Below are 112,766 nucleotides of genomic sequence, written 5' to 3' on the forward strand. Positions count from 1 at the left end.
GCCCGCGGCCGGCGGCGGGTCCGCCGCGCGCGGCCGGGCCCCGGCCCCACCGCGCGGCCACGGGTTTCCCGCGGCCCGCACCCGACGCTAGGCAGCGGGGCGGCGCCGCTCGTCAGACCGCGGTCGGGAGGCGGCGGGCGGGCGTAGTACCGGGGTACGACGGGCGGCCGGGTACGGGTACGGGTTCGCGGGCCCCCGGCCGCCGGGCTAGCGCGGGTCCGCCCCGTCCAGGTCGGCGATGGTGGCGATGGACGGGCCCCTGCGGGTCTGGAGGTCGCGGGCGACGTCCTCCGCTGCGCGCAGCGTCCGTACCGCGTTGCCCCAGGTCAGTTTGGACAGATCGGCCTTTGACCAGCGCCGGTCGAGCAGTTCGGCGATGAGCGTGGGGTAGCCGGAGACGTCGGCGAGGTCGGCGGGGGTGAAGGCGGTGCCGTCGTAGTCGCCGCCGACGCCGATGTGGTCGACGCCCGCGACCTCCCGCATGTGGTCCAGGTGGTCGGCCACCGTCTTGGCGGTGGCCAGCGGGCGCGGGTTGGCCTCCTCGAACGCCCGCTGCACCCGCATCCCCGCGGCCGAGGTGTCCAGCGGGTGCAGGCCGTTGGCCTGCATGTTGGCGTCGGCCGCCAGGGTCCATTCGATGGCCTCGGGCAGGATGAACTTCGGTACGAAGGTGGCCATCGCGATGCCGCCGTTGCCGGCCAGCCGCTCCAGCACGTCGTCGGGGACGTTGCGGACGTGGTCGCAGACCGCGCGGGCCGAGGAGTGCGAGAAGATCACCGGGGCCTCGCTGGTGTCCAGCGCGTGCCGCATCGTCGACGGCGCCACGTGCGAGAGGTCGACCAACATGCCGAGCCGGTTCATCTCGCGCACCACCTCGTGCCCGAAGGGGCTGAGGCCGCCCACGCCCGGGTCGTCGGTGGCCGAGTCCGCCCACGGCACGTTGTCGTTGTGGGTGAGCGTCATGTACCGCACGCCCAGCGCGTACAGGCCGCGCAGCGCGCCCAGCGAACAGTCGATGGAGTGACCGCCCTCGGCGCCCATCAGCGAGGCGATCCGGCCCTGTGCCCTGGCCGTCTCCATGTCGTCGGCGGTGAGCGCGAGCCGCAGGTCGTCGGGGTAGCGGTCGACGAAGCGGCGGACCACGTCGATCTGTTCCAGCGTGGCGCTGACGGCGGTGTCGCCCGCGAAGTCGGAGCGCACGAACACCGACCAGAACTGGGCACCGAGGCCACCGGCCCGCAGCCGCGGGATGTCGGTGTGCTGGTGCTCACTCAGGTCGCGGGAGAGGTCACGCGCATCGAGGTCGTAGCCGACCTGGCGCAGCGCCCACGGCAGGTCGTTGTGCCCGTCGACCACCGGGTGCTCCGCGAGCAGGGCGCGCGCCCTGGCGAGCAGTTCCGGATCGGGCGCGAGGACCGCAGGACCCGATTCGGACTGCGGCCCAGTGCCGGCGGATTCAGGTGCCACGGTCACTCACATCCCCATCGTTGCTGACCAACGTCGTCGTCGCGGGGTTGGGCCCCCGCCACGCCCCCACGCTAGACGACCCCGCCCCGGGCCCGGCCCGACCTGCCCGTGGCGGGTGGGGCCGGGGGCGTACGGATGGGGTGCCGCGTGGCACGTACGCGAGGGCCGCGGGTCGTGCGTACGGAGCTGCGTGTACGGGGCGCGGGGCCGGCTTGGCCCGTACGGGATGCGCGTACGCGGCGCGGGGTGCCGGGCGGAATGCGCGACGGACCACGCGACGCGTCGCACGGCGAAACTACTTGGCGAAGCCGAAGCTGCCCGAGCCCTCCACCTTGGCCCGCAGGCGCTTGCCCTTCTCGGTGGCCTGGTCGTTCAGGTCCTCCTGGAAGTGGCGCATCCGGGCGAGCAGTTCGGGGTCGTGCGCGGCGAGCATCCGGGCCGCGAGCAGCCCGGCGTTGCGGGCGCCGCCGATCGAGACGGTGGCGACCGGCACGCCCGCCGGCATCTGCACGATGGACAGCAGCGAGTCCATCCCGTCCAGGTACTTCAGCGGCACCGGCACCCCGATGACCGGCAGCGGCGTCACCGAGGCCAACATGCCGGGCAGGTGGGCCGCGCCGCCCGCGCCGGCGATGATCGCCTTCAGTCCGCGGTCCGCGGCCCGCTCGCCGTACGCGATCATCTCGCGCGGCATCCGGTGGGCGGAGACGACATCGACCTCGTAGCCGATCTCGAACTCGTCCAGGGCCTTGGCGGCGGCCTCCATCACGGGCCAGTCGGAGTCGGACCCCATGACGATCCCCAAGAGCGGCGCAGTCATTCCGTGATCGTTCCTCGCAGGTAGCCGGCGGCGTGGCTCGCGCGCTCGCGCACGTCGGCCAACTCGTCGCCGTAGGTATTGACGTGGCCGACCTTCCGGCCGGGCTTCACATCCTTACCGTACATATGGATCTTCAGACCAGGGTCGCGCGCCATGCAGTGCAGGTAGGCGCCGTACATGTCGGGGTAGTCGCCGCCCAGCACATTGGCCATCACGGTCCAGCGGGCGCGCGGGCGCGGGTCGCCGAGCGGCAGGTCGAGCACGGCCCGTACGTGGTTGGCGAACTGCGAGGTGACGGCGCCGTCCTGGGTCCAGTGGCCCGAGTTGTGCGGGCGCATCGCCAGCTCGTTGACCAGCACCACGGGCCCGTCGGGGCCGGCCACCTCGAAGAGCTCGACGGCCAGGTGCCCGACCACGTCCAGCTCGGCGGCGATCCGCAGCGCGAGCTGCTGCGCGTGCGTGGACAGCTCCGGGTCGAGCTCGGGGGCCGGCGCGATCACCGTGTCGCACACGCCGTCCACCTGGATCGACTCGACCACCGGGTACGCCACGGCCTGGCCGTGCGGGGAGCGGACCACGTTGGCCGCGAGCTCGCGCACGAAGGCGACCTTCTCCTCGGCCAGCACCGGCACGCCGGCCCGGAACGGCTCGGCGGCCTCCGCCTCGCTGCGGACGACCCACACACCCTTGCCGTCGTACCCGCCGCGCACCGTCTTCAGGACGACCGGGAAGCCGTCGCCCTCGGCGGCGAAGCGGGCGACGTCGGCCGGGTCGGCGACGATCCGGTGCCGCGGGCACGGGGCGCCGATCTCCGTCAGCTTGGCGCGCATCACCCCCTTGTCCTGGGCGTGCACCAGCGCGCGCGGACCGGGTCGTACGGGGATGCCGTCGGCCTCCAGGGCCAGCAGGTGTTCGGTCGGCACGTGCTCGTGATCGAAGGTGATCACGTCACACCCTTGTGCGAAACTACGAAGGGTGTCGAGGTCGCGGTAGTCGCCGACCACCACCTCCCCCACGACCTGCGCCGCGGAGTCCGTCGGGGTGTCGCTGAGAAGCTTGAACTTCACGCCGAGGGGGATGCCCGCCTCGTGCGTCATACGTGCGAGCTGGCCGCCGCCGACCATGCCAATCACAGGGAACGTCACCCACCCAGGGTAGCCGTATCGGCCGGCAGACCCCCGTTTGCCCTCGTAGGATCATCCATGTCCGGTTCGCTCGATGATCCACCAACGATCCCCAACATCGCGGCGCACGCCGTGCGGCGGCTGGTTAGCATGAAGCAGTTGGAGTAATGCTGGCGACCGCGATACGGAGTATGACGATCACTATGAGTGAACGGCGCGCGCTGCGTATGCGGCTGGAACTGCTCACGCGCGAAGTCGCGAAGTTCGGTGCCGTGGGCGGTGCGGGCCTCCTCGTCAACCTCGCGGTCTTCAACCTGGTCCGGCAGACCACCGAGCTGCCGGTGGTGCGGGCGAGCATCCTCGCGACGGTCGTCGCCATCGCCTTCAACTACGTCGGTTTCCGGTACTTCACCTACCGGGACCGCGACAAGAGCGGCCGGGCCAAGGAAATGAGCCTGTTCCTGCTGTTCAGCGCGGTCGGCCTGGTCATCGAGAACGGTGTGCTCTACACCGCCACGTACGGCTTCGACTGGGACACCCCGCTCCAGAGCAACATCTTCAAGTTCCTCGGCATCGGCATCGCCACGCTCTTCCGCTTCTGGTCGTACCGGACCTGGGTGTTCCGGGCGCTGCCGGCCCGCGAGGCCGTGCAGACCGCCGAGTCCTTCCTCACCACGGCCGAGCGCCGGGAGCGGGCCCAGGCGGGCCGCACGAAGTAGCCCGGCCCGCCACCGCCGCACCCCTCCACCCGACACCCCGCCGCGCCGCACCCTCCGGGCCGTGCCGCTCCGGCCGCCGTGCTCCCTCAGGCCCGGCCGCACCGCACCCGCCGCCCGTACCCGGCCGTCGCGCCTCGCAGCCGTCACGCCTCGCGGCCGGAGCGGCCCGCCGTCACGCCTCGTCCACGGCCGCGGCGTCCGCCTCGCGGCTCAGGAACAGGGCGAAGATGGGCGGCTGCTGCTGGAGCAGCTCCAGCCGGCCGCCGTCCGCCTCGGCCAGGTCCCGGGCGACGGCGAGGCCGAGCCCGGTGGAGTTGCGCCCGCTGACCGTCCGTTCGAAGACCCGGGCGCCGAGGTCGGGCGGGACGCCGGGGCCGTCGTCGGAGACCTCCACCACCGCCTGGTTGCCGGTGACCCGGGTGCGCAGCGCGACCGTGCCGCCGCCGTGCATGAGCGAGTTCTCGATCAGCGTCGCCAGCACCTGGGCGACCGCGCCCGGGGTGCCGACCGCGCGCAGCCCGTTCTTGCCGGAGCGGACGATGGCCCGCCCCTCGCCGCGGTAGGCCGGGCGCCACTCCTCGACCTGCTGCTTGACGACCTCGTCCAGGTCGAAGGCGACGGCCGAGCCCGAACGCGGGTCGCGCGAGTTGGTCAACAGCCGCTGCACCACGTCCGTCAACCGCTCCACCTGCGTCAGCGCGATCGTCGCCTCCTCCTTGACCGTCTCCGGCTCATCGGTGAGCGTGATCTCTTCGAGCCGCATGGAGAGCGCGGTCAGCGGCGTCCGTAGCTGGTGCGAGGCGTCGGCGGCCAACCGCCGCTCGGCGGTGAGCATCCGCGCGATGCGCTCCGCACTGGCGTCGAGCACGTCCGCGACCCGGTCCAGCTCGGGCACCCCGTACCGCCGGTGCCGCGGGCGCGGGTCTCCCGAGCCGAGCCGCTCGGCCGTCTCCGCCAGGTCGGTCAGCGGCGCGACCAGCCGGTGCGCCTGGCGTACGGCGAGGATGACGGCGGCCACGATCGCCAGCAGCGCCACCGCCAGGATGATCAACAGGGTGCGGCCGATCTCCCGGCCGACGGTGCTGTGCGACTCCTCGACGCGGACCGTGACGCCCTGGGCGCCGCGCTCCTCGGCCACGATGACGCCGCCCGACGGGCGGTCGCCGATCTCCAGCGTGGGCCGCCCCGGCACCGTGATCCGCGCGTACCTGTCGGTGGTGATCTGGTCGCTGAGCACCTTGGGCGTGACCGATTCCCCGCCGATGAGCCGCCCGTCCACGATGCTCACCAGCCGCAGCGCCTCGGACTCCACGCTCTCCTGGGCGCTGTTCTCGATGGTGCGGGTCTCGACGATGACCAGGGAGACGCCGAAGACGGCGATGACGACGAGTACCACCGCGAGCGTGGAGTTGATCAGACGGCGACGCATGGCTCCACTACCGTGTTCGGGTCAGCTTTCGGAACGGCCTGCCGGCCGGTGTGCGGCGGGCCGGTGCCGCGGGCGGCGCTCCGGCCGGGGTGCTCCGGCCCGGCGTTCGGGGCGCAGCCCCGGCAGGGTGCCCCGCAAGGCGCCCCGTGCGGGGGCGGGTCCGGCGTCGGACCCGGTGCCCGGCCCCGCGGCCCGCCCAGTTTCTCGCTCAGCTCTTCTCGAACCGGAACCCCACGCCGCGCACCGTCGCGATGTACCGCGGGTTGGCGGCGTCGTCGCCCAGCTTCTTGCGGAGCCAGGAGATGTGCATGTCGAGCGTCTTGGTCGACGACCACCAGGTGGTGTCCCAGACCTCGCGCATCAGTTGGTCGCGGGTCACGACCCGGCCCGCGTCCCGGACCAGCACCCGCAGCAGGTCGAACTCCTTGGCCGTGAGCTGGAGCTCTTCGTCGCCCATCCAGGCCCGGTGCGACTCGACGTCGATCCGTACGCCGTGGGTGGCCGGCTGCGGCTGCTGGGCCTCGGCCGAGCCGCGGCGCAGCAGGGCCCGGACACGGGCCAGCAGTTCAGCGAGCCGGAACGGCTTGGTCACATAGTCGTCGGCGCCGGCATCGAGGCCGACAACGGTGTCCACCTCGTCGGCGCGGGCCGTGAGCACCAGCACCGGAAAGCCGTGGCCCTCGTTGCGGAGCCGGCGGCACACCTCAAGGCCGTCCATGCCCGGCAGGCCGAGGTCGAGGACGAGGAGGTCGACACCGCCTTGCAGTCCGGCGTCCAGCGCTGTGGGTCCGTCCTGGCGCACCTCGACCTCGTACCCCTCGCGGCGCAGGGCGCGGGCGAGCGGCTCCGAGATGGACGCATCATCCTCGGCGAGCAGTACTCGGGTCATGCGGGAATGGTAGTCCGCGACCGGCCGGCGCAGGGCGGGGCCTGCGTCCCCGTCTCGGCCGACGTGCGGCGGGCCGCCCCGGGCGGCCAACGGCCCGCGTCGGGCTCCGGGCATCCCCGCCCCGGCGCCCCACCCGGCCACACCGCACCACGTGTCCCAGCACACCCTGTGTTCCACAGCACGCCCTGCGGCCCGCGCGGGCGCCGTCGGCACGCCGGTACGCGCTGCCACGCCCCTGGGCGGGCGCCCGTCCACGCCCCGCCGGAACGCGCCCCGCGCCGCCCAACCACAGGCCCGTACGGGGCAATTGCCCGCTGCGCCGGAAGGGCGCTACTCGCGGTGGGATACACCCTTATCAACCACTCGTGACCACATCCCCGACACCGCCTAAATACGCGGCAAAATGTTGCTGCCATGTGTCGTGAGTTACGTCTCAACGCCTTCCATTCGTGCCCCACGTCTGGCGTATGGTGACGGAACGTCTGTAGCACTGCCCTGAGACCTTTGGATCGCAAGACGCGCCAAGCGTTTCTGTTGTGCGTGGGGCTGGAGCCACCAGTCTCGTCCGAACACAGTGAATGACCTGCCGGCCCAGTTCGCCGCGTGCCTCGCGCGCGGGGACGCACAGCCCGGCGGCGCGGCCGTCCTCCCGGCTCCCCTCCAGGGTGCCGCCCCCCTGGGACGCCGCGTCACCGGTGTCGGTAACCCGAACGGGCGCGTGATCTTGATACCGGCTAGCCGTCTTGGTCTCGCGTCCCGAGCCCCCCAAGGAACAACCATGGCGTCCAGCCTGACGAAGGGCGCGGCCAAGCAGGGATCCCCTGCGGACGGCGGCAAGACCTTCTTCGGCCACCCTCGTGGCCTGGCCACTCTCTTCATGACCGAGATGTGGGAGCGCTTCAGCTTCTACGGCATGCGGGCCCTGCTCGTCCTCTACTTGATCTCCGGCGGGCCGGACTCGAAGGACGGCAGCCAGGGCGGCGGCCTGGAGATGAGCCAGACCAACGCGGTCGCCATCTACTCCGTCTACCTCGCCATGGTCTACCTGCTGGCCATGCCGGGCGGCTGGTTCGGCGACCGGGTGTGGGGCCCGCGGAAGACCGTGGCCATCGCGGCCAGCATCATCATGGCCGGCCACCTGCTGCTCGCGGTCCCCGGCCAACTGCCCTTCTTCGCGGGTCTGGCGCTCGTCGCGTTCGGTTCCGGCCTGCTGAAGGCCAACATCTCCACGATGGTGGGCCAGCTCTACGACGGCCCGGAGGACCCGCGCCGCGACGGCGGCTTCACGATCTTCTACATCGGCATCAACCTGGGTGGCTTCGCGGCGCCGCTGATCATCGGCACGGTGGGCCAGGAGGTCAACTGGCACCTCGGCTTCGCCATCGCCGCGCTCGGCATGGCGCTGGGCCTGACCCAGTTCCTCATCGGCACCCGCCACCTGAGCCCGCTGTCCAGCCAGGTGCCGACCCCGCTCAACATCGAAGAGCGCAAGAGCTGGCTGCGGAAGGGTCTGATCTGGACGTCGATCGCCGCCGCGTTCTACGCCGTGGTGACCCTGACCGGCCACTTCACGCTCAACTGGGCGCTCGTCCCGATCACCATCGCGGGTCTGGTCATCCCGATCGCGGTGCTCACCCGGATCAAGCGGGACAAGGAGCTGACCGACCTCGAACAGACCAAGGTCAGCGGCTACATCTGGCTCTTCGCCGCCGCCGCCGTCTTCTGGATGATCTTCGACCAGGGCGGTTCGACGCTGTCGGCCTTCGCCGAGACGAAGACCGCGGACAACGTGTTCGGCATCCACTTCCCGTCGTCCTGGTTCCAGTCGGTCAACTCGGCCTGGGTGATGGCGCTCGCACCGGTCTTCGCCTGGATGTGGCTGGCGCTGGCCCGCCGCAACAAGGAACCCAGCACCACGGTGAAGTTCGCCATGGCGCTGGTGCTCACGGGTGCGTCGTTCTTCGTCTTCGTCATCCCGATGAGCATGGCCAACAGCGATGGCTCGGCCGTGAGCCCCGGCTGGCTGCTCTCCATCTACATGCTCCAGACCATGGGTGAGCTGTGCCTCTCACCGGTGGGCCTGTCGGTCACCACCAAGATGGCCCCGGAGAAGTACGCCAGCCAGATGCTCGGCGTCTGGTTCCTCTCGACCACCGCGGGCGACTGTACGACGGGGCTGCTCTCCATCGCCGGCGTGGACCTGAGCGGCGAAGGGATAGTCGCCGCGGAAGCCACCCTGGCGGTGCTGGCCGGCCTCGCCATCTGGATGTACCGCAAGAAGGTCATGAAGATGATGGGCGAGGTGCACTGACACCCCCACCGGCCGCCCCGCCCCCGGCAGGGCCGCCACACTGACCGAGCTCAGGGCCCCGACGCACCGCGTCGGGGCCCTGAGCGTTCCATCGGGTGGGTCGCCGCGACGCCGGGCCGGGCCGGGGCTGCCGCGGGTCGACGTCGTACCAGCCATCGTCGTACGAGCCGGCCTCGCCAGCCCGTACGAGCCATCGGCGCGTACGGGCTGCGGGGCCGGGGTGGTGGGGGCGCGTGGGCGCGCAGGGTGAGCAGGCGTGCGGGCGCGCACGAGGGGCAGGCGTGCGGGCGCGCACGAGGGGCAGGCGTGCGGGGGTTGGCCCCGGAGGGCGGCGGTGGGGGGTGGCGTGGTGGGAGGAGGCGCGGAGCGTGGTGGAACTGCGGCGGAGTGGGCGAACCGGGTGGGTCAGCCTGGCGCGGCGAGTTCCGCCCAGACCGTTTTTCCGGCACCGTCAGCGTTCCGTATGACACCCCAGTCGAGGCAGAGGCGCTGCACGATGAACATCCCATGGCCGCCGGGGCGGCCGGCGCGGTGCGGTGTGCGGGGCGCGGGGGTGCCCGCTCCCCGGTCCCGGACCTCAAGCCGGAGCGACTTGTCGCCGCAGCTCACCCGCAGCTCTTCGGGCCCGTCGGCGTGCAGGCAGGCATTGGTGACCAGCTCCGAAACGACCAGCAGGACGTCTTCGGCGGCGGCGCGCTGGTCCGCCGTCGAGGCGGGCAGCCAGCCCCAGTCGCGCAGCGCCTCGCGCGCGAAGTCGCGGGCGCGCGGCACGGCGCCGCTGGCGTCTATCAGGGTGAGTCGGCGGATCTGCCCGTGCGACGGGCGGGCCGGAGCGGAGGCATCAGCCTCCGGCCCGCGGTCACCCGGCGAGTACGGCCGCGCGGTGCTCATCAGCGCTTCACCTCACCGATTCACCGATTCAGGGACAGGGGCTGCCTGTCACGTCGAGCAGATTTAGCTGTCTCCTGCCCGGGCGCGGCGTGAGAACACCCACTTCTTTGACCCGGGCCGTGTGACTCAAGTAACGCATGCAGGAAGCGCACACGACAGACCAGGCCCGCATCACTCGATGAGTGCCGCGTCCAGGGTGTCGTGCACGGTAAAGACGGCATCGGCGCCGGTGATCTCGAAGACCCGGGCCACGACGGGGAGCATGCCAGCGAGATGGACCCCACCCCCTGCGGCCTCGGCCTTCAGCCGGGCACCGAGCAGCACGTTCAGGCCCGTGGAATCACAGAACTCCAGCCGCGAGCAGTCGACGACCAGCCGGGAGCGCCCGTCGGTGACGCACTGCTCCAGTGGCTCGCGCAACAGCTCGGCGGTGTGGTGGTCGAGCTCACCCGCCGGCGTCACCACCGCGCTCGCTCCCTGGTGCCGTACCTCGACTCGCAGTCGGCCCCTGCTCGTGCTGCCGACCATCCCGGGGTCCATGCACGCACCTCTTCTGGCGTCTCGTGGCTTTCGATTGCGCGCCTCGAACCCTACGCCTTCGATACGGTGTGCGGTAGCCGAACAACTGGCATATATCACCAAATACGGACAACACGCACTTGCCACTTCCGGGTCAATGCGGGTAGGCGTAGATGGACACACCCGAACACGGCCCGGCTTTGGAGGCGCCGCTCACCGCAGCACGACGTCACGGCTTCGGCAGCCATATGCCGAGAATGATGGAGGACACCCATGTCACCCCGGCTCGACGAATCGCGCACCGAACACGTTCGGGACCCCGCCTCGTCGACACCCTCGCCCCTGCAGGACGAGCTGGCGCCGTCTGCGGACCTCCCGGCTCACGCCGCCCCGCAGGAGCCGGCTCCCGCCGACTACTTCGACGACCTGCCCGAGATCCCGCCCTTCGACGAGGTCGGCCCGGTCGACGCGAGGGCCCTGTCCAAGACCCTCTTCGAGCGCCTGGAGTCGCTTGAGGAAGGCACCCACGCATACGCGTACGTCCGCAACACCCTGGTCGAGCTGAACCTGGCCCTGGTCAAGTTCGCCGCCTCCCGGTTCCGCTCCCGCAGCGAGCCGATGGAGGACATCATCCAGGTGGGCACCATCGGCCTGATCAAGGCCATCGACCGGTTCGAACTCAGCCGCGGCGTGGAGTTCCCCACCTTCGCGATGCCGACCATCATCGGCGAGATCAAGCGCTTCTTCCGGGACACCAGTTGGTCGGTGCGGGTCCCGCGGCGGCTCCAGGAACTCCGGCTCGACCTGGCCAAGGCCGGCGACGAGCTCGCGCAGAAGCTCGACCGCGCGCCCACCGTCAGCGAACTCGCCGAGCGTCTCGACCTCAGCAACGAAGAGGTCATCGAGGGCATGGCCGCGAGCAACGCGTACACCGCGAGCTCGCTGGACGCCCAGCCGGAGGAGGACGACAGCGAGGGCGCGCTGGCCGACCGGATCGGCTACGAGGACCACGGGCTCGAAGGCATCGAGTACGTCGAGTCGCTCAAGCCGTTGATCGCCGAGCTCCCGCCGCGCGACCGCAAGATCCTCTCGTTGCGGTTCGTGGCGAACATGACCCAGTCGGAGATCGGCGAGGAACTCGGCATCTCCCAGATGCACGTCTCCCGGCTGCTCTCCCGCACGCTGAACAAGCTCCGCAAGGGGCTGACGCTGGAGGAGTGACCGCCCGCCGAACGGCGTGCCGGGGCGCACCGCGCCCGCACTCACGGAAGCAGGGCCCATCCCGTACCGCGCACGGGGAGGGCCCTGCTCCGTTTTCTGCATCCCGCGTTCCCCGACGGGTGGGTGGCGCCGCGTCGTATGCAACGCGGCGCGGGATGCGTACGAGGTGGCGGGCGTTGTATGCGGTGAGGCGCGGGTCGTGGGCGGGTTGTGCGCGGAGTACATGCGGGTTCCACGCCGGTTGCATACAAGTCGTACGCGCACGGCGGGAGGGGCCGTGGGGCGGGCGGGGTTCGCCGGGGCGTGAGGGCGGTCCGCGGCGGTGTGGGGCGGGCGGGGTTACGGCTGGAGGAGGGGGGCCACGGCGGGGAGGGCCGCGAAGGAGGCGCGGACGCTTGCGCGGAGCGCCTCGCGGTCGTCGGCGCCGACGGTCGCCGGGTCGCGGCCGGCCCCGGTGGACCACTCGCGCAGCGCGTTGCGCCAGGCGGCCACCATCAGTTCGAGGAGCAGCCGGGCGGGGAGCGCGCCGATCCCGCGTTCGGCGGGGAGCCGCTCGACCACCGTGGCCACCACCGCGTCCGTCACCTCCGCACAGTGCTGGAGGCTGTGGGCGGTCAGGGCCGGCGTGCGGTCGGCGAGGGCCCGGCTGACCAGGAACCGGCCCTCCCAGCCGTCGGACATGTCGGCGATGGCGGCGATCAGGGCGTCCTGGTAGGCGGTGAGCAGCGGGCCGTCGAGATCGCTGGCCTCGATCCGGCGCCGGTAGGTGTCCCAGAGTTCCTTCTCGGGCGCGAGTGCCACGTCCTCCTTGCCGGAGAAGGTGCGGAAGAAGGTCCGCTTGGAGACCTCCACGGCGTCCACGAGCTGGTCGAGCGTGGTCTCGGCGAAGCCCTGCGCGGTGAAGAGCCGCAGCGCCGCGTCGACCAGCGCCTGCCGGGTGCGCCGCTTCTTGCGCTCGCGCAGCGGGAGGCGCTGCGGGTCTTTGTGGTCGGCGTGGTCGGCGTGGTCGGCGGCAGGGGTCACGCGGGCAGTGTACGTCGCTCCCCGCACCGCAACGGCAAATGCCCCTTGAACGCTTATGCCACTCAGTGGCACTATCGGCGCGGGGCCGCCGGCCCCCCGATACGAGGGATGTGAGTGAGCCATGCGCGCATGGGTGATCGACCACGGGGCCCCGGGTGGGCTGCGTCTGACCGAGACCGCCGACCCGGAGCCCGGTCCCGGGCAGGCGCTGGTGCGGGTGGCCGCGTTCTCCCTCAACCGGGGCGAGGTGGACGGCGTCATCCCGGGCGGCCCGCAGGGCGTGGTGCCGGGCTGGGACGCGGCGGGCACGGTGGTACGGGCCGCTGCCGACGGCACCGGGCCCGCCGTCGGCAGCCGGGTGGTGACGCTCGGCGACGGCGGCGCGTGGGCCGAGTTGCGCGCCGTGGACACCGAGTTGATCGGTTCCGTACCGGCCGGGGTGAGCCTCGCCGCGGCGAGCACGCTCCCGGTGGCCGCGGGGTCGGCGCTGCGCGGGCTGCGCCGGCTCGGCAGCGTCCTGGGCCGCCGGATCCTGGTCACCGGCGCGGGCGGGGGCGTGGGCCGGTACGCCGTACAACTCGCGGCGCTCGGCGGCGCCCACGTCATCGCCGCCACCAGCACGCCGGCCGGCGCTGAGGGGCTACGGGCGCTCGGCGCCGCGGAGGTCGTCCACGTCGGGGCGGCGGCCGACGGGACGCAGCAGACCGGGGACGCCGACGGCAGGGCCGACGGTGGCGGGGCCGGCGGCGACGGGACCGGCGGCGGGATCGGTGGCGCGCCCGTCGTGCCCGGGGTGGAGGTCGGCCTGGTGCCCAGCGGCCCGGTGTACGGGGTGCTCGACATGGTGGGGGGTGCGCAACTCGTCTCCGCCTACGCCTCGTTGGAGCCGCACGGGACGCTGGTCTCGATCGGGCACGCCACCGGCACCGGCGAGTACTTCCCCTTCGGGGCGCTCTTCGGCCACCTCGGCCGGCATGACCGTTCGCTGACCTCCTTCCACCTGCTCCAGGACGCGGCGCGGCTCGGCGCGGACCTGACCTGGCTCGCCAGCCTGCTCGCCAGCGGCACCATCGACCCGCAGATCACCTGGCGCGGCGACTGGAGCCGCGCCACCGAGGCGGCACGGGAGTTGAGCGAGCGCCGGGTGCCGGGCAAGGCCGTGCTCGAAGTGGCGGGTGGGGAGGGGTAGGCGGGGTCCGCTGGGGCGGCCTGTACTCGCATCCGTACTCGTATCCGTTCCGTACGGGCCGCCGCTCGCCCGCCCCCGGGGCCGGGGCCAGGGGGCCGACCCCGGCGCCTCGGCGTCCCAGTAGCTCACCCCTCGGGACCGGCATCGCCCCGGGCACCCGGCCGTCCAGCCGCGACGCCCCGGCCGCCACCCGTCAGCCCTGGCGCCCCGCCGCCGATCCCCCCGGCGCCCCCACCGCTCCCCCGACCTCGGGCGCGCGGGGCCCTGTCGCGTCGAGTGCCGCGTCGAGCAGGGCCGCGGCGGCCGTGCGGGCCTCGTGGGCCGGGGTGGCGGAGGCGGTGAGGGCCGCGGTGGTGGTGGCGCCCTCGACGAGGAGGGCCAACTGGCCGGCGAGGGCCTCGGGGGCGGCGACCTCCAGGGCCGCGGTCAGTTCGCCGAGGTATTCCCGTACCGCCTGCTTGTGGGTACGCGCCAGGTCGGCGACGGCCGGCGAGGTGCCGCCGAGTTCGGCGTAGCAGTTGATGAAGGCGCAGCCCCGGAAACCCGGCTCGGCGAACCACTCGGCGAGCCAGTCGAAGACCGCGAGCAGCCGGGCGCGCGGGGTGGGCCGGGCGTCGGCGTAGCGGGTGAGGGCGTCGCGCCAGGACTGGTCGCGGCGCCGCAGGAACTCCTCCACCAGCCGCTCCTTGGCCGGGAAGAGCTGGTAGAGGCGCTTGAGGGAGACACCGGCGGCGCCGCGTACCGCGTCCATGCCCACCGCCCGCACGCCCCGGGCGTAGAACAGCCCCTCGGCCGCGTCCAGGACACGTACCCGGACCTGTTCGTCGGCCGCCGCACTCGCCGCCATCCCGCACCCGCCTCACTTCTGCTTCGCTCATCGATCGACACACCGGCACCACTGCCGCCACCGTCGCTGCCGCTGCCGCTGCCGCCCACCCCGTTGCCGCCTGGTCGTCGCGGGAGCCGCAGCGCCGCGGGAGCGGCAACGCGGTGGGAACCGCACCGCCGTGGGAGCGCACCGGCCGTGGGCCCGTTCGGGCGGCGGCACTTGCGTGGAGAACGATGGTTCTCCTACCGTACCCGGCAGGCCCGGAGAACGCTCGTTCTCCGGCGCACGTCCTGGTCACGCCGGGGCGTGCGGCACGCATGCCCCGGCACGCACGTCCCGATGGAGGAGCGACCCATGTCCCCCTTGCCCCCACTGCCCCCGTTCACCGAGGAGACCGCGCGCCGCAAGGTGCAGAACGCCGAGGACGCCTGGAACTCGCGCGACCCCGAGCGGGTGGCGCTGGCGTACACGGAGGACTCCGAGTGGCGGAACCGGGACGTCTTCCTACGCGGACGAGACCAGATCCGCGCCTTTCTGACCGAGAAGTGGCAGCGCGAGCACGCGTACCGACTGCGCAAGGAGCTGTGGGCGTACACCGGCAACCGGATCTCCGTACGTTTCACCTACGAGTGGCACGACGACGGCGGCCAGTGGTGGCGCAGCTACGGCAACGAGCAGTGGGAGTTCGCCCCGGACGGCCTGATGCAGCGGCGCTACGCGAGCATCAACGACCTGGCCATCGCGGAGTCCGAGCGGCAGCTCGTGGGCTGAGTCGTCGACGGGGGGCCGGGGCGGGTCCGGCTGCGTGCCGGGCCCCGGCGGGGGCCGACGCCGCGCACCCGCCGGATGCTGACGGCCCGTTCGCCGTCGCCCGTTGCCGCCACGGAGTCGGTCCTGACCAGCGCGGCCCAGTCCGTAGCGTGCGCGCGTCGGACCACCAGCCCGTCGGGGTTCCCCAGGTCCATGGGGAACATCGTGGCAACTGCGGACGCGATGCTCACCCCATTTCCCCGGCGCCCCGCTCCCGTCGACCCTCACGCCCGCTGCCGAAGGCCGCCGCTCTGCGGCGCCGTTGTTCTTCGATCCCGCCGCTCTTCGGCCCCGCCGCTGGGGCTCGGCTGTCGGCCGACCGGATCGCCTGGGCCGTCTGCCGCTCGGCCGGGCGCCGATTCACTGGCCGTACCGCAGATCTTCCTCAAGTCCGGGGACGAGCCGGCGGCGTGCGGACAGACTGCGCGAAGGCGCGGCCGTACAGGGGGCGGTCGCGCCGGTACGGCGCGCGCCGCCAGGTCGCGGGGCGGGTGGCGCGGGGAGTGGAGGGGGTACGGCCGTGGCGGACGAGGCGCAGGTGCACTACGACGACGAGGCGTTCAAGCGGTTCGGGGTGCCGGTGCGGCTGACCGAGACCACGCTCGACGCGGACACCTGGCGCCCGGTGCCGCTGGACCGGCTGAACCTGGTGGCCACGGCGGAGGCGTACCTGCGCGGCCAGTGGCTCGGCGGCGGCTGGGCAGCGCGTCCGGGCGGGCGGAACATGCGGCCGAGTGGAGCGTGCGGCCGGGCCCGGGAGCGCCCCCGCCCCTCCGCCGCGGGCTGCTTCCTGCCCGTGGGCGGCTCCGTCCTCCGCCGCAGGTTGCTTCCGCCCGCAGGCGGCTCCCTGCCCGTGGGCGGCCTCGCGCCGCCTGCCCGTACGTGGCTCCGCACCGGCGCGCGGGCGACGGTGCCGGGCCCGAGCACGGGCGGGGGCCGGGGGTCGGTGGGCTACTGCGCCGCGGGCGTCCGCTCCTGCCCCGGTATCGCGGTCAGTCGCCACAGCGAGGTCACTTCCGCCGCCCGGGCCGCGTGCAGCGGGTCCGTCCGGTCGGTGGCGCGGCCGTGCCGGGGGCGGACGTCCAGGCGGTCGACGATGCGCAGTCCGGCCGCCGCGATGAGGTCGAGCAGCTCGGCCCTGGTGCGCAGGCCGAGGTGTTCGGCCAGGTCGGAGAGGATCAGCCAGCCCTCCCCCGCCGGTGTCAGATGGGCGGCGAGGCCACTGAGGTAGCCGCGCAACATGCGGCTGTCCGGGTCGTACACCGCGTACTCCACCGGTGAGGTGGGCTTGGCCGGCACCCACGGCGGGTTGCACACCACGAGCGGCGCCCGGCCGGGTGGGAAGAGGTCGGCTGCGACCACCTCCACCTGCTGCGCGACGCCGAGTGCAGCCGCGTTCTCGCGCGCGCAGGCGAGCGCGCGCGGGTCCTGGTCCGTGCCGACCACGCGCCGCACGCCGCGTCGGGCGAGCACGGCGGCCAGCACGCCGGTGCCGGTGCCGATGTCGAAGGCCAGGTCGGCGGCGCCGGCGGGCAGCGGCGCCTGCGCCACCAGGTCCACGTACTCGCCCCTGATCGGCGAGAACACCCCGTAGTACGGGTGCACGAGGTCCCCGCCGAGCGCGTCGATCGGCACGCCCTTGCGGCGCCACTCGTGTGCGCCGACGAGGCCGAGGAGTTCGCGCAGCGAGATCACCGCCGGTTCGGCCGCGGCGTCCGCGCCCCACGCCTCCCGGCAGGCCGCGGCCACGTCCGGGGCCCGGCGCAGGGGGATGCGGGGACCGGCCGCCGGCTCCGGCCCGGGCTCGACCGGGACCAGCACCATGCCGAGCAGCCGCGCGCGCTGCGCCTGCGCCTTGCGGTGCAGGTGGAAGGCGTGGGCGGGGGAATCGTCCGGCGCGCCCGCGGGCGCTGCGGCCCCGTCCGCCGGGAGCGGTGCGCCCGTGCCGCCGCGTCGTCTGCGGGCGGGGCGCTTGCGGTCCGCGCTGCGGTCGGCGCGCCGGGCCAGCGCCTGGAGGAGCTGCCGCGCCTGGTGGTAGTCCCCGCGCCAGAGCACCGCCGTGCCCTCGCAGACCAGCTTGTACGCCGCGTCCGCCGTCATCCTGTCGTCGCCGATCGCCACCCGCCGGGGCACCGGCACGCCACTCTCCGATCGCCACCGCGCCTCGTACGACGTCCCGTCCTCGGTCCAGGTGAGGCGCGGGTGGGCCGCGGCGGGGGCGGCGGAAGGCGATGCGGCCGGGGCGGTCGGAGCCGACGCGGCCGGGGCCGGCGGGGTGGCGGAAGCCCCGGGAACGGCAGGAGTCCTGGGAACGGCGGGCGCTACGGCCGGCGCGGCGGCGTCCTGCGCGCGGCCCTGCTCCGGGCGGGCCCGCTCCGCGAGGGGCGCGCCCGCGGTGGTGGGCCGGCGGCCCGCCCCGGTGGCCGGGCGCGCGGTACCGGCCGGGCGGCTGCTGCCGGCGGGGTCGCTACCGGCGGCCGGGTCGGGGCGGGGGTCGGGGGCGGGATCGGCGGTGTGCATCTCTTCCAGCTTCGCGAGGTCGGCGCACGGCGAGGAGCCGACGCACTGGGGACACCATCCCACGGGCCACTGACAGTGGCCGTACGGCCACCGTACGACCAGGTCAGACGGCGTACGCCAAACCCGCCCCGGCGCCCGCCGGGCCCCGCCCCGTGGCCGCCGGCTGGTACGGGCCACGGGCCGTGACCGCAGCAGCCGTACCGGTCGGGCCAGGTCGCGCCGGGCCGGCTCCAGTGCGCCCAGGGGCCCGCCGGGTGCGGCCCGGCCGCCACGTGAGACCCGGGGAAGCGGGCCCGTGGTCACGGCCCGGGGAGGCGGCCCCGTGGGCGCGGCTCAGATCCGCTGGCCCGCGCGCCAGACGGAGGTCACCAGGGGGACGCCGGGGCGGTAGGCGAGGTGGATCGGTGAGGGGGCGTCCAGGAGGGCCAGGTCGGCGCGGGCTCCCGGGCGCAGCTTGCCGACGTCGTCCCGGCGCAGCGCCCGGGCGCCGCCGGCCGTCGCCGCCCAGATGGCCTCCTCCGGGGTCATGCCCATGTCCCGTACGGCCAGGGCGATGCAGAACGGCATGGAGCTGGTGAAGGAGGAGCCCGGGTTGCAGTCCGTGGAGAGCGCGACGGTGGCGCCCGCGTCGAGCAGCCGGCGCGCATTCGGCCACTTCGCGCGAGTGGAGAACTCGGCGCCCGGCAGCAGCGTCGCCACGGTGTCACCGCTGGCCAGGGCGTCCACGTCGGCGTCCGTGAGGTGGGTGCAGTGGTCGGCGGATGCGGCGCCGAGCTCCACGGCGAGTTGTACGCCGGGCCCGTAGGTGAGCTGGTTGGCGTGGATGCGCGGGATCAGGCCGCGCTCCTTGCCCGCGGTGAGGACGGCGTGCGCCTGGTCGCGGTCGAAGGCGCCCTGCTCGCAGAAGACGTCCACCCAACGGGCGTGCGGCGCGCAGGCGTCGAGCATCGGGCCGGTGACGAGGTCCACGTAACCGGCCGGGTCGTCGGCGAACTCGGGGGCGACGATGTGCGCGCCGAGGAACGTCGTCTCGCTCGTGTGCGCCGCGGCGATGCGCAGCGCGCGGGCCTCGTCGTGCGGGGTGAGGCCGTAGCCGGACTTGGTCTCCAGGGTGGTGGTGCCCTGGCGGGCCGCCTCCCGCAGGTAGCGCAGCAGGTTCGCTTCGAGCTGCTCGTCGGTGGCGGCCCTGGTGGCGGCGACGGTGGTGCGGATGCCGCCGGCGGTGTACGGCTTGCCCGACATCCGGGCGTTGAACTCGGCGGTGCGGTCGCCGGCGAATACCAGGTGCGAATGCGAGTCGACGAACCCCGGAATGGCGGCCTGACCTGCGGCGTCGAGGTGATTGTCAGAGGCGGGTGCTTTCCTGGTGACACCGACCCAGGCAATGCAGTCGCCGTCGATGACGAGCGCCGCGTCCTGGATCAGACCGAGGGGGCCTTCGCCGAGGGAGGGATCGTTGGTGACCAGGGTGCTGATGTGCGTGATGGTCGTCGTCGTGCCGTGGCCCTGGGTGGCGCTCGTGGCCGGGCCCGATCCGCTGTCGGGCGCGGAGCCGGCCGCCGGGTGGGGAGTGCCGGGGGTGTTGGGCGTGCTGGGGGTGGTCATCGCGGGGTTGTTCTCCTTCAGCCGAGCACGGCTGCGATGGACTGGGCCAGTGCGGTGGGCACGTCGGGCAGCAGGGTGTGCGCCCCGTCCCGGACGATGTGGCGACCGCCGACGACCGTGTGCCGGACGTCCGCGTTGGACGCTGCGAATACGGCGGTCTCCACGCCGAGCGCCGGCGGCGGGCCCGCGGTGCGTACGGAGTCCAGCGCCAGCGTGGTGAAGTCGGCGAGCGCGCCTGGCGCGATGCGCCCCGCCTGCTCCCAGCCGAGTGCCGCATGACCGTCCGCCGTCGCCGCGCGCAGGAGTTCGGCCGCCGTCCAGTGGCCGCGGGCCCGGGTGCGCAGCCGCTCGTCGAGCTCCATCGCGCGGGCCTCTTCGAACAGGTCGATGACGGCGTGGCTGTCGCTGCCCAGCGAGAGCGGTGAGCCGGCCCGCTGGAGCGCCACCGCCGGGCCGATGCCGTCGGCGAGGTCGCGTTCGGTGGTGGGGCACATGCAGACGCCGGTACGGGCGCCGCCCAGGTGGGCGATGTCCGCTTCGGTGAGGTGCGTGGCGTGGACGGCGACGGTGCGCGGGCCGAGCACGCCGTGCTCGGCGAGCAGTTGGGTGGGGGTGCGGCCGTGGGCGGCGCGACAGGCGTCGTTCTCCGCGGTCTGTTCGGAGAGATGGACGTGGAGGGGGGTGTCGCGGCTGGTGGCCCACTGGGCGACGGTGCCGAGTTGGTCGGCGGGCACGGCCCGTACGGAGTGGACGGCAGCCCCGATGCGGGCGTGTGCGGGGGCCTTGAGCGCGCTCGCCCGCTGCGCCCACGCGTCGGCGGTGCCGTCGCTGAACCGGAGTTGCGGACGCGTCGGGGGCTGGCCGAAGCCGGCGGAGAGGTAGGCCGTGTCGAGGAGGGTGATGCGGATGCCGGCGTCGGCCGCGGCGGCGAGCAGGGCCTCGCCCATGGCGTTCGGGTCCTGGTAGCGGCTGCCGCCGGGGCCGTGGTGGAGGTAGTGGAACTCGCCGACGCAGGTGATGCCGGCCAGGGCCATCTCGGCGTAGGTGGCGCGGGCCAGGGCGTGGTAGCTGTCCGGCGTGAGCCGTTCAGCGGCCGTGTACATCACCTCGCGCCAGGTCCAGAACGAGTCCGGGGCGCGGTCACCGGCCGAGCCGGTGGCCCCGGTAGCGCCGGCGGCTCCGCCGGCCCCCGCGGCCTCGGCGGTCCCCGCGGCTCCGGCCGCCCCGGCGGTCGGGCTGACCTGGGCGGCGCCGCGCAGGGCACGGTGGAAGGCATGGCTGTGCGCGTTGGCCAGGCCGGGCACGGTCAGGCCGCGGAGCACCACGGCGCCGGGCGGCGGGCTGGCCACGCCGGTCCGTACCGCGGCCACCACGCCGTCGTGCACGTCGATGACCACGCCCGCGACGACCCCGGTGGGGAGCGCGCCGGTGAGAGGTTGCCCGGTGGGGGTTGAGGTGGAGCTGGTCGGGTCCGCAGCGGGCGGGCCCGCGGCCGGGCTGGCCCCTGCGCCCGCGCCGGGGCCCGGAGTCGCGCCGGGACCTGCGGTCGCGCCCGTGCTGGCCCCTGCGCCTACGCCCGAGCCGCCCCCCGTACCCGAGCCGGGGCCCGCAGTCGCGCCCGCCCCAGCCCCCAACCCCGCGCCCGAGGTGGGGGCAGGGGCGGGGTCCGGGTTGAGCCAGGCGTGTTCGGCCCAGTACGTCACGCGCACGCGAGGCCCTCCAGTACGTCGGCCAGGGCGTGGACGCCGGCGACGCAGTCGTCCTCGGCGGCGTGTTCGGCCGGGGAGTGGGAGACGCCGGTGGGGTTGCGGACGAAGAGCATGGCGGTGGGGATGGTGCCGGAGAGGATGCCCGCGTCGTGGCCGGCGCCGGTGCCGAGGACCGGGATGCCGCCGCCGAGGATGCGGCCGAGTTCGTCCCGTAGGGCGTGCTCGAACTCGACGACGGGGGTGAAGGACTCACGGGTGACGTGGACGCGTACGCCGTCGCGGTCGCCGCGTTCGACGGCCGCGCGTTCGATCTCGGCGACGACGGCGTCCAGAGTGCCCTGGTCGGCGGCGCGGGAGTCCAGCCAGCCGCGGACCAGGGAGGGGATGGCGTTGACGCCGTTGGGTTCGACGCTGACCTTGCCGAAGGTGGCCAGGGCGCCGGCGAGGCGGGCCTTCTTGCGGGCGGCGAGGACGGTGTTGGCGTAGGTGAGCATCGGGTCGCGGCGGTCGTCGATGCGGGTGGTGCCGGCGTGGTTGGCCTCGCCCTGGAAGTCGAACCGCCAGCGGCCGTGCGGCCAGATGGCGGAGGCGATGCCGACCGGGTCGCCCGACAGGTCGAGGGCCCGGCCCTGTTCGACGTGGAGTTCGACGAAGGCGCCGATGGTGGCGAGGCGTTCGGCGTCGGGGCCGATCGCCTCCGGGTCGTACCCGGCGCGCTCCATCGCCTGCGGCAGCGTGATGCCGTCCGCGTCGGTGAGCCGGTGGGCCGCGTCCACGGTCAGCTTGCCCGCGGCCAGCCGGGAGCCCACGCAGGCCAGGCCGAACCGGGCGCCCTCCTCGTCGCCGAAGTTGACGATGGCCAGCGGCTTGCTGAAGGCCGCGCCGCGGCGGCGGAGTTCGTCGAGCGCGGCGAAGGAGGAGACGACGCCGAGCGGCCCGTCGAAGGCGCCGCCGTCGGGGACGGAGTCCAGGTGGGAGCCGGTGACGACGGCCTCGCCCGGCGCCACGTCCCGGTAGTCGCGGGCGCCGAGCCAGGCCCACTGGTTGCCGTTGCGGTCCCGCTCGTAGGCCAGGCCGCGGGCCGTGGCCTGTGCCTGGAACCAGGCGCGGCAGTCGGCGTCGGCCCCATTCCAGGCGTACCGCCGGTAGCCGCCGCTGTCCGCGTGCCGGCCGATCGGGCGCAGGTCGCGCCACATCTCGTGGAAGGAGGGCGGGTTGACCGCCGGGGCGGACCCGGAGCCGGACTCCGGGCCGACCCCGCTCCCGGGCTCCGTGCTGGGTTCGGGTGCCGTCACGACTGGTCGCCCTCGCGCATCGGGACGCGGACGGTGCGCTCTTCGGCGACGCGCTCGGCGATGTCGTAGCCGGCGTCCACGTGCCGGATGACGCCCATGCCCGGGTCGTTGGTGAGCACGCGGCGGATCTTCTCGCCGGCGAGCGGCGTGCCGTCGGCGACCGTGACCTGCCCGGCGTGGAGCGAGCGGCCCATGCCGACGCCGCCGCCGTGGTGCAGCGAGACCCAGGAAGCGCCGGAGGCGACGTTGACCATGGCGTTGAGCATCGGCCAGTCGGCGATGGCGTCCGAGCCGTCGATCATGCCCTCGGTCTCCCGGTACGGGGAGGCGACCGAGCCGCAGTCCAGGTGGTCGCGGCCGATGGCCAGCGGCGCCTGGAGCGTGCCGTCGGCGACCATCTCGTTGAACCGCTCGCCTGCGCGGTCGCGCTCGCCGTAGCCGAGCCAACAGATGCGCGCGGGCAGGCCCTGGAAGTGCACGCGTTCGCCGGCCAGCTTGATCCAGCGGGCCAGCGACTCGTTCTCCGGGAACAGCTCCAGGATGGCCTTGTCGGTGGCCGCGATGTCCTTCGGGTCACCGGAGAGCGCCGCCCACCGGAAGGGGCCCTTGCCCTCGCAGAACAGCGGCCTGATGTACGCGGGCACGAAGCCGGGGAAGTCGAACGCGCGCTCGTAGCCGGCGAGTTGGGCCTCGCCGCGGATGGAGTTGCCGTAGTCGAAGACCTCGGCGCCGGCGTCCCGGAAGCCGACCATGGCCGCCACGTGCTGGGCCATCGACTCGCGGGCGCGGGCCGTGAAGTCGGCCGGCTTGTCCGCCGCGTACGAGGCCATGTCGGCGAAGTCCACGCCCACCGGCAGGTACGCGAGCGGGTCGTGGGCGCTGGTCTGGTCGGTGACGATGTCGATGGGCGCGCCGGCGGCCAGCAGTTCGGGCAGGAGCTCGGCGGCGTTGCCGAGCACGCCGATGGAGAGCGGCTTGCGGGCGTCGCGGGCCTCGGTGGCCAGGGCGAGGGCGTGCGCCGTGCTGTCGGCCTTCACGTCCAGGTAGCGGTGCTCGATGCGGCGGTCGATGGCGCGCGGGTCGCAGTCGATGCAGATGACCACGCCGCCGTTCATGGTGACGGCCAGCGGCTGCGCGCCGCCCATGCCGCCGAGCCCGGCGGTCAGCGTGATGGTGCCGGCCAGCGTGCCGCCGAACTTCTTGGCGGCCACCGCGGCGAACGTCTCGTACGTGCCCTGGAGGATGCCCTGGGTGCCGATGTAGATCCAGGAACCCGCGGTCATCTGCCCGTACATGGTCAGGCCGAGGGCCTCCAGGCGGCGGAACTCCTCCCAGTTGGCCCAGTCGCCGACCAGGTGGGAGTTGGCGATCAGGACGCGCGGCGCCCACTCGTGGGTCTGCATCACGCCGACCGGGCGGCCGGACTGGACCAGCATGGTCTCGTCCTGCCGCAGCGTGGTGAGGGTGCGCACCATGGCGTCGAAGGAGCGCCAGTCGCGGGCGGCCTTGCCGGTGCCGCCGTAGACGACGAGCTTGTCGGGGTGCTCGGCGACCTCGGGATCGAGGTTGTTCTGGAGCATCCGCAGGGCGGCTTCCTGCTGCCATCCCAACGCGCTCAGCTCAGTGCCGCGCGGTGCTCGTACGGGTCGCGGTCCCGACATGGGTGCTGCCTCCCTGGCTCGACGGGTGGTGCGGTGGTGCGTGATCCGCTGCCGCGGTGGTAGGTGGTGCATGGTCCGCGGCGGATTCGGATGCGGTTTGGATTAGATCATTCACATAGTCCAGTGATGAATAGACGTAGTCAACAGGACACCCGGCCACGTTTGGCGGCCGGATCGGGTGGGGGTTCCGGCGGGGGCGGGCTGACTCCGCCGGGCCGGGCCGGGTCCGGCGAGTCTCGCCGGCTTCGCTGGGGCGCGCCGCGGGGCTCAGGCACGCGGGGCGGCGGTCAGGGCCTCGTTCGCGCGGCGGCGCCGGTAGTACGCGACGGTGACGATCGCCAGGAGCGGACCCCAGGCGGCGAGCGGGGCGTACGCCGTCCACATCGCCCAGGCGGCCGGGCCGCTTAAGGAGAAGCCCTCGCCGGTGTCGTTCAGCGGCTGGACGAAGTTGAAGATCTGGTTCAGCACGGCGTACACGACGATCAGCGTCAGCAGCGTCGCCCCGATCGCGGCCGGGATGACCGCGGCCAGCGTCGGAATCCGCCGGCCGCGCAGCCACGGCACCCACCGCGGCACGACCTCGCCCCACGGCCGCACCAGCCCGAGGGCGAGCAGCGCGAGCACTTCGGAGACCACGGAGAGGCCGAGCACGTACGGGCGCTCCCACGCCGACCACTGGTAGCCGCTCTCGTCGCCGGCCAGCCCGAGTACGAGCGCGACGCGCCACAGACCGGACGGCAGGGTGCACAGCGGGATGGCGTGCGCCACCCGGACCGCCCAGCGGGGGGCGGACTTCTCGACGGGCCCGCGGTCGAGAAGTCCGCGGTCGAGAAGTCCGCGGTCGAGAAGTCCGTGGTCGACGCGTCCACGGTCGGCCGGCGCGCTCGCCATCGCACTCACCGGCGCACCCACCGGCGTATCCACCGGCGCCTCCGCCACGGCTCCCGCCGCGGTCGCTGACGTAGTCGATTCTGCGGCCCTGACCTGCGTCTTCATGAGCGTCCTCCCCGTTGTGGCCCGACGTCATTGACCTTGACACGCGGGGTGGGGGCACGGCGTCCACCACGGGATTGGCGTGTACTCATTCACGCGGCTGAGCCGCGTGCGACCACAGGACGACACCCCGGCCGGGGCCGGGCCCGTACGGAAGTCCCCGTGCGGAAGCCCCCGTACGAGAAGGGCCCGTACGGCGATGGCCCGTACAAGAGGGCCCGTACGAGAGCGGCCCTGGTGGAGCCGCTCCGGGGGCCGCTCCGTAGGGGCATCGCTACAGGACGAAACCTGCCGGGAAGGGGTCGGTGGGGTCGAGGAGGTACTGGCCCATGCCGGTGATCCAGGCGCGGCCGGTGACGGTGGGGAGGACCGCCGGGCGGTCGCCGACGCGGTCGACGCCGATCAGGCGGCCGGTGAAGCGGGTGCCGATGAAGGACTCGTTGACGAAGTCCTGGTGGAGCGGGAGTTCGCCGCGGGCGTGCAGTTGGGCCATCCGCGCGCTGGTGCCGGTCCCGCACGGGGAGCGGTCGAACCAGCCGGGGTGGATCACCATCGCGTTGCGTGCGTGACTGCCGGGGCACGTGGGGTCGCCACCACCCTCCGGGTGACCGGTGGTGCGCGCGGCGCCGCCTCGCGCCTCCGCCCCCACCGCGGGCGCGCCCAACTCCTCCAGGGCGCCCGGTTCCTCCGGCCCGCCCGGCGGGGCCGTGAACTGGACGTGGCGGCAGCCGGCGATGTTCGGGTCGGTGGGGTGGACGGGGCGGCGCTGGTCGTTGACCGCGGCCATCACGGCGAGCCCCGCCGCGAGCACGGCGTCCTTGTGCCGGCGGTCGAAGGGGATGCCGAGGCCGCTCAGCGGGGTGATGGCGTAGAAGTTGCCGCCGTACGCCATGTCGTAGCTGACCCGGCCGATGCCGGGCACGTCGACCGCGGCGTCCAACTCGTGGGCGTAGGAGGCGACGTTGTGCAGCGTCACCCGCTCGGCCCGGCCGTCGCGCACCGCGACCCGCGCCTCCACCAGGCCGGCCGGGGTGTCCAGCCGCACGGTCGTGACCGGCTCGACCACCTCCACCATGCCCGTCTCGACCAGCACCGTGGCCACCCCGATGGTGCCGTGCCCGCACATCGGCAGGCAGCCGGAGACCTCGATGTAGAGGACGCCCCAGTCGGCGTCCTGCCGGGTCGGCGGCTGGAGGATGGCGCCGCTCATCGCGGAGTGTCCGCGCGGCTCGTTGACCAGCAACTGCCTCATCCAGTCCTGGTGTTGGATGAAGTGGAGGCGGCGTTCGGCCATCGTGTCGCCCGGCAGAGGCCCGATGCCGCCGGTGATGACGCGGGTCGGCATGCCCTCCGTGTGCGAGTCGACGGCGCTGAAGCAGCGCGTGGCCCGCATCAGCGCTCACCACGTCCTGCGCGCCCGCCGTGCCCGCCGTGCCCGCCGCCGAGCGGCGCCCCGACCTGCGCGGGCCCGGCCGTGTCCCCGTACGGGTCTGCCGCTCCTCCTCTCGCTGCCGCGCCGGCGGCCAGTTCGGCGAGTGCGTCGACCGCGCGCCGCACGTCCGCGTCCAGTGCCGCCAGGTGCGCGTCCGACAGTGGCCCGCGGGGCGGCCTGCACGGCCCGCCGTACCGTCCGACCAGGTCCATCGCACGCTTGATGGCCTGTACGAACTCGGTGCGCGAGTCCCAGCGGAAGGCGGCGACGAGCGGTTCGTACAGGGCCCGCGCCGCGGCCACGTCGCCCGCCGTGGCGAGTTCGAAGAGGCGGACGGAGGCGGCGGGGAAGACGTTCGGGAAGCCGGCGAACCAGCCGTCGGCGCCCATCAGCAGCGATTCGACGACCAGGTCGTCGGCGCCGGCGATCAGCGCCAGGTCGGGGGCGCACTCCTTGAGGTGCCGCACCCGGCGCACGTCGCCGGAGAACTCCTTGACCGCCACCACGTGGTCGAGCGCGGCGATCTCCCGGACCATCTCCGGGGTGAGGTCCACCTTGGTGTCGAGCGGGTTGTTGTAGACCATGACGGGCAGCCCGACCGCCGCCACCTGCGAGAAGTGGTGCACGACCTCGGCGGTGTTGGCCCGGTAGAGCGTCGGCGGCAGGCACAGCACGCCGTCGGCCCCGTCCTCGGCGGCGTACTCCGCCCACCGCCTGGCCTGGTGCGCGCCCACCCCGTGCACGCCGACGACCACCAGCGCGTCGCGCCCGACGGCGGCGACGGCGGTACGGGCGACCGCGCGCCGTTCGGCGTCGGTGAGCGAGGAGTACTCGCCGAGCGAACCGTTCGGGCCCACCCCGTGACAGCCGCTGTCCACCAGCCATCGACAGTGTTCGGCGTACCGGTCGAGATCGGGCCGCAGGCCGGCGGGGGCCGCCGGGTCCTCGGCGTACGGCAGTGCGGTGGCGACGACCACACCGGTCAGCCGCTCGGCGTGCGGCTTGCGGGGGGCGGCTTGCGCCGCTTGGGACGGGGCTGAGGCCGCGGCCCTACCGTCGGGCGCGGCTGGCGTCGGCGTCGGGCCCGCGGCCGAGGGGCCGGGCGGAATGGAGTCGGGTGCGGGCGGAGTGGACTCGGGTACGGGCTCGGTGACGTGCTCGTGCGTCATGCGGGTCTCCCTTGCGCGTCCGGGGCTGGCGGGGGTTCGACGGTGCGGGGCGGCGCGGGCGGGTCCGGCAGCGCGGCCAGGTCACCGAGGCGGATCGGCTGGGCGATGGGACGGCCGTCGACGGCGTGGCGGTCGTGGAGCGTACGGGGGGCGTTGGCGCTGTGCGCCGGGGGCGGGGTGGAATCCGGGGCCGGGGCCGGCGACCCGCCTGGTGGTGGCGGGGTCTGCTCCGCGGTGCCGCCCGCGTCTGGGGCTGGGGCTGGGGCCCGCGCCGAAGTCGAGCCGGGGTACGCGCCGGAGGCCGGGGGCCGGGGCTCGGAGGGCCAAGGCCGGGGCTCGGAAGACCAGGGCCGGGACTCGGGCCAAGGCCGGGGCGGCAGCAGTGCCGCAGCCAACTCCGTGACCGCACGCCCGCACGTCCGCCCCTGGCAAGCACCGAGCCCCGCCCGGCAGGTCAGTTTGAGGGCGCGGGCGCCGTCGACGTGCCGTTCGGTGACGGCGGCGCGCAGCGCGTCGTACGTGACCTCCTCGCAGCGGCAGACGAGGGTGTCGCCGCGCAGCCAGGTCTGCCAGCCGGGGCCGACCGGATGGGCCCGGGCGAGCGCGTCGGCGAACCGGCGGCCCGAGGCGACGCGGCGGCGCAGCCGGGCTATCCGCGCCGGGTCCGTCCCGCGCCACCCGAGCCCGGCCGCGGCCAGCGCCCCCGCCAACTCCCCTTCCACAGCGGCGAGTTCTGCTCCACCGATGCCGGTGAGCTCGCCCGCCGCGTACACCCCGGTCACCGTCGTGCGCTGGTCGGCGCGCACCACGACGCGCGGCGTGCCGTCGGGGCCGTCGCGCAGCGCGCAGCCCGCGGCGACGGCCAGTTCGAGCTGCGGCGTGAACCCGTGGCCAACGCACACCGCGTCCACCCCGTCGATGCGCCGCAGCCCACCGGGCCGCACCCGCCAGTCGGGCGTCAGCCGGGCGACGGTCACCGCCCGCACCCGGTCGCCGCCGTGCGCCGCAACGACCGCAGACCGGGTGCGATACGGGACCCGGTGGCGGGCCAACACCGCTGCGTAGTGGGCGAGTTCGGGGAACTTGTGGCGGCCGTCACGGAGTGCGGCGTACGGCGAGCGGAGCCAGCCGGTCGGCGAACCGGCCTCGAAGACGCCGACCACCCGCGCCCCGACGTCCAACAGCGCGGTCGCCACCGGCAGCAGGAAGGGCCCGGTGCCCGAGACCACCACGCGCTTTCCGACCGCCACCCGCTGCCCCTTGGCCATCGCCTGCGCGGCCCCCGCCGTCACCACGCCGGGCAGGTCCCAGCCGGGGAACGGCACCGTACGGTCGTACGCGCCCGGGCAGAGCACCAGCGCATCGGCGACGAGCGTCGCGGGCCTGCGGCGCCCGTCCGCCGGGCCGGTCAGTACGTGCACGAGGTGGGGCGCCGATCCGTCGGGCGCGACCGGCCCGCGCTCCACGGCCCAGGCGGTGGTGTGCGGCAGGTGGTCGATCGCGGGCTGCGCGGCGATGGCCCGGGCGAGGCGGAGGGCTGCGGCGGTGGGGCGGGTGGCTGGCTTGGAGGCCCGCTCCGGGGCCCGGCCCCGCCCCTCCCCCGAATCCGCTCGGGCTCCCGCTCCGGCTCGGGCTTCCGCTTCCGGTTCCGTTTCCGGTTCCGTTTCCGGTACGGGCTCCGGCCGCCCGGGCGGGTGTCGGTAGTACTGGCCGCCGACCCGCGGCGCACTGTCCACGAGGGTGACCCGGGCGCCCGCCCGGGCCGCGGCCAGCGCGGCGTGCAACCCGGCCGGCCCGGCCCCGACGACCACGATCCGCCCGCGCCCGACCGGCGAGGAGGCCGCGACCCCGCCCGTCCGCCGCCGGGCATCCGGCCCCGTCGCCGGGCCTGGGCCCGGCGCGTGCGCCTCCGCTCCGTACGGTTCCGTCATGCCAGGCCCTCTCCCGTCGTCCCCGACCCCGGTTGGTGCCGTGATCGCGGCTGCGATTCCGGTTCTGGTTCCACCTCCGGCCCGACCCCCGGCGCCGGCTCCGGCAGCACCGCCCCGTACTGCGTGGTGACGGCGTCCCCCGGGGCCACCTCGCGCTGGCAGGCGCGTACGTCCGGCAGCCCGTTCAGGACGACCAGGCAGTCATGGCACACGCCGATGCCGCAGAAGAGACCGCGCCGCCGGCCCGCACCGCGCGTGGTGCGCCAGGACGTACGGCCCATGGCGAGCAGCACCGCGGCGACGGTGTCACCGGGGCGCGCGTGACGCACGAGGCCGTCCACGGTGAGCGTGAACCCACCCCGCACATCCGCCGACGCACCAGCCCCCCACCCCCCAACCGCGCCCGCCAGTCCAGCACCAGCACCGAAGCCAACACCGACAGGCCCGGCACCGGCACCGGCACCGGCACCGGCATCCGAGCCAACACGGACCCCAACACCCGCCCCAACGTCCCCACCAGCTCCCGGCTGCCGCAGGCCAGGTCGGGCCACCCGGAACGGTGCCGGGTCCAGGTGCGGGGGCTCGCCGGTGAAGAGTTCGGCGAGGAGTTCGCCGGTCGCGGCGGCGAGGCCGATGCCCGCGCCCTCGTGCCCGGCGGCGTGCCACAGCCCGGCGCGGCGCGGGTCGGGGCCGATCACCGGCAGGTGATCCGGGGTGTACGGGCGGAACCCGCCGTACGCGCGGAGCACCGGCACCGCGGCCAGCACCGGGAACAGCGCCGTCGCCCCGCGCGCCAACTCCCGGAGCACCACGGCCGGCACCGCCGCGTCGAAGCCCACCCGCTGCCGGCTCGAACCGATGAGCACGGTGCCGGCCGGGGTCGCCTCCACGACGGTCGAGGTCCGCAGGTCGGCCTCGCTCGCGCCGACCGCGCCGACGTAGTCGGCCGCGTACACCTTGTGCCGCACCGTCCCGGCCGGCAGCGGGGCGGTGACCAGCACCAGGCCGCGGCGCGGCAGTACGGGCAGCGGGCCGCCGGCCGCCGCCGCGAAGGCACCGGCCCACGGGCCACAGGCGTTGACCACCGCACCACAGGGCACGGGGCCCGCGCTGGTCCGCACCGCACGCACCCGGCCGCGCCGGTCGCACTGCACGCCGAGCGCGGTGACCCCGCCGCGCACCTCGCCGCCGCGCGCCCGCACCGCGGCCAGCAGCGCCGTCGCGGCCAGCACCGGCTGGAGCTGGGCGTCCTGCGGATAGTGCACGACGGTGCTCGCGCGCGGCGTCAACTGCGGTTCGTACGAGGCGACTTGGCCCGGCGCCAGCTCCCGGGCGGCGACGCCCACAGCACGCTGGGCGGCGGCGAAGGCGCGGAGTGCGGCCGACTCGGCGGCGCCGACGGCGACCACGAGGCCGCCCTTGCGCTCGAACTCGCACGCCGCGCGGCCGGGCCCGAGCTCCGCGGCCAACTCGGCCAACAGCGCGGGCCAGCGGCGCAACGAGGCGAGCGCCAGATCGAGTTCGGGCCCCGGCGCCTTGTCGGAGACCAGGAGGTTGCCTTCGCCGCTCGCGGTGGTGGCCGAGGCGAGCGCGCCGCGCTCCAGCACCGCCACCCGCACCCCGCGCCGGGTCAGTGCTTCGGCACAGGCGGCGCCGACGATCCCACTGCCGACGACGACCACATCGGGGTGTTGTCCGTACGTCCATGAACCCTGCATGACCCGCACCACCGTTCTTCAGAAAGAACGGTGGTGACGCTAGTGCGGCCAGGGGGGACGGTCAATACCGCGGTCGCCCGGGTACTCGATGAGCAGCACGGACAACACCGGTTCGTCCCCCGCGCACTCATAGATGTGGGGCCGCGAACCGGTCAGGCACACATAGTCGCCCGGACCCACCTCATACGGCTCCGCCGGCGGCCCGACCCGCAACACCCCCTGCACGACCACGACGTGCTCCATTCCGGGGTGCCCGTTGGAGTGCTGGCGCTCGCCCGGCTTGACCCGCTGGTCATAGACCTCAAGCACGCCGCCGCGGGGCTCGATCCGGCGCAGCATGCGCAGGTCCACGGCGCTGCTGCGGAGCACTTCGAGGCCGGCGGAGCGGACGAGCAGCACATCGGGGTGGGCGGGTTCGGCGAGCAGATCGGAGACCGGGACCTGAAGAGCGTTCGCCAGAGAGAACACGGTTTGAATGGTGGGGTTGCCGCTTCCCCCCTCAAGCTGCGACAGCGCGCTCTTGGCCACCCCCGACCTGCGGGCCACCTCGGAGAGCGAGAGCCCGCGCTCGACGCGCAGCGCCCGCACGTTGACCCCGAGCATCCGCCCGGCCCGCTGCTGCCCGGCGTCACCGCCCGTCCCACCCGCGGCCTCGCCCCCCGCGCCCCCGCGCTCCCCGTGCGGCTCCCCCATGCTGCCCCTCCTCGGCTGTCCGCGACGTGCGGCCGGCCGCCACTGTAACCAGCGCGGCCCCCGCGCCGAGCCGGCGCCCGCACCCGGGCCCCGGAGCCGCCCCGCCCCACGTCCCCCGCGCCCAGGCCCCCGCCCCGAGCCCCGGTTCGCGCCCCGGCGTCCCGCACCGCGGGGCCGCCCCGGCCCCGGGCGTGGGACGGGCCGCGCCCCGCCCGCCCCGCCCCCACCGGCGTACGACGCGGCCGGCCCCGACCGTGTTCGGGGCGGCGGTGGCCCGGAGTGCCCGGTCGGGGTGGCGCCCGGGGACGGTCGGCCGCGCGTACTGGGCAGGGCGCGGCGCTGGTGGTGAAGTGCTGTCATGACGTCAACGGAGACGAGCCAGGGGCCAGGGGACGGGACGCCGCAGGAACCGTCGGGCGGCCGGCCGCGGCCGGTGCCGTACGACACCGAGACCACCCCGGTCACAGCAGCCACCCCCACCGCAGCACCTCCCGCAACCCCCGCCGCAACAGCTACCGGAGCACCCACCACGACACCCGCCGGCGCCGCGCCCACCCCACCCGGCGCCGCGGGCCCCGCACCACACCCCGTACGCACAACGGCCACCCGCGACACGGCGGCCGGCAACACCCCACCCCGCCCCACCCCGGCCGGCGGCGACCCCGTCCGGGACGACGACGCCGGTCGGAGTCTGGCGCTGCGGCGGGACCAGGCCGTGCGAGCCGCCGTCGAGCAGGGGCTGATCGGGGCGGACGCCCCGGTCATCGGGCTGGTCGACGTGGCCGCCGTACGTTCCGCAGCCGCCGCGCTGCGGGAGGCGTTCGACGAGGTCACCGCCGAGGGCACCAGCGTCCTGCACACCTGCGCGGTCAAGGCGACCAGCCTGGTGCCGATGGTGCGGCTGTTGGCCGATGCGGGGCTCGGCTGCGAGGTGGCGAGCCCGGGTGAACTCGCCCTGGCCCAGGCCGCCGGTGTCCCGCCGCACCGCACCGTGCTCGACTCGCCGGCCAAGACCGTCGCCGAACTGCGGGCCGCCCTCGCGCTCGGCATCGGCGTCAACGCCGACAGTTGGCAGGAGTTGGCGCGGCTCGACGGGCTGGTGGCGGCTGCGCCCACCGCATCGGCGCTCGGCCTGCGCGTCAACCCGCAGGTGGGCGGGGGCACGATCAGCGCGCTCAGCACGGCGACGGCGACCTCCAAGTTCGGCGTGCCGCTGCGCGACGACGGCCCGCGCGGCGGCTCCCCGGCCGAACTCAGGTCCCGCATCGTCACCGCCGCAGTGGCCCGCCCCTGGCTCACCGGGCTGCACGCCCACGTCGGCTCGCAGGGCTGTCCGTTGGAGCTCATGACCAGCGGCGTCCGTGCGGTCTACGAACTCGCCGAGGAGATCAACTCGGCCGCAGGGCGGCAGCAGATCACCGGCATCAACATCGGCGGCGGGCTGCCCGTCAACTTCACCTCCGACACCACCGCCCCGACCTTCCGCGACTACGCCAGGCTGCTGCACGCGGCGGTGCCCGGGCTGCTGTCCGGGAAGTACGCGCTGACCACCGAGTTCGGCCGGTCGCTGCTGGCCAAGTCGGGCACCGTACTGGCCAGGGTCGAGTACGCCAAGTCGGCCGGCGGTCGGCCGATCGCCGTCACCCACGCCGGCGCCCAGGTCGCCACCCGCACCGTCTTCGCCCCGCGTTCCTGGCCCATCCGGGTCGCCGCCTACACCCCGCAGGGCCGGCCGAGCCGCGGCCCGCTGGTGGCGCAGGACGTGGCGGGGCCCTGCTGCTTCGCGGGCGACCTGGTCGCGCAGAACCGGCCGCTGCCCCTCCTGGCCAGCGGCGACCTGGCCGCCCTGCTCGACACCGGTGCGTACTACTTCTGCCACCACTTCGCGTACAACAGCCTTCCCCGGCCCGGCGTGTACGGCTTCGTGCTCGACCCCGACGCGCCGGGAGGCGTGCGGTTCGCGACCGTACGCGCGCCGCAGTCGATCGCCGAGGTGGTCGCGGAGAGCGGCGGCGCGCAGGTCGACTCGCTGATCGGGGCGCCGCAGGCGGGGTCGGGCGGCGGGTGACCGGGGGCTGAGCCGGTACGGGGCGGCGGCCATCCCGTGCGCACGGCCGCACGCGTCCGGCCGCGAGCTTGGCCCTGCGTCCGCACAGCAGAAAACCCTCCTCCAGACTGGCTGGAGGAGGGTTTCTCATGGAGCGCCGAGCAGGCCTTGCACCTACATCCCTCGTTTGGAGACGAGTATCTTTCCTTAGACGACCGACGCATCAACCCCCGCCCCTCGGGGCGGCGTTGCGTGATCCACTTTACCCCAAGCTTCACTGTGCGTCGAACCAGCCGGCGGCGGTCGGCGCGGGCCCCGGCTCCGCCGCCCGCCGGCCGCCCGCCTAGCTCCCCGCCGCCTCAGCCTCGACGATCAGCAGCGTCCCGGTGCTGCCGGGGCGCACCCGGTGCGGGGTGCCGGCCGGGACCAGGAAGAGTTCGCCGGCGCGTACGGAGACGGGTTCGCCGGCCACCTCAAGGGCGAGCAGGCCGTCCAGGACGAGCAGCGCCTCGGCCGTGGGGTGGCTCTCCTCGGCGAGCGGAAGCCCGTCCATCCGCGCCACCTTGACCGCGGTCGGCCCGACCCGGCCGAGCACCCGCGAGCGCCAGGCACCCGGCAGCGCTGCGGCCACCTCGGCGAGCGCCAGCGGTTCGGCCGCCGCCGGCCCGCCCGCCGACCGCGTCCCGGTCCCCGCCCCCGTGTCGCCCGCCGTCCCGGTCCCGGTCTTCGTCCCGTCCATCGCGCGTCCCTCCGCGGTCGTTCCGTCGCCCATGTCGTCGCGCCACCGGTCCGTCGCGCCACCGGGCCTTGCGCGGCCCGGCCGCCGGCCCGGTGCCGGATCCCGGCGCGCCCTCCCGATGGAGGGGCCTGACCTGCACGTTAGTGCGGGGCGGCGAGGTGGTGGCTGACCGTTGGGCAAAGGATCGAGGCGCGGAGTCGGGCGAGGGGGCCAGAGGCCGAGGAGCCAGCGGATCAGCAGGCCAGCAGGCCAACCCCCCGACCGTGCCAGCGAGCCAACCGATCAGCGCACCGGTACGTCCTCCGGGCGGCGGCGCGCTCCGCCGGGGCGGGCGTCGCCGGCGACGACGCCGGTGGTCAGATAGCCGCTGACGGCCGCGTGCCCGGGGCCGCCGAGCGCCCAGGGGCGGGGCAGTTCGTCGGTGCGCACCCACAGCAGCGATTCGTGCTCGTGCTCCCAACGGCCCAGCCACAGCGCCTTCCACCACAGGCCGGCCGCCGTGCCGGCGAGCAGCAGCCCGGGCGCCGCCGGCACCGCGAACGAGGCACCGACCGCCACCAGGAAGACCGCGACCAGCGGCCACCGGTGGGCGAGCCGCCAGTCCCGTACGGTCGCCTCGCGGTCCTGAAGGGCGACGGACTTCCCCGCGCGCGATGCGGCGCCCGCCAGCTTCCCGTACCGGCCGCGCCGTACCGTCGCCGCCACCGCCAGCGCGATCAGGAACAGCGCCGCACCGGCGAGGACTCCGATCCGGCGGCCGGTCACGCCCGGTACGAGCAGGCCACAGCCGGCCGCCAACAGCCCCAGCCACCACAGCCACCCCACCGGCGCCCGCACCAGCACCGCCACCCGCGCCACCGTGTACCCGCCGCGCCCCACGCCCGTCCTCCTCCGTCGTCCGTCCCGCCCGGCCGCCCACGGCGTGCCCGGCCTCCTTGCGGCCGGACTGTACTCAGCCCGGATGAGAGTTCGCTGAGACACCCGGTGCGGCGGGGCCGCCGCGGTCGGTCGTCCCTGATCGGTCGTCGCCGGTCAGTCGTCGCCGGTCAGTCGTCGAAGAGGCCGCGGGCCGCGGCCTTCGCGTCGAACTCCTCCAGGCGGGCCTGGGCGTCCGGCAGTGCGTCGCACATCGCCTCAAGCAGCACCCGGCCCAGCAGCATCGGTGCGCACGCCGTGTCGAAGGCGAGGCCGGTGCCGACGGCGGCCGGCAGCAGCAGATCGCTGTGCGTGGCCACCGGCGCGAACGCGCTGTCGGCGACCGTGACCACGACCAGGCCCGCGGTCCGCGCGTACTCCAGGGCCGCCACCACCTCCCGCGGGTGGCGCGGCAGCGCGAAGCAGAGCAGGGTGCTGGCGCCCGCCGCGGTGGCCGCGTCGATCCGGTCGGCGAGCATGGTGCCGCCCTCGTCGAGCAGCCGGACGTCGGGGTGGACCTTGCGGGCGAAGTAGCTGAACCCGGCGGCCTGCGCGGACGCCGCGCGCAGGCCGAGCACCGGCAGCGGCCGGGAGGCGGCGAGCAGCCGGCCGGCGCGTGCGACGGGTTCGGGGTCGGCGAGCAGCGTGGCCAGGTGTCGCAGGTTGTCGATCTCGGCCTGGACCGCCTGCTGGTACTCGTTGACGGCCGCGTCGCCCGCGATCCGCTCGGCCGGCGCGACCTCCCGCAGGTGCTTGCGGAGCCCGGGGTAGCCGTCGAAGCCGAGCGCGACCGCGAACCGGGTCACGGACGGCTGGCTGACGCCGGCGAGCTCCGCGAGTTCGACGCTGGACAGGAACGGCGCGTCGGCCGCCCGCCGCACCATGCAGTGCGCGATGCGCCGCTGGGTGGGCGTGAGGCGGTGCCCCTCGAAGAGCTTCTGGAGCCGCGCCGCGGCCCCGTTCGCGTCCGGCGTCTGATCCATCGTGCCCTCCCGGCGACTTCGGCGACCCGCACGCGCTCGCCCACCGACACCGGCCCGACCCCGTCACACCCGGCCCGACCAGCGCCGATCATTCAGTTACGACTAACTCTGCATGAATATATGCAGCAGCGGGCGAAGGGGCGAACCGTCGGGTCCGTGGAGCACTGAGCGGTGGGCCGGGGCCGCGGCCGGAAGCGGTACGGCCCCGTTCCCGGAGCACGTCCGGGAACGGGGCCGCACCAGAGGCGTGCCGTACGAGGAGCGGGATCGTACGAGGAGCGGGCCGGGGCCGTACGTCGGGCGGGCCGGGGCGCAGCACGCGGGCCGGGCCGGGAGCCGTACGACGGAACGACCCGCCCGGCCCCCGGCCCCAGCGCCCGACAGCCCTAGTCCAGCACGTTGCCGTTGGCCTGCCGGACCGCGCGCGAGCGGCGGTGGTCGAGTTGGATGAACGTGCGGTGCAGCCAGCGGTCCTTGCCGTCGTAGCGCGGGGTGAAGTGGCTGCGACCGTGCAGGACCAGGTGGTTGTTGACGATCGCCAGGTCGCCGGGGATCAGCTTGATGCCCTGGACGACCTTGTCGAACGCGTCCTCCAGGGCGTCCTTGGCCCGCCCGGCCTCCGCGTCCAGCGCCTCGGTGCTGATGAAGTCGACGCGTACGTTCGGGTCGTCGTCGGCGCCGATCAGCAGGGCGTGCGGCTCGGACGCGGTCTGGGTGGGGAACGAGGAGGGCGGCGGGGTGACGTAGCGGGGCTGGGTGAGGATCGCGCGGTCCGCCTCGGTCAGCAGCCCCACGGCCTGCCGGACGCAGGTGACCTGGAGTTCGGCGACCCGGTCGTGGTCGGCGCGCATGCAGAACAGCGCCACGTAGTCGGGGCGGTTGTCGTGGAAGGTGTTCTCCGCGTGCATGCCGAGCCGCTGCGAGCCGGCGTTGTTCTGCTCGGCCTCCTGGCCCGGCACCGGCACCACGTTCTGCACCAGCGCGCCGGACTTCTCGTTGCGGTAGGCGATGATCTCGCCCAGTTGCAGGGTGGTCAGGGCGATCACCGACGAGGAGTGCGCCGGCGTGCGCTCCACCGAACCCAGCACCTGCGGCGTGTCCGGCAACTCCGCCTCCCGGACCGGCAGGTTGCGGATCAGGATGCTGCCGTCGGGGCCCGCGTCGTGCCGGAACTGGCGGAGCCTGGCGGCCAGCCGGACGGGGATCGCTGCGGACAGGTCGCGGCCCCGGCCCATCCACTCCGGGTGGTCGATCTCGGCCGGCTGCGCGGCAGCCAACTCATCGGCCACGTCGGAGAGTTGGGCACGCTCGTCGTCGGTCAGTACGAAAACGCTCTGGGAGTCCATGGTGAGTCCTCGGTACTCGGTGGGTGATCGGGGGCAGGGCCCGGTCAGCGGTCGGTGCGCGGGGTGTCCTTGATGAAGCGGGCGAGGCGGGCGACGCCCTCGCGGATGTCCGGGACCGGCAGGTTGCTGAACCCGAGGCGGATCACCCGGTCGCCGCCGCCGTCCACGTAGAACATGGTCATCGGCGCCCAACTGACGCCGTAGTCGCGGGCCGAGCGCTCCATCGCCGCCAGGTCCGCGTCGAAGCCGACGCTCAGCATCAGGAAGAACCCGCCGCCCGGCACGTTCCAGCTCACCCCGTGCTCCGCGTGGTCCGCGGGCGGGAAGTGCTCTTCGAGCGCGGCGAGGACGGCCTCAAGCCGCTCCTGGTACACCTCGGCCGTGGGCCGGCTGGCGCTGCGCAGGTCGTAGTCGGCCGCCACCAGGATGCCGCCGATCACGGCCTGGGCCAGCGATGAGGTGCCCACGGTCAGGAAGCTCTTGGTCTTCGACAGCTCGGCGGCCAGCGGGCGCTCGCCGCCGCCGGGGCCGGCCACCGGCTGGTCGGCGATCAGGTACCCGACGCGCGCGCCGGGGAAGGCGGTCTTCGCGTACGAGCCCAGGTAGATGACGTTGCGCGTCTCGTCGAGCGCCTTGAGCGTGGGGAGCTCCGTGCCCAGCCGTCCGAACAGCCGGTACGGGTTGTCCTCCAGCAGGATCAGCTCCTCGCGGGCGGCCAGGGCCAGCAGTTCCCTGCGGGCGGCCAGCGGCAGCGAGGTGCCCGACGGGTTGGAGAAGTCGGGGACCAGGTAGAGCGCCACCGGCTGCTTGCCATCGGCCCGTACCGCGCGCACCGCTTCGGCGACCGCGTCCGGCTCAAGACCGTCCGGGCCCTCCAGGACGCCGCGCAGCGGGATGCCGAGGGTCTTGGCGGCGCCCACGATGCCCACGTACGCGGGCGAAACGGTCAACAGCACCTGGTCGGGCGAGGAGAACAGCGCCCGCAGCGCGATCACCATGGCCTCCTGGGCGCCCTGGGTGATCATGATGGAGGCGGGGTCGACGTCGATGCCCTCGTCCTGCTTGAGGTTGCGCGCGACCTCGCCCTGGATGAAGCCGTTGACCGGCCCGTACTGGTACAGCAGCCGGGAGATCTTCTGCTCCGGCACCCCGGACTCGCGCAGGTGCGTCAGATAGCGCTCCAGGTGGCCGGCGAGCTTGGTGACGTCGTGGGTGCCGTCGAAGGGCGCGCCGTTGGAGAACGAGATCGCGTCCGGGAAGGTCATCGTCGTCTCGCTGAGCAGCCGCATCGAGTCCATCTGCGGGTCGACGACGGAGGCGTGCAGGTGTTCCGATGAGAAGGACGTCTTCCCGTCGGGGCCGGTGATCCCGCGTTCCCCGAGGGTCGTCGGGTCCACCAAGGGTGCGCTCATGACTCTCTCTTTCGCTCTCTGCTCGGGTGCTGGGACGTGCGCTGGCGCTGTGCTGGGCTGGCGCTGTTCTGGGCTGGCTTCCGTGGGCTGACCTGGACTGACCTGGGCTGACCTGGCCTGCGGGTGGCTGCGGCTGGCTGCTCTGGTGTGGCCTGCCCTGCTCCGTTACGGGCCGGCGCGGCCGGGGCCCGGGCCGCGGTTCAGGACCTGCCGACGATCCAACTGCCCTTGCCTGGGCTCCACTCGCGCACCCGCGTGGCGGCGATGAAGCCGGCCTTGGCGTACGGCTCCTCGGACAGGATCGCGTCCAGGGCGGCGCGGTCCGCCGCTTCGTACACCAGCAGTCCGGTGTTGTCCGCGGGCAGCGGGCCGGCCGCCAGCAGCGCGCCCCGCTCGGTCAGGTCCTTCAGGTAGGCCGCGTGGTCCGGGTGGACCCGCTGGCGCTCGGCGCGGTCCACGTTGTACTCGAATTCGACGACGAACACCGACACGGAGGTCTCCTCGCTGGTGGTGGACCGACGGGCGGCCCGCAATCCCGGAACTGGTCCCGCTGTCCTGCTTTCTTGCCTTCTTGCTGTGCCGCTTTCCTGCTGTGCCGTTGCCGGGGCGCGGCCCTGCGCGCCCGCGCGGGGGCACCTGCGCGGGGCCCGGCCCCGGGTCACATGTAGATGCCGCCGTTGATGTCGATGACGGATCCGGTGGAGTAGCCCGCGCTCTCCGAGCACAGGTGGAGCACGCTGCCCGCGGCCTCGGGGACCGTGCCGTAGCGGCCCATCGGCAGCCGGCCGAGCACCGCCTTCTGGGCCGCCTCGTCGCGGCGCTCGAAGGCGCCGGCCACCCGGGCGGTGGCGATCGGCCCGTGCGCGACCACGTTCGCGACCACGCCGGTGCCGGCGAGTTCGAACGCCACCTGCTTGGTCATGCCGATGACGGCCGCCTTGGCACCCACGTACGCGGCGTTGTTGAAGCGGCTGAACGTCCGGCCGCCGGCGGAGGCGAAGTTGACGATGCGGCCGTAGCCGTCGGCGGCCATCCGCGGCGCGCACACCTTGATCGCGATCCAGGTGCTGACCACGTTCTCCAGGTACGTCTCGTCGAAGTGGCTGTGCTCCAGGTCGGCGTAGCCGATCACCCGGGTGTCCCCGCCGACGCCGTTGACCAGGATGGACGGCGCGTGCTGCGCGACGATCTCGGTGAGCTGCCGCTCGGCCGCCGGAATGTCGGTGATGTCGCCGACGACGGCCTCCGTCTTGGTCTGCGCGGCGAGTTCGGCCGCCAGGCGGGTCACCGCCTCCTCGTCCTTGTCGAACAGGACGAGGGTGTGGCCCTCGGCCGCGAGCCCCCGGGCGACTTCCTGGAGGATGCCCCCGGCGGCGCCGATGAGCAGGGCGGTGCGCTTCGTCATGACAGGTCTCCCGTGCTGTTGACGTGCGTGGTCGCGGTGGTGTGCTGGCTGGTGCGGGCCCCGTCACGGGCCGGTGCTGGCACGGCTGCGCCGTCGCCCGCCGCCGTGGCCGCGACGGCCTGCCGCAGCGTCGGGCCGGGGCGGACGCCGAGGCCGGGGCCCGGCAGCGGGTGGGCGAGGTAGTGGCGGCGGTCCACGTGGTAGGGCGGTTCGGTCAGCGGGGTGGGGAACCACTCGTCCTGTTTGCCGGCTTCCACGGTGGCCAGCCGGCCGAGCGAGCAGGCCAGCAGCCGGGCGGCGGCCCACAGCGGCCCGACCTCGCCGACGTGCACGCCCAGTTGCGCGCCGAGGCCGAGCGCCCGGGCCTGCCGGAGCAGCCGCAGCGTCGGGAAGAGGCCGCCGCACTTGCTGACGCGGGCGTTGACCAGGTCGGCGGCGCCGAGTGCGGCGGCCTGCGCCAGGTCGTCCGGGCCGCAGCAGGACTCGTCGAGCATGACCGGGATGCCGCCGGCCTCCCGGACCTCCCGCATGGCCGGCCAGTCGCGCTGGCCCACCGGCTCCTCCAGCCAGCCGACGCCCAGCGGCGCGAGCGCACGGGCCGCGCGCACGGCGGTCGCCCGGTCCCAGTCGCCGTTGACGTCGATCGACACGGTCGCCGCCGGATCGAAGGTCTCCCGTACGAAGCGGGTCCGCGCGACGCAGTCGTCGACGTTCCGGGTGGCCTTCAGCTTGACGTGCCGGATCGACCGCAGCGCCACGGGGTCGAGCCTGGCCACCGTGGCCGCCGGGTCCTTGGCCATGTCCAGGACGTACGAGACGGCCACCGGCCCCGGCCGCTCGGCCAGCAGGTCCGCCACCTCAGGCACCCGGCGCAGCGCCTGCGCCCCCGGCACCCCGTGCACCCGGCACACCAGGTCGAACAGGGCGAGTTCGAGGGCCGCAGCGGCGGCCGGCATCGGCTCGCCGTCACCGCCGCCGTCACCGCCGTCGCCGCCGACCAGCGCGGGCAGGTCGAGCGCGGCCAGCGCGCGCAGCGCCGCGTCCGGGTCGGCCACGTCGATGAGGTCGTTCAGCCGGTCGGGGCCGAACGCGCGGAGCGCGCGTACCGCCCCGGCCACCGATTCGCCGGTGACGTACTCCCGCGGCGCGCCCTCGCCCAGCCCCTCGTGGCCGGCCGCGCGCACGGCGACCAGTACCGACGCGGTGGTGGCGCGGGCCTTCCCGGCGTGCACGAACGGCCGGCCCATCGGCAGCGCGACGGGCGCCACCCGCACCTCGGTGATCACGCCGACACCGCCGGCACGACGACCCCGGCCAGCCAGTCCCAGTAGTCGCGGCGGGCCGGCGAGAACTCGACGTAGTGGTGGCGGGCGGCGAAGGCGGTGGTGGTGAAGTCGCCGTGCAGGGCGCGCAGCGTCGCCTCCGACACGTCCAGGTCGATGATCGGGTCGTGTTCGACACGTACGAAGTGGACGTCGGGGCCCGGCGCGAGCGGCACCTGCGTCTCCGCGTACGCGTCCTCAAGGGCGACCATGGTGGCCCGGGTGCGGTCGGTGATCTGGCGCAGCATCAGCCGGTCGTTGGCCATGAACTCCAGGTAGCGCGGCTCGCCGGTGTAGTCCTCGTCCTCCAGCGCGATGGGCGCGCGCTCCCGGCCCGACAGTCGGCGTACGGCGGCGAGTTCGACCGGGCCGAGCCGGGCGCGCTGCTGGCCGAGGGCGGGGGTGCAGTAGACGAGGGTGGCGACGTCCAGGCCGCCCGCCGCGGCCAGCGCGCCGACCACGCTCCCGCCGAAGCTCTGGCCGAGCAGGGTGAGCGGCAGCCGCGGGTGCGCGGTGCGCGCGGTGGCCAGGCCCTGCCGGTAGTCGGCCAGGACCGTGTCGGCCGAGGGCAGGTCGCCGCGGACGCCGCCGCTGACGCCTGAGCCGCGGCGGTCGAGGGCGTAGCTGACGACGCCGCGCGCGGCGAGTTCGGGGCCGGTCTCGAAGAGCCAGTTGGCGTGGCTCTGGATGCCGTGCACGTAGAACAGCACGCCGTGCACGGGCGATCCGTCGTCCGGGGCCCAGCGGTGCAGGGCGAGCGTGGTGCCGTCGGCGGCCGTGAGCTCCGATATCAGGTGGATGTCCTTCGCGTACAACGGTGTTCGACCCCCCAGGTGCGGTGTCCGGTGTGGTGCCGAAAGGTGCGCGGGGCGGCTGCGGCCCGGCGCCCGACCGCTCCCCACGGTCGGGCACCGCCCCGGCCGGTGCGGACCGGGGCGTGTCGGGACGAGTCGGATGTGTCGGGGCGGGTGGTGGTGGGCGAGGGCGGGTGGCTGTGGGCGGCGGAGGGTGGTCGGTCGCGGTGGCGGTGGCGGTGGCGGTGGCGGTGGCCGACGGTGCGGCTGTCGGCGGGAGCGGTGGCCGGCCGGCGGGTGGCGGCGGGGCCACGGGCGCGCGGCGGGTTCCGGGCGCTCCGTCCGGTGCGGGAGCCCGCCCCGCGCCCGGCCGGTGGCCGCCGCGCCCTAGGTGCCCAGCGCCTCTTCGAAGTAGCGGAGCACGTCCCCGTTGCGCTGCACCCAGTAGTGCTTGAGCTGGGCCGGGGACGCTCCGTCGGCCTGTCGGCGCTGGTCGACCGCGGCGAAGGTGCCCGGCCGTACGGCGAGCACCCGCAGCGGGGTCAGCCGCTCGGTGCGCCGCTTCTCCGCGTACTCGATGTTCAGCGCCTGGAGTTGGTCCTCGACCTGCGCGGCGAAGTGCTCGGGGGAGAGCGCGAGCCCGTCGGGCCACTCGATGGCCAGCGTGTAGCCGGGCGGCGTGTTCCACACCGGAATGCAGGTGAACAGCGGGCGGAAGGGCCAGTCGTCGCCCAGCGCCAGCCGCACCGCGGTGTGCACGTCCTCCTCGGTGAGCTTCTCGCCGGTGAACGAGCTGCCGAAGCCGCCGCGCCCGGCGAACTCCATCCTGGGCACCTCCCCGACCCGGTCGACCACCGTGTAGCGGTCGCCGAGGTCGTACCGGTACAGCCCGTTGGCCTGGCTCATCACCACGTTGTACGTGTGGCCGGCCTCCAGGTCGCGGTAGCCCACCGTCTCCACGTCGGGCTCCAGGTCCGCGTCCTCGTCCCGGCCCTCGACCGGCACGAACTCGTACAGGCCGAGGTCGACGGCGAGCGGCCCGGCCGCGTGGTGCGCGTCCACCGGGATGGTCACGATGCCCTCCGTGCCGGTGGCGCTGAACGGCAGCTTCGGCACACCGGGCGTCACCTCCTCCAGCCACGGCCGGTACAGCGCGGCCGACGCGGAGTTCCACGACACCACCAGGGACAGGTTCGGCCACAGGTCGGCCAGGCGCAGCCCGCCGCCACGGGACCGCTGCACGGCCGCCAGCCGGTCCGCGAGCAGCGGATCAGCGCCCCCGCACGGCGCCCCGGCCAGCGTGCCGCGGCGCAGGTCGGCGATGAGGTCCCCGGAGCGCTCGGCAAGTTGCTCGGCCAGGCCGACGATCTTCGACGGGTTGAGCGCGACGATGATCCGTACGTCGGACGAGGCCAGCAGCCGCAACTTGCGGTACAGGCCCGTCTTGTAGTCCTCGTCGTCGACGCCCTGGAACCAGTCCTCCTCGTACCACGGCGGCGACCAGTCGACGCTGCTGACCGAGGCCGGCCGCTGCGAGATGGGGTAGCTGGCGAAGTCGCTCACCGGCTTCAGCGAGGCGGAGCGCTCCCAGGACAGGTCGAGCACCGCCGCCCCGTGCGAGCGGTCGTAGCCGATGCTCTCGAAATACAGCCCCCACTGTGCGTACAGCGCCCGGCCGCGGTAGAGGTTGCGCCAGTGCCGGGTGGTGGGGATCAGCTTGGGCTTGCCGCTCGATCCCGAGGTCTTCAAGAAGGCGTAGGGGTCGCTGCGCGTCAGCACGTTGGTGTCGCCGTCCAGCAGCTTCTGGATGTACGGCTCGAACGCCGGGTAGCAGCGCACCGGCACGGCCTTCTTCCAGTCCGCCAGCGTACGGACCGCGCTGAGCCCGTGCTTCTTGCCGAAGTAGGTGCCGTCGGCCTGGCCGAGTATGTCCCGGAAGACGCGGTCGACGTGCTCCTGCGGGCGGGCGCAGATCGCGCGCTGCCGGGCCAGCGCGGCCCGCGCCCGGTCCAGGAAGGTGCCGGTGACGACCGAGGAGTTGACGGCCTGCTGCCGGGCGTAGGTGGTGCTGCGCTGTGCGGCCGTTCCGAATCCGGGCAGGATGTCGGTGCTCACGCCCCTCGCCTCCATCTGATCAGCGTTGTCAGGCTGCGGGTGCGCACGTTCACTCGCCGGGGGTGTCGTCCACCGGAACGGTCTCGATGGTGATGGCGTCCAGCACCGCTTCGGCGCGCGCCACCGCCTCGTCCGCGTCCGCCCCGTTGGCGACCACGAACCCCATCAGCAACTCCCAGTTGTTGCGTACCGGGATCGCGACCTCGCCGACCTGGAGGCACAGGTTGACGCCCACCTCGGCGTCCCGGATCGGGTCGAGCCCGATCAGCCCGGTCCACGCCGTCTCGATGGGCATGTGGTTGACGGGGACGCCGAGGGTGTCGAGCCCGGTGATGGCGGTGACCAGGCCGGGCTTCGGCATGAAGTGGATCATCACGGCGCCGCGGCCGGCGTCCAGCGAGTGCGGCGTGAACGTCTCCAGGCCGAGCGGCACCGCGACCTGGAGGCGGGAGAGGTCGATGTCGTAGGCGCGCCTGACCAGTTCGTGGATGCCGCCGCCACCGATGCGGCAGTGCGTCTCCAGGATGCGCGGGCCCCGGTCGGTGAGGATGAACTCGGTGTGCGAGGGCCCTTCGAGCAGCCCGACCGCGTCCAGCAGGGCCCGCGTCAGGCGGACCATCTCCTCCCGGACCGCGGGATCGACCCGGCCGGGGAACAGGTCGCCGATCTCGACGGCCTGGCCCGGCGCCTTCAGGTACTCGTCCACGCCGATCGGGTGGTGCGTCCCGGCGGTGGAGAAGGACTCCAAGGTGACCTCGGGACCTTCGAGGAACTCCTCGACCAGCCCTTCGGCGTGCCCGTCGGCGACGAACAACTCCCAGGCCCCGGGAGCCTGTTCGGCGTCATCGATGGGGAGCGTGGAGAGGCTGCCGGTGCTGTCGATCGGCTTGAGGATGACCTTCCCGCCCACCTCGGCGATGAAGTCCAAGAGCTCCGCCTCGCTGGCGACGACGCGGTGCAGCACCGGGCTGATGCCGGCTCGCTCCATGGCCTGCCGGGTCAGCACCTTGTTCTTGATGGCGCGTACGGTCTCCACGCTGTTGCCGGGGATGCCGAGCTTCTCGCTGGCCACGGCGGCGGCGAGCACCGCGTCCTCACCGGGGGCGAGGACGCGTCGGAAGGGGCGGTCGTGGTGCAGGGGCGCCAGGATGTCGAGCACGGCGTCCGGTTCGGTGACCGGGACGGGGCACTCGATCATGAGGTCCACATAGCGCTGGACGCGGTCCGGGCGGCTACCCGGTGAATGCACGAGCACGACCTCTAGGCCGAGTTCCTTGGCGTGCCTGGCCATGTCGGTCCGACTGCCGATGATCGCTATACGTTCCATGGAATTTCCTTGTCACATAGTGGCGCGATACCTTACCCGTGGTGCGTCGTTGCCGTACGTGGTGGAAAGGGGACGAACGCGCTTCTCGTTCGCTTTCCGCTCTTTCTCGTTCGAATCCCGCCCGGTTCTCGTTGCGGAATGTGGCCGTCAGGCTTCCGCTCCGGTCGCCGGCGCTTTGGCAGCGGGTGCGGATTCCGCTTCGTCCGCCAGTTCCCCATAGTTGGAAATCTTCGCCATCGCCTTGAATCCGACGGCCACCGCAAAGCCGACGGCCGCCAGGATCACCCAGAGCGTGGCGAATCCGAATTGCCGGGCGATGACGATGCCCAGCGGTCCACCGAGAATCAGTCCGAGGTTCCAGGAGAAGAAGAAGGAGCCCTGATAGGTGCTGGCCTGCCCGTCCGGCGAGCGGCGCCCGAGGAAGGTGGACGCCATCGGTACGTAGATGACCTCACCGAGCGTCCAGATCACCAGCGCCCCGACGAACCAGGGCACGTTCGTCGCAAACGCGTTGAGGCCGAAGCCGACCGCCACCAGAACGGCGCCGATGACCAGCGGGGTGTTCTCCTGCATCCGCTCGGTGACCTTCGGCACGAAGGGCAGTGCGGCGACCATGAGGACCGCGTTGACCGCGAAGACCAGGCCGATCGTGGACGGCTTGAGGCCCTCGTGGTCCATGTGCAGCGGCAGCGCCGCCTCGAACTGGAGGTACACGCAGGCGAGCACGAAGGAGAGGCCGAGGAAGGTCAGCAGCACCGGGCTGCGGAACGGCTCCGCCATGTCCGCCGCCGCGCGCCGCGCCGACCACGGCTCGTCGGTGCGCTGGTGCGCCAGGTGGTCCTTGGGCAGCGCCCAGACCAGGCAGAAGTAGAGCACGGCGGCGCCGACCCAGAGCAGGAACAGCGCGGGCGGCCACAGCGCGAGCGCGAACCCGGAGAGCACGGGCCCCAGCGACGCACCGACGTTGAAGCCCACGTGCAGCGTGCTGTACGCCTTCGCGAAGTGCTCCTTGGCGACCAGCGAGGTCACCAGGCCCGCAGCGGCCGGCCGGTCCACCGCGGTGAGCAGCCCCGCCAGCGGCGAACACACGCCGATCACGTAGATGTTCTCCACGAAGGCCAGCAGGGCGGCGGTGACCACCACGCCCAGTTGCGCCGTCAGGATCACCCGCCGGGCCCCGAACCTGTCGGCCACCACGCCGCCGACCAGCCCCGCGGCGACCACGCCGGCCCCGAACAGACCGAGAATGACCGGGGTGGCGCCCTCCGAGGCGATGTCGCCCTGTTCCAGGTAGATGACGAGAAAGGCGGGAACCAGCACACCGAAGCGGTTGGCGGTCTGGCCGAAACACAACAGCCAGAACGACCTGGGCAATCGCATCGTCATTCTTCCCCTGCTATGCATTGCCCGGCTGGGCTCTGGCGCTTCACCCATGCCTCCACCGGCGGCCAGCCGGGGGAAACAACCATGGATCACGGACGTACGAATCCCAGCCGGACGCGAGATCGAGATCGGACGCTGAACCACTTCCCTGACGTCGACGCTGTTATTCGGTCGATTCAGGCTGAGAGGAAACGTTACGGCGCAGTGCAGTTGCAGCCATCACGCACCATTGGCGTGATTTCCGTGCCCACGAGAGCCGGGCATGTGCCGCAGCCAAATTCCTACCGCCAGGACGATACAAATGACCTTCGCGGAGTGTCAATAGGAAAAAATTTGCCGGTCAACGAGCCTTCCTGCTCACAGACTTACCGGCCCACCGTGTACGTGCCAGCGGCAAGAAAGTGCCGACCCACTTAGCGTACGGTGCGGTCCAGCGCAAGCAGCTTATGAGATTCGTCCAGGAGGCGATCATTCATGACGGTGCTGTTTGAATGCAGCTACGACAACGAGCGCTACTTCGGCCTCGGCGTACCGCGCGACGGCGCGGAGCTGCGGATTCACCGCCTCGGCGGTGATCGACTCGCCTCCCTCATCGCCGCATCGGGCGGCGAGACCGACGCGCTGACCGCCGGGCGCGCGGAGCTGACCGTGCCGGCCGCGGCCAGGGACCGGGTCCGCATGGTGCCCCCGCTCATGCCGGACCACGTCGGCGACGCGCTGGTGAGCGGCTTCATGATGACCCACAACGTCAAGGCGGACGCCTCCACGCCGGACCAGCCCAACTGGTTCGTGAAGGGGCTCGGCGACGCGCTGAAGCTGCCGGGCGAGCCGCTTTCGGTGCCGGGCGACGCGGTCGCCGTGTGCGAGGAGGCCGAGGTCGTCCTCGTCTACGTGGGCGAGGAGAAGACGGGCCGCCCCCGCTACGTGGGGCACGCCTTCGGCAACGACGTCACCGACATCGGCCGCTTCAAGCGCCACCACGGACACCTGTCGTACGCCAAGCTCTGCGACGCCGGCATCTCACCCGTGTTGCACCTCGGCCCGCCGCCGGCCCGCGTCACCGGCCGCACGACCATCGAACGCGAGGGCTCCGTGGCCTGGTCGGGCCCCTTCACCACCGGCACCGACGCGCTCTTCTACGACCTGGAGACGATCATGGCCACGCTCCTCGCGTACACGGCCCTGCACCGCCCCGGCCGGGTCCACTACGTCTACATCGGCGCCGACCGCAGCAGCTTCCACGCCGGGCACGAAATGGCCGACGGCGACCGGGTGACCCTCGACTTCACGAGCCACGGGGTCGTCCTGGGGAATCCACTGGCGTGGGGCGAGCGGTAGCCCCGGGCCCGGGCTCGCCGCTCGGGGTCCCCCATGGCCGGGGGTGGCTCGCCCGGCTGGGGTGACGCCGGCCGGGGCCCGGGAGCTCGGCCCCCTGCTCGGGCGGGGGCGGCGCCGTCTTAGCCCTTGCCCGGGTGGGGGTTGGCCCTGCCGGCGTGGGGTTCGGCGCCGCCTGCGCGGGTTGGCCCTGCCCGGGTGGGGTTTGGCGCGGGTTCGGTGCGGGCTCGGCGTGGGGTTTGGGCGGGCTCGGCGCCCTGCCGGGGTCGGGGTTCGGCCCTGGCGCGGGTGGCGCTTCGGGGCTTGCCCGGGGGCTCGGCCCCTGTCCGGGGGACGGCTCGGGCCTCGTCCGGGGGACGGCTCGGGCCTCGTCCGGGCAGGGGCTCGGGCCTCGTCCGGACTCCGTGGGCGCGGGTGTCCTGGGAGAATGGAGGCATGAGCGTGGAGATCGACATCACGGGTCTGCCGCCGGAGCACATCCTGTTCCGCCCCACACCGCTCGCCGAACTGTGCGCCGCGCTGCACGCCCTCGCCGAACCCGACCACCACCCGGGCCTCAAGACCTGGGTGGCCAGCACCCTCGCGGGGCTGCCGCGGGAGCTCGCCGGGCGGCTGCACGAGGCCCGCCTCATGTGGGGGTCCACCTTCTCGGACGTCTTCGTGCCCTTCGCCGGCGTACCCGCCCGGCGGGGGCTGCCGGGGGCCACGCTCGCCGAAGACCTGGACGTACTCGACCAGTTGGACGACGAGCGCTTCGTGGCCTCCGCCCTGGAGTTCACCTGCGCCGCGCCGCACGACCGGCGCGGCCCCTCCCCACTGGCGGATGCCGCCGAGCGGGCGCGGGTACTGGAGCTCGCCGCCGCGCGCGGCCCCGGCCAGCAGGACTTCACCCGCCGGCTGCTGACCGACCCGCCCGCGATCCGCGCCTGGGTCAGGCGGCTCCTGGAGGACTGCGACGAGGCGTTCTTCGCCGACGTCTGGCGGCGCGTGCACGGCGAACTCGCCGCCGACGCCCGCCACAAGACCGAACTCCTGCACCGCAAGGGCCTCCCGGCGGCCATCGCCGAGGTCTCCCCCGCCCTCAGTCTGACCGGCGACGGGCGCCGCCTCGTCGTCGACAAGATGGCCGTGGGCGCCACCTCCGCGCTCGACCCGGCCACCGGCCCCGGCATCACGTTCGTACCGTCCAGGCTCGGCTGGCCGCACCTGCTGGTGCTGCACGCCCAGGGCTGGCGGCCCGTCGTCACCTACCCGGTCGCCGCCGCCGACCTGCCGCAGGCCAGCTCCGTACAGGAGGTGCAGGAGCGGCTTGAGGCCGTCGTCCACCCGGCCCGGATACGGCTCGTGCGCTTCCTCGCCCGGGCCCCGCACACCACGGGCGAACTCGCGACGGCCACCGGGCTCACCGCACCCGAGGTCTCCCGCCACCTCGCGGTGCTCAGGAAGGCCGGCCTGGTGACCACGCGCCGCCGCGCCAGGTACGCCGAACACCAGCTCCTGGTCAGGCCCGTCGCCCGGCTCGGCAGTGACTTCCTGGAGAGCATCCTGCGCTGACGGGCAGCGTCCGGCGTCGGCGAGGGGCAGCGGGCGGGGCTGCCTGGTCGGGGACGGGCCGCCGGCCGGCCGGGCGGCGGTCGATGGCCGACGGGAGCCGCCGACGGGGCAGCGGCCACCGGCGGTCGGCGCCACAAGATCTCGACCCGGTCAAGTGGCGGTAACCACAGTCTTCCAACGGAGCTGACCTTGTGTCATTTGACTGGGTGAGTCAAACGTTGCGGCGCCACAGGGGCCCCGGGGTGCACAGTAGTTACGTGTCCACCCCGTCCCCGGGCAGGCATTTCAGGACAGAGGAGGGGCGTGCGTAGCAACCAGGAGTTCGCGCTCGGCACCGTCCGCGCGACCACACACGGATCGCCGCCGCCCAACGGGCCGACCCGGGCCCGATGTTAGTCCGAAGCCAGCCGCGGTGCCGGACCAGCACCGAGGACCGGACACCATGCCGCGCAGTTGTCCCGCCGCATGCGCAACCTCTTCAGTCTTGTCCCTAGGGGGAATTCTCATGACCGTTCCCGACAATTTACTGGACGGCGTTTCACTCCCCGGCCTGCTGCGCACCTGGCGCGCGGAAGCCGGCGAGAAAATGGGGCTCAAGAAGCCGCTCCCGCAGAAACAAGTAGCGGAGCGAATGGAAGTCAGCGAACGCTGGTACCGAAACCTGGAGGGCGGCCAGACGGTGCCCCTCCCCGGCCCCGTACTCAAACGCCTGGCCACCGCACTCGCCTTGGGCCCCGACGACAGAATGGCCCTCTTCGCACAGACCCTCAGCCGCCCCTTCACACCGGCTTCCAGCACCGAAGGCGCCGACGTACGAGAGCGGGGCGCGCTGGACGCCGTCGTGGAAATGGCGCGAACGCCCGGCCCGCACCCCGTCTACGTGGTCGACAGCGCGTGGAACCTGATCTCGTTCAACCCCAGGATGGCCGAGTGGTTCCCCGAGATCTGCCAGCCCGGCACCAACCTGCTGCGCTGGGTCTTCTCCGCCGACGGCCGGGCGAAGCTGATCGACTGGCAGGCCAACGCCGAACGGTTCCTCGGCCAATTGCGCTTCTCCCTCGCCAACCACCCGGACAACCTCGAACTGCGCGAACTCCTGAGGTTCCTGCTCGCCCATCCCGAGGTTTCCGCCCTCTGGGAACGCAGCCCGCGGCTGATCGCCTACCGCGAAGGCGAACTGTTCCGCTTCCATCTCCCCAGCATTTCCCCCGACGAACTCTCGGCCGTCGCCCGCGTCTTCCTCCCGCCGTATCTGCCGGGCATCAGATACGTCACCCTGATGCCGCACTGAGGAAAACCCCGACCTCGTACCGGGCGGGAATTCCGCGCCGCACCGGCCCGGAATTCCCCGGCGCCGCCGCGGACCGTCGCGGGGCCGCTGCCACCCCAGGGTGGACAACGGCCCCGCGGCGGGTTCCGGTCGGTTTCCCCAGCCGTCAGGCCGGGGGCAGCAGGCGCTTCTGCGGCTTGCCCATCGCATTGCGCGGCAGCGCATCCAGGAAGCGCACCTTGCGGGGGCGCTTGTGGGCGGAGAGGTGGCCGGCGACGAAGTCGATCAGTTGCTGTTCGGCCACGCCGTCGGCCACCACGTACGCGACGATCTCCTGACCGAGGTCGGCGTGTGGTGCGCCGACCACCGCGGCCTCACGCACCGCGGGGTGGTCGAGCAGCGCGTTCTCCACCTCGCCGGCGCCGATCCGGTAGCCGCCCGACTTGATCATGTCGGTCGAGGCCCGGCCGACGATGCGGTGCGTGCCGTCCGGCTCGATGGCCGCGATGTCACCGGTGCGGAACCAGCCGTCCGCCGCGTACGAGGCGGCCGTGGCCTCCGGCCGGTTCAGATAGCCGTCGAACAGGGTCGGCCCGGTCACCTCCAACTCGCCGATCTCCGCCCCCGCCTCGGCCACGATCCGGGTCCGCACGCCGGGCAGCGGCACCCCGACGTGGCCTGGCCGGCGCTCGCCGTCCGCCCGGGTCGCCACGGTGATCAGCGTCTCGGTCATGCCGTACCGCTCCACCGGACGGTGCCCGGTCAGCTCCTCCAGCGCGCGGAAGACCGGCGTGGGCAGCGGGGCGCTGCCGGAGACCAGCAGCCGGGCCCCGGACAGCGCGCGGGCGGCGGTCGGGTCGCCCGCGACCCGGTTCCACACGGTGGGCACCCCGAAGTAGAGGCTGCCGCCCGCCGCCGCGTACGCCTCCGGCTTCGGCCGGCCGGTGTGCACCAGGGTGCTGCCGACCCGCAGCGGGCCCAGCACGCCGAGGACCAGACCGTGCACGTGGAACAGCGGCAGGCCGTGGGCGAGCGTGTCATCGGGGGTCCAGGCCCACGCGTCAGCGAGCCCGTCCAGGCCGGCGGCGACGGCCCGCCGGGAGATCAACGCCCCCTTGGGAGCGCCGGTGGTGCCCGAGGTGTAGAGGACGAAGGCGGTGGCCGCCTCGTCCGGCTCGGGCCCGTGCCACGGCGCGCGCTCGGCCACGTCCACCGGAAGCACCTCGACGCCGGCGTCGGCCGACCCCGCGCCGGCGCCGTCGCCCACCCCGCCGGGCCCGGTGAGCAGCAGGGCCGCACCCGAGTCGCGCAGGATGTGGTCGCGTTCGGCGGGCCCGGAGTCCGGTGGCAGCGGCACCACGGGCACCCCGGCGAGCAGGGCGCCCACCACGGCCACCACGGTCTCCAGCGTGGCCTCGGCCCGTACCGCCACCACCGGGGCGCCGGCCACGCGGGCCGCCACCGCCCCCGCGGCGCCGAGCAGTTGCTCCCGCGACAGGGGCCGCCCAGCGATGGTCAACGCGTCGGGCCGGTCGTCGACCGATCCCGTCAAGGCCGCCAACAGAGCCTTGCTCACCAGCGATTCCTCTCCTCGTAAGGCCACGCCAGCGGCCTTGGTCACGCGGGCGGACCGCGTGACCGCACCGGCCGGGCCAGCGGCAACGGCGCTGTCCGGCCGGCGGGACCACCGACCGCGCCCGCTGTCCGTGTCGTCGTGCGCGGCGCGGCGCCCGGCGCCCTGCGGGATCGCGGGTGCGGGTGCGGTGCGGGGCGCGGTTCGTCCCGTACGACGGCGGTGCTGACGTTACCGACCCGGTCGGCGCCCGAACACGGCAGCCGCCCGCTGGCCGGACGGGGGCCCGGGCGGGCGACGGGGGGCCGTGGCGGGCGGGCGGCGGGGAGGTGACGCACGGGTGGCGCCGGGGCGCGGAGTGGGGGCGGGGCCGGTGGCGCCGGGGCGCGTGGTGGGGGCGGGGCCGGCGGCGGGGGCTTGGCCCCCGGCCGATAGGGGGGCTGACCCTACTTACACCCCAGTCGCTTACCCGTAGCGTATGCACCATGGACGCCCGCGACCCTGAGCTGAAGAAGGAACTCGACGCGACCTTGCAGACGCGCAAGGAGCTCGGTCCCGAGTACGAGTCGGAGCTGGTCGACTCCTTCATGGAGAAGGTCGAACAGCGCTTCAACGACACCGCCGACCGGCACGTCCGCCGCCAGCTCGCCGAGCAGCAGATGTCCGCCGCCCGCGGGGTCCGCCAGCCGGCCGGGTCCGGAACCACGGCGGCCACCGGCATCGGGGTCGGCGAACGGTTCGGCTTCGTCGCCGTCTCGCTGGTGCTCGCCATCCCGCTCTCCGCGATCGGCGCGGTCAACGAGGGCCTGCCGGGCCTGCTGGTCGCCTGGGGCGGCATCTTCGGCGTCAACGCGGTGCACGCCCTCGGCGGCTTCGCCTTCCTCCGCCGCGACCGCAAGAAGTCCCAGGGCGACTGGGACTGACCCGGAACCGGCCGCGGGCCCCGCGGGGCCACGGCGTACGAACCCGCGCACAGCACACCACAACCGCGCGAATCCCCGTACGGAACACGGCTGGCCCGTGACCCATCCAGGTCACGGGCCAGCCGGCAACGTACGCGCGGGGACCGCCGCACCCCGGTACGCGACCGGGGGCGGGACGACGACGGTCCCCGCGGGGGACGCGGGCCGGGTCCAGGCCGGTCTCGCCGCGTCCGGGCGACCGTGGAGGTCCGGGAGCCGCTCCGGAGGTCCGTGTCGCCGTCATCGGGTGTCGGTGTCGCCCTACCGACATCCCCCACCGTGCCGGACGCGTGTTAAATGCGTGCTGCTGGCGCGTGACGCACACGTACCACTTGTGCGAAGGGGCGCCCCCGGCCCCCTCCCCCACTGGCCAAGGCCCGGGCAGCCCCCGTCCGCCCGCGCCGCACGCTGTCCACTTGGGGCCGGCGCCGGCCGGTCTGACCAGGGGGTGGGTCACCTGGTCCGCACCACCGGGCACGCCACCGCGCCTGCGGGACGCGTGCCGTGGCCGGCGCCCGCGGCACGCGTCGCGCCGGCTACTTGGCCGTGCCCTGCGCCAGGTAGGCGAGCAGGTCCTGACGGCTGACCACGCCGGTCGGCTTGCCCTCGACGAGGACCACGGCGGCGTCCGCCGTGCCGAGGACGGCCATCAGGTCGGAGACCGGCTCGCCGGAACCGACCTGCGGCAGCGGCGGGCTCATGTGCTTCTCCAGCGGGTCGGTCAGCGCGGCGCGCTGGGCGAACAGCGCGTCGAGCAGCTCGCGCTCGACGACGGAGCCGATCACCTCGGCGGCCATCACGTCCGGGTGGCCGGCGCCCGGCTTGACGATGGGCATCTGCGACACGCCGTACTCGCGCAGCACCTCGATCGCCTCGCCGACGGTCTCCTCCGGGTGCATGTGCACGAGCGAGGGCAGCCCGCCCTCCTTGCCACTGAGCACGTCCCCCACGCGCACGGCGGGGCCGGCCTCCTCCAGAAAGCCGTAGTCCGCCATCCACTCGTCCTAGTCAATCGGCAAACATGGGTATAGTTCTGACTCGCAAATACATACGACTAGCGACTTTTCATGCGGAGGGCGCCGTGGCCGGTACCTCAAGGAGCTTCCTCAACCCGGAGCTGGTGCGCGCGTTGCAAGCGGGCAAGACCTTCGAGGACTGGCTGGACGGCCGAATACCCGGCGTGGACTACGCCCGCATCAGCGCCGACCAGTCCCTTCGCTCCTCGACACGAGCGAAGACCCGGAAGGCCGGTACTGGAGTCCGGCACCAGCACGAAGGGAACGACGAGACGGCCGCGGAACACGGCGTGGCCATCGTCAAGTACTTCGAGGACAACAACATCACCGCGGCCGACCCCAACGTGATGAGACCGAGCTTCGTGGAGATGACCCGCTCGATCCACTACCGGAAGGTCTCCGAGGGCTACCCCGTCTGCGCGGTGATCTCGGTGGAGCACGAGCGCGTGTGGCGTCTCCCGGAGGACTACATCAAGTTCCGCCGGGCTGTCATCATCGAAGGCGACGGGCTCTTCATCGAGCGAGGGAAGCCGTACGACCTTGTGAGCACCGGTGGCAACATCGTCGGTCTCGTGAACTCCGGAGTATCCGAGGGCGAGGTGACCAAGACGAAAGAGCGCCTTCACCGCGAGGTCAAGCGCCGAGCGCAAGACGGAACAACGCCCGGTGGCCGGCGCCGTTTCGGCTGGCTCGCTCAGGACGTCCGCGAAGGCCGCGGGGTGAACATGAAGCTCCACCCGGAGGAGTCGGTCATCCTGCGCGACATGATCGACAAGGCGTTGGAGGGGCGGGCCTGGAACTCCATCGCCCGGGAGCTCAACGAGGCCGGAATCGTCGGCGCGAGCGGACGGCCGTGGTCGGGGGCCACGGTGCGGCAGCTCTTGATCAACCCCGTGCTGTGTGGTCAACGAGCCATGGACGGCAAGCTCGTCCTCGGCAAGGACGGCAAGCCAGTCATGGGCCTGTGGGAGACCATTTGCACCGTCGAGGAATCAGCGGCACTGCGGCAGCTCTCCGTACGGCGCGGGGCTCAAGCAGGCAGCTTCCGCAAGACGCATCCCGGCTACGCGGTGCCAGGGGCTCCGGAGTCCCGCGCGCGGAAGTACCTGTTCTCGGGTTTCCTGCGCTGCGGGGCCCCCCGGAGGGACGACCCGACCAAGATATGCAACTACAAGATGGGCGGGACTCGCCGCCCGACGAAGGCGAACCCCGACAACTGCATCTACGTGTGCGCGAAGCTCGACTGCGGAGGCACTTCCCGCCAGATGGGGGCCGTCGATGAGCACTTGGAAGAGCTGATCGTGCGGGCCCTTGAGGCCCGGTACAAGATGGTGGAGCCCCAGGTCGCCGAGTGGCCGGGGGCAGCCATGCTCGAAGACCTCCAGACACGACGAAGCACCCTCGAAACCAAGTGGGCCGAGGGTGCTGTGTCGGACGCTTCCTTCTACCGCCTCCTCCCGAGCATCGAAGAGAAGATCGCCGGTCTACAAGCCGACTGGCGCGACTTCATGGAGGAGCAGGCGGCAGCGAACGCGTTCTCCGGGTGGGACCGTTCGAAGTGGAAGGACATGGACCTGACGCAGAAGCGCACGGCCATCAGCCGCATCATCCAGGCCGTGATCGTGACTCCGATCCCGAAGGGGCGCCCGCTGCGGGCGCCGTTCGATCCGGAACTGCTCAGGGTCGTTCCGAGGGCGTAACTGCTGCGACCAAGCCGAGAATCTGGCGAAGCTCCCGATCGGTCTCCTCTGACCAGGCTGGGAGCTTCGCCAGTTCACGGGCGACCCACTCTTCGTTGCCGGTGAACTCGCTGGTCGCCCCGGTCGGAGCGCCCATATGGCCACCCCCTCTCGCTGGTCGAGTTCTTCAGTAACCTCTTGTTCCAGCTCGTGGGCCAGAGCACCCGCCTCAACGCCCGTGAGGCCCTGGTGGATGAGCGCGGCCAGAGCCTCAAGCTCTCCGCTACTGAAATCGGAGAGTCGGTTGCGCCGGTAGCAGTCGAGGTCGTACTCAGTCGTCGGCATCGCCCTCGTCCTCTGCAAGGGTCACAGTGCCCGGATGCATCTCCTTGCCCCAGTAGTCCTGAGCCATTTCCTGCGCAAGAGGGTGCGGCACACCGTGCGAGACGGCTTCGGTGTAGATCGTTCCCGCTATGCGCGCCAGCAAGAGGGTGATCGTGCCACGCTTCTCGATGAGTGCCTGGTTGAACTCGGTCTCGATGTCGGACATCAGTTCCTGGAAGGAATTCTGGTCTGCCAAGGGGGCTCCTAGTGTTTGCTTGCTTCGAGGTCGAGGACGCTCCCCCACGACTGCGCACCAATCTCAGCGTCCACGGGAATCAGCAGGCCGCGGACGGTCATCTCCATGATTCGCGCGGTCTCATCAGCCAGTTCTACGGCTCGGTCCTCGGGGAAGCTGAAGATCAACTCGTCATGGATCGGGAGGCGGACGTACTCGGTGTAGCCGTGGCGGTCGAGTTCGATCAGGGCCCGGGCCGTGATGTCGCGGCTGGTGGATTGGATGAAGTAGTTGAGGGCGGCGTAGATCCGGTTGCGGTCGACGGGTATTCGTCGACCCGTCCCGGTGTAGATGTAGCCGGTGCGTCGGGCCTCGCGCTGTAGGCGGTCGGCCAGGCGCTTCACGCCCGGGTAGGTCTCCCAGAACGCCTTGACGGCCTTCTTCGCTTCGGTCTCCGATACGCCGTACTGCTCGACGATGGCCTTCCATCCGCCTCCGAAGCAGACGGTGAAGTTGGTGCCCTTGCCGGCCTTACGGTCGACGCCTGCGGCGTCTGCGGTGATCTGGTGGAGGTCCAGGCCGCGGCGGAACGCGTCGAGCATCGTCGGGTCACCGCTGAAGGCGGCGAGGACGCGCAGCTCCATGTTTCCGTAGTCGCTGCTGACGGTGACATGCCCCGGGTCTGCCAGAAAGCAGTGCCGTACGTAGGAGTCGCCCGCCGGGAGCGTCTGCGCGGGCACCGCGCCCGAGATGGTCATCCGGGCGCTTCTGGCCTGGCAGGAGTTGATGCTCGCGTGCACGCGGCCTTCTGAATCCCGGCCCCGAAGGGCCCGATCGAACCAGGTGGCCCGCCACTTCATCGCCTTCTTGGCATGGATGATGGCCTTGGTCAGCGGGATGTCGACCGCGGACAGCACCTCGTCATCGACCGATAGGTTCCCCTTCTTCGTCTTCTTGGTGAGCTTGATGCCGCGTTCGTGGAGGGCAGCGATGATCTGTGCGGTGGAGTTGACGTTGTCGACGCCTTCCTGGCGTGCGACCTCTTCCCACTTGAGTTGCTGCTCGCGCAGCTCCGCCGACTTGGCCTGTGCGTACGCGCTGTCGAGCAGGTAGCCCCGGCGCTCGATCTTCGCCGTGATGTGGGCCAGGCGGTGCTCCCAGGAGATGAGCCCCGCCCTCCGGCTGCGGACCGGAATCTTCGGCTTGAGTACTTCGAAGAGCCGGAAGGCCAGGATGGGGTCCATCCCCGCGTACAGGTTGAAGCCGTAATGGTCGATGGGGACGATCGGCCATACGTCATCCTTCTTGACCTTGAGTTCCTTGGCGACGGCGGCCATGGAACCCTTGACCGCATCGGCCAGGGCGGGGCAGATGTAGTGCTTCGTCAGCTCTTCGAGCCGGAGGCCCGGCCCTTGCTCTTTGACTGGTCGCGGATCGCAGAGATGCGCGAACAATTTGGTGTCCCAGCTCTTCGGAGCAAGCTCTTCCATCGGCAGACCGAGACAGACTTCGGCCACGTGCAGGTCGAACGTGCCGTTGTGGGCGATGAGCCGGCGGGTGGCCCGGAGCGCCCAGCGGACCGCATTGCGGAAGACGTGGCCCTTCTCAACGGGGACCACGAACGACTCGTGTGCGTTGCCGAACTGCCAGAGACGGGCCCGGAAGGTGCCGATGCCAGCGTTCCACCAGTCGAGGCCCGTGGTCTCGGAGTCGTGCGCGAGAAGGTCCTGGTTGGCCAGGACGAACGACTCGAAGTCAGGAAGATCGTCCTCGGCCTCAACGATGTGGATGCGAACGAGCTGCCCTTGGATCGGGTGATCAATGACCCGAATGCGTACCTCCTTACGCCGCGGGGGCCGGCCCGGCGACCGACCCCCGGTCTCGTGACAACTTTTTGGGCATGGTTAATTCATTAATTCGCCCGGTAAGACCCGTCCTTCTGGCGCCACATCGGAGAGCACTGCGCCGACTTGTCTAGCCCGCGCCCGCCGCAGAAGTACGCGGCCCAGCTACCGCCGTCCTTGAACGTCCGCTGGCCGTGCTCGCAGGTGTAGTCGCTACTGGACGGCGCGGCCACGACCTTGCCGTTCTCGAACCTCTTGGGTGTCGAGTTAGCGCCCCCCTTGTACTGATCACGGGTGTACTGGGCGAACCGGGCGTTGTGTTCGATCAGCCCCTTTTCCTTCATGGCGGCGAGCAGTTCTACGCCGCGGGCCGCCGTCTCAATGGCGGTGTGGCCGTACACGGCCGGCGTCAGCCACTCGGCTCCGTAGTCAGGTCCGGCCTTCACCGTGAGCCCGATCTTGAAGGGTGCCGGGGCGTTCGGGGCGGGCGCAGGAGCGGTCACAGGCGTCTCCGTGAGAGGTGGGGTGGTGGGGTCGTCCCAGGGGGACGTGTCGGCGAACGGGTCGTCGGTCACAGCGCATTCCTTCCGTGGTGGGCAGAGTCGAGGATGTCGAGAAGGGCTGCCACGTCGGCGCACGCCAGGTTGATCTCCGACATGGTGCCGTCCTCGGCACGGTGCGCGATGTAGGTAGCGGTGTCCTCTTCGTCGTCGTGGACGACTGTGAGTTGCACGTACGTCTGGCTTGGCGAGTCGATGTCCCGCCGATAGATCTTGGTCGTTTCGATCACGTCGTGTGCCTTCGGATGCGGAGGGTTCGGTTCATCTGCTGGGCCAGGGCGACCGTCGCGCGACTGAGCGCCTGCCGATCGGCCTGGTCCGAGACGGGGAGGCCGTATACGTGGCGCCGCATGAGGAGCTGCTTGTACCGCTCTGGCAGCTTCTTGAGCGCGGTGGCAGCGTCGGCGCGCGCCGAGACGATGTTGTCGCCTACGCGTGTCCGGAGCAGGTCGTCCTTCTTGCCCACCACTTCGCCGAGTTCGGCGTCGGTGTAGAGGAAGGTCTGCACCGCGAGCTTGGCTTCGTCGGGGGTGTAGTAGTAGGTGTCATCCAGGAGGTCGCGGTAGTTGCGTTCCCGACTCGCGTACTGAGTGCCGGCCTTGTGGAAGATCTTCCAGAGGAAGTCCTCACTGCCGTAGTGGGCTTCGATCGTGGCCCGGTGGGTGTAGGCGTGAAGCAGGATCTCCTGCTTCACGTCGGCCGACTCAACGATGTGCCACTTCTGCGCGATCCCGATCGCAACGCGCTCTGCCAGGCCGGCCAGGTAGGCCCAGTCCAGTTCAACGGCGTCAGGCAACCGCGGCCTCCTTCTGCCGGACGAAGCGACCCTGCTCGTTTCTCTGGATCGCTCCATGTCGGACTCCGTCCACCACGAAGGACCCGTCGCGCTCGACGTACACGGGAACCGGGGCCGCCGAGTACTTGCCGACCAAGAGCCGGCCCCAGCCCTTCTGCCAGTTGGCAACGCCTTGCGACAGGTACTCGGCCTTGACCTCGTCCATGAGGTGGCCCGTCTCGAAGCCGTAGAGGGTTCGCCGATGGCGGCCCACGCCCACCGTCTCCGGGGAGACCGCGTTTTTGTGGGTGTGCCCCATGACCACGGACCGATCCAGCTTCCTCACCTTCGAGGCCGCGGTGCGGCCGGGGATGGGAGACAGCCCCCGCAGCTCGTGCCCGTGCATGGCGACCCAGCCCGGCGCCACCTCGGCGAAGGGAGGCAGCACCTCGATGTCGAGCCCTTCGAAGTCCAGCAGGACGTCGACGTCGAAGGCCCGGCTGGCCGCAAGCGCCGGCGCGTAGCGCCGCAGGTACTCCGCAGGGCGGATGTCGTGGTTGCCCCGCATGAACTTCACCGGGCCGCCGTACCCCTCCCGGAGATCGTGCAGCAGCGCTTTACCACCTTCGGACTCCTGGAGGACGCAGTTCTCGAACTCGGCTCGCGTGTTCTTCGACCACCGCGAGGGGGCGGCGTAGTTCATGAAGTCGCCGATGATGAGAACTTCTGCCGGCTGCCGATCCGCGATGTAGCGCCAGAGGTTGCGGACTGCCCGCGCGTCGTGGAGCGGAAACTGGACGTCGGATACGATTACGATTTCACGTACGCTCACACGCGCTCCTCTCGGCGCTCAATCTCGATCCGGATGTAGTTTTCGGCCTTCTTCAGGTCTTCTATCGGTGTCCCTTTCAGGTCAGCCCGCCACAGGTACTTGACGGCATTTCCCATCGCGAAGTTCATGTGCTTGGTGATCTCTATGCACTCGATACCGCTGGGGTGCTGGTTGTAGTGGCCGGGATGGTCGACGTTCGACTTCGTGTCCGACCGCGGGGGCCTGTCTCGAAAGGCGAACTTCATCGCCTTCAACGCCTCCTGGCCTCGGAGGTCCATCGAGAGGCCGGGGGCCTCATTCAGAAGTCGCTGCCCGGGGTCGTTCTCGGAGGAAAACGCCAACTCACCGTCCGTGAAGCACATAGCGGCCCCGCCGGTGAGTTGCACATCGTTGGGGTAGGGCTGTCCCTCATAGACACCCTGAACGACTCCGCGCGTGTTCTCTCCTACCCATCGCGCTATCTGACTTGGGGCGTCAGTCACAACAACCTTGTCCCCCACGCGAAACTTGCTCATGCAGCGAGCCCTAGCCTTTCCCGGGATGCTTCTTTTCCGTATGTGACAATGAATCGATTCGCGTCATATCCGTCGCCGAGGTCTATCGGCCTTGCACTGGCTAGGCGTTCACAGACCTTTCGCGTGAAGGCGCGCCCTGCCTCGTCGCCATCCCCCACCACGAGAGTCGTGGCGAGGCCGGCGAAGGCGGGGTCGAAGTGGTCACGCCAACTCGCCACGCCGGGGACACCGACGGCTGGCACTCCAAGGCCAGAGACGGCCATAGCGTCGAGTTCTCCCTCGCAGAGAACCACGGTCGAGGAGGTCAGGAGCGCTGCCGTGTTGAAGAGGTGCGGGTTGTGGCCCGGAATCGTGAGGTACTTGGCATGCTTCTCGTGCGCCTCCTCGTGGGGCTGCACGTAAGCCCCACTGCCGTCCTTCACGCACTCGTCCGCGATACAGCGAAAGCGCATGGTGGCTAGCGCGTGCACCCCACCGGCGGGGCGGAGATAGGGAATGGCCAGCCGACCGCGGTACCACTCATGCCCTGTAATCGGATCGGAAACGTAGCCGACGCGGAACTGTTCCGCCTGTTCGCCCAGCCCGCGATGCTCCATATATTGGGCGGCTGGGCTTTCGGGGTACTGGCTGCTGTATCGCTTCCCGGCGGCTACCAAATCTGCTTTCTGCGATTCGCGTAGCTTCAACGAACGTCGCCCCTTCTTCCCTTTGAATCACGCCGATGGAGTCGAGCGACACCCCACAAGCGAAGCAATGGACCCGCTCCGTCTCGTAGTTGACTGCCGCAGAGGCTTTCTCCTCCACGTGGAAGGGGCAAAGACACGCCACCCATGCACCTACGCTTGTCCCAGCATGCGGAGCCTGCCAATTGGTCTTGTAGTACGCCAGAACCGTCTCGATGGGCGGTTTATTGATCGGCTTCAACTTGTGTTGCCGGCTCTGGATCGTCCGCCCTCCGAGTGACCACCGGAAAGTCGTATCGGCGATAGGCGGCCTCCATGAACTGCCGGTTGCCGCGCCAGTCGCGGTAAGTTGGCGCATCACCTTGGCCGTGGGTCACGGCCTCTCCTCTCCTTGGTAGTACCGGCGGCCGAGAAGGCGGGGAGCCGGTGGGTCCTCCAGGTAGCGAGCCGCAGCTCGAAGTGCTTCGGCAGAGTCGCGTGCGGCGGTCAGCAATCGGCCGTTGCACATGCGACAGAGCAGACCGCGGACGAGGTTGGTTCGGTGGCAGTGGTCGACAGATAGCCGCTGCCTTCGGACGCCGCCACAGATGGCGCACCGCCCGTCCTGCGCCGCGAGCAGGGCGTCGTACTCCCCCGCACCCAGCCCATAGACGCGCCGTACACGCCGTTCGTGATCTGCCGCGCTCCGCGCCTTCTTGCGGCAAGTCGCGCACACACGTCCGTGCGGGGCGAAGAAGCGGCGGTCGCGGTTACGCAGACACCGTGCACACGGACGCGTCCGGGCGCGGGCGCCGGAGGTCATGAAGCCCTCCGCAGGCTCCGCTCCAACCGGAGTAGGCGACCGGACTCGTCGCATTCGACCGCGGTCTCACGCAGCACCTGCGCATCTATCACCGCCACCTGCCGCGCCTGCGCGCTGCGCCTGGCGACCACCGCCTTCATGTGGCGCCCCCGCAGGTCGAGGGCGAGCTGCCGGGTGTCGAAGCGACGACTGCTGAACTCCACAACGAGCACGACCGCCGCCTCGGCGAGCTTCGCCTGCTCGGCCGGAGCGAGTTCGGGGTAGCGCTCAGGGAGAGCAGCAGCCAGTTCGACGCCGAGGCGGTACCCCCTGGGAGCGGGGACTCGCGTGGCACGGGACGGTTTCACGTTCCCGCTCCTTCCATTTGGTCTCGCGACAACTTTTGTCGCAAATTAAAAGCCCACACTGCTGGCCGACAGGTCCGCCAAGCGCATGTTGCGCGTATTGAAGGAGAGCGAAGCGAACGTCTCACCGCGGCTGTCTTCACGCCCTTCGCGGTTCTTCACGGGGCTTACGTTAAGAATCACGCCCCCCATGCCGTCGACCTCTTTGTGAATGGTCAGAACCAGAGCGGGAACCCGACTGATCTTCCCCTTCAACCCGGACTGGGGGATCGGCTTCAAGCCGTCGGAATATTCACCGACAACGTGATGCATGGCCATCACGTGGGCATGGGTTTCACGCGCCAGCTCGTTGAGGTAATCGCACAGCCCCTCCAGGGAAAAGGTGTACTCGTCTGCGCTTCCGGAGCCCCCCACATCGACATTGGTGATGTTGTCAATCACGACAAGGTGTGGGTAGATGTTGAAGACTTCATGAAAGGCTTCCAAGTGCATTTCGATAACGGCTGGCGTCGGCCGGGCCTCATAGTTGAACCGTTGCCACCACCGGTCCGCCAGCACGTTGTTGTACTCGAAAAATTGCCCCGCATGCAGCTTGGACTTGATGTCTTTTACGTCGTCACCGGTGATAATTGCTGTAGCGCGCGAAAGTTGCGTTGCCGCCGTGGAGTCTGCCGAGAAGTACAAAGTGGGGACGTTACTCTGCACAGCAAGGTTGAGCGCCAACATGCTCTTTCCGGTACCACCAGCAGCAGCGGTTATTGACAACTCGCCCCGCCGAAAGTTGGCATCAAGCTCCTCCAGCCCCTTGAACGGAGACGGAAGAGGTTCACCAGTAGCCTCTCGCATATTGACCGACTGACTCAGAGAGTACACGAGACAGTTCCCCTTTTCGCGTTTTCTACACTACATAGCAGGCGGTCTCGCAACAACTCAATTTCTCATCGAGCAAGCATGCGAAACGTCACAGAACTTGCAGGCGAACCCCGGACGGGCCGGGAAGTTCCCCAGCTTGACAGCAGAATCCATGGCCTCGAACCGCTCTCCTACCGTCCACTCAGTCACCCCCGCCAGGGAAACGGGGCGAGAGAGACGACCGTCCTTGGCCAGGTACCAGTCGGCCTTGTTGACCTCCACGCCGAAGGCTTTGCGCGTCGCTACGCCGTATGCCTCAAGCTGGAACCTCGACTTCGTCGTGCCTGTCTTCCAGTCCCGCGGCCGGACAGACCCGTCCGGGTCTTGAACTAGCTGGTCAATGAACCCTCGAACCTGGACTCCACCCAGTTCCACCATGAAGTACAGCTCAACGGCCTTGCGGCCATCGGGCGTGCAGTACGTTGCGCTCGGCTCCCCTGCGGCCCATTCGACATAGCGCCGCGTCTGCTGCTGGCCGAGCACATATCGCGCTTCGATGTCGCTACCACCGTCCCTGCGTGCAGAAAGCCACAAGTCCACGTTCGGCTCCCTGCCAAGACTCTCGTTGATCCCCTCCGCGTACCGCTCACTGAAGATCTGCACGACCTCGTCCACCGACATTTCCCTGTCGGACAACTCAAAAGCTTCAGCAGCAGAGTGAAAGGCGGTGCCGTGGTGACTCCAGGCGGCCGGCCTAGGCACTACACGCTCGACGCGTTGCAGATAGAAGCGATGAGGGCACTGCTCGTACTGCTGGACCTGACTAACAGACCGAGGCTGGGTTTCAACGCTCAACGGATGGCCTCCGGATGGATCACGTAAAGGTGGGATGACGCACTCCCTGCGAAGTGCGTGGAAGGGCGTGCCGAAAAAAGAACGTCGACTATCGCCTCACGCCAGCGCCTCAAGCCTTGCCGGCAAAAGACGATCTCGACATCTCGCCAACACTCGTCGGTCGCAAGGTCGCTCACGACCAGGTGGAAGTAGCACCCAGTTCGGGGCGACGAGGTGTCCATTCGGCAAACCAGAACACCTTCAGCGAAAAGCAACGTGACGCCCGTGACGATAGACGTTGATTCAATCGCACACTTAAGAGCCTCCGCAGAATTTGAGCGAGCATCCTCCAACACGCAGGTCGACATGTGGGCGACTCCCAGGAATGGTCTCGCAACAACTATTTGGTTAAATATTTTCCCGACACCTCTAGGCATCGGGATTTGACCGCCCGACCCGCCGCCAGCGCTCAGGAAGCGGACTCGGCCGACCCGGTGATCCCCACTATGCCGGATCTTGCGAGGCTTAGGTAGGAACCATCCAGTTCCGGAACAGTTGGGTTCTAAGATCCACTTCGCGCGATAGGCGATCTACGCGGTGATCAATAACAAGTGCGCTGTATGCACCACTAGGACCGTAGGTGTCTGGAGTATCTTGTTTCGCGCGGCTGTGGCCACTCCAGCCCCTCAAGCACGACGAGCGAATTGCGATCACCCCCCATGAACCACCCCCAGTCTGATCTGACACGCCTCCTACGCGCCTGGCGCAGACGCGTGAACCGCGACGAGGTTGCCCTCCCCAGCCGGTTTAACCGCAGGCGCAAGGCCGGTCTCACCCAGGAAGAAGTAGCCGACCTCGTCGGCGTGAGCCCCCGCTGGTACAACAGGCTGGAGACCGGTGCCCCCGGGGCCTACTCGGATCTGTTTCTCGAAGCGGTCGCCGAGGCCCTGTCCCTGGACGACACGGAGCGCCACGCCCTGTTTGTCCACGCCGTCGGCCGGCAACCTCAACCGCGGCCCCACGTCCTGCCGTCTGGCGGAATCAGCCCCCACTTCGCCGAGCTGGTCCGCCGACAGCCGCTTCCCGCCTACATATCCGACACAGCCTGGGACGTGCACCTCTACAACGACCACGCCGTGGGCCACATGCCCTGGATGAAGTCCGTCGGCAACGTGATGATCTGGGCGCTCGCGCACCCCCAGGCGCGGTTGCAACTCGTGGACTGGGAGACCAAGTGGGCGAGGCCAATGGCCGCGCAGCTCCGAGCGGCAGCGAGCCAACACAAGGACAACCCACGACTGGCCCAGGTGATACGCGAGGTCCGGGAAGGAAGTGAGGAAGGCCGGCGAATCTACGACGACGACGTCACGGTGTGCACACACCCAAAGGGGGCGCTGCGCTACCGCATGCCCGAGTCCCGTAGCGACGAAGTCGAGGCGGTGTGGCTGGGCTTCCAGCCGTTGGCAGGCCCACAGTCCATGCACTTCATCGCCTGGCTACCCACCGACATGCTCTCGTCGGGGGCACCCTCAGAACTGACGACCGCGATCACACCGCCGAGCACAACCTGCGCAGTGCAGGAGGCCGCTTAGGTGTGACCGGCCGCAAGGGGCCCGGCTATCCATGCGAGGCGCGGAGCCCCCTTGGCGGAAGCGCATGGGGGCTCCCGGCGCTTCCGCCGTTCGTTCCGGGTGGGCGGTCTGCTACTCCGTTGTGGGCACCACGGCATCAGGGTCGGAGGGCAGTTCCAAGGCCGCTCGGATGTCCGTGGCCGGTAGTTCCGCGCCCTCCGGCCAACGAACGATCCATCGGTCATCCGAGGATCGGCGAGGAACCAGAACCCATCCTTCGTCCCGGGCGTAGTCGATGATCAACTGTTCGCGCACCAGCCGGCGCACCATCCGCTCCGCCGACGCCGCCGCGGTCTCACCGACCGACTCATCACCTAGGCGCAGCCGCAGGTACACCTTGAGGTTCTTGGACGCGTAGTTGCTGTGGTGCGTCTCCACTCCAGCGGAACCGATCTTGCCCTCCCGGGCCAAGGCCAACGCATCCCTCACGCGCTCAGCAACTGGTGCCCGCCGCAGTCCCATGGCCACCAGGCGCTTGCTCACCGCCTGCTTACGCACATCGTACTGAGCAGCAATCTCATCGTCCTTGACCCCGAGGTGGTACAGCCTCGCCAGCACGGAGTCGCTGGGCAGTTTGGTCATCGGGAACACCCTGTCGAACGATGTGTGAGCGGACCGGCCAGCCCCACCCGGGCCGCCCAACATACCACCGAGGTAGTCTCGCAACAATTTCTGAGTTCCGGACCTTACCGAATGTCACCCGAGTGATGTGCGTCTCACGCACGTGACAGCCCCACCAACTAACACGTACATATTTAGTGAATAGCCATTGACTCCTGATATTTCAGTGTCCAAATAGACGCAATGGCCTCTGTTCCTTTTTACTCGTCGCGCGCCTTCACGTTCCAACGTGGCTCCAAAGAGGAGAGGCGACGTCCGGCCCCGGCTGCCAGAAATTCAACCAGCCGGGGCCCTCTACTTTTGACGGCCCCTCCCCTTGGGTGTGCACGAGGCCCCAGGGGGCTCCCCATACCGGTACGCGTCGAGGAGGCTCTTGTGCCACGCGCTCGCTCGGTCTGCCTGGTGGTCGGCTGCACCGCCGTAACAGCCCGCTCGGGCCGCTGCGAGGAGCACGCCCCTCCAAAGCGCGGGTGGGCCAGCTCGGCGCGGAACCGAAATCGCCCCGGCGACTTCCACAAGCGACGGGCCATGGTCCTGGCCCGTGATCGCTTCGCCTGCCAGCGCTGCGGCTCGGCCTCCGAGTTGGAGGTCGACCACCTGGTCCCGGTCTCCAAGGGCGGTACGTGGGACCTGACAAACCTTTGGGTCCTGTGTCGCGACTGTCACCGCCGGAAGACCTACTTCGAGGACCGGTAGCCCTCGATTCATTCATTCACTCCGATCAGACTTCTCCGTGCCCGAGGGGGTGTTCTCGTGCCTGTTCGCCGCGGACCGGCCCCAGACCCGAACGCACGTCGGCGTAACCGCGAGCACGCCCTGGGCGAGCACGCGCTGACTGCTGAGCCGGGCGAGGGCCGTGCCCTTCCGAAGGCTCTGGGGGTGACGACCGGTGGGGCTAAGCGCTTCTGGAGAACCTGGGCCGCCGCCCCTCAGACCAGGCACTGGCTTGAGACGGACTGGGCCGAGCTGGAGCTGACCACGCGAATCGTGGACGCCTTCTACCAGGGCGATGTGAGGCTGGCAGGCGAGATTCGCCAACGCGTCGGTCGTTGGGGTGCCACCACGGAGGATCGGGCCCGGCTCCGAATGAACTTCGACAAACAGGCCGACGAAGAGGCGACCAAAGCCGCTCAAGAGGCCAGCAATTCGAACATGGACGAGGAACTGTTCCGGATGCTCACGGAGACGTAAAGGGGGTGGGAATGCCGCTCACGGGCAACATGCCGGCCGGCGTTCCGCACCCTTCCCGAAGCCTCGGGTACGGCATTATCCGATGGGCCCAGCGGTACATCGTTCAACCCGACGGCGAGACCGCGGGGCAACCGTGGCGCTTCACCGCCGAGCAGTTGCGTTTCGTTCTCTGGATGTACAGCATCGATGAGAACGGGAGGTGGTTGTACCGGTCCGCAGCGCTCCGACGCGCTAAGGGTTGGGGTTTAGGGCAAGACGCCGCTTCTCGCAGCTATCTGCATCGTGGAGTTCATCGGGCCCGCCCGCTTCTCGCATTTTGACGCCTCCGGCATGCCGGTCGGCAAGCGGGTTCCGCTCCCTCTAGTCCAGATCGCCGCAACGTCGCTGGACCAGACGGCCAACACGCGCGACATGATCCGCGGAATGTTGGCGGAATCCCCCGCGGAGCGGGAGTTCAAGCTCGACATCGGCAAGGGGCTCATCCAGTTCAAGGATGGCCGCCCCGGTCGGATCGAGCCCGTCACGTCCTCGTCCCGAGGACTTGAGGGGGCGAGGCCAACCTTTGCCCGGCCCCGGCAGAGACGCTTCTGCCGGGGCCGGGCCGTGCCCACTTTGTTGTTTGCGACGAGGTCCACCACTGGATCGAGTCGAACCAGGGCGTCTACGTCTGGGAAACCCTCGACCGCAACATCCAGAAGACCGCCGGTGCCGGCTCTCGACTGATCGAGACCACCAACGCCTTCAACCCCAACGAGAACTCGATCGCCCAGCGGACCTTCGAGGCCGCGATGGAGTACGGGGCGGCGGGCATTCTCTACGACTGTCGCGAGGCCGAGCGCGACATCGACCTCAAGGACGAGGCTGCGGTCCGGGCCGGCGTCATCGACGCCTACGGAGACTCCCACTGGGTGGACGTGGACGGCATTGTCGCCGCCATCTTGGACCCGCGTACCGCTCCGGCGGTCGCGTACCGCTTCTACCTGAACAACATCCAGGAGAACGCCGACGGGTGGCTGGTCAAGGCCGAGTGGGACGCGTGCCTTGACGAGGACGATCCGATCCGGCCCGGCGACCAGATCGCCGTGGGGTTCGACGGGAGCCTCCGCGGCGACGCCACCGGCTTGGTCGGAGCCCGCCTGCGGGACGGCAAGCTGTTCGTCCTGGGGCTCTGGGAGAACCCACGGGACCCGAAGCGTCCGGATTGGGAAGTTGACATCCTCGCTGTCGAAGCCGCGGTGAAGCGGGCCTTCGAGACGTACAGGGTCGAGTGGTTCTATGGGGACCCCCCGTACTGGCAGGAAGCCATCGGCCGCTGGGCCATCACCTACGGAGACGACCGCGTCTTCGAATACTGGACCAACAAGCCGATGAGGATGTGCGAGGCCACTGAGCGCCTGCACTCCGCCGTCGTGGTCGGCGACGTGAAGCACGACGGGGACCCGAACCTGACCCGGCACTGTCTCAACGCGGTGACCAGGGAGGTGCCCCAGGGGCTCCTCATTTGCAAGGACTCCCCCCGGTCAAAGCGAAAGATCGACTTGGCGGTGTGCGCAGTCCTCGCCTTCGAGGCCCGGGCGGACGCAATTGCCGACGGACGAATGCAGAGCAAACGAAGACGTGTCGTTGGGTTTTGAGCAAGGCCCCGCACTGAGAGGGGCCTGAATGACGACTGCCGCGTTGCGAGTGCCCTCCGGTGAGGCCGGGGGCTCGCCCCCGGTCTCACCCGCCGAATGGATGGACTTCCTCAAGGGGAAGCTCGCCCTCCAGCAGCGCAAGCTCGGTCGGTTCAGCTCGTATTACGACGGTCGGCACCAGAAGATGCTCTTCGCTCAGTCCAAGTACCGCAGCGAGTTCGCCGACGTCTTCGATCGCTGGAGCGACAACTTCTGCGGCCTGGTGATCGACAGTGTCAACGAGCGGTTGGCTGTCGAAGGCTTCCGGATGGCGGACGAGCCCCAGGCGGACAGGGAAGCCCGTCGCATCTGGCAGAAGAACTTCCTCGATGCAGAGTCCGCCTCCGGCCACCTGGACGCGATGGTGCAGGGCTCGGCGTACGTCGTCGTGTGGGCTGACGGGGACGGCGACCCCGTCATCACGGTGGAGTCCCCCGAGACAGTGGTCGTGCAGTTCAAGCCTGGCAGCCGCCGAGAGGTGGAGGCCGCGGCCAAGTTCTTCGTTGACGACTGGGGCCGCGAGCACTGCACGCTCTGGCTCGAAGACGTGGTCTGCACAGGCGGCCCGTCTCTCCTCGGCTACTCGATCGACAAGACGGAGAGGAATCCTCTCCGAGTCGTCCCGGTCGTCCCGCTCCAGAACCGCACCCGGCTCATCGGGGAACCGATGTCCGACCTGGCGCCGATCATCCCCCTCCAGGACGCCATCAACAAGGTCACCGCGGACGCACTGGTGGCCAGCGAGTACGCTGCCTGGCCCCAGCGGTACGTCACTGGCCTGGAGATCCAGGAGGACGAGGCCGGCCGGCCGGTGGAACCGTTCCGCGTCGCCGTCGACAAGCTGCTCCAGGCCGAGGACCCCTCCGCCAGCTTCGGCCAGTTCGAGGCGGCGGACCTCAGCAACTACGTCGACCTGGTCGACATGCTGACCATGCACCTCGCGAGCCTCGCGAGGGTGCCCTTCCACTACCTGCTCAAGGGCGGCCAGGTCCCCTCGGGTGACTCGATCACTTCCGCGGAGGCCGGCCTGGTCGCCAAGGCCCGCGAACGGATGCTCCACTTCGGTGAGGCGTGGGAGAAGGTGCTCCGGTTGGCGTTCCTCGTCCTCAAGGACAGGGAACGGGCGGAGGCGTTCGAGGCGGAAGTCATGTGGCGTGACCCCGAGAACCGGACCGAGGCGCAGCACGTCGACTCCCTTCTCAAGCTCCAGCAGCTCAACGTCCCGAAGCAGCAGCTCTGGCTCGACGCCGGGTACACCCCGCAGCAGATCGAAAGGTTTCAGGACCTGCTTGAGGAAGAGGCCCGCGCCGAAATGGAACGGGCCGACAAGTACATGTCTCAGGCCGAGATGGCGAGCATCGCCCGCCCCAACCCGGAAGTTGCCGGCGTCGAAGCCAAGAAGGCGGCTGCCAAACCGCCCAGGGGCAACAGTGGGAACGCCGCCCGCGAGAAGGCTGGCACGTAGCACCACCCGCCCTATGCCCCGCCCGAGGCCAGTGACTTCCTTGCCTGCCCCGTGAACGAAATGGATACCGCACATGGCTGAGCCCCTGGGTGAGACGCCCACCGGGCCTACTCCCGACGTTGCCGCCCTCCAGGCGGCGGTCGAGAAGTGGAAGACCCTCTCACGTAAGAACGAGGAGAGGTTCCAACAGGTCAGCACCGAGCTGGAACGGCTCCGCCAAACGGCGCTGTCCGACCAGGAGCAGGCCCTGGGGGCCGCTCGCGCAGAAGAGCGCAAGGCAGTGGTCGGCGAGTTCGGAACACGACTGGCCACGGCGGAACTACGCGCCCATGCGGCGTCGGCCGGCGTCGAGCTGCCCAGCGTCGAGTATCTGAACGTCGGCTCGTTCGTCGCCGATGACGGCAGTGTCAACGCAGACACCATCGCCCAGTTCCTCTCGTCGCTCCCGACGCCGGCGACAAGGCCCGAGTTCGCGCAGGGCCTCGGCCTTGGTCGCCAGGGTGGTGCCGGCGTCCCGCAGCTCACCCGCGAGGACATGGCCCGCATGTCGCCCGCGCAGATCGTCGCCGCGAAGAAGGAGGGCAAGTTCGACGCCCTCCAACGGGGCGAGATCTAATCCCGACATCAGGGGAAGGATTCCCCTCTGAACTTGTGGCCGCCTTCCGGGCGGCCTTTCTTTTGGAGCACTTATTACTGCCTCCCCCACCTTCGATAAGGGTTTCAACAAGACCCTCGGTGATGGCTATCAGGTCAACTCCGGCAACGTTTTCATCCCGGAGCTGTACACCGCGCAGCTCCTCACCGATGTCGAGGAGAAGCTAGTCCTCGGCTCGTCGCTCATCTGCAACCGCGATTACGAAGGCGAATTCAGGCGCGAAGGGGACGTCCTGCACGTGCCGCACTTCGTTGATGACACCGTCTCCGACAAGGGCACCGTCAACGCGTACGACTCGATCGGCGAAGCTGACCACGCCAGCCTGGAGTACATGGACGTGCGGGTCCGCAAGGGCAGCTCGTTCAACATCGAGATCGACGGCGTGCACCAGTGGCAGACCAAGGACGGCATCAGCCTCTTCGAGAACCTGGTTACCCAGCGTGCCCGGAAGACCGCCATCGCCATGGACTCCCTCATCGCAAAGACCATCGCGCACGGCGTCGAAGGCCGGGACTACAACGGCGTGAAGGCCGGCGAAACTCCGGCGCCCGACTCCCTGCACGGCAAGGTCAAGAAGTTCGAGGGCGCGGAGAACGCGGCCGGCGACCGTCTCGCCGACGACGTGTACGACATCCTCGTGGACATGATCCAGGAGCTTGACGTGAACCAGGCTCCGGAGAACCGCTACCTCATCATCTCCCCGAAGGTGAAGGCGAACCTGCTCCGCAACCCGGAGTTCAAGGACGCGGCCCACTGGGGCGGCGGGTCGGTCATGCCCACCGGGCAGATCGGCCAGATCCTCGGCCTCCCAGTGTTCTCGACCACCACGTTCGGCAACCACACCCGGTCTACGCAGAAGTTCGTGCGCAATGCCCACATGGACGCTTCGGGCATCGACATGATCCTCGGCGCGACCAACGCCGTCTCGCTGCTGGTGCCGCACGCCGAGATGAAGGCGTACGAACCCGAGAAGAAGTTCACCCAGGCCGTGAAGAGCCGGGTCTTCTACGACGCGAAGATCATCCGGCCTGAACAGCTCGTCGTGTTCGGCGTGAAGCCGAAGACCGCTGCCGTGAAGGCGTAAGCCAAGATGCTAGGCGGGGCGGCCACAGCCGCCCCGCCGGACTGCTAGTTGCTGTGCCTCTTGATGTAGGTGAGACAACTCATCCCAAGGCTGAAGGCGCCCGCGAGGGCGCCAGCAGCTCCGCCGACAGCGGGGCCAGGCGACAAGCCAAGCCCGACCAACGTGATGCCAGCCACAAGGCCAACGACCGTTGAGATCGACAAGAGCAAGCACACCTCTAAAGCGCGGTGGTTGCATCCAGCCTGTGTCGAGCCTTCCTCCATTTATCTGCCTTTCCACTAGTGCTGCATTTCCGCCACCCGGGACGGATGGCCTCACCCCGGAAACTTCAGATAGCACTAGTGACAGTCGAAGCAGAACCGCGCTTCGCAAAAAGGAGGTTGAAGGGGTTTCACCTTCACAAGCTTTGGCACGCACACACCATACTCCGTCACCCCGTACGAGTGCCAAGCAAGAGAGTCAGTGCCATACCCATATCCGTGCCTGACATCGAAGTCAGGATCGGCAGGACGTTCGAAGCCGCAGAAAGGCTCAGGGTGGAGGCGTTCATCCAGGACGCCTCAGCCCTCATCGCGGACTACTGCGGCAGCGGCTACCGCGAGGACGCCCCCGGCATCCGCGCCGTCCTCTGCTCCGAGGTCATCCGCTGGCTGGCAGTGCAGCCCGGCATCGTCTCCGAACGAGTCGGCGACGTCGAGGTGCAGTTCGGTTCCTCCGCGTCCGCCCAGCAGCTCTCCCCGGCAGCCCGCACTTCGCTCAAGCGCTACAGGCGAAAGCTGACGTCCATCCCGTTGACGAGGGGGCCGGACGAAGTTCTTCAGTGACCCCGTCGAGATTCACAGCGCTCCGATAGCCGAGGGTGCCTACACCCGTCACCGGGACTGGGGCAACGCGACAAGGGTGTGGGGCGGCCTCGCCAGCGTCCAGCCCGAGCGGTCTTTCGAGTCCCGCTCCCCCGGGCGCGAGACCGCGCAGGAGCGGCTTCTGGTCTACCTGCCGTGGGGCACCCCTGTGGACGCCCCGGACCGGCTCTTGATCAACGGCCTCTGGTTCGAGGTCGACGGCGAGCCGATGCGCTGGAACCACGGCTCCCTGCGCCATGTCCGCGTCCGAGCTTGGAGAGTGACCAACTGAAGTCGGGGTTCAAACTCGTGATGCATCGGGGCTGGGAGCACGCCGTGTTCCATTCGACCGACACGCGGGACCTGGTGGCCATGCACTCAGCGAAGATCGCTGCGGACGCTGTCAAGGAAGCGCCGCGAGCAAGTGCCACCAAGAGCAACTGGAACCAGATCAAGAAGCACATCGAAGCGCACGTCGAGGCGGACGCCTGGGGCTGGCGCGGCAACATCACCGTCGAGAACAACCCGAAGGTCCGGCACGCGCTGCTCCAGGAGCGCGGATGGACGGACCGTATGGGCCGCCGTCATCCGGGCCGCAGGTTCCTCAAGGCGGCCCTGCTGAAGGCGCGGGTCGAATGAGACGTGACCCCCTCGCCTTCCTGATCAGTTATCTGCGCAGCCGGTTGAAGTTCCCACCCGGGGCCGTGACCGGCGACTTGGTCGGCCGGGAGCCCGGCGACGTCACCGTGTACCTGGAGCACTCCGGAGGCTTCCGCACCGTCCGACACCGAGCGGACCGCGCCGAAGTCGAGTACTCCGTCCTCCACCCCGACCGCGAGAAGGCCGCCAGCCTCGCCTACGAGGTCCGCGCCCTCCTCCTTGAGGAGCTGCCCGGCACCGTGGTCGACGGCGCTCTGGTCCTCGACGTGGTGGACATCGACTCGCCCAAGTACCTGCCGGACGACGTCTCTCGTGAGCACTGCTACGGCGGCGAGGCCACCGTCTTCTACATCGAGGAGTAGCACTGCCCAGCGTCATGAAGTTCGACTTCAGGTCGATGAACTTCGCCGGCGTTCCCGGCACCGAGATCGTCCTTGAAGTCACCCGCGTCACCGCGCATCCGGACACGCCTCCGGAGGAGCGCGTCAGGGTCGTCAACACCGGCCAGGACTGGCCTGCCACCGACTTCACTCTGACTGCGGATGCGTGCGGGTGGCCCTTCAACGAGGGCGACGTCTTCGAGGTACGCGCCAAGGTGGCGAAGGTGGACGGTGCCGAGTCCGAGTGGAGCGCCCCGGTGCGGACCCCGCCGGTTCCGTACGTGGCGCCAACGACTCCTGAGATCGACTCGATCAAGTGGGAGACCGGCTGACCGTCCCCACGTAGCACTTCCGTCAGGCCCCTCTACGGGGCCTTTTTTCATGCCCTTGGAGGCTCATGTCCACTCCTGCCGAGACCGGAAACGCTCAGAAGATCCGGTTCGCACCACGCGGGGCCTTGTTCATCGCCCCGGCCCCGAAGCTCTCCGACGCCCCCGGGACAGGCACCGTCCTCCCAGACGGCCTGGACGCGCTCGGCGCCCCGTTCAAGAACCTCGGGTACGTCGATGAGGGTGGTGTCACGATCACCCCGTCCATCGAGACGGACCCCGTCAACGTATGGCAGAGCGCCGTGCCTGTCTTGTACAACGTCAAGAGCGCTGCGTTCCAGGTCAAGGCCACGCTCATGGAGACGAGCAAGCTCACCACCGAGCTGTTCTTCGGCGCCAAGTGGGTCGAGTCCAAGGACGTGCCGGGCCTGTTCCGGTTGGACCTGAAGTCCACACCGGAGCTGTCGGAGATCTCCCTGGTGGTCGACTGGTCTCAGGGCAAGGTCCAGTACCGCTGCGTCATCGGTCGAGCCATGATCTCCGACCGTGGAGCCATCCAGCTCCAGCGGGCCGAGAACGGCAAGTACGAACTCACCATCGACGCCCTGGACTACAACGGCGGGCTCGGGTACGTCCTCACGAACGACGACCTCAACGACTCCGGCAGCACAGTCCAGGAGCCTGCCGCGGCCCGTCTGTCCGGCAACACGGTGGAGCAGGGCGGGACCGTCACCCTGACCGGCGAGAACTTCGCCGCCGGCACGCCTGCCGTCATCACCATCACCGGGCCCTCTGCGGGGAAGGTCACTGCTGCGCAGGCCAGCACCGACGACGCCGGCAACCTGACCTCGACCATCTCCGCCGCTTCTGACGCCGCGGCCGGCGTCTACACGGTGAAGGCCACCGTGGCCACCGTTGAGGCCCTGGCCGGCGCCCTGACCGTGGCGGATGCACCCACCTCCTTCGCCAAGGCCGCCTAGCAGGAACGTTCCTCTGTTTCGCAGGCACTCACAACCAAACTCAGCCCTCGAAGGGCTTCCCCATCCCCAGGAGCGACCCTGACTTCCGTAAAGACCCCTCGCACGAAGTCCGCGGCCAAGCAGGCCGAGGCCGTTGCTGACGGCCAGCCGACCGTGTTCCAGCACGGTGACATCGAGTACACCGTGCCAGCGCCGCTCGATCTGCCCGTGAAGATCCTGGAGGTGGACGACGAGATCGACGCCCTCAAGCTGATTCTCGGTGAGCAGTGGCAGACCTACACGGAGTCCGGCGCCACCATCAGGGACTTCCAGGTGTTCGCCGAGAAGGTCTCCGAGGCAGCCGGTTTCACCAGCTCGGGAAACTGATCGGGGCCGTCCACGCGATACGCGACTTCTCTGACGAGTTGGAAGCCGACCTCCTCGAATTCTTCCAGGTGGACCTACTCGACGTGTGGCGCGGCCGGCTCTCCCTCAGACGCATACACATCCTGATCCAGTCGCTGCTGAAGAAGCCAGGGCGCTCAGCCTTCCTGGCTGCCGTGGACGAGTCCGCCTCGTGGTCGGTCGGTGACCACCTGACCGCGCGCGTGGTGGACGCGGCGGAGGTGGCGAACTACCTGTTCCTCAAGGCCAACTCCGAGGATTCGGCGAACGTTGAGCTCCCCAAGCCTGTGCCTCGTCCCGGCCGGCACGAGCCGGACAGCTCCGACACAGCGAGTCCGACGTTCGCAGATGGGGACGAGCTCTCTGCCTTCTTCACGCGCATGAACACCCTTTAGGAGGCAGGCAACATGGCGGGTCCCCGTGGCGCCATCAAGGCGGGCACCGGCTTCATCTCCATCGAACCCCACCTTGATCGGGAAGCCCTTGGCCGCATGCGCGCGACGCTCAACGCCACGATGGGCCGCTATGGCCGAGAGTTCGGCAAGAGCCTGAGCACCGGACTCAGCAGAGGTTTCTCGGGGCTCACCCACGATGCGACCGCCGAGGCCAAGAAGATGAACCGGGCCCTGACCGGGCAGGCGAAGCAGGGCAACAAGGAGCGCGAGGGCGTTCACAAGGCCGCGGCTAAGCGGTACGTCCGGGTCGAGGAGGAGCTGACCCGGAGCCACGGCGCCCAGGTAGCAGTCCGTGCGCGGCAGGCCCTCGAAGCCTCCGAACGTCAGACGCAGGGCCTGTCCGCTGATTCGAAGCGGGCCCTTCACGCGTACCAGCGGCGCCTGGAAGACATGGCGCGGGCGGATTCCCTGCTGGAAACCCGGCAGCGGCAGGCGGCCGAAGAGCGCGCCCGTCGGATGCTGCGTGCCTACCGCGACGACGTGCGTGCTTACCGGCGGGCGCAGCAGGACAAGCAACGGTCTCTGGACGACACGGCCCGCAGGGAGCGCGAAGCCCAGCGCGAGCGGGATGCCTATATGCGGTCGTACTACGCGGCGCACCGCGAGAACGAGCGGCGCAAGCGCGCGGTGACCGCTGAGACGGCGCGCTTGGAGCGCCAGGTGCTCGCCGAGCTGGCCCGCGCGCGTAAGGCAGCGCTTCGGGAAGAGCTGGCCACGGCGCAGCTCCAGGCCCAGACCCTCCGGAACTCGGTCCAGGGGTATCGGCGCGAGCTTCAGCAGCTCTCTCGCAGCACGGCACGCCCGCTGGGCCAGGTGCAGACCTCGTTGAAGCGGCATGCCGACACGGTGCACACGCTTGGGCAGAACGCTGTTGAGGCCGGTGCTCTGATCACGCGCAACCTGCTCGGGCCTCTCACTCTGGTCTCCGGGGCGCTCACGCAGATCGGCGTCAAGAACGCGGACATGCGGATCATGGGCCAGATGGGCATGCATGCGGCTGGTGTCTCCCAGCCCGCGTCAGCCCGCGAGATGGAGCGGCTTCAGAAGTACGCGATCGACACCCCGTTCAACATCGACCTCATGCACGAGTACCAGATGAAGATGGTGCGCGGCATGGTGGCTCGTGAGCGGGGTCACGACAGCAAGGACCCGAAGGTCCGGCAGGAGGCAGCCGACAGAGCGGCCTCCCGTACGTCAGACGTGATCGAGGCCGTGCTCGACTCGATGGCGCGGGCGGGAAACCTGTCCGAGTCGCAGCAGCAGCGTTCGCTGTACGCGATCGACAAGATCATGGATCTTGACCGGGCACCTACGAAGAACTTCAAGCAGTTCATCGATGCCACCGGCATTCCCGCTCAGGAGATGGCCCAGCTCCTGAACTTCAAGAACGCCGACAAGATGTACAAGGTCATGGGCACGCCGGCTGCCAAGGGCGGCGGCATCACGGGTCAGCAGGTTCTCGACGCGCTGCTGGAGAACTGGCAGGGCAGTGACGGCCAGCCGGGCTCGAAGGGTTACGGCCGCGAGGTCGGCACCGCGACCATCACGGGGCGCATCCAGCAGATGAAGGAGCGCGCGTCCTACGAGATGGGGCAGCTCTTCGCGACGAAGGACCCGGCTACAGGAGAGATCCGGTACACGGGCCTGGGCGAGAAGATCATGGGCACGCGTGACGCCGAGACCGGCGTGTACGAGGGCGGGCTGCTCAATGACGTCAAGGACATCGCCAAGGCCGGGCTCCCGCACGCCAAAGAGGTGCTGGGCGAGTTCTTCGACGTCCTGGGCACCTTCACCGGTTGGATCAAGTCCACGACCAACTACCTTGACGAGCACCCCGCCCTTCAAGAACTCGTGCTCAAGGTCATCAAGATCATTGCCGTGGCCACTCCGTTCCTCGTGGGCTTCGGACTGTTGAGCAAGCTCTTCGGGAAGCTCGGCAAGATCATGGCCCCGATGCTGGGGGTCGTCCGCGGCTTCGTCAGTAGCTTCAAGGGTGCCGGCCGTGTCGGTCGGCAGCTCAGCGCCGGTGTCCGTGGAGCGGGCACGGAGCGCGGGTTCCTGGGGTCCTGGAAGGACCGGCGCACCGAGCTGCGCGGCGGGGATAGCCGCTCTCTCTCCCAACGCGGCTTGGACCGTCTTCGTGGGGGCGCCGGCCGGAGCGAGGACGTACGTCTGAACGTGCGGCAGGCCGAGCAGTCTCTGCGCCAGCTCGAAGAGAAGATCCGAGCGCTGAAGCAGGAACTGCGCTCGGTCAACAGCGTCTCCATCGACCCGGCCATGAACGCACTCGGCGGTGTGGGTGGCCGAAGTCTGGCGGCAGCCGCGCAGGATGCCCAGAACCGCATCCGGCAGGCCGCTGCGGGGCTGCGCGACCTCGACGGCCGTACGACGGGCAACGCTCGGGGGCAGGTCGAGTCGCTGGGGAAGAAGGCGACGACCACCGAAGGGCGGATCAAGGCCGCTTCGTCGGCGATGACCGCGCTGAACAAGCGGCCTCTCAAGGCTCTGCGGCAGGAGTTCGACTGGACGACGCCGAAGGCCAAGGAGGTCCGCCGGGCCATCCAAGAGGGCGTTGAGCGGATGACCACGCTCAACGGCAAGCCGTTGAAGGCCCTTCGCAACCGCTTCAAGGGTGGCGGCGCGTCCTTGTACTCCGCGGTCGACGCGGTGGCAGACAAGCTGGGCACCGTCAACAGTCGCATGGACACGCTCAGCGGTAAGCGGGTCACCAGCACGACGACGTCGGTCAACAACCTCAAGCGGGCGCTGAAGGGTGCCTCGGACGAAGCCAGCTCGCTCAAGGGGCACGTCGGCGAGGTAAACGTACTGACCGGCCTCGGCGGTCCTGAAGGGAAGGGGAAGCACCGCAGGCCGAGCCGGCATGCTCTCGGTGGTGTGCTTCCGGGGTATGCCCCGGGGGTCGACTCCGTACCGGCGTTGCTCAGCCCGGGGGAAGCGATTCTCCGGCCGGAGGTCGCCGCCCGCCTCGGTGAGGGGACCATCAACGCGTGGAACGCTGCGGCGGCGCGCGGCCGGCTCTCGCGCTTCGCCCAGGGCGGGGTCGCGAGGAAGCAGGGCAGCGGTCGGCGCTGGCCGATGAACGTCCTGGACGAGCTGGTCGGCGGGCTTGATTTCGCGCCGGTCTCATCCGCCTTCTCCTCGGGCGTCGCGATGGCCTCGGCGGGAGACAAGATCGGCGGTGTGACCGGTGGGAACGTGCGCTCCTGGGGCGCTCGCTCCGGTGGTGACACGTCCGGACGAGCGGCTAACAGCCGGTTCGGCAGCCTTCGAGACTTCATGTTCGACCGGCTGCCGGAGTTCCTGAAGGCCGCCCCGTCCGGGGTGGGCAACCTCGTCGGCCTGGCGGCCGGCGCTGTCGCCCCGACCGCCGGCCCCCTCTTCTGGGACGACGTCTGGAAGGGCGAAGGCAACGTCCTGGAGCGGGGTGCACGCTTCACCCGCGATCTTCTGAGCCCGAGCCGTCTGCTCGACATGATCAAGGATCTCGTCGGTGGCGTCATCGACCTGACGAAGCAGCTCGGCTCGCTGGCCAAAGACCTGGTCACCGATCCGAAGGGGGTTCTGGACGAGGCGATCACGACCCTGAAGGAACTGTTCAACGGGGTCGTCGCCAACGTGCGCTCACTGTTCGACGCACTGAATGAATTGATCGACAACCCGGCGGAGGTCGCCGGGGAGGTCTGGGATAACTTCCACGCCCGAGCGCGGGAGATGATGCCCAACACGAAGGGGCTGTGGGCCTTCGCGGACGGCGGGGTCGTCCCCGGCTACTCGCCCGGGAACGACCGGGTCGCCGCTCTGCTTTCGCCGGGTGAAGCGGTGCTGCGACCGGATGCCGTCAGAGCCCTCGGCTACAAGGTCGTGCTCGGCCTGAACCGAGCGGCGAAGACAGGCGCTCCGGTCGCCACACAGGCCAAGTCGGAGCCGGCCGTGACGCCAATCCCGGATGCGAAGGCATTCGAGGAGGCCGCGAAGCGCATCGAGAAGGCGCTGACGTCCATGACCACTTCCGTCCGAACCCACCAGAGGGTGGCGGGCGAGGTCTGGAAGACCGTGGGCAGTCGCGTTCAACAGGCTGTGGACAACCAGATCACGCCTGCCCAGCAGCGGTGGATCAACCACCTGACGGGCCCGCTCACGTCTGGCGAGCGAGCGTTTCGCACCTCATCGAGGGACAACTGGACCTCGGTGGCCGCACAGGTCTCGACTTCCACGGCAGGCAGTCTCGCGTCCCTCTCCCGCCTACGCGGCGGGGTGGACGAGACGAAGCGGCTGTTCGAGACTTCCAGCGGGCGCATCCGCGAGGTCTGGGGCGCGGCCATGGCGTCCGTGGGCAGCTCGACCAAGAGCACCGTGGCCGGGCCCTACAACAGGGGCGCTGTCTCGATGATGAGCGAGATGGCCAAGCTCGCTGGCACCAAGGCGCCACTCAGCCCGGTGCACTTCTCAACGGGTGGCGTCGTCCCTGGCTACCTTCCCGGGGTGGACACCGTTCCGGCGGTCCTCTCTCCTGGTGAGGGCATTCTCAGGCCGGAGGTCGTCCGGGCCCTGGGCAGGGAAACGATCCTGCGGTGGAACGAGCAGGCTCGACGCGGCGGGAACCTGTATGCGAAGGGCGGGGTCGTCCCGGACGGTGGCTCGTGGGTGCGCAGGCACAAGGACGACCCGTTCGAGGGCTACGCGGAAGCAGTCGGCAAGGGCTGGGACGCGGCGATCAACCCGCAGCTCAAGTCCATCGCAGCCAAGTTCGGCGAGGCCGGCAGCCTCAATGCGCAGTCGTTCGAGAAGGCCGAGCCCTGGCTCACCAGGTGGGGCAAGTGGGCCGACGAGCACACGGGCGGCGGTGGCGGCCAAGTGGTCAAGCTTGCCCTCCAGGAGGCGAAGACCGGCGACATGTCCGGGCGGAAGTACATCGGCGGCTCGGCCTATGAGTCGTGGTGTGCCGACTTCGTCTCTTGGGTCGTTGACCACGCGGGAGCGAACGCTGCCTACGGCGGCTCCCCGACTGGCACGCCCCGGAACCGGTGGCCGGCCGTCTCCACGTGGGTGTCCCACATGGGCATGGTCCCCACCAGCCAGGCTCGCCCGGGAGACCTCATGGTGTTCAGGGGCTACGGGCCTGGCGACTGGGGGCACATCGACATCGCCACCGGCAGGCAGGGCAAGTCCCTGGAAACCGTGGGTGGCAACGAGAGCCGGTCGATCCGTCGACAGCTCGGGTACGGCAACCGGGCCGACGGCGCCCTCCGGCCCAGCGGCGGCTCACCGGGGGTTGGCGAAGGGCCCGTGCTCAACCCCTGGCCGGGCTCCTTGGCCCGGTTCTCCGAGGGTGTAGGCGACTACGGCATGTCCGCAGGCGGGGCGGTCAACCGATGGCGTCCGCTTGTCGAACGGGTCGTAAGGGAGCTGCGCGGTAAGGGCGGCATCTCGTTGTCCGACGTGGGCCTGGTCCTGCGTCGTATCGCTGTCGAGTCCGGGGGCAACCCCAACGCGGTGAACAACTGGGACAGCAACGCTCGGGCGGGTACGCCGTCCAAGGGCCTGCTCCAGGTGATCAAGCCGACCTTCGACGCCTACGCCGGCCCTTACCGCTCGCTGGGTCAGTTCTCGCCCCTCGCGAGCCTGTACGCCGGCCTTTCCTACGCGATCGAGAGGTACGGCTCCGGCTGGCGCCGGGCGCTGTCCGGCACCCGGGGCTACTGGAGCGGCACGCAGTCGGCGACCGCCGGTTTGGCGATGGTCGGCGAGCAGGGGCCCGAGTTGGTCAATTTCCGCGGTGGGGAGCGCGTCTACGACGCGCGCCGCACTGAGGAGTTGGTCGCCGGTCGTCGATACGAGATCCACGTCCATGAGGCCAAGTCCGAGAACACGACCGACGCCGTGCTCCGCGCTCTGCGGACGGCGGAGGTGATGGCCGGGTTCTGATCGAGAGGTAGGTGGCCATGCCCATCCCCGCAATAGAGAGGCGAGCGGAAGAGACGCCGAACCCGTCTCGGCCCCAACCGCCTGTTCCTGTGGAGTGGGGGCACACCTATGTCTCGATCCGCGGTGCGAACGGTGAAGGGGAGGAGATCCCCCTCACCGGCTCGCAAGGCAAGGACTGGCCGGCCATCATGCTTCTCCCGGGGGCGCAAGGGTTGGATATGCCCCCTGTTGAACTGCACGCGGATGCCAGTCCCAACCTGCCGGGCTCCATCTACCGGTCGACGCGCACGGCCCAGCGCGAGGTGATGCTCCCCGTCCACCTCCACGGCGTCGACCGGAGCACGCTCAAGCGCTTGAAACGGAAGTTGATCAGAACCCTTTCACCGGCTGCCGGGTACTGCGTCCTCAAGTTCGTGGAAGCGGACTCCCAGCCCCGGTACCTGAACTGCTACTACAACGGGGGCCTGGAAGGCGACGAGGGCGAAGACCGCGCTGGGTTCCGGTGGGCAACGTTCGGCATCCAGCTCACTGCCTTCGACCCCTTCTTCTACTCGGATCAGGCGCAGGTAGCGGAGTGGAAGTTCGGCCGCGGTGAACCATTCCTTTCCAACGTCGAAGTGTTTCTTCCCACGCGTCTTCACAAGGGGATCGTCTCGACTCCGGGCCTCTCGGTCTTCAACTCGGGTGACGTGGAAGCCTGGCCCGTCTGGACCGTCGAAGGGCCTGTCCGCGGGTTCAAGTTCTCCTTCGACGGTCAGAGCTTCGAAGCACCGACGTCCTCGGCAGATGTGGTTGCTGCGGGCCGGACGCTCACCATCGACACGAGGCCCGGCTACAAGTCCCTGCGCGACGACGAGGGCCGCAACTACTGGGAATCGCTGGGACCGAACCCGCAACTGTGGTCGATCCCGGCCGGCACATCACGGGTCTCAGTCGAAATGGCTCCCGGCTCCGGGGCGGCGTCTCTCAGGCTTTCATTCCGTCCACGCTTCGAGTCCTACTAGGGAGGCGAATGGGGTACCGCGTCTTCGTGCGAGGCGAAGTCCAGCAGGGTGAGCGTCGCATCATCGGAGAGGTCGACACCTGGATCAAGCTCGACTTCACCATCCGGTTCAACCAAGCGGGCACGTGGCAGCTCCTCGTGAAGAGCGGTACGGCTCAGGAAGACCTCTTGAAGCCTGGCCGTGGCGTCGTCATATACCAGGACGGTGTTCCCGAGCCCGTCTTCTCCGGGCAGATCGACGCCTTCGAGCGGTACTGGACGACCGACCAGCACACTGCTGCGGGGTCAGTGTTCGTGGGCGGCAAGTGCGACAACGACTTGCTGTACGGGACACTGGCGTTTCCTGGCGTCTCCGGAACAGGTGTCGAGCACATGGCCGTGCTCCCGGTGGCCCAGCAGTACAAGGGGAGCGACACCCGGGTCATCGGCGGTCCGGTGGGGCAAGTGCTTTGGAACGAGGCCGACATGGCGTTCGGCTCCCGCGCTCTACCGGACCGGAAGGCCGGCGGGCTCGCCGTGGGGCCCAACGCGCCCCTCGGCCCCGCCGTATCCGGCTCCCTTCGCTTCGACAATCTTGGCACGCAGGCTGAGGAGTGGCTGAAGGACAAGCGGGTCGGTTACCGCTTCGTCTGGTCGCACCAGACCAAGCAGGTCGAGCTGCGGCTCTACGAGTGTCGGGACCGGTCCGCGGAAGTCCGCTTCTCCCCCGATATCGGCAACCTGAAGCAGTACACCTGGCAGCTCAAGGCGCCCGCCGCCACCCGCGCGATCGTGGCGTGCCAGGGGGAGGGGAAGGAACGCTACCTGTGGCAGCAGATCGACGCCGAGGGCGAGAAGCAGTGGGGTACGCGCCGGGAGACCTTCGTTGACCGCAGGGACATCCCACTCATGACGGGCGCGGACGGTAAGCCCGAGCTCGTGGTCAAGGAAACGTCCTCCTCGTTCGAGGACATCGGGCTCAAGCCCGACGGCACTGAGTGGACGTCTGACCTGACGCGAACGCGGGCTGTGCACACCGCCGCGGAGAAGGAGTTCGCCGCGGCCCAGAAGGCGGTCGAGGACGCCAAGACCGCGGAGGAGAAGGCGGCGGCAAGCCAACGGCTGACGGCGGCGAACTCCGCGCTGACCGAAGCCAGGGTCAGCTTGAAGGCAGCGCTCCGGGGAGCCCGCCCGGTGGCGGTCGCGCACTGGGTGAAGGCGGTCGAGGAGGCCGCTGCGACCGCCTTGAAGGAAGGCGCGAAGAGTGGCCATTTCCAGATCTACCCCATCGACACGGACCAGGTGAAATTCGGCCGTGACTACTTCGTGGGCGATATCGTCACCGTTTCGGTGGACGGGGAAGAGTACTCCGACATCGTCAAGGAAGTGAACATCTCCGTCGAGGACGGGGGGCGAATTCTGGATGTGTCGCCAAAGATCGGCGACCAGGGGACCGGAGAGCCGCTGAACCTGTATCGCACCGTATGGGAGATGAAGGCAAAGCTGCGAAAACTGGAAACAAGGATGTGAAATGGCGGAGATCAGTTATCCATTCAGCGAGCCGTCCGAGAGCGGGGGCCAAGCGGCACTCTCGCAACTCGACTGGCAGGACATGGCGCTGATGTGGGCCGGGGACCGGGTCGACTTCCGTCTCACCAACCCCTCCTACTCGGGGGAGGCCCTACCATTCTCGGCCCGGGTCATCAACGGACGCACCATCGAGCTGCGGCCGGGAGCTGCCTGGGTGGGCGGCTTCTACTACCGGTCCAACTCCGTACTCACGGTCGACATCGAGGCCAACCCCACAGAGAAGCCGCGCGTGGACATCATCGTCGTGCGGGCGGACGTGCCGAAGGGCTCTTCGAACATCGTGGCGGTCAAGGGCCAGCCGTCCAAGACCCCGATAGCGCCGCGGCCACAGCGCATCGCAGGTCAGCGCTGGGAGATGGTGCTTCACGAGATCTCCGTGCCTGCCAAGGACGGGGCGATCACCGTGAAGCAGTGCGCCCCCTTCGACGCCCCCGCTCGCGTGGCCACTCCTTGGAACACCCGGGCAACTGCTGCTCATCACGGCGTAGGGAACTTCTTCTACGACCTGGACAGCAACAACAACGACACCCAGCTTGAGTCGTGGAACGGTCGCGACGGCTACATGATCACTCGGCATCTCGGCAAGGCCAAGACCTACGTTCCGAAGATCGTGAACACGGGGAAGCTCCCGAGCGGAATCCTCTACAGAGGAATTTGGCGTTGGATCGCGCCGAACACGGTCTCTTTCTCGATCGACATCAACAACACGTCCAACACCGATGTGAAGCAGTCGGGGACCGGGCCTCTCTCCTTCACGCTACCCGTCAACCCTTCTTCGTCTATTGGTCAGCATTTCTCTGGCCAGTTGCTCAACAGCGGATACGACGCGGACCTCCCGAACTTCGTCGCCCTGCACGGAATGTCGCACCTGGGAAACAAGACCGACGTAGTAAAGATCTACCATCCCAGCTCGAAGCGCCTAGGGGAGGGCCTGGACTACCTCCTGACTTTCCCCCGCCGTTCTTCGATCGTCTTCTCCGGAACCTACGAAGCCAACGCCCTCTGAGAAAGGAGCCATCTCATGGCAGACCGGAATCTCTTCGGGGGTACCCCCGCCGACGTAGCGGAGAACGAGGCCGGCGTACGTGTCGCCGGCGGTGTCGGGCTGGTGTGGGAGGGCCCCGAGGACACCGCCGAGCAGATGACCGACCTGGTGGACGTCACCGGGACACCCATCACGCAGCTCGTCGCCGACGAGCGCGGCGTCCTCGCCCCCTTCTGGGGGCCGCCGGATGGGCGCGAGGCCCTGTGGGTGGACTTCGGTGTGGGCCGGATGAAGTTGACCTCGTGCACCATCGGCGAGCGCCTCAAGGCCCACCTGGAGCAGTTCGACCCGCACAGCTCGAAGCAGTACACGGACGAACAGCTCACCGGATACATCCCTCGTCGCGGTGCGCGGATCAACACGCCGGCCGGTGAGAAGTGGGTCGCATTCCAGGTGCCCGACCTGGTGGACGACCGAGGCGACGAGGGCCTGGTCCTCGCCCTGGAAACCGCGGGGAGCACACCCAGCGGCGCGCGCCTGTTCACTCGCCTGTACAACACCGGGGCGCTGCACGTGGAGCCCAACGGTGCGCATGTACCCCTGGTTATCGGCCAGTGGGAAAAGGCCAGCCCGAACGACACGGCATTGTCCATCAGCAAGGGCCGGACCAACACGCCGTCGGTCTTCCGCGTACGGGCGGATGGTCGGATCGAAGCCGCAGGGGCCGTGTCCGCGCCCAATATCGGCACCGCGCGCCTGTTCTCCGGCCCTGTCGCCCCGACGAACCCGAAGGTCGGAGACGTGTGGGTGCAGTATGTCGCGTGAGGACAACCCGATGACCGTCTGGGACGGCGCCCAGTGGGTCGAGGGCACCAAGTGTCTCTGGGACGGCGCAAGTTGGGTGCGCGCCCCCGCCGCCAGGTTCTTCGACGGCATCACGTGGCAGTCGCGGGCCCCCGCCCCTGTCGCCTACCCGACGCACGCAGCGTCGGCCACCGCGATCCGGGGGGCCGTGCACTACGTGACCGTGGCGGTGCCACCTGGCGCGCGAGTCAACGACTTCCTGGTCTCCGTCTGCACGGCAGCCGACGTGCGACCACAGCTCCTGTCGCCCGGGGGCTATCTGGCCCAGGCCCATCAGCTCGACTCGGGTCACTGGGTCTCCGTGGCCATGTGGCCCCACAACGGCATCGTGGACACCGTGATGTGGGAGACGACGGGCAGTTCGACCGCCACGGCCATGAACCTCGCCTACCGCGGCGGCGACCTGACCCGGACCCCGCTGGCGCCGATCGTGGGGGTTCAGCAGTACAACGCCGTCAACCGCGTGCCGCTGCCGGCCGCAACCGCACACACGTCGCTCTTCCTGGTACTGGTCGAGTCCACCGACCTGACCGGCTACGCCTGGCCCGAGGGTGTGACGGGACGGGCTCAGCAGCTCGGGATCTACGGCGCCCGCCACGTCAGTCTGCTCGCCTCCGACACCCCGGGGGCTGGCTCCAGCGCCGGCGAACTCCTCCTGGACACGCAAGCGGCTTCCGCAGCCTGCCTCACCATCGAGGTCCCCGGGCGCACTGACGGCCGACCCACGTGGATTCTCGGTGACGACAACGCATCAGTTCTCGGCTCTACCACCGTTCTGGGGTGATCACGTAATCGACGTCAAGACCTGGGGCAACGGCCAGAAGATCGAACCGGCCGACATGCGCCGGTACGTCAGCGACGTGCTCCAGGGCCTCATGGCGCCCCCGGCCTGCCGGCGCACCGTGGCGGACGTGGCCGCGCAGCAGAAGTCGGCGGGCGCCTATCACGTGCTCCAGCTCGACAAGCCCGGCATGGGTACGGGCGCGATGCACTCCTTCGACTCCACTGGTGGACAGATGTCGAAGGACCCTTTCAAGATCCACGCTCCGTTGGACGGGCTGTACGAGGTCTCGTGCGGTGTGGTCGTCCGCGCGGTCTCGGGGAGCCTTGGGTTCGTGGCTGTGGCGATGAACAAGAACCAGACGGCCGGCAGCACGATCGCGGCTACGAGCTTCTGCCGTACCGGGGCCGGCCGTACCAGTGCCGCGGAGAAGGTCGGCGCCGCCACTGCGACGATCCCGCTAGCCGAGGGCGACTTCGTCTCTGTGGCGGTCCATTCAGACACCGACTTCTGCTTCGGGGACGGCTCCTTCGCGCAGTTCGTCTCCCACGTGGACCTTCGATGGGTGGGGGTGAAGCCCTGATGGCGGTTCCCTCCGTGCATCTCTGGCGGCAACGCGAGGTCGTCACCGCAGCCACGATGAACGGTGTGCGAGACGTGCACCGCTTTCTCTACACCCCACCCGCGTGCAAGGTGATCGCGCGACAACGCGGCACCTACAGCGGCGCGAACCCGGCCGAAGCGTTCGAGCGAGGTCGATGGGTCCCGTTCAACACCTGGTGCTCTTTCCCCTGGCACCTTCCGGGGAAGGGCAGCAGGCCCAGCGAGGAGTACGACACCACCGGCGGCTCGATGACCGCGCCGAACGACAGCGGGATTCTCTGGCGGCTCATCGCCCCGGAAGACGGGCTCTACGCTGTGACCTTCGGTGGGGTCATGGACGCCAACGGGGAAGCCAACAACGCGCACTTCCGTCTCGGCAGGAACCAAACCGTCGACAGCCAGTGGTCCACAGGATATGCCCCTTTCGCCTCCCACTCCCCCGGGCGTGCGCGATACGCCCAAGATGGGACGGCCCAGTTCATCGGCTCCATATCCACGACTGTCGCCCTGAAAAGAGGAGAGACGGTTTCTGCGGCCGGTGTCTCGGACAAGGACTTCATACTCGGCCGTTACAACTTGCCAGGACGGTCCTTTCTCGAAATGCGCTGGGTAGGGAGGCTCGTGTGACCATCCCTCCAATCGAAACGTGGTCCCCCCGGGAACTGGAAAACGCAGCGGTGCTCAACCGCAGAGTGTCCGCTGTTCACCAGTTCCTACTCCGTCCCCCGGCCGCCCGCATGATCGGCATGAAGCGAAAGGACCTGCCGGCCAACGCCTACTCGGTCCTGCCCTTCTACCCGCTTGGTGGGGAAGGCCCCGCGGGCACTTCGTACGAGACGTGGCCCGGGATGGTGCCGACCATCACAGCCGACCGGGCCATGCAGCAGGACACGGCCTGGCAGTTCGTTGCCCCCGTTGACGGTCGCTACCGGATCACCGTGCACGGCGCCTTCGCCACCGAAACGAGCCTGCCCCAGGCCAGACACCAGCTCCGGGTCGAGATCGGGGTGAACATGACCGCCGGCACGGGCGAAGCGATTGCCGCGGCCTCGGTCGACACGTTCTCACCGGCCCAGTCCACCCCGTTCACCATGTCCGGTGGCCACTCGACCGTGCAGAAACTCAAGGCCGGCTCGAAGGTCCAGTTCGCAAGCCACTGCGCCTCGTCTCCGAAGCACTCATGGGCGAATGACGAGATCAGCACGCAGTACAAGCTGGGGTCATTCGCAGAGATCAGGTGGGTCGGCACCATCTAGGAAGGGAGACCCCAGTAGACGCCTCGCAGATCCTCACCGTGGCGTTCGGAACAGGCGGGATCGCCTCCCTGGTCGGGTTCCTCAAGCTGTGGTTCGAGCGCAAGGACGCGTTCGACAAGGCCCGGCGAGAGCACATCGAAGACCTCGCCAGGTGGCGCAACGAACTCCAGGGCACGGTATACGAACTACAAGCCCTCGTTGAGTACTACCGCCACGTGAGCGCGGATTACGCCTGGCAGCTACGCCAAAGCGGAATCGAGCCCACGACCTCAGCCGTTCCGCCTGAGAATCTAAACGACTAGCCAACGCTAAACCACCATTCACGGCCCCCGCCAAGGGGGCCTTTTTGCGCTCGAAAGAAGGCAGAATGAGTCAGGTCTCCAATGTCTGCGCCATCGCCAAGGGCGAGGTCGGCTATCGCGCTCAGCGCGCGCCGGGCGAGCGGCCTTCGGGCCATCAGAAGTACTCGGGGCAGGTGCCCGGCCTGGAATGGTCGAACTACCAGCCATGGTGCGCCACTTGGGTGAGCTGGGTCGCGATGAAGGCCGGCGTCGCCGACCTGTTCCCTCGTACCGCCAGCGTGCATTCCGCGATGCAGTGGTTCAAGAAGCAGTCGCGGTGGAGCGCCTACCCGGCTGTCGGAGCCCAGGTGATCTACGGCTCGACGGGCAGCACCCACACGGGAATCTGCTACGCCTACGACAACACCTATATCTACACCTACGAGGGCAACACCTCGTTGACCAACAGTGCCAACGGCAACAAGGTGATGGCCCGGAAGCGGCGCCGCCGGGATGCGTACGTCCATGGTTACGGCCTCCCCGCCTACGCCGAGGGCATCGTTACCGCGGACCCCGCCAAGCAGGGCAAGGCGGGCTTCACCTACAAGGCAACTGCGACAGCCCCCGCAGGCAGCTCGAAGCCACCGGCCGGAAGAGCGAAGACGGTCGTCGTGAAGGCCGGCCAGTCCCTCGCGACAATCGCAGCGGCGGCCGGGGTGTCCCTCGCGACCGTGATCGGCCTAAACCCGCAGATCAAGAACCCCGACGTCATCCACCCCGGTGACAAGGTCACCGTCCCGGACAAGGCGCCGGCCCGACCGCCCCAGCCCAGCCGGCCGAGCAAGCCGAAGGCGCCCGCGTTCCCCGGTGCCGCCAAGTTCCGGCCGGGCCACGTGAACCAACACGTCACCGTGCTCGGCCAGGCCCTCGTCCGCAAGGGCTACGGCCACGCCTACGCCATCGGCCCCGGGCCTCGCTGGACCAGCTCCGACCGCACCGCGGTCCGCGCCTTCCAGCGCGCCCAGGGCTGGAGCGGCAAGTCCGCCGACGGCTACCCGGGCGCGGAGACCTGGGCCCGTCTCATGAAGTAATGAATCAATAGGAGCTGCATGATCTTCTTTCGCACACACGCGGTCCGCATCACCGCCGTCCTCGCGGCCCTCGTTCCGCTGCTTGTCGCCCACTTCCCGGACATCGACTGGTACGGCCTGACGGCCGTGGTCGCTGCTCTACTCGGCGTCGGCGAGGTGGCCCAGCGAGTGGAGAACGGCAAGACTCGCGAGGCCCTGCACGAGACGTCGCCCGGCAGTGTTGGCACGGAGTTGGAAGTTTAGGGGCATTACGCATGCTGGCGCCCCGACTCCCAGGGTTGGCAGGAGTCGGGGCATGCGGGCCCACTTACGATCGCCGCACTGATGCCCGACTTATGCCGATCGCTCAGTCGGCGATGTAGCCTGTTCGCGCGAACCCTACGTCGAACTGGAAGTAGTACTCGGCGTAGTCCTTGACGTTGGTCGCGACCGTTGTCCACTTGTTGGCATGGGCGAATTTGAGCTTGTTGCAAGAGTGGGTCTTGGGGAAGCAGACTTGAACGTACCTGCCGACATCGGTCAACTTGATGTTGATGTCTTTGCAGGCAGTCGTCGTACGGAGATACACGCCATATTCGGGGTACATGCGGGAGCCCGCAGACTTCGAGAAGTGGCTCGCTGTGTCGTAGCAAGACCTCTTGATCTGCTCGCCCCCCGCAGTCGCGCCAGCGGGCGAAGCGCCTGACACCAGCGCACTGGCGCCCAGCGCCGCGACGGCTGCGACGGCAGCCACTCGGTTGCGTCTCATGGAGAGTCCCCCAATGTGTTGGATCGGGTTGGGCTTGCCCTACCAGCGTCCACGGAGTCACCGGGACGGGTCCCGGTGCGCGTCACACCGCGCCATTCGCTCGGCTTCTGCTGTAGCCCGCATTCTCTCCACAGTTGGCGTCGGGTAACGCCACCCCTTTGCCCTGGCCACCTCCGGCCACACCTGCTCTCTCATCCTGAGCGCGGCATCAGCCGCGGCACGACCGTGGCCCTCGAATCGGTGCCGGAACCAAGCCAAGCGACCCGGAGCATTGATCTCCGCACGCACCCGCTGTAGATGGTTGAGCAAGTTGTGAACTTCCAAAGACGCCGATTCGAACCGCTCTCCCATTTCATCCAAAGGTAACGCGGTTCCAATCAGCCCATCCTCCGTTTTGAAACATGTCTTCATTCTGTCACGGACAAAAAATTCCGGCGGACTCGAATCTGCCTTCAATAAATTGCACGAGTTACAGGCCGGTACCAGGTTCACCAATTCGTCTTCCCCGCCCAGGGCAAACGGAACGACATGGTCCATGGTTTCCGACGCAAAGGGGCAGTAGACACATTCGCCGTTATCCGCAGTGAGCACAGCAAGCCGTTCCCACATCATGAAAGCCCGTCGACGCCGCTTCTCCACCACTGCCCCCTCGAAGTCGCCCCCTGCGCCACCTACACCTCGGTAGTAGCCCAGGATCGGTTACCTGCCCCGCTTCTCCCCGCGATCCAGCGCCATCGCATGGTGTTGGTCGCACCGGGAAACAGGTGCTCCCTTCCCGGACAGGTCCTCGCGGAGCGCTACTTCCCCCGCGCATCCGCCGTGATGCGAGTCCTGGCACACCGACTCGGCTTCACGTGATTGCCGCCACGCAGTGCGCTCCGCATCGAATCTCGCCATTTCGGCGATCAGCTCATGGCGAATTTCCTCGAACCGATCACTCATCCGTGGTGCCACCTGTACTCGCGGTGTCGCCGCGAGGGCCGGCAACGGTCGTCTCCTCCGGAAGCTCGACGTCGAGTGCCAACCAGTTCTCCGCGTGCACGGACAGGGCTACCGGCCCCTTGTCGTGATCCAGGAACCGCATCGCGACGGCACAAGCCTGGAAGCGCGCAGCGCGGTCGAAGAGGAACTGGACTACGCGGTGTCCGTGCTTCTCGCCCTCCCGAACGCGGATGGTGGGGACGTACTCGACGCCTGCGGAGCTTGCCCAGTTCCGTGCCCACTCCTCAACGAGCGGGTCTTCGATCCAGTTCACGTGTGTTCCTCCTCTTGAGTTCGGTCGACGGTACCGCCCCCCACTGACAGTGGGGGGCGGCGGCCGATCAGGCCGGTATGAAGCGGCTGCGGTTGTCAGCGAGCCATCCGATCACCTTCCGCCCGGCCGGGTCGAGCACTGGTTCTCCGGGCTCGTCCTCTCCGTTCCGGGTGCCGAGCACGCCCTCATAGAGCAAGCCGCGTCGAGTGCCCCCGGTTGGCGCCGGCTCGGGCTCCGCTGCTGTTTCAGGGGCGGACGCCAGTACGACGCTCTTGGGGGCCAGCAACCACCAGATCCGGCCCCGGCCGGTGCGCAGCAACAAGGTCTCGCCGGAGTCGGCGTCGCAGATCGCGTACTTCCCATCGTCGGTGTAGTACACGTCGGCCAGGACCACAGGCTCCGCCGGCTCGGTTGAGCGGGCTCCGCCTTTCCCTCCGAAGAAGATTCGGACGCTGCGTCCGTCCGCGCGCAGGCCCGGTAGGTCCCGCACTTCCTCGTTCCTCCACCCTGTCGGTCTCGTCGGCGCCTCGGCCCGCTCGACGGACCCGGTGCCTGGGACGAGCGTGACCCAGGTAGACCGCTGGCTTGTCGGAGTGCCCGCCGGCCCTACGAACAGCCGCCAGCCCTTCACTCTTTTCCCGTCCACTTGCGCGGTGGCTGGCTTCGGGGGCGCCAGCAACACGCCTTCTCGGGTGACGCTCGTGCCTCTCGGCCCCGCGCCTTGGGCGACCACAGGGTCGCCGGGGCTCAGTGCGGCCAGCGACTCTTCGAGGTTCGCAGTCATCTTCGCCTTCTTTCGTCTCGGGGTCTGTTGCAGTTCGTGCTCGGGGATGTCGTCAACGACGTGCAGCTTCGGGGCCTGGACCACTCCGTCGCACACCTGGCAGTCGCAGTCGTGGCAGCACAGGCGGCAGGTGTATGAGTCGCAGTACGGGTCGGGGCCGTGCCAGCCCTGGCACCCGCTGTCAGCGTCCGGGCAGTTCCACGCCTCACACCCGCGGTCGAGATCGCGGGGGTACAGCAGGTGCTCGCGGGTGCCGGGAAGGCCGTGGGCCAGGGCTTCGCCGGGGCAGGGGAAGCGGGCCCGCCGAGCCGCCTCCCGAGAGAGGAAGGCGGCTCGGCACCTGGTGCACTGCCAACGGCCTTCGGGCCGGCGCCGCACCGTGTGGTTCACAGCAGCGCGGCGAACGGGTTAGCTGCCGGGGCCGTCTCTGGGGCCGACTCGGAAGGGACGGCCTTCTTGGGGACCGGCCGCTTCCGCGGAACGCTGGCCAGGTCCTGCGCCACCAGCTTGAGGGGTGCTCGCTGACTGGGTACCTCGGTGCTCTGGGGTTTCCCAGCCTTCGCGCTGTCGGGGACGAGGCGGTACATGATCGGCTTCGGGCCGGGGGCAGCGGACTTGCCCTTGAAGTACTCGACGTCATCCATCTGATCGACTTCTTCGCGCAAGCCTGCCGCGTTGGTGCGAGCCTGGAGTGAGCGGAGCATGAGCGTCGAGCTGGCTTCCCCGCCGTTGCGCTCCAGTACTTCCCGGATCGCCTCGCGGAGGCTCTTCACCTTCGTGCCCTGACTGGCCTCGGTGACCAACCGTTCGACGCTGGTCATCGAGAAGGCGACGAACGCCCAGGCGGCTTCGAGCGCTTTCTTGTTGATCTTCGTCTTCTTCTCGGAGAGGGTCAGCACCGCTGCGACCCGGTGGACCTGTTCTGCTGCCCGTTCGAAGTAGCAGGACAGGTGCTCCGGCAGCCCTTCCAGCTTGTCATCGATGGTCGCGCGGATCTGGTCGTACCGGCGTCCGGCGTCCGCGCTGAAGGTGATCACCCGGCGTCTCTCGCTGGCCCACCGGTACGCGTCCTTCAGCCGCGGGTCGTGCTGCCACCGGGGACGGTGGTTGTACGGGAGGCTCTTCGACTTGTGCACCAGGACGGGGAGCATGCGGTTGTACATCCCGCCGAGCGCGTCCTCCAGGCGCACGTACTGGTTCCAGGAGCCGGGGGTGATGTGAGCGTGGAAGCCCATCTTGGGCTCGTACACCACCTGCTCGTCCCGCTGCCCGTTCTTCCCCTTCGTCAGGTTCGACAAGGGTTCGCCGTCCCAGGCGACGCACATCTGCTCGGTGAAGGTCGGGCACCTGCGGCTGCGCTTGAGGATGCCGCGCCACTCGTGCTCGAAGACCATCGCGCGGCCGTCGACTCCACCTTCGGTGTTGGCGGACTCAAGCTCGATCGAATAGAGCGTGTTCACCAGCGAGGGTCCCGAGGAGATGCCTCGTTTGGTGCGGGCGTCCAGGAAGCTGCCGATCGCCGGCGACACCAGGGCCCGGCCGGCGCGGTAGGCCGTGCCCTTACGACCTGCTGCGGATGGGCCGACGAGCACCGTCCACACGGCGACGGGCCGGCCGTTCTCCAAGTAGACCTTGCCGCCGAAGGCGGAGGAGTACAGGGCGAGTACCACGGCGTACAAGCCGACCGGATCGGCTTCTGTCTGGTCGATGTTGGCAGCCACCGTCTCACCGATGGGCCCGTAGTTCATCTGCTCGAAAGCGCTGGGCATGGTTCCTCTCTTCTGTGTTTCGGGGGCAGAGTCATCGCCGGTAGACCGGGATGGGGGTCTCGGCGTCGCCTTCCCAAACGACCCACCCCTTTGGAAAGCGGGCTTCGATACGGGTCAGGCGTTGGGTGTTGCTGCGCATCAGCACTCGGCCAAGGCGCCACCGGTCGGAGCCGTGCGGCAACGGCCTGGCGGCCAGGCCCACCACCCAGTCCCCACCCCGCACCTCTCGGGCTGGGACGGGCCGGGCGAGCATTGCCCCCAACTCGCCGGCGGGCCGCCGCTCGTCCAGGCGGTGGCCGCCGCGGGGCAGCGGGCGGGAGGGCGGCACCACGATGTCCTCCGGCGCGGGTACGCCCGTCATTCGGTGCACCTCGCAGCACGAGGGTCAGCCGCATGTTCCGGGCAGACCATCTGGCCGGTGGCTGGGTCGTACCCCTCGTCACACCCTTCACAGACGAACTGTTCGCACACCGGGCAGTCGCCGTAGGCCACTTGGACTTCGTCAAAGTCGTCGCCACAGACAGTGCACTGACGCAGCGGATAGAACTCCTTCATCGGGACACCACCGAAAGCGCCTCCTGGCCCTCCTGCGCCTTCGCGTACGCCTCACGGACATGGGCGGGAACACGCCCCTTGCTGCTGACCGTGAAGCCGTTCTCACGCGCCCACTGGCGGACCTTCTCGGCCTCGCTCAGCGCGGGTGGCAGGGACGCCTCGACAAGGCGCCGGGTTTCCCGCTTCTCCTTCTCCGCGCGTTCCCGGGCCCACTCCACACGGGAAGCCGCCAGGCGCCGGCTCTTCTCCCCCCGCCACCGCTCTTCCCTGTCGACCTGCGCCCTGACCTCTTCGGCCGTGCGTTTCTCCGCGACCTCGGGAAGGGCGTCCTCGGCAACCCAGTGCCCGCTTGCCACGGCGTCCTTGAACCGGCCAGCGATCGTGGCGTCCAGGCTCGCCGTGCCGGCCTCCCGCGCCTCCCGCACCTTGTGCGGGGCGGGCCGAATGCCGCAGACGATGAACTCCGTGCTCTCGTCCACGTGCCCGACGATCGTGAAGCCGCTGTTCTCCAGTGCGCGGCGGGCGGCCTCCGGCTCGTACCCGGGGATCGTGCCGGTGACGACGACGCTCCCGCGGGTGGGAACGGTCGGAGCCGCGCCGTCGGTCCCGAACAGTTCGGCGAGGTATCCGCTGAACCTCTGCGCGTGTTCGTCACACAGGTCCCAGGCCCGGTGACCGACTGCGATCACGGTCACGGCCGACCGCTCTTCGCCCTTCGCCGTGCAGCCCAGGCAGTTGGTGCTCATGATGTTGCTCCTCTCTGTCGAGCGCCCATGGCAAGGGCCAGGTCCGAAGACCTGGCCCCACCAAAGGCCCCGCACTGTCTGCGGGCACGAAGAAAGCGGCTCATCGGTCGATGGCCGCTCGGCTGGTGTTGCTGTTCAGTTGTGCTTGTCGATCAGCGTTGCTCGACTATCCAGCGGGAACGTTTGCGGCTCCACGCGGCTTCGGTGCCGCTAGCCCGGTTGCCCGCGTAAGCGTGGGGCGCCGTCCACCAGTTGGTCTCCGGGCCCTTGCGATCCCCGAACTGCACGCTGTACCCCGCGTCTTCGAGCGCGTTGAGCGCGTCGGCAAGTGCCTGCCACAGCTCGACGTTGTCGGACTTGTCCATGTGTTGCCCTTCTCAGTACTGAACTCGGGGCTCGGACCGCCCGAGATAGCGCACGATCGCGCTGTTCACGACTGCTGGCGCCAGGTTCCGCCGGCCCCAGTCCCAAGCAGCCGCTTCGGCCTCGATCTCACCCTTCTTGGTCTTGACGACCTGGACGTAGCGATCCCGTCCGTACTCGATCGAGGCCCAGTGGTAGGTGACGGAGTTGTGGTAGTTCAACTTCGGCCGCCCATGACGAGTCGAACGGCCACCTCGCACTGCTGGGCGACGGGCATAGCGAGCCATCGCTCCCGATTGGCCTCGTTCAGCGCGTCGTACAAGGCAACGCATGCCCCGGCAGTCCAGGCGTCCACGAGCAACCCGTCGATAGTCGTGACCGAGTGCAACTCGACTATCCGCCGGTAGCTTCCGACCCGGCCTTCGGCCGCCCACCGCTCCCCGGCCGCTCGCTCGTGCGCCAGCTCGGCGGCCTCGGCATCACTCGGCTCCCGGATCTCGTACATGCTGCGTTGGAAGACGCGCGGGCCCAAACCCCCCGGGTGGGCTCGGTGGCGGGCCTCGTAGGTCTCATCGTCCACGAACAGCAGCTCGACGTGGGCGTTGCAGTAGGCACGGGGCCCGAGGCGCGCCGCCATGCCCCGGGGCGAGAAGGTGACCACCGTGTTCGCCGGGGCGGAGCAGAACGAGGCGACGCAGCGCCCGAGCGGTCCCGCTGCCAGCCCCGAGGGCAGGGTCTTCTCCATCAGGCCGCCTCCGCCTCTCGTAGTGCGACCCGCGTGGTGGCGTACGACAACACGGCCTCACGGGTGAGCAGGGCCGCCACGAGGTCCGGCCCCGGGTACTTGGCGGCCAGTTCTCCGCAGGCAACGAACACGGGGCTCAGTGCTTCCGCCCGAACCGCCGGCCATTCCCAGAAGGCGGCACTCGCTGCCCAGAGAGCCACGACCGCGAGGTCGTCCATGTAGCGCTTCGTCAGGCTCATCGGTTTCGCTTCTTCCTAATGAGCCGAATGGGAACGACGTCGGCGGCCAGGAGGCTGGAGTTCCCCAAGCGCTCCCACAGTGCAGCGGGGCGCCAGCCGTTGTCCGGTTGCTCCGAATTCCAGAGGATGAGGGTGTGGACCGCGTCAACCAGGCTTTCTAGCTGGTGCCAGGTGCGTACGGGGGTGGGGCGGGTCGAGCTGTAGATGTCCAGCCGTCCCGCTGCTTCGTCAAAGATGGCTACCCACCGATTCGACAAACTCACTTGTTCTTCTCCTCCTTGATACGTCGTTCTCTGTGGGTGTGGTCCGCGCTTTCGGTTTGGAATTCGCCGTGGGCGTCGCAGTACGCCGTACTCAGCCAGCGGCGAATGCCGTAGCGCTCCATGTCGATCCACCGTGTCGCTGGCAGACCGCAGTTCCAGATCCAGCACCCGACACGCCCGTCCTTGAGCGTTTGGAAGTGCTTTACCTCGCTCTTGGTTGATCCCTTGCCCACTCCGCTCACTTCCCCGCATCTTCGCGGGCCACGTCGAGCACAGGTCGGTAGAGCCGCGCATTTGGGTCCCGCGTCTGCCGTTCGTGCATTCGTCGGAACGTCGAGCGGCAGTCTGCGCACATGAACTCGTCGCCCAATGGCGTGCGGGTCAGTGAGCCGCGCGGGCGGCACGTTTCTGCGCAGGTCGGGCATTCGGAGGCTCCGATACCGGGGGCATGGTACGAGTCGTGAAGGATGAGGAATTTGTTGGCGCAGCCCCTGCACAGGCCACCGCCCGCGATGTGCTCGAAAGCGACATGCGGCTTCCAGTCCGGATCGATGTCTACCGGGACAGCTTGAACGAAAGCGTGCTGCCGGCGTGCGGCATGCTCGAAGGCGTCAAACCACCTAGCGTTCCAGTATATGCCGCCTCGCTCCCAGGGGTCACATTCACCATCATGGCCGTCCGGTGTGTCGGTTTCGACACCGCACGCCCAGACCTCATATCTCCAGCCCGTCACTGATCGGCCTCCCCCACCAAGTCGTAAAGAAATGGGTTGTATTGGTCGTGGTATTCCTTCCGGAAGATGGTCGGAGGGGAGGTCACACCGTGGTTCTCCGCGAGGAACGTGAGGGTCGTGGCGGGCATCTCCCGATAAAGGCGATGGTTCCAATCACCCAAAACGAGATCCACGAAAGGAGATGACTGCCCTTCGTGCCGCATGCGAACCCTGATACGGTTGCGATCTTCTTCCCATTGCCCAGCTCGGATTATGACCTTAGGCATAGCACTTCCCCTAACTCCTGCACAGCCCGTAGAGGCGGCAATTACTGTTGATTGGCTGCTGAGAGACGAACTGATGACCGTCTTGCCGGTGGAGTACCGCCACCCAGTCGTCAAGGTGATCCGCGCAGACGTGCGCGGTTATTACGAGACCCCGCCCATCTGGCCGGGCTGTGACAATATGAACACTGGCCCAGTGGGACGAGTCGTGTTCGCAAGCGAGATGCACTGACCCCGACATGCTATTCCTTTCTACGACAGGCATTGCCAGGAACTGACAAGCCATACAAAGGGACGTCCGGAAGCATCGGACGACCCCAAGTAAGGCGCGTCAGTAGAAGCGGAAGGGACAGCGGGGAAATACCTCGTTGGGTATTTGCAGTACGACCGGACGTCGGTGATCTTCCACCGCGTCGCGCAGTCTCGCACGATCGAGCCACCCAGCGGCAGCAAGGAACTCCATGCTCGCGTGGAGGCTCGGAAATTCGAGATCAGTCCAATTCTGGCACGCCCCGTGCACACGGCCGTTCCAGCGACCAGCCAAGTCACCTACTTGCCATACTGAAGAATTGCCAATCACAACGAGATCACCTCAGAGTTGGCCACATCAAATATCGCAAGCTGCGACTCCAGGCGACCGAGGGCAATGGCCTGCGAACGATCTTGCACATTTACGGACAGGTCGAGGTAGACGAGACCACCGTCGATCCACGCTCCATAGAAAAGCGACTCCTCGGCAGCGCGATATGCATAGTCCCGGACGTACTCGGAAAGCTCATTGGCCGTGAAGCGCGACACGGGAAAAGTGCGCTCGCTCCCCGCCAGGCTCACCATGAACCCGCTGGTCGGAGTTGGACTCGTCGGCGAGAAGGTCAGCCCGTCACCGTCGAGCAGGGACCGGTACTGCTGTTCAACACTGACTATCCGAGTAGCCATAACGCCTACCTTCTGTGGTCTCGCAACAACTTTTTGGGCATGATTCGGCGCCGTCGTGCGGCACCAAAGCGCCTCGGGCCAGACTCGAACTGGAAGAACCCCCACACGGGCCCCGAGGCACCAGACTCAGGCCGCTTCGGCAACTAACGCCAAAGCGCCCTGCTGTCTAGTCTTTCGGCCTACCCAACGGGACGGCCAACTCCCGCTCTAACTCACTCTCCTATGACATACTCCGCCTCACGCTGCAACACATGCAGATATAGAAGCGGGCGCTCTAGGTTCAGCCCGGTTATTCGCTTCGCCGGGCGTGGCGTATGGGTGTTCACAGGGGGTTTCCCCGCAACCCTTCGGCAAGGGTCTTACGCAAGGACCTAACTGCTGCTTATAAAAGACTGCACGCCGCCCTAACCCCTGCTACCAACAGGGACGGTCATTCACTTAGAGGGTTCGGGAAAGGCCCATTGAGCCCACCTATCGCAGCGCCTGAACCCTTCCGCCTGAAACCCAAGCCCTTACCTCACTTACGCGAGTGGGCCCCCGGGGCGGCCCTTCCGGGCGGCGCCTTTCGACATGCAGAACATTACCCGAGTCATGGTCTCGCGACAACTTCTGATCTAAGGAAGTCCTGCGCACCGCCCCTCATCCCCCTTAAAGGAAGACGCGCGTTGCATCTTCACGGCAAAAAGGCAACAGGCTGAGAAGTGAGGTAGGTCATAAAAGGGCTCAACTATGACGTCGAGACAGGCTCAAACGGGCGCGGAACGCCCCGGGCGGTGATGCGTGGCACTGCCCTACCTTCGCCGGGCGACTGCACCCGAACGGTTCATTCATCGCGGGCATAGGTCCCCCCGACCTGACGCGCCCGGCGCCCTTCCCCACCGGTGGTCGGTGAATGAATGAACCATCCCCGCAGCGCGCTGTAGGTGGGGGTAATGCCCTTCATTAACGCAGCAGGACCCACCGGGGGTGGGTTCCTCCGAATCCGTACGGGTATGAAGCTTTCAGCGCCCGCCTTCCGCCTCGCCGGCTTCTTCCAACACAGAGCCTCGGTCGCCCCGGAAAAGCACCCAGCAGCCCCACGAGGGTGGTTCTGGGCCGTACAAACCGAGAAGGCGGCTCCCAGTGAGTGAAGCAATGAACTATAGAAGTGAAGTCAGCCACTTTTTACTTACGAACCGTTACGGCGAGGCCCGGATGACGCCTACATAATTCTTGCGGAGGTCCTATACCCCTCTTGGAGGGCGAGAAAGACGAGGGGCCTCGGCCCAGCACGATCATGAAGCTGGGCGGTCAGTCCCCCCGGGCCCCGAGATCACGTTGAGGTCTCCGGACTTCACGGCGCTCAGGTATGGCGACACGTCGAGTCGAGTGCGCTGTGGCCGTCGTGCCAGGTCTGGAACACCCAAGCGTCCAGCACTGCTGGATGCTCGTCCCCCTGACGCTGAACCTTCAAATTCCTGTGTCTTCTTGCATCAACGACATCTTTGGTGTCACGAAGTGCCACGGCCCCTGCACTCGCTTACGAGGCAGGGGCCGTGATTGAAAGAGGGCGGATGTCGCGGGGCCTAGGCAGCCGCAGCAGCCGGAAGAGACTTGAGCCGGTCATTAAGCTCCCGCACACCGTGATACTGCCCGTACGGGCTCAGCTTCCCGGAGAACTCACGCAAGCGGCCCACTGCCCTGGCCGAGGCCACTCGTCCTTCGAGAAGCCCGATGCCACGGTTCGCGGCGTCCAAAGCCCCGTCCAAGTCGTGGCCGGCGAGTCGCGCATTGGCGAGGAGGCCAGCCCGCACCGCTTGGTCACGAGGTACCGCGGCGCCAATCGAAGCCTCAAGCAGACTTGCAGCTTGGGCGGCCTGCCCAGCGCGCAATGCTGTCTTGCCACGGGTCGCGTTGATCTGCGACTCGCCGAACCACTGGAGCCACGGAGGTCGTTCGTCGGAGAGGCGATCCCAAAGTTGCACTGACTTCTCCAGAGCGACTGCTGCCCCCCGATGCTCCCCCTCGTGCGCTCGCGCTGCGGCGAGGTGCAGATAGAGGTACGTACGCGAGAGGTCAGAGAGGGACTTTTCCCGTCCGTGAAGCGCTGTTTCGAGTAGCTGCCCGCGCTCCCGGTTGTATCCGCCGTCTGACGCGTGCACGCCCATTTCGGCGAGTACGAACGCCCCCAACTCATCATCGCCTGCCGTGCGAGCAGAGCGAAGAGCGGCCACGTAGTACTGCTGGCCAACCGAGTGAAGTCCGGAGTCGTAGGCAGCCCATCCAGTCTGATAGGAGACCTGAGCCGCAAGTGAATGGAGTCGTGCGCCGACCACATCCGTGTAGTGGGCGTTCTTGATCATGGTGGTAATCAGCGCCAGGTCACTGCGGGCGTGCTCCAGGAGGCGAGCACCGCCCATCTCTGCGTCGAGGTCGCGAAGCGACTCGACTCGCTGTTCCAGGCTGCGAAGCATCGCGCCCGTCACCTTGTCGCCATCCGCGGCAGCAGCGAAGGCATCTGGGGCATCCGCCCAGTTCGCGGCAATCGCGGTCAGGGACGCTCCGGTGATGGTGAGGAAGCCCCGACGGTCCATGTGTCCACTCCTCACGAGGTCGCTTAACGCTCCCACGGTACCGGCAAGCGTCCACGGCCGTTGGAGCCCAACGATCTCCCAGACCGGCAGCCACAGGGGCCACGCATCCGGTTCCACGCATTCCGGGCGAAGCCCAAGCAGGTCAGCGATCACACGTTGAGTCTTTTCGTCGGGTGTTTGCCCGTACTCAAGCCACTTGTAGACCGTCGTCCTGCTGGTGGCGAGGTTGAGGTTCAACTCCTCTCCTCTACGCCGCATGCGGGCCGCGAACTCCACCACACCCCACCCTCGTCGCTCCATCATGCATGCCAACGGATGTTTTGATGGTGGGTTACCCATCGCCTCTCCCAGTCCCTGAAGGTACGTCGACATTACCTGACGCAGTTCAACGATCACGGGGAGCGAGAGAAACCCACAAGAAACCTTCCGCTGCACCCCGTGACGTCCGGAGACTTCCACTACCGCCGAGGTTCATCGGCGGCGGAGGGGACGCCGCCCTGCCCGAGGTGGTCGTCCCTGCCAACCCGGAGGGATGGGCTCGGTGACGACGACCACGACGCGACCCCGTGCGACCGGATTTCCCGGCTACAGCGAGACCTGGCCCTGTGAGGCGCAGTCCGCCGCCCGCGCTCGCAGTCTGGTCCGGGCTGTCTTACAGACCTGGAATCTGGCCTGCTTGATCGACCGAGGCGTGCTGGCCATTTCTGAGCTGGTAGGCAACTCGGTTCAACACACGAACTGCGAACTGGTGCAGTTCAGCATCACGATGCCTGACCGGCACTGCGTGCGCATCTCTGTGACTGATACGTCCGAGAAGCTCCCCAGGTTGCGTTTCCGGAGCAGCGGCGAAGACATGAGCGGTCGGGGGCTGACCCTCGTGGCTTTCACCGCTGACCAGTGGGGCGTCGACGTCCACCCCAAGGGCAAGACGGTATGGGTAGAGATGCTGGCCAGACAGACGCCTTCCAACAGCAAGGCCATTTGATGGCTGACCAGTTGAGGAAGAAGCGCCGCCGCCGGTCCATCGCTCCGGTGAGGCTTCACCGAACTCGGACGCGAGGGCAGTCGGGATGGTGAACTCAAGTCACATCATCCGGGAGCTGACACGGTATATGTCCGATCATCGGTCGGAGATCGACATCCTGCTGCCCTTGTTCGACTCGCTCAAGGAGCATGTGCAAGCGGGCCGTTGTCCTCACCGAGATGGCTGCCCGTCTGTGAAGGCCGGTGCCGTGGTGGTGGATGAGCGAGGACAGGCTCTGTTCTTCTGGACCGGTACTGGGTGGGGCTTCCCGGAGGTCCCACCCCATCGTTCGGACAGCACCCTCGGCTTCACTGCCCTGCGCGCCGTGATGGAGCAGACGGGAATCTTCGATGTCTGGCCGGTCGAGGGCGTCGAGCACCCCTTGGTCATCGATGTGGACAGCGCAGGCCCCCACGACGGGCCGGCCGCTGTGAAGTTCGGTTTCAGATACGTCTACCGGACGGATTCCGCGTTCCTGGCTCCCGTGATGGGCCGGTTGGGCGTCGAGTGGCGTCCCGTCTCCGAGATCCAGTCACCCAGGCTTCGGCACCGAGTTTTGAACTCGATTCACTTCCAGAGGAGTTAGCGGTGCAGGCATCGTCGTCCAACAGCAAGCGTCGCGCTCCGGGCCGTGGGCGGCCTGGCCGGTCACCGGGCTTGGTTCCGTACATCGTGTCCTGGGGCAGCGAGCACGCGGGGCGCGTGTCCGCGCTCACGATCGAGTACGACGGTGGAGGCTCCCGTCTGGCCTACAAGGTCCCAAGGGCAGAAGATCGCGACGGAGCCGGGGTCTTGTGGGCCCGCCACACGCAGTCTCGGGGCGTCGGAAGCCCGGAGTTCGCGGCTATGCACAGTCAGCGCCAGTTCGAGTGCATGTACGCCTTGAAGTGCCAGGTGTGCGCAGGCCCGGCCAGCCGCAACAAGGACGGATACCTGTTCCTTACCTGGCCGAAGGACCAACCACACCCCGAGAACCGCTCGCCGAACTGGCCGGAGGGAGCGCTGACGACCCAGCCACCGTTGTGCGAGGCGCACGCACGCGCGTCAGTGCGGCTTTGCCCACATGGAGATCAGTTCATCGCCCTACGTGTGGGGCTGCCGAAGCTGTGGGGCGTGCTGGGGACAGCGTACGAGCGCACGAAGAACGGATGGGCCGTCGACAAATCGGTCCCGGAGCTCAAGTACGGAGACCCGCGACTGCGTCACGTGCTGGCCACACACCTTGTCCGGCAGCTCCGCAAGGTCAAGATCGCCAAGCTCCCCTAGCCCCAGGTCTCCCGCCTCTGGCACGTGAGAGGACAGCCGTGTCGGAGGCGGGCTCCAGCCTCGCCCCAGTGCACGACAGGGCGCTGGGCTGGAACCCCGCCGCGCGCAAGAGCTGCACGCCGCTGCGGGCGCACCAAGAGACATGACCCAAAGACGATCAAGAGAAGGGAAAGAACATGTTGTCCACCGATCTGGCGGCGGAGCCGAACACGCTCGCGCCGTCCATGTTCCCGTACCCGTCCCGCCCCGTACGTCGCCAGGACGCGGTTTCCTCCGTGCGGCCGTTCGGGCTGCTGCGGGCCGTACCGGTCACCCCGGTGCGGTCCGTCCTGCCCTCCCTGGCCCTGTGCCCGACCCGGCAGATCAGCGTCACCAAGCAGGGCACGCCGTTCATCAACGAGCCGTCGCTGGCTTCCCAGTTCGAGACAACGTCCCAGACCCGGGAGGACAGCCAGCTCGCCGACGACAAGGAAAACGACACCGACTGACCTGGCCCACTGACCGGAGGTAGCAAGCGATGACAGTCCTGGTGCTGACCCGCGACGCGGACGCGACCGCGGACCTGGTGATAGCCGAGCTCAACAACAGGGGCGTACGCGTCCACCGACTCGACCCGGGGGACTTCCCCCAGGCCGTGGGGCTCAGCGCTCATATCGGCCCCTACGACAAGAGGTGGGTCGGTTCCCTCAAAGGCCGGCACCAGGACTTACTCCTCGACCGCGTCACCTCCGTGTACTACCGGCGCCCCTCATCCGTCCATCTGTCCGACGAGATGTCGGAAGGGGATGCACGATGGGCCGAGAGCGAGGCCCGCGCCGGGCTCGGCGTCCTCACCGCCTTGCCCTGCCCCTGGATCAATCACCCCTATCGCAACGCGGTAGCCAGCGTCACCCCCATGGCTCTGGCCACCGCGGCCCGGTGCGGGCTCATCGTGCCCAGAACCCTGATCACCAACAACCCCGAAGACGCCCGCAGCTTCGTCAAGGCCCTCCCCGATTCCGTCGCGGCCTACAAGGCCCTGGGAACAAAGGCCCCCACCGAGGTCGACGGGCAACCCCACGCCCTGTGGACCACCAAGGCCCGTCCCGAGGACATTGACGACTCCGTCGCCCTGACCGCCCACCAGTTCCAGCAGTGGATTCCCAAGGTGTTCGAAGTCAGGCTCACCGTCGTCGGCACCCAGATGTTCGCCGCGCGCATCAGAGCCGGGTCGGATGCCAGCCGCATCGACTTCCGCAGGGACTACGACAGCCTCACCTACGGGCCGTGCACCGTGCCGGACAAAGTCCACGACGGCGTGCGCAAGCTCATGCACGAATTCGGTCTCCGCTACGCCGCACTGGACTTCCTCGTTAACGAGCACGGGAACTGGTACCTCGTCGACGTCAACCCCAACGGCCAGTGGGCCTTCGTGCCGTTCCTCCGCGAACCCATCACCCACGCCATCGCCGACCTCCTGGAGCAACCCACATCATGACCACCGCACCGCCCTCCACCGCAGACCTGCGCCGCATCATGGTCGAACGACTCACCGACCAAGGAGCGCTACGTACCGAGGAATGGCGCTCGGCCTTCGCCGAGATTCCACGGGAAGCCTTCGTGGGCCAGTTCACCGTGCGCTCCAAGGGCCGCAAGCACACCTACACCGAGGACGACCCGAACCGGTTGCCGGTGATCTACTCGAACGCCTCCCTCCTCACCCAGTTCGACGCCGCCGGAACAGCCACCAGCTCCTCCACCGAGCCCTGGCTCATGGCCAGCATGCTCGAATCTCTGAACGTCGAGTCCCACCACAAGGTGCTGGAGGTGGGGCTCGGCACCGGATACAACGCCGCACTCCTGTGCCACCGGCTCGACCCCAGCCGAGTCTTCTCCCTCGACATCGACCCCGAGTTGGTCCGTGCCGCAGCCACGCGCGTACACGGACTCGGCTACTTCCCCACCATGGCAGCCGGCGACGGACGCGAGGGGCTGCCCGCTCACGCTCCCTACGACCGATTGATCGCCACGTTCGGCGTCGGCCGCATTCCCGCGGCCTGGTGTCAGCAGGTACTGCCTGGTGGGTTGGTCGTGGCCAACGTGGGCCTTGGTGTCGCCCGCCTGCTCGTCGCCAAGGACCACACCGCTCAGGGGCGCTTCCACGCCTACCCCGCCTCGTTCATGACCGCTCGCGACACACCTGATGTGGTGAGCACCACCGCGCAGCAGCTCACCACACGGCTGATCGCCGCGCAGGGCAAGGACCGCACCATCGAAGTCCCGACGGATATGAACGGCGGCATCCCGCAATTCCTCAGCGCCCTTCTCCAACCCTCCGCGGTGAACTTCTCCTACACCGACTCCACCAAGCGCCAGGTGCACTGCATCCACGACCCGGCCACCCAATCGTGGGCCCGCATCACCATGCTCGACGTCCGGCTGGCACGCCTCGATTACGACGGGCCCCGAAACCTGTGGGACGAACGAGCATCCCTGCTCAACGACTGGGTAGGACAAGGCCGGCCGGGCCTGGACCGCTACGGCCTGACCGTGACCCCCGACGGCGACCACACCCTCTGGCTAGGCTCCCCCACCGGCCCCTCATGGCACCTGCCGAGCGTCTGAACCACGTCCGTCCACATCAAGCCCGTCATGGTCAAGCGATGGCAAACCTCGGTTAACATCGCAGGTCGGAAAGGGTGCTCCCCGCGCGAGCGGGGCTGATCCGCTGCCTGTGCGGGTGCCGGACACCAGGTTGGCGTGCTCCCCGCGCGAGCGGGGCTGATCCGATCTTCGTCACCACGACGCCGTCCTGGACCAGGTGCTCCCCGCGCGAGCGGGGCTGATCCGATCCGCGTGAGCGCCGGAGAGCCGGTGGTCGAGTGCTCCCCGCGCGAGCGGGGCTGATCCGCCAATCCGCCGCACGCCCCCAGCGCGCCGCATGTGCTCCCTGCGCGAGCAGGGTTGGTCCGACGTACTTGGCGAACGCCCTTCTCCAGCGCACGTGCTCCCTGCGCGAGCAGGGCTGGTCCGAGCGCCCAGGGGCAGACCGCGCTCCAGGGCTTGTGCTCCCTGCGCGAGCAGGGCTGGCCCGGGGAAGGGCGCCGCGCCCAGTTCCTCCAGGCGGTGCTCCCTGCGCGAGCAGGGTTGGCCCGGGGTTGTGCTCGTTTTGCCGGTTAGGCCGCGCTCAGCACGTACGTGTTCCCCGCGTGAGCGGGGCTCGCCCCCAGCCCATGAATGAATGAACCATCCGCCCAAACGAGAAACGCCCCCACCCTTGCAGGTGGGGGCGTCGCCATCCCGGATGACCGCTGGCATCAGCGATCGGTGGGAGTTTCGGGCTGTATGACCTCCCAGATCTCGGACCACGCGGCCTCCGAGATCGCAGGGAGAAGAAGCCCAAGCTGCTTCTCTACCCACTGTTCCTTAGTCGGCCGGTTCTCCTGCGCCTGCGTGTTTCGCGTGCTAGCCATCGGGACCCCAGTTCTTCGCTCACCGTTGCTGACGACGCGATCACCGGTCTCAGGGCATGGCCTGCACGTTGCCGTTCTCAGCGAGGAAGGCCAGGACGTCCTGCCGCGTGACGATGCCGGTGGGCTTGCCGTCCACCAGGACCACCGCGGCGTCCCGCCCTTCCAGTGCAGCCGCCACCTTCGCCACCGGCTCACCGGAGCCGACGACGGGCAGCGGCGGACTCATGTGCTTGTCCAGCGGATCGTTCGGACCGGCGTGATCGGCGTACAGCGCGTGCAGCAGCACCCGCTCCTCCACCGCTCCGATCACCTCGCCAGCCATCACGTCCGGGTGCCCCGCTCCCGGTGCGACCACCGGCATCTGCGACACCCCGTACTCCCTCAGAACCTTGACCGCATCCCCCACGGTCTCGGTGGGGTGCATGTGCACGAAGTTCGGCATCCCTGCCGTCTTCAGTGCCAGCACGTCACCGGCCTTGGGCTCCGCGATCGGCTGATCGCTGAACCCATGTTGGCCCATCCACTCGTCGTTAAAGATCTTCGAGAGGTACCCACGGCCACTGTCCGGCAGCAGTACGACCACCACGTCGTCGGGGCCGAGTCGCTCGGCCACCCGGAGGGCGGCCACGACCGCCATCCCGCACGAGCCGCCGACCAGCAGGCCCTCTTCCTTCGCGAGGCGGCGCGTCATCTGGAAGGCGTCCTTGTCTGAGACCGCGACGATCTCGTCGGCGACGGTCCTGTCGTACGCCGTCGGCCAGAAGTCCTCGCCGACGCCCTCGATCAGATACGGCCGGCCCGAGCCGCCGGAGTAGACCGAGCCCTCCGGGTCGGCGCCGATGACCTGGACCCGGCCGTCACTGGCGTCCTTCAGGTAGCGGCCGGTGCCGCTGATCGTGCCGCCGGTGCCGACGCCCGCGACGAAGTGGGTGATCCGGCCGTCGGTCTGCTGCCACAGCTCGGGTCCGGTGGACTCGTAGTGCGAGCGCGGGTTGTTCGGGTTGCTGTACTGGTCGGGCTTCCAGGCGCCCGGCGTCTCGCGGACCAGGCGGTCGGAGACGTTGTAGTACGAGTCGGGGTGCTCGGGGTCGACGGCGGTCGGGCACACCACGACCTCGGCCCCGTACGCCCGCAGCACGTTGATCTTGTCCGTGGACACCTTGTCGGGGCAGACGAAGATGCACTTGTACCCCTTGCGCTGGGCGACCATCGCCAGGCCCACGCCGGTGTTGCCCGACGTCGGCTCCACGATCGTGCCACCGGGCTGGAGCGCCCCCGACTCCTCGGCCGCCTCGATCATCCGCACGGCGATCCGGTCCTTCACAGAACCGCCGGGGTTGAAGTACTCGACCTTCGCCAGGACGGTGGCCTGAATGCCCTCGGTCACGCCGTTGAGCTTCACCAGCGGGGTGTTGCCGACCAGCTCAATCATCGATTCGTGAAACTGCACGCCCTACTCCAGGTTCAGCGGGATCTCCGCGGGTCAAGGGGCTGCCGCCGGCGCGGGCCCACTCCTTCAGCCTATTGCGCCACGGTCCGGGAGCGACCGCCCTGTGGATAACTCACCGCGACCGCCCCCTGACGAACGGGCACCGGCCGGGCGGCCAGGGCACCCCCACCCCGTACGAAGCCCTGGGTTTCAGCCACTCCGCCGGGGTCGCTTATGCGCCACCTGGTCGCGCTCCCGCCCGTACACCCCCTTCACCCTCTTCGCACCCTTGGGGCGAGCCGGCAGGAGGCCGCCCCGCGCGCGGGTACGTGCCCCGTCCGGCACTGCGGCTGCGGCATGCGGCGGGACCGGACGCCCGGAGCGTTGCGATCCGCCGCGATCCGGGCAACACGTCAGTAGGCCCGGCCGGCCCGCCCCGTACCGCGTCCGGCAGGCAGCGCGGGCAGGGCCGCTCGGGGCAGGTCGTGGTTGGGGCACGTACGCAGCACAGACCGGAGGTGAGCGGGCCCATGTCGATGTCGAGAGCACGGGTGGCGCGGCGGATCGCGACCGCCGCGGCGTACGGGGGCGGCGGGATCGGGCTGCTCGGCGGGGCGGCCGTCGGACTGCTGCTGACCGAGGTGCGGATGGCCCGGCGGGTGGTGGGCGGCTCGGGCGACGTGCCGCCGGCGGCCGACGGCCGGTACGGCACGGCCTTCGACCGCGACGGCGACACCCCGCCGCTGCGCCTGGCCTTCCTCGGCGACTCCACCGCCGCCGGCCAGGGCGTGCGCCACGCCCACCAGACGCCGGGCGCGCTGCTCGCCTCCGGCCTCGCCGCCGTGGCCGAGCGCCCGGTGGAGCTGCGGGTGGTCGCCCTGCCCGGCGCACAGTCCGACGACCTGGCCCGCCAGGTCGCCCGCCTGCTGGCCCCGCCCACCGACCCGCACGCCGAGCCGGCCGCCCCCGCGCCCCACCCGGACGCCGGCACCGACGTCGAGGCCAGTACGGAGACGGCGACCGCGACCGCCGCCGAGACGGGCGCCGGTACGGGCGCGGGCACGCGCGCGAGGTTCGCCGCCGGGTTGCCGGGCAGACCTGCCGCTGGCGGCGGGCCCGGCAGCCGGCCGCAGCCGTCGCGCCGCGGGCC

107 protein-coding genes and 3 pseudogenes are annotated in these 112,766 nt (G+C 69.7%); 45 read left to right on the forward strand and 65 right to left on the reverse strand.

Annotation, left to right across the window (positions count from 1 at the left end):
* Positions 1–207 precede the first annotated feature (207 nt).
* From ACMA1D_RS17680 to ACMA1D_RS17690, 3 genes are all read right to left on the reverse strand, one after another.
* Positions 208–1,395: a dipeptidase gene (locus ACMA1D_RS17680; RefSeq protein WP_414725055.1), complete on the reverse strand. Its 1,188-nt coding sequence runs from the start codon at positions 1,393–1,395 to the stop codon at positions 208–210.
* A 367-nt stretch (positions 1,396–1,762) separates the two neighbouring features.
* Complete coding sequence (gene purE, locus ACMA1D_RS17685; RefSeq protein WP_414724955.1) at positions 1,763–2,287, reverse strand: 5-(carboxyamino)imidazole ribonucleotide mutase; 525 nt, start codon at positions 2,285–2,287, stop codon at positions 1,763–1,765.
* On the reverse strand, positions 2,284–3,432 hold the full coding sequence (locus tag ACMA1D_RS17690) for a 5-(carboxyamino)imidazole ribonucleotide synthase (protein WP_414724956.1): 1,149 nt from the start codon (positions 3,430–3,432) through the stop codon (positions 2,284–2,286). The genes purE and ACMA1D_RS17690 overlap by 4 nt, the downstream gene beginning before the upstream one ends.
* A gap of 182 nt (positions 3,433–3,614) precedes the next feature.
* Between ACMA1D_RS17690 and ACMA1D_RS17695 the strand changes: the two genes are divergently transcribed.
* Complete coding sequence (locus tag ACMA1D_RS17695) at positions 3,615–4,130, forward strand: GtrA family protein (protein WP_414724957.1); 516 nt, start codon at positions 3,615–3,617, stop codon at positions 4,128–4,130.
* 172 nt (positions 4,131–4,302) lie between these two features.
* On the opposite strand, the gene ACMA1D_RS17700 is transcribed toward ACMA1D_RS17695, so the two are convergent.
* The gene (locus tag ACMA1D_RS17700) at positions 4,303–5,559 is read right to left on the reverse strand and encodes an ATP-binding protein (protein WP_414724958.1); all 1,257 of its coding nucleotides are present in this window, start codon (positions 5,557–5,559) and stop codon (positions 4,303–4,305) included.
* 208 nt (positions 5,560–5,767) lie between these two features.
* Complete coding sequence (locus ACMA1D_RS17705) at positions 5,768–6,448, reverse strand: response regulator transcription factor (protein WP_176161976.1); 681 nt, start codon at positions 6,446–6,448, stop codon at positions 5,768–5,770.
* Positions 6,449–7,226: 778 nt separating this feature from the next.
* On the opposite strand from ACMA1D_RS17705, the gene ACMA1D_RS17710 reads away from it, so the two are divergent.
* Positions 7,227–8,759: a peptide MFS transporter gene (locus ACMA1D_RS17710; RefSeq protein ID WP_414724959.1), complete on the forward strand. Its 1,533-nt coding sequence runs from the start codon at positions 7,227–7,229 to the stop codon at positions 8,757–8,759.
* A 405-nt stretch (positions 8,760–9,164) separates the two neighbouring features.
* Here the strand turns inward: ACMA1D_RS17710 and ACMA1D_RS17715 are convergent, their stop codons facing one another.
* Positions 9,165–9,650, reverse strand: coding sequence for an ATP-binding protein (locus ACMA1D_RS17715; protein WP_414724960.1), 486 nt, complete (start codon positions 9,648–9,650; stop codon positions 9,165–9,167).
* A 171-nt stretch (positions 9,651–9,821) separates the two neighbouring features.
* Complete coding sequence (locus ACMA1D_RS17720) at positions 9,822–10,190, reverse strand: STAS domain-containing protein (RefSeq protein WP_414724961.1); 369 nt, start codon at positions 10,188–10,190, stop codon at positions 9,822–9,824.
* A gap of 252 nt (positions 10,191–10,442) precedes the next feature.
* Here ACMA1D_RS17720 and ACMA1D_RS17725 point away from each other — a divergent pair, with 252 nt between their 5' ends.
* Entirely contained in the window at positions 10,443–11,390 is a 948-nt protein-coding gene (locus ACMA1D_RS17725) for an RNA polymerase sigma factor SigF (protein ID WP_414724962.1), read from the forward strand.
* 339 nt (positions 11,391–11,729) lie between these two features.
* On the opposite strand, the gene ACMA1D_RS17730 is transcribed toward ACMA1D_RS17725, so the two are convergent.
* The gene (locus tag ACMA1D_RS17730; protein ID WP_414724963.1) at positions 11,730–12,413 is read right to left on the reverse strand and encodes a TetR/AcrR family transcriptional regulator; all 684 of its coding nucleotides are present in this window, start codon (positions 12,411–12,413) and stop codon (positions 11,730–11,732) included.
* A gap of 121 nt (positions 12,414–12,534) precedes the next feature.
* Here ACMA1D_RS17730 and ACMA1D_RS17735 point away from each other — a divergent pair, with 121 nt between their 5' ends.
* A complete protein-coding gene (locus ACMA1D_RS17735; protein ID WP_414724964.1) occupies positions 12,535–13,602 on the forward strand; it encodes a zinc-binding dehydrogenase in 1,068 nt (355 codons plus the stop codon).
* Between the two features lie 193 nt (positions 13,603–13,795).
* Here ACMA1D_RS17735 and ACMA1D_RS17740 read toward each other — a convergent pair whose 3' ends face one another.
* A complete protein-coding gene (locus ACMA1D_RS17740; RefSeq protein WP_414724965.1) occupies positions 13,796–14,449 on the reverse strand; it encodes a TetR/AcrR family transcriptional regulator in 654 nt (217 codons plus the stop codon).
* Positions 14,450–14,785: 336 nt separating this feature from the next.
* On the opposite strand from ACMA1D_RS17740, the gene ACMA1D_RS17745 reads away from it, so the two are divergent.
* Complete coding sequence (locus tag ACMA1D_RS17745) at positions 14,786–15,202, forward strand: nuclear transport factor 2 family protein (protein WP_414724966.1); 417 nt, start codon at positions 14,786–14,788, stop codon at positions 15,200–15,202.
* A 990-nt stretch (positions 15,203–16,192) separates the two neighbouring features.
* On the opposite strand, the gene ACMA1D_RS17750 is transcribed toward ACMA1D_RS17745, so the two are convergent.
* The 11 genes from ACMA1D_RS17750 to ACMA1D_RS17800 all read right to left on the reverse strand — a co-directional run bounded on the left by ACMA1D_RS17750 (position 16,193) and on the right by ACMA1D_RS17800 (position 31,967).
* Positions 16,193–17,761: a methyltransferase gene (locus ACMA1D_RS17750; RefSeq protein ID WP_414724967.1), complete on the reverse strand. Its 1,569-nt coding sequence runs from the start codon at positions 17,759–17,761 to the stop codon at positions 16,193–16,195.
* A 333-nt stretch (positions 17,762–18,094) separates the two neighbouring features.
* Positions 18,095–19,366: an imidazolonepropionase gene (gene hutI / locus ACMA1D_RS17755; RefSeq protein WP_414724968.1), complete on the reverse strand. Its 1,272-nt coding sequence runs from the start codon at positions 19,364–19,366 to the stop codon at positions 18,095–18,097.
* Positions 19,367–19,383: 17 nt separating this feature from the next.
* Positions 19,384–21,075, reverse strand: a complete 1,692-nt coding sequence (locus tag ACMA1D_RS17760) for a formimidoylglutamate deiminase (RefSeq protein WP_414724969.1) — start codon at positions 21,073–21,075, stop codon at positions 19,384–19,386.
* Positions 21,066–22,271 carry an allantoate amidohydrolase gene (locus ACMA1D_RS17765; protein ID WP_414725056.1) on the reverse strand — a complete coding sequence of 402 codons (1,206 nt, stop codon included), beginning with the start codon at positions 22,269–22,271 and terminating at the stop codon, positions 21,066–21,068. Before ACMA1D_RS17765 ends, ACMA1D_RS17760 begins: the two co-directional genes overlap by 10 nt.
* Before the next feature lie 95 nt (positions 22,272–22,366).
* The gene (gene hutU / locus ACMA1D_RS17770) at positions 22,367–24,031 is read right to left on the reverse strand and encodes a urocanate hydratase (protein WP_414724970.1); all 1,665 of its coding nucleotides are present in this window, start codon (positions 24,029–24,031) and stop codon (positions 22,367–22,369) included.
* Positions 24,032–24,298: 267 nt separating this feature from the next.
* Positions 24,299–25,027 carry a hypothetical protein gene (locus tag ACMA1D_RS17775; RefSeq protein WP_414724971.1) on the reverse strand — a complete coding sequence of 243 codons (729 nt, stop codon included), beginning with the start codon at positions 25,025–25,027 and terminating at the stop codon, positions 24,299–24,301.
* A gap of 271 nt (positions 25,028–25,298) precedes the next feature.
* On the reverse strand, positions 25,299–26,417 hold the full coding sequence (locus ACMA1D_RS17780; protein ID WP_414724972.1) for a proline racemase family protein: 1,119 nt from the start codon (positions 26,415–26,417) through the stop codon (positions 25,299–25,301).
* Positions 26,417–27,625 (reverse strand): dihydrodipicolinate synthase family protein, encoded by a 1,209-nt coding sequence (locus ACMA1D_RS17785; RefSeq protein ID WP_414724973.1) that lies wholly within the window; start codon positions 27,623–27,625, stop codon positions 26,417–26,419. The genes ACMA1D_RS17780 and ACMA1D_RS17785 overlap by 1 nt, the downstream gene beginning before the upstream one ends.
* The gene (locus ACMA1D_RS17790) at positions 27,622–29,556 is read right to left on the reverse strand and encodes an FAD-dependent oxidoreductase (protein WP_414724974.1); all 1,935 of its coding nucleotides are present in this window, start codon (positions 29,554–29,556) and stop codon (positions 27,622–27,624) included. The genes ACMA1D_RS17785 and ACMA1D_RS17790 overlap by 4 nt, the downstream gene beginning before the upstream one ends.
* Positions 29,553–31,274 (reverse strand): FAD-dependent oxidoreductase, encoded by a 1,722-nt coding sequence (locus tag ACMA1D_RS17795; RefSeq protein WP_414724975.1) that lies wholly within the window; start codon positions 31,272–31,274, stop codon positions 29,553–29,555. Before ACMA1D_RS17795 ends, ACMA1D_RS17790 begins: the two co-directional genes overlap by 4 nt.
* Positions 31,275–31,313: 39 nt before the next feature.
* Positions 31,314–31,967, reverse strand: a complete 654-nt coding sequence (locus tag ACMA1D_RS17800; protein ID WP_414724976.1) for a helix-turn-helix domain-containing protein — start codon at positions 31,965–31,967, stop codon at positions 31,314–31,316.
* A gap of 358 nt (positions 31,968–32,325) precedes the next feature.
* Between ACMA1D_RS17800 and ACMA1D_RS17805 the strand changes: the two genes are divergently transcribed.
* Positions 32,326–34,035, forward strand: coding sequence for a diaminopimelate decarboxylase (locus ACMA1D_RS17805; protein WP_414724977.1), 1,710 nt, complete (start codon positions 32,326–32,328; stop codon positions 34,033–34,035).
* A 322-nt stretch (positions 34,036–34,357) separates the two neighbouring features.
* Here ACMA1D_RS17805 and ACMA1D_RS17810 read toward each other — a convergent pair whose 3' ends face one another.
* The 12 genes from ACMA1D_RS17810 to ACMA1D_RS17865 all read right to left on the reverse strand — a co-directional run bounded on the left by ACMA1D_RS17810 (position 34,358) and on the right by ACMA1D_RS17865 (position 47,758).
* Entirely contained in the window at positions 34,358–34,753 is a 396-nt protein-coding gene (locus tag ACMA1D_RS17810) for a cupin domain-containing protein (protein WP_414724978.1), read from the reverse strand.
* A gap of 282 nt (positions 34,754–35,035) precedes the next feature.
* Entirely contained in the window at positions 35,036–35,632 is a 597-nt protein-coding gene (locus ACMA1D_RS17815) for a hypothetical protein (protein WP_414724979.1), read from the reverse strand.
* A gap of 167 nt (positions 35,633–35,799) precedes the next feature.
* Positions 35,800–36,651 carry a MurR/RpiR family transcriptional regulator gene (locus ACMA1D_RS17820; RefSeq protein ID WP_414724980.1) on the reverse strand — a complete coding sequence of 284 codons (852 nt, stop codon included), beginning with the start codon at positions 36,649–36,651 and terminating at the stop codon, positions 35,800–35,802.
* 386 nt (positions 36,652–37,037) lie between these two features.
* Positions 37,038–37,997 carry a TauD/TfdA family dioxygenase gene (locus ACMA1D_RS17825; RefSeq protein WP_414724981.1) on the reverse strand — a complete coding sequence of 320 codons (960 nt, stop codon included), beginning with the start codon at positions 37,995–37,997 and terminating at the stop codon, positions 37,038–37,040.
* Positions 37,998–38,041: 44 nt separating this feature from the next.
* A complete protein-coding gene (locus ACMA1D_RS17830; RefSeq protein ID WP_414724982.1) occupies positions 38,042–39,409 on the reverse strand; it encodes a PLP-dependent aminotransferase family protein in 1,368 nt (455 codons plus the stop codon).
* Positions 39,410–39,609: 200 nt separating this feature from the next.
* On the reverse strand, positions 39,610–39,900 hold the full coding sequence (locus ACMA1D_RS17835) for a YciI family protein (protein WP_414724983.1): 291 nt from the start codon (positions 39,898–39,900) through the stop codon (positions 39,610–39,612).
* A 167-nt stretch (positions 39,901–40,067) separates the two neighbouring features.
* Entirely contained in the window at positions 40,068–40,814 is a 747-nt protein-coding gene (locus ACMA1D_RS17840; protein ID WP_349992542.1) for an SDR family NAD(P)-dependent oxidoreductase, read from the reverse strand.
* Positions 40,811–42,100, reverse strand: coding sequence for an enolase C-terminal domain-like protein (locus tag ACMA1D_RS17845; RefSeq protein WP_414724984.1), 1,290 nt, complete (start codon positions 42,098–42,100; stop codon positions 40,811–40,813). The genes ACMA1D_RS17840 and ACMA1D_RS17845 overlap by 4 nt, the downstream gene beginning before the upstream one ends.
* Positions 42,097–42,951 (reverse strand): alpha/beta hydrolase, encoded by an 855-nt coding sequence (locus ACMA1D_RS17850; RefSeq protein WP_414724985.1) that lies wholly within the window; start codon positions 42,949–42,951, stop codon positions 42,097–42,099. Before ACMA1D_RS17850 ends, ACMA1D_RS17845 begins: the two co-directional genes overlap by 4 nt.
* Before the next feature lie 366 nt (positions 42,952–43,317).
* Positions 43,318–45,045, reverse strand: a complete 1,728-nt coding sequence (locus ACMA1D_RS17855; RefSeq protein WP_414724986.1) for a GH3 auxin-responsive promoter family protein — start codon at positions 45,043–45,045, stop codon at positions 43,318–43,320.
* Between the two features lie 49 nt (positions 45,046–45,094).
* Positions 45,095–46,372, reverse strand: a complete 1,278-nt coding sequence (locus tag ACMA1D_RS17860) for an ATP-grasp domain-containing protein (RefSeq protein ID WP_414724987.1) — start codon at positions 46,370–46,372, stop codon at positions 45,095–45,097.
* A gap of 147 nt (positions 46,373–46,519) precedes the next feature.
* Positions 46,520–47,758, reverse strand: coding sequence for an MFS transporter (locus tag ACMA1D_RS17865; RefSeq protein WP_414724988.1), 1,239 nt, complete (start codon positions 47,756–47,758; stop codon positions 46,520–46,522).
* Positions 47,759–48,229: 471 nt separating this feature from the next.
* Between ACMA1D_RS17865 and ACMA1D_RS17870 the strand changes: the two genes are divergently transcribed.
* The 3 genes from ACMA1D_RS17870 to ACMA1D_RS17880 all read left to right on the forward strand — a co-directional run bounded on the left by ACMA1D_RS17870 (position 48,230) and on the right by ACMA1D_RS17880 (position 51,935).
* Positions 48,230–49,093 carry an FAH family protein gene (locus ACMA1D_RS17870; RefSeq protein WP_414724989.1) on the forward strand — a complete coding sequence of 288 codons (864 nt, stop codon included), beginning with the start codon at positions 48,230–48,232 and terminating at the stop codon, positions 49,091–49,093.
* 432 nt (positions 49,094–49,525) lie between these two features.
* Positions 49,526–50,644 carry a DUF5937 family protein gene (locus ACMA1D_RS17875; protein ID WP_414724990.1) on the forward strand — a complete coding sequence of 373 codons (1,119 nt, stop codon included), beginning with the start codon at positions 49,526–49,528 and terminating at the stop codon, positions 50,642–50,644.
* A gap of 505 nt (positions 50,645–51,149) precedes the next feature.
* The gene (locus tag ACMA1D_RS17880) at positions 51,150–51,935 is read left to right on the forward strand and encodes a helix-turn-helix domain-containing protein (RefSeq protein ID WP_414724991.1); all 786 of its coding nucleotides are present in this window, start codon (positions 51,150–51,152) and stop codon (positions 51,933–51,935) included.
* A 145-nt stretch (positions 51,936–52,080) separates the two neighbouring features.
* Here ACMA1D_RS17880 and ACMA1D_RS17885 read toward each other — a convergent pair whose 3' ends face one another.
* On the reverse strand, positions 52,081–53,490 hold the full coding sequence (locus ACMA1D_RS17885; RefSeq protein ID WP_414724992.1) for an acyl-CoA synthetase: 1,410 nt from the start codon (positions 53,488–53,490) through the stop codon (positions 52,081–52,083).
* A gap of 482 nt (positions 53,491–53,972) precedes the next feature.
* On the opposite strand from ACMA1D_RS17885, the gene ACMA1D_RS17890 reads away from it, so the two are divergent.
* The gene (locus ACMA1D_RS17890; RefSeq protein WP_414724993.1) at positions 53,973–54,410 is read left to right on the forward strand and encodes a hypothetical protein; all 438 of its coding nucleotides are present in this window, start codon (positions 53,973–53,975) and stop codon (positions 54,408–54,410) included.
* A gap of 575 nt (positions 54,411–54,985) precedes the next feature.
* Here ACMA1D_RS17890 and ACMA1D_RS17895 read toward each other — a convergent pair.
* Positions 54,986–55,453 (reverse strand): annotated as a pseudogene (locus tag ACMA1D_RS17895) (CBS domain-containing protein); the annotation flags it as partial.
* Positions 55,454–55,530: 77 nt separating this feature from the next.
* Between ACMA1D_RS17895 and ACMA1D_RS17900 the strand changes: the two are divergent.
* Entirely contained in the window at positions 55,531–57,165 is a 1,635-nt protein-coding gene (locus tag ACMA1D_RS17900; protein WP_414724994.1) for a recombinase family protein, read from the forward strand.
* Positions 57,166–57,475: 310 nt separating this feature from the next.
* On the opposite strand, the gene ACMA1D_RS17905 is transcribed toward ACMA1D_RS17900, so the two are convergent.
* The 13 genes and pseudogenes from ACMA1D_RS17905 to ACMA1D_RS17965 form a co-directional block, all read right to left on the reverse strand.
* The gene (locus ACMA1D_RS17905; protein ID WP_414724995.1) at positions 57,476–57,724 is read right to left on the reverse strand and encodes a hypothetical protein; all 249 of its coding nucleotides are present in this window, start codon (positions 57,722–57,724) and stop codon (positions 57,476–57,478) included.
* Between the two features lie 8 nt (positions 57,725–57,732).
* A complete protein-coding gene (locus ACMA1D_RS17910) occupies positions 57,733–59,535 on the reverse strand; it encodes a DNA polymerase (RefSeq protein ID WP_414725057.1) in 1,803 nt (600 codons plus the stop codon).
* An 80-nt stretch (positions 59,536–59,615) separates the two neighbouring features.
* Positions 59,616–60,122 (reverse strand): hypothetical protein, encoded by a 507-nt coding sequence (locus tag ACMA1D_RS17915; protein ID WP_414724996.1) that lies wholly within the window; start codon positions 60,120–60,122, stop codon positions 59,616–59,618.
* Positions 60,119–60,337 (reverse strand): hypothetical protein, encoded by a 219-nt coding sequence (locus ACMA1D_RS17920; RefSeq protein WP_414724997.1) that lies wholly within the window; start codon positions 60,335–60,337, stop codon positions 60,119–60,121. Before ACMA1D_RS17920 ends, ACMA1D_RS17915 begins: the two co-directional genes overlap by 4 nt.
* On the reverse strand, positions 60,334–60,903 hold the full coding sequence (locus ACMA1D_RS17925; protein ID WP_414724998.1) for a hypothetical protein: 570 nt from the start codon (positions 60,901–60,903) through the stop codon (positions 60,334–60,336). The genes ACMA1D_RS17920 and ACMA1D_RS17925 overlap by 4 nt, the downstream gene beginning before the upstream one ends.
* Positions 60,896–61,714, reverse strand: a complete 819-nt coding sequence (locus tag ACMA1D_RS17930) for a metallophosphoesterase (RefSeq protein WP_414724999.1) — start codon at positions 61,712–61,714, stop codon at positions 60,896–60,898. Before ACMA1D_RS17930 ends, ACMA1D_RS17925 begins: the two co-directional genes overlap by 8 nt.
* Positions 61,711–62,229, reverse strand: coding sequence for a DUF3310 domain-containing protein (locus tag ACMA1D_RS17935; protein ID WP_414725000.1), 519 nt, complete (start codon positions 62,227–62,229; stop codon positions 61,711–61,713). The genes ACMA1D_RS17930 and ACMA1D_RS17935 overlap by 4 nt, the downstream gene beginning before the upstream one ends.
* On the reverse strand, positions 62,226–62,915 hold the full coding sequence (locus ACMA1D_RS17940; RefSeq protein ID WP_414725001.1) for a toprim domain-containing protein: 690 nt from the start codon (positions 62,913–62,915) through the stop codon (positions 62,226–62,228). The genes ACMA1D_RS17935 and ACMA1D_RS17940 overlap by 4 nt, the downstream gene beginning before the upstream one ends.
* Positions 62,916–62,943: 28 nt before the next feature.
* Positions 62,944–63,270 (reverse strand): annotated as a pseudogene (locus ACMA1D_RS17945) (CHC2 zinc finger domain-containing protein); the annotation flags it as partial.
* 15 nt (positions 63,271–63,285) lie between these two features.
* Positions 63,286–63,768: an endonuclease VII domain-containing protein gene (locus ACMA1D_RS17950; RefSeq protein ID WP_414725002.1), complete on the reverse strand. Its 483-nt coding sequence runs from the start codon at positions 63,766–63,768 to the stop codon at positions 63,286–63,288.
* On the reverse strand, positions 63,711–64,061 hold the full coding sequence (locus ACMA1D_RS17955; RefSeq protein ID WP_414725003.1) for a hypothetical protein: 351 nt from the start codon (positions 64,059–64,061) through the stop codon (positions 63,711–63,713). Before ACMA1D_RS17955 ends, ACMA1D_RS17950 begins: the two co-directional genes overlap by 58 nt.
* 45 nt (positions 64,062–64,106) lie before the next feature.
* The gene (locus ACMA1D_RS17960) at positions 64,107–64,931 is read right to left on the reverse strand and encodes an AAA family ATPase (RefSeq protein WP_414725004.1); all 825 of its coding nucleotides are present in this window, start codon (positions 64,929–64,931) and stop codon (positions 64,107–64,109) included.
* 57 nt (positions 64,932–64,988) lie between these two features.
* The gene (locus ACMA1D_RS17965; RefSeq protein ID WP_414725005.1) at positions 64,989–65,765 is read right to left on the reverse strand and encodes a RecB family exonuclease; all 777 of its coding nucleotides are present in this window, start codon (positions 65,763–65,765) and stop codon (positions 64,989–64,991) included.
* Positions 65,766–66,463: 698 nt separating this feature from the next.
* Between ACMA1D_RS17965 and ACMA1D_RS17970 the strand changes: the two genes are divergently transcribed.
* On the forward strand, positions 66,464–67,336 hold the full coding sequence (locus tag ACMA1D_RS17970; protein WP_414725006.1) for a helix-turn-helix transcriptional regulator: 873 nt from the start codon (positions 66,464–66,466) through the stop codon (positions 67,334–67,336).
* Between the two features lie 111 nt (positions 67,337–67,447).
* On the opposite strand, the gene ACMA1D_RS17975 is transcribed toward ACMA1D_RS17970, so the two are convergent.
* The gene (locus ACMA1D_RS17975) at positions 67,448–67,957 is read right to left on the reverse strand and encodes a hypothetical protein (RefSeq protein WP_414725007.1); all 510 of its coding nucleotides are present in this window, start codon (positions 67,955–67,957) and stop codon (positions 67,448–67,450) included.
* A 567-nt stretch (positions 67,958–68,524) separates the two neighbouring features.
* Here ACMA1D_RS17975 and ACMA1D_RS17980 point away from each other — a divergent pair.
* The gene (locus ACMA1D_RS17980) at positions 68,525–68,692 is read left to right on the forward strand and encodes an HNH endonuclease (protein WP_176165866.1); all 168 of its coding nucleotides are present in this window, start codon (positions 68,525–68,527) and stop codon (positions 68,690–68,692) included.
* A gap of 183 nt (positions 68,693–68,875) precedes the next feature.
* Positions 68,876–69,187: a hypothetical protein gene (locus tag ACMA1D_RS17985; protein ID WP_414725008.1), complete on the forward strand. Its 312-nt coding sequence runs from the start codon at positions 68,876–68,878 to the stop codon at positions 69,185–69,187.
* Positions 69,188–69,848: 661 nt separating this feature from the next.
* Here the strand turns inward: ACMA1D_RS17985 and ACMA1D_RS17990 are convergent.
* The gene (locus ACMA1D_RS17990; RefSeq protein ID WP_414725009.1) at positions 69,849–69,998 is read right to left on the reverse strand and encodes a hypothetical protein; all 150 of its coding nucleotides are present in this window, start codon (positions 69,996–69,998) and stop codon (positions 69,849–69,851) included.
* On the opposite strand from ACMA1D_RS17990, the gene ACMA1D_RS17995 reads away from it, so the two are divergent.
* The 23 genes from ACMA1D_RS17995 (at position 69,976) to ACMA1D_RS18105 (ending at position 92,716) form a co-directional block, all read left to right on the forward strand.
* Positions 69,976–70,821 carry a hypothetical protein gene (locus tag ACMA1D_RS17995; protein ID WP_414725010.1) on the forward strand — a complete coding sequence of 282 codons (846 nt, stop codon included), beginning with the start codon at positions 69,976–69,978 and terminating at the stop codon, positions 70,819–70,821. The two genes, ACMA1D_RS17990 and ACMA1D_RS17995, sit on opposite strands and share 23 nt — an antisense overlap.
* A gap of 28 nt (positions 70,822–70,849) precedes the next feature.
* Entirely contained in the window at positions 70,850–72,325 is a 1,476-nt protein-coding gene (locus ACMA1D_RS18000; protein ID WP_414725011.1) for a phage portal protein, read from the forward strand.
* 73 nt (positions 72,326–72,398) lie between these two features.
* Positions 72,399–72,941 (forward strand): hypothetical protein, encoded by a 543-nt coding sequence (locus ACMA1D_RS18005; RefSeq protein ID WP_414725012.1) that lies wholly within the window; start codon positions 72,399–72,401, stop codon positions 72,939–72,941.
* Between the two features lie 277 nt (positions 72,942–73,218).
* Positions 73,219–74,064: a hypothetical protein gene (locus ACMA1D_RS18010; protein WP_414725013.1), complete on the forward strand. Its 846-nt coding sequence runs from the start codon at positions 73,219–73,221 to the stop codon at positions 74,062–74,064.
* Positions 74,065–74,543: 479 nt separating this feature from the next.
* Positions 74,544–74,888 (forward strand): hypothetical protein, encoded by a 345-nt coding sequence (locus ACMA1D_RS18015; RefSeq protein ID WP_414725014.1) that lies wholly within the window; start codon positions 74,544–74,546, stop codon positions 74,886–74,888.
* A gap of 354 nt (positions 74,889–75,242) precedes the next feature.
* Complete coding sequence (locus ACMA1D_RS18020) at positions 75,243–75,545, forward strand: hypothetical protein (protein WP_414725015.1); 303 nt, start codon at positions 75,243–75,245, stop codon at positions 75,543–75,545.
* A complete protein-coding gene (locus ACMA1D_RS18025) occupies positions 75,542–75,928 on the forward strand; it encodes a hypothetical protein (RefSeq protein WP_414725016.1) in 387 nt (128 codons plus the stop codon). Before ACMA1D_RS18020 ends, ACMA1D_RS18025 begins: the two co-directional genes overlap by 4 nt.
* A 14-nt stretch (positions 75,929–75,942) precedes the next feature.
* Positions 75,943–76,278 (forward strand): hypothetical protein, encoded by a 336-nt coding sequence (locus tag ACMA1D_RS18030; RefSeq protein WP_414725017.1) that lies wholly within the window; start codon positions 75,943–75,945, stop codon positions 76,276–76,278.
* A 65-nt stretch (positions 76,279–76,343) separates the two neighbouring features.
* Positions 76,344–77,255: a hypothetical protein gene (locus ACMA1D_RS18035; RefSeq protein WP_414725018.1), complete on the forward strand. Its 912-nt coding sequence runs from the start codon at positions 76,344–76,346 to the stop codon at positions 77,253–77,255.
* 153 nt (positions 77,256–77,408) lie between these two features.
* On the forward strand, positions 77,409–77,621 hold the full coding sequence (locus ACMA1D_RS18040) for a hypothetical protein (protein WP_414725019.1): 213 nt from the start codon (positions 77,409–77,411) through the stop codon (positions 77,619–77,621).
* Between the two features lie 38 nt (positions 77,622–77,659).
* Entirely contained in the window at positions 77,660–78,034 is a 375-nt protein-coding gene (locus ACMA1D_RS18045) for a hypothetical protein (RefSeq protein ID WP_414725020.1), read from the forward strand.
* Between the two features lie 12 nt (positions 78,035–78,046).
* Positions 78,047–84,040 (forward strand): hypothetical protein, encoded by a 5,994-nt coding sequence (locus tag ACMA1D_RS18050; protein WP_414725021.1) that lies wholly within the window; start codon positions 78,047–78,049, stop codon positions 84,038–84,040.
* 17 nt (positions 84,041–84,057) lie between these two features.
* Positions 84,058–85,044: a phage tail family protein gene (locus ACMA1D_RS18055; protein WP_414725022.1), complete on the forward strand. Its 987-nt coding sequence runs from the start codon at positions 84,058–84,060 to the stop codon at positions 85,042–85,044.
* 26 nt (positions 85,045–85,070) lie between these two features.
* On the forward strand, positions 85,071–86,552 hold the full coding sequence (locus tag ACMA1D_RS18060) for a Gp37-like protein (protein ID WP_414725023.1): 1,482 nt from the start codon (positions 85,071–85,073) through the stop codon (positions 86,550–86,552).
* A 1-nt stretch (position 86,553) separates the two neighbouring features.
* Positions 86,554–87,618 carry a hypothetical protein gene (locus ACMA1D_RS18065; RefSeq protein WP_414725024.1) on the forward strand — a complete coding sequence of 355 codons (1,065 nt, stop codon included), beginning with the start codon at positions 86,554–86,556 and terminating at the stop codon, positions 87,616–87,618.
* Positions 87,619–87,633: 15 nt separating this feature from the next.
* Positions 87,634–88,422 (forward strand): hypothetical protein, encoded by a 789-nt coding sequence (locus ACMA1D_RS18070; RefSeq protein WP_414725025.1) that lies wholly within the window; start codon positions 87,634–87,636, stop codon positions 88,420–88,422.
* A 10-nt stretch (positions 88,423–88,432) separates the two neighbouring features.
* On the forward strand, positions 88,433–89,245 hold the full coding sequence (locus tag ACMA1D_RS18075) for a hypothetical protein (protein WP_414725026.1): 813 nt from the start codon (positions 88,433–88,435) through the stop codon (positions 89,243–89,245).
* Complete coding sequence (locus ACMA1D_RS18080; RefSeq protein WP_414725027.1) at positions 89,199–89,825, forward strand: hypothetical protein; 627 nt, start codon at positions 89,199–89,201, stop codon at positions 89,823–89,825. The genes ACMA1D_RS18075 and ACMA1D_RS18080 overlap by 47 nt, the downstream gene beginning before the upstream one ends.
* On the forward strand, positions 89,825–90,472 hold the full coding sequence (locus ACMA1D_RS18085; RefSeq protein WP_414725028.1) for a hypothetical protein: 648 nt from the start codon (positions 89,825–89,827) through the stop codon (positions 90,470–90,472). Before ACMA1D_RS18080 ends, ACMA1D_RS18085 begins: the two co-directional genes overlap by 1 nt.
* Positions 90,473–90,591: 119 nt before the next feature.
* Positions 90,592–91,101 (forward strand): hypothetical protein, encoded by a 510-nt coding sequence (locus tag ACMA1D_RS18090; protein WP_414725029.1) that lies wholly within the window; start codon positions 90,592–90,594, stop codon positions 91,099–91,101.
* 38 nt (positions 91,102–91,139) lie between these two features.
* Positions 91,140–91,403 (forward strand): hypothetical protein, encoded by a 264-nt coding sequence (locus ACMA1D_RS18095; protein ID WP_414725030.1) that lies wholly within the window; start codon positions 91,140–91,142, stop codon positions 91,401–91,403.
* Positions 91,404–91,468: 65 nt separating this feature from the next.
* Positions 91,469–92,473 (forward strand): peptidoglycan-binding protein, encoded by a 1,005-nt coding sequence (locus ACMA1D_RS18100; protein WP_414725031.1) that lies wholly within the window; start codon positions 91,469–91,471, stop codon positions 92,471–92,473.
* A gap of 18 nt (positions 92,474–92,491) precedes the next feature.
* Complete coding sequence (locus tag ACMA1D_RS18105) at positions 92,492–92,716, forward strand: hypothetical protein (RefSeq protein ID WP_414725032.1); 225 nt, start codon at positions 92,492–92,494, stop codon at positions 92,714–92,716.
* Between the two features lie 103 nt (positions 92,717–92,819).
* Here the strand turns inward: ACMA1D_RS18105 and ACMA1D_RS18110 are convergent, their stop codons facing one another.
* From ACMA1D_RS18110 to ACMA1D_RS18165, 12 genes are all read right to left on the reverse strand, one after another.
* Positions 92,820–93,221, reverse strand: coding sequence for a hypothetical protein (locus ACMA1D_RS18110; RefSeq protein WP_414725033.1), 402 nt, complete (start codon positions 93,219–93,221; stop codon positions 92,820–92,822).
* Between the two features lie 57 nt (positions 93,222–93,278).
* Entirely contained in the window at positions 93,279–93,833 is a 555-nt protein-coding gene (locus ACMA1D_RS18115; protein WP_414725058.1) for an HNH endonuclease, read from the reverse strand.
* Between the two features lie 322 nt (positions 93,834–94,155).
* Complete coding sequence (locus ACMA1D_RS18120) at positions 94,156–94,476, reverse strand: hypothetical protein (RefSeq protein WP_414725034.1); 321 nt, start codon at positions 94,474–94,476, stop codon at positions 94,156–94,158.
* A 67-nt stretch (positions 94,477–94,543) separates the two neighbouring features.
* A complete protein-coding gene (locus ACMA1D_RS18125; protein ID WP_414725035.1) occupies positions 94,544–95,260 on the reverse strand; it encodes a hypothetical protein in 717 nt (238 codons plus the stop codon).
* 386 nt (positions 95,261–95,646) lie between these two features.
* The gene (locus ACMA1D_RS18130) at positions 95,647–97,029 is read right to left on the reverse strand and encodes a DUF3987 domain-containing protein (protein WP_414725036.1); all 1,383 of its coding nucleotides are present in this window, start codon (positions 97,027–97,029) and stop codon (positions 95,647–95,649) included.
* Positions 97,030–97,060: 31 nt separating this feature from the next.
* Complete coding sequence (locus tag ACMA1D_RS18135; RefSeq protein ID WP_414725037.1) at positions 97,061–97,390, reverse strand: hypothetical protein; 330 nt, start codon at positions 97,388–97,390, stop codon at positions 97,061–97,063.
* Positions 97,391–97,580: 190 nt separating this feature from the next.
* Positions 97,581–98,330: a histone-like nucleoid-structuring protein Lsr2 gene (locus tag ACMA1D_RS18140; RefSeq protein WP_414725038.1), complete on the reverse strand. Its 750-nt coding sequence runs from the start codon at positions 98,328–98,330 to the stop codon at positions 97,581–97,583.
* 152 nt (positions 98,331–98,482) lie between these two features.
* Positions 98,483–98,695 carry a hypothetical protein gene (locus ACMA1D_RS18145; RefSeq protein WP_414725039.1) on the reverse strand — a complete coding sequence of 71 codons (213 nt, stop codon included), beginning with the start codon at positions 98,693–98,695 and terminating at the stop codon, positions 98,483–98,485.
* A 12-nt stretch (positions 98,696–98,707) separates the two neighbouring features.
* Entirely contained in the window at positions 98,708–98,914 is a 207-nt protein-coding gene (locus ACMA1D_RS18150; protein WP_414725040.1) for a hypothetical protein, read from the reverse strand.
* Positions 98,911–99,438: a hypothetical protein gene (locus tag ACMA1D_RS18155; protein ID WP_414725041.1), complete on the reverse strand. Its 528-nt coding sequence runs from the start codon at positions 99,436–99,438 to the stop codon at positions 98,911–98,913. Before ACMA1D_RS18155 ends, ACMA1D_RS18150 begins: the two co-directional genes overlap by 4 nt.
* A complete protein-coding gene (locus tag ACMA1D_RS18160) occupies positions 99,438–99,677 on the reverse strand; it encodes a hypothetical protein (RefSeq protein ID WP_414725042.1) in 240 nt (79 codons plus the stop codon). Before ACMA1D_RS18160 ends, ACMA1D_RS18155 begins: the two co-directional genes overlap by 1 nt.
* 259 nt (positions 99,678–99,936) lie before the next feature.
* Positions 99,937–100,182 (reverse strand): hypothetical protein, encoded by a 246-nt coding sequence (locus tag ACMA1D_RS18165; RefSeq protein WP_414725043.1) that lies wholly within the window; start codon positions 100,180–100,182, stop codon positions 99,937–99,939.
* Positions 100,183–100,400: 218 nt separating this feature from the next.
* On the opposite strand from ACMA1D_RS18165, the gene ACMA1D_RS18170 reads away from it, so the two are divergent.
* Positions 100,401–100,676, forward strand: coding sequence for a hypothetical protein (locus ACMA1D_RS18170; protein WP_414725044.1), 276 nt, complete (start codon positions 100,401–100,403; stop codon positions 100,674–100,676).
* Here ACMA1D_RS18170 and ACMA1D_RS18175 read toward each other — a convergent pair.
* From ACMA1D_RS18175 to ACMA1D_RS18185, 3 genes are all read right to left on the reverse strand, one after another.
* Positions 100,670–100,939 (reverse strand): hypothetical protein, encoded by a 270-nt coding sequence (locus tag ACMA1D_RS18175; protein ID WP_414725045.1) that lies wholly within the window; start codon positions 100,937–100,939, stop codon positions 100,670–100,672. The genes ACMA1D_RS18170 and ACMA1D_RS18175 overlap by 7 nt on opposite strands.
* A gap of 573 nt (positions 100,940–101,512) precedes the next feature.
* On the reverse strand, positions 101,513–101,872 hold the full coding sequence (locus tag ACMA1D_RS18180) for a hypothetical protein (RefSeq protein WP_414725046.1): 360 nt from the start codon (positions 101,870–101,872) through the stop codon (positions 101,513–101,515).
* Positions 101,873–103,437: 1,565 nt separating this feature from the next.
* A complete protein-coding gene (locus tag ACMA1D_RS18185; RefSeq protein WP_414725047.1) occupies positions 103,438–104,682 on the reverse strand; it encodes a transcriptional regulator in 1,245 nt (414 codons plus the stop codon).
* Positions 104,683–104,986: 304 nt separating this feature from the next.
* Here ACMA1D_RS18185 and ACMA1D_RS18190 point away from each other — a divergent pair, with 304 nt between their 5' ends.
* The 6 genes from ACMA1D_RS18190 to ACMA1D_RS18215 all read left to right on the forward strand — a co-directional run bounded on the left by ACMA1D_RS18190 (position 104,987) and on the right by ACMA1D_RS18215 (position 109,339).
* Complete coding sequence (locus ACMA1D_RS18190) at positions 104,987–105,430, forward strand: ATP-binding protein (protein ID WP_414725048.1); 444 nt, start codon at positions 104,987–104,989, stop codon at positions 105,428–105,430.
* 85 nt (positions 105,431–105,515) lie between these two features.
* Positions 105,516–106,055, forward strand: coding sequence for an NUDIX hydrolase (locus tag ACMA1D_RS18195; protein ID WP_414725049.1), 540 nt, complete (start codon positions 105,516–105,518; stop codon positions 106,053–106,055).
* A gap of 527 nt (positions 106,056–106,582) precedes the next feature.
* Positions 106,583–106,735: a hypothetical protein gene (locus ACMA1D_RS18200; protein WP_414725050.1), complete on the forward strand. Its 153-nt coding sequence runs from the start codon at positions 106,583–106,585 to the stop codon at positions 106,733–106,735.
* 176 nt (positions 106,736–106,911) lie between these two features.
* On the forward strand, positions 106,912–107,223 hold the full coding sequence (gene tgmA / locus ACMA1D_RS18205; protein WP_414725051.1) for a putative ATP-grasp-modified RiPP: 312 nt from the start codon (positions 106,912–106,914) through the stop codon (positions 107,221–107,223).
* A 29-nt stretch (positions 107,224–107,252) separates the two neighbouring features.
* Positions 107,253–108,212 (forward strand): ATP-grasp ribosomal peptide maturase, encoded by a 960-nt coding sequence (gene tgmB, locus ACMA1D_RS18210; protein ID WP_414725052.1) that lies wholly within the window; start codon positions 107,253–107,255, stop codon positions 108,210–108,212.
* The gene (locus ACMA1D_RS18215) at positions 108,209–109,339 is read left to right on the forward strand and encodes a methyltransferase domain-containing protein (protein WP_414725053.1); all 1,131 of its coding nucleotides are present in this window, start codon (positions 108,209–108,211) and stop codon (positions 109,337–109,339) included. The genes tgmB and ACMA1D_RS18215 overlap by 4 nt, the downstream gene beginning before the upstream one ends.
* An 897-nt stretch (positions 109,340–110,236) precedes the next feature.
* Here the strand turns inward: ACMA1D_RS18215 and ACMA1D_RS18220 are convergent.
* Entirely contained in the window at positions 110,237–111,637 is a 1,401-nt protein-coding gene (locus ACMA1D_RS18220; protein ID WP_414725054.1) for a cystathionine beta-synthase, read from the reverse strand.
* Positions 111,638–112,146: 509 nt separating this feature from the next.
* On the opposite strand from ACMA1D_RS18220, the pseudogene ACMA1D_RS18225 reads away from it, so the two are divergent.
* Positions 112,147–112,766: pseudogene (locus tag ACMA1D_RS18225) on the forward strand (hypothetical protein); the annotation flags it as partial.

The sequence above is a fragment of the Streptomyces sp. 796.1 genome (genome assembly GCF_047525675.1).
In the GTDB taxonomy this organism is placed as follows: domain Bacteria; phylum Actinomycetota; class Actinomycetes; order Streptomycetales; family Streptomycetaceae; genus Streptomyces.

Coding starts and splice junctions, on each gene's coding strand:
- purE (WP_414724955.1), bottom strand. CDS start 2,287: ATGACTGCGCCGCTCTTGGGGATCGTCATGGGGTCCGACTCCGACTGG.
- ACMA1D_RS17695 (WP_414724957.1), top strand. CDS start 3,615: ATGAGTGAACGGCGCGCGCTGCGTATGCGGCTGGAACTGCTCACGCGC.
- ACMA1D_RS17700 (WP_414724958.1), bottom strand. CDS start 5,559: ATGCGTCGCCGTCTGATCAACTCCACGCTCGCGGTGGTACTCGTCGTC.
- ACMA1D_RS17705 (WP_176161976.1), bottom strand. CDS start 6,448: ATGACCCGAGTACTGCTCGCCGAGGATGATGCGTCCATCTCGGAGCCG.
- ACMA1D_RS17710 (WP_414724959.1), top strand. CDS start 7,227: ATGGCGTCCAGCCTGACGAAGGGCGCGGCCAAGCAGGGATCCCCTGCG.
- ACMA1D_RS17715 (WP_414724960.1), bottom strand. CDS start 9,650: ATGAGCACCGCGCGGCCGTACTCGCCGGGTGACCGCGGGCCGGAGGCT.
- ACMA1D_RS17720 (WP_414724961.1), bottom strand. CDS start 10,190: ATGGACCCCGGGATGGTCGGCAGCACGAGCAGGGGCCGACTGCGAGTC.
- ACMA1D_RS17725 (WP_414724962.1), top strand. CDS start 10,443: ATGTCACCCCGGCTCGACGAATCGCGCACCGAACACGTTCGGGACCCC.
- ACMA1D_RS17735 (WP_414724964.1), top strand. CDS start 12,535: ATGCGCGCATGGGTGATCGACCACGGGGCCCCGGGTGGGCTGCGTCTG.
- ACMA1D_RS17740 (WP_414724965.1), bottom strand. CDS start 14,449: ATGGCGGCGAGTGCGGCGGCCGACGAACAGGTCCGGGTACGTGTCCTG.
- ACMA1D_RS17745 (WP_414724966.1), top strand. CDS start 14,786: ATGTCCCCCTTGCCCCCACTGCCCCCGTTCACCGAGGAGACCGCGCGC.
- ACMA1D_RS17750 (WP_414724967.1), bottom strand. CDS start 17,761: ATGCACACCGCCGATCCCGCCCCCGACCCCCGCCCCGACCCGGCCGCC.
- hutI (WP_414724968.1), bottom strand. CDS start 19,366: ATGACCACCCCCAGCACGCCCAACACCCCCGGCACTCCCCACCCGGCG.
- ACMA1D_RS17765 (WP_414725056.1), bottom strand. CDS start 22,271: ATGTGGCGCGACCTGCGCCCGATCGGCCGGCACGCGGACAGCGGCGGC.
- hutU (WP_414724970.1), bottom strand. CDS start 24,031: ATGTCGGGACCGCGACCCGTACGAGCACCGCGCGGCACTGAGCTGAGC.
- ACMA1D_RS17775 (WP_414724971.1), bottom strand. CDS start 25,027: ATGAAGACGCAGGTCAGGGCCGCAGAATCGACTACGTCAGCGACCGCG.
- ACMA1D_RS17780 (WP_414724972.1), bottom strand. CDS start 26,417: ATGCGGGCCACGCGCTGCTTCAGCGCCGTCGACTCGCACACGGAGGGC.
- ACMA1D_RS17785 (WP_414724973.1), bottom strand. CDS start 27,625: ATGACGCACGAGCACGTCACCGAGCCCGTACCCGAGTCCACTCCGCCC.
- ACMA1D_RS17790 (WP_414724974.1), bottom strand. CDS start 29,556: ATGACGGAACCGTACGGAGCGGAGGCGCACGCGCCGGGCCCAGGCCCG.
- ACMA1D_RS17795 (WP_414724975.1), bottom strand. CDS start 31,274: ATGCAGGGTTCATGGACGTACGGACAACACCCCGATGTGGTCGTCGTC.
- ACMA1D_RS17800 (WP_414724976.1), bottom strand. CDS start 31,967: ATGGGGGAGCCGCACGGGGAGCGCGGGGGCGCGGGGGGCGAGGCCGCG.
- ACMA1D_RS17805 (WP_414724977.1), top strand. CDS start 32,326: ATGACGTCAACGGAGACGAGCCAGGGGCCAGGGGACGGGACGCCGCAG.
- ACMA1D_RS17810 (WP_414724978.1), bottom strand. CDS start 34,753: ATGGACGGGACGAAGACCGGGACCGGGACGGCGGGCGACACGGGGGCG.
- ACMA1D_RS17820 (WP_414724980.1), bottom strand. CDS start 36,651: ATGGATCAGACGCCGGACGCGAACGGGGCCGCGGCGCGGCTCCAGAAG.
- ACMA1D_RS17825 (WP_414724981.1), bottom strand. CDS start 37,997: ATGGACTCCCAGAGCGTTTTCGTACTGACCGACGACGAGCGTGCCCAA.
- ACMA1D_RS17830 (WP_414724982.1), bottom strand. CDS start 39,409: ATGAGCGCACCCTTGGTGGACCCGACGACCCTCGGGGAACGCGGGATC.
- ACMA1D_RS17840 (WP_349992542.1), bottom strand. CDS start 40,814: ATGACGAAGCGCACCGCCCTGCTCATCGGCGCCGCCGGGGGCATCCTC.
- ACMA1D_RS17860 (WP_414724987.1), bottom strand. CDS start 46,372: ATGGAACGTATAGCGATCATCGGCAGTCGGACCGACATGGCCAGGCAC.
- ACMA1D_RS17865 (WP_414724988.1), bottom strand. CDS start 47,758: ATGACGATGCGATTGCCCAGGTCGTTCTGGCTGTTGTGTTTCGGCCAG.
- ACMA1D_RS17870 (WP_414724989.1), top strand. CDS start 48,230: ATGACGGTGCTGTTTGAATGCAGCTACGACAACGAGCGCTACTTCGGC.
- ACMA1D_RS17875 (WP_414724990.1), top strand. CDS start 49,526: ATGAGCGTGGAGATCGACATCACGGGTCTGCCGCCGGAGCACATCCTG.
- ACMA1D_RS17880 (WP_414724991.1), top strand. CDS start 51,150: ATGACCGTTCCCGACAATTTACTGGACGGCGTTTCACTCCCCGGCCTG.
- ACMA1D_RS17890 (WP_414724993.1), top strand. CDS start 53,973: ATGGACGCCCGCGACCCTGAGCTGAAGAAGGAACTCGACGCGACCTTG.
- ACMA1D_RS17935 (WP_414725000.1), bottom strand. CDS start 62,229: ATGAGCAAGTTTCGCGTGGGGGACAAGGTTGTTGTGACTGACGCCCCA.
- ACMA1D_RS17950 (WP_414725002.1), bottom strand. CDS start 63,768: ATGCGACGAGTCCGGTCGCCTACTCCGGTTGGAGCGGAGCCTGCGGAG.
- ACMA1D_RS17970 (WP_414725006.1), top strand. CDS start 66,464: ATGAACCACCCCCAGTCTGATCTGACACGCCTCCTACGCGCCTGGCGC.
- ACMA1D_RS17975 (WP_414725007.1), bottom strand. CDS start 67,957: ATGACCAAACTGCCCAGCGACTCCGTGCTGGCGAGGCTGTACCACCTC.
- ACMA1D_RS17980 (WP_176165866.1), top strand. CDS start 68,525: ATGGTCCTGGCCCGTGATCGCTTCGCCTGCCAGCGCTGCGGCTCGGCC.
- ACMA1D_RS17995 (WP_414725010.1), top strand. CDS start 69,976: ATGGAGTACGGGGCGGCGGGCATTCTCTACGACTGTCGCGAGGCCGAG.
- ACMA1D_RS17990 (WP_414725009.1), bottom strand. CDS start 69,998: ATGCCCGCCGCCCCGTACTCCATCGCGGCCTCGAAGGTCCGCTGGGCG.
- ACMA1D_RS18000 (WP_414725011.1), top strand. CDS start 70,850: ATGACGACTGCCGCGTTGCGAGTGCCCTCCGGTGAGGCCGGGGGCTCG.
- ACMA1D_RS18005 (WP_414725012.1), top strand. CDS start 72,399: ATGGCTGAGCCCCTGGGTGAGACGCCCACCGGGCCTACTCCCGACGTT.
- ACMA1D_RS18025 (WP_414725016.1), top strand. CDS start 75,542: ATGAGACGTGACCCCCTCGCCTTCCTGATCAGTTATCTGCGCAGCCGG.
- ACMA1D_RS18030 (WP_414725017.1), top strand. CDS start 75,943: ATGAAGTTCGACTTCAGGTCGATGAACTTCGCCGGCGTTCCCGGCACC.
- ACMA1D_RS18035 (WP_414725018.1), top strand. CDS start 76,344: ATGTCCACTCCTGCCGAGACCGGAAACGCTCAGAAGATCCGGTTCGCA.
- ACMA1D_RS18050 (WP_414725021.1), top strand. CDS start 78,047: ATGGCGGGTCCCCGTGGCGCCATCAAGGCGGGCACCGGCTTCATCTCC.
- ACMA1D_RS18055 (WP_414725022.1), top strand. CDS start 84,058: ATGCCCATCCCCGCAATAGAGAGGCGAGCGGAAGAGACGCCGAACCCG.
- ACMA1D_RS18065 (WP_414725024.1), top strand. CDS start 86,554: ATGGCGGAGATCAGTTATCCATTCAGCGAGCCGTCCGAGAGCGGGGGC.
- ACMA1D_RS18070 (WP_414725025.1), top strand. CDS start 87,634: ATGGCAGACCGGAATCTCTTCGGGGGTACCCCCGCCGACGTAGCGGAG.
- ACMA1D_RS18075 (WP_414725026.1), top strand. CDS start 88,433: ATGACCGTCTGGGACGGCGCCCAGTGGGTCGAGGGCACCAAGTGTCTC.
- ACMA1D_RS18085 (WP_414725028.1), top strand. CDS start 89,825: ATGGCGGTTCCCTCCGTGCATCTCTGGCGGCAACGCGAGGTCGTCACC.
- ACMA1D_RS18090 (WP_414725029.1), top strand. CDS start 90,592: ATGAAGCGAAAGGACCTGCCGGCCAACGCCTACTCGGTCCTGCCCTTC.
- ACMA1D_RS18100 (WP_414725031.1), top strand. CDS start 91,469: ATGAGTCAGGTCTCCAATGTCTGCGCCATCGCCAAGGGCGAGGTCGGC.
- ACMA1D_RS18105 (WP_414725032.1), top strand. CDS start 92,492: ATGATCTTCTTTCGCACACACGCGGTCCGCATCACCGCCGTCCTCGCG.
- ACMA1D_RS18110 (WP_414725033.1), bottom strand. CDS start 93,221: ATGAGACGCAACCGAGTGGCTGCCGTCGCAGCCGTCGCGGCGCTGGGC.
- ACMA1D_RS18115 (WP_414725058.1), bottom strand. CDS start 93,833: ATGATGTGGGAACGGCTTGCTGTGCTCACTGCGGATAACGGCGAATGT.
- ACMA1D_RS18125 (WP_414725035.1), bottom strand. CDS start 95,260: ATGACTGCGAACCTCGAAGAGTCGCTGGCCGCACTGAGCCCCGGCGAC.
- ACMA1D_RS18130 (WP_414725036.1), bottom strand. CDS start 97,029: ATGCCCAGCGCTTTCGAGCAGATGAACTACGGGCCCATCGGTGAGACG.
- ACMA1D_RS18135 (WP_414725037.1), bottom strand. CDS start 97,390: ATGACGGGCGTACCCGCGCCGGAGGACATCGTGGTGCCGCCCTCCCGC.
- ACMA1D_RS18140 (WP_414725038.1), bottom strand. CDS start 98,330: ATGAGCACCAACTGCCTGGGCTGCACGGCGAAGGGCGAAGAGCGGTCG.
- ACMA1D_RS18145 (WP_414725039.1), bottom strand. CDS start 98,695: ATGGACAAGTCCGACAACGTCGAGCTGTGGCAGGCACTTGCCGACGCG.
- ACMA1D_RS18155 (WP_414725041.1), bottom strand. CDS start 99,438: ATGGAGAAGACCCTGCCCTCGGGGCTGGCAGCGGGACCGCTCGGGCGC.
- ACMA1D_RS18160 (WP_414725042.1), bottom strand. CDS start 99,677: ATGAGCCTGACGAAGCGCTACATGGACGACCTCGCGGTCGTGGCTCTC.
- ACMA1D_RS18175 (WP_414725045.1), bottom strand. CDS start 100,939: ATGCCTAAGGTCATAATCCGAGCTGGGCAATGGGAAGAAGATCGCAAC.
- ACMA1D_RS18180 (WP_414725046.1), bottom strand. CDS start 101,872: ATGGCTACTCGGATAGTCAGTGTTGAACAGCAGTACCGGTCCCTGCTC.
- ACMA1D_RS18195 (WP_414725049.1), top strand. CDS start 105,516: ATGGTGAACTCAAGTCACATCATCCGGGAGCTGACACGGTATATGTCC.
- tgmA (WP_414725051.1), top strand. CDS start 106,912: ATGTTGTCCACCGATCTGGCGGCGGAGCCGAACACGCTCGCGCCGTCC.
- tgmB (WP_414725052.1), top strand. CDS start 107,253: ATGACAGTCCTGGTGCTGACCCGCGACGCGGACGCGACCGCGGACCTG.
- ACMA1D_RS18215 (WP_414725053.1), top strand. CDS start 108,209: ATGACCACCGCACCGCCCTCCACCGCAGACCTGCGCCGCATCATGGTC.